96 protein-coding genes, 3 tRNA genes and 2 pseudogenes (2 of these 101 only partly in view) are annotated in these 115343 nt (G+C 59.2%); 53 read left to right on the forward strand and 48 right to left on the reverse strand.

All coding sequences use genetic code 11. The features are described 5' to 3' along the window. The 3 genes in view from BW979_RS18295 to BW979_RS18305 are tightly spaced (at most 58 nt apart) and all read left to right on the forward strand, a layout consistent with a single transcriptional unit that may run on beyond the window. Window positions 1-249, forward strand: the final stretch of a protein-coding gene (locus BW979_RS18295) for a C39 family peptidase (RefSeq protein WP_047226540.1). 432 nt of this gene lie to the left of the window's left edge; only the last 249 of its 681 coding nucleotides appear in the window; its start codon lies beyond the left edge, outside the window; the stop codon is at window positions 247-249. Window positions 250-307: 58 nt separating this feature from the next. Continuing rightward, window positions 308-1054: a hypothetical protein gene (locus BW979_RS18300; RefSeq protein ID WP_076384967.1), complete on the forward strand. Its 747-nt coding sequence runs from the start codon at window positions 308-310 to the stop codon at window positions 1052-1054. A 46-nt stretch (window positions 1055-1100) separates the two neighbouring features. After that, the gene (locus BW979_RS18305) at window positions 1101-2363 is read left to right on the forward strand and encodes a transporter (RefSeq protein ID WP_076384969.1); all 1263 of its coding nucleotides are present in this window, start codon (window positions 1101-1103) and stop codon (window positions 2361-2363) included. Between the two features lie 59 nt (window positions 2364-2422). On the opposite strand, the gene BW979_RS18310 is transcribed toward BW979_RS18305, so the two are convergent. Then, window positions 2423-3748, reverse strand: coding sequence for a sigma-54 dependent transcriptional regulator (locus tag BW979_RS18310; RefSeq protein ID WP_047226543.1), 1326 nt, complete (start codon window positions 3746-3748; stop codon window positions 2423-2425). A 340-nt stretch (window positions 3749-4088) separates the two neighbouring features. Here BW979_RS18310 and BW979_RS18315 point away from each other — a divergent pair, with 340 nt between their 5' ends. Further along, window positions 4089-4355 carry a hypothetical protein gene (locus tag BW979_RS18315; RefSeq protein ID WP_047226544.1) on the forward strand — a complete coding sequence of 89 codons (267 nt, stop codon included), beginning with the start codon at window positions 4089-4091 and terminating at the stop codon, window positions 4353-4355. Between the two features lie 187 nt (window positions 4356-4542). Then, window positions 4543-5832, forward strand: coding sequence for a hypothetical protein (locus tag BW979_RS18320; protein WP_076384971.1), 1290 nt, complete (start codon window positions 4543-4545; stop codon window positions 5830-5832). 13 nt (window positions 5833-5845) lie between these two features. On the opposite strand, the gene BW979_RS18325 is transcribed toward BW979_RS18320, so the two are convergent. The 3 genes from BW979_RS18325 to gnd are packed head-to-tail and all read right to left on the reverse strand — an operon-like array spanning window position 5846 to window position 9184. Continuing rightward, entirely contained in the window at window positions 5846-6667 is an 822-nt protein-coding gene (locus BW979_RS18325) for an HAD family hydrolase (protein WP_076386672.1), read from the reverse strand. Next, the gene (gene zwf, locus BW979_RS18330; RefSeq protein ID WP_076384973.1) at window positions 6660-8183 is read right to left on the reverse strand and encodes a glucose-6-phosphate dehydrogenase; all 1524 of its coding nucleotides are present in this window, start codon (window positions 8181-8183) and stop codon (window positions 6660-6662) included. Before zwf ends, BW979_RS18325 begins: the two co-directional genes overlap by 8 nt. Then, window positions 8180-9184 carry a phosphogluconate dehydrogenase (NAD(+)-dependent, decarboxylating) gene (gene gnd / locus BW979_RS18335; RefSeq protein ID WP_256244141.1) on the reverse strand — a complete coding sequence of 335 codons (1005 nt, stop codon included), beginning with the start codon at window positions 9182-9184 and terminating at the stop codon, window positions 8180-8182. The genes zwf and gnd overlap by 4 nt, the downstream gene beginning before the upstream one ends. Window positions 9185-9434: 250 nt before the next feature. Here gnd and BW979_RS27640 point away from each other — a divergent pair, with 250 nt between their 5' ends. Together BW979_RS27640 and BW979_RS18340 are read left to right on the forward strand one after the other, a co-directional pair. Further along, the gene (locus BW979_RS27640; protein WP_171061379.1) at window positions 9435-9608 is read left to right on the forward strand and encodes a DUF6026 family protein; all 174 of its coding nucleotides are present in this window, start codon (window positions 9435-9437) and stop codon (window positions 9606-9608) included. 349 nt (window positions 9609-9957) lie between these two features. Beyond that, window positions 9958-11697, forward strand: coding sequence for a phosphoethanolamine transferase CptA (locus BW979_RS18340; protein ID WP_076384975.1), 1740 nt, complete (start codon window positions 9958-9960; stop codon window positions 11695-11697). Window positions 11698-11733: 36 nt separating this feature from the next. On the opposite strand, the gene BW979_RS18345 is transcribed toward BW979_RS18340, so the two are convergent. From BW979_RS18345 to BW979_RS18360, 4 genes are all read right to left on the reverse strand, one after another. Continuing rightward, entirely contained in the window at window positions 11734-12228 is a 495-nt protein-coding gene (locus tag BW979_RS18345; RefSeq protein ID WP_047226549.1) for a GNAT family N-acetyltransferase, read from the reverse strand. Between the two features lie 57 nt (window positions 12229-12285). Continuing rightward, window positions 12286-13407, reverse strand: coding sequence for a cell division protein ZapE (gene zapE / locus BW979_RS18350; RefSeq protein WP_076384977.1), 1122 nt, complete (start codon window positions 13405-13407; stop codon window positions 12286-12288). Between the two features lie 151 nt (window positions 13408-13558). Continuing rightward, complete coding sequence (locus BW979_RS18355) at window positions 13559-13900, reverse strand: nuclear transport factor 2 family protein (protein WP_047226551.1); 342 nt, start codon at window positions 13898-13900, stop codon at window positions 13559-13561. A gap of 51 nt (window positions 13901-13951) precedes the next feature. Continuing rightward, the gene (locus BW979_RS18360; RefSeq protein WP_047226552.1) at window positions 13952-14668 is read right to left on the reverse strand and encodes a helix-turn-helix transcriptional regulator; all 717 of its coding nucleotides are present in this window, start codon (window positions 14666-14668) and stop codon (window positions 13952-13954) included. Window positions 14669-14859: 191 nt separating this feature from the next. Here BW979_RS18360 and BW979_RS18365 point away from each other — a divergent pair, with 191 nt between their 5' ends. Then, window positions 14860-15330, forward strand: a complete 471-nt coding sequence (locus BW979_RS18365) for an LEA type 2 family protein (protein WP_047226553.1) — start codon at window positions 14860-14862, stop codon at window positions 15328-15330. Window position 15331: 1 nt separating this feature from the next. Here the strand turns inward: BW979_RS18365 and BW979_RS18370 are convergent, their stop codons facing one another. Further along, window positions 15332-16255: a carbon-nitrogen hydrolase family protein gene (locus tag BW979_RS18370; RefSeq protein ID WP_076386674.1), complete on the reverse strand. Its 924-nt coding sequence runs from the start codon at window positions 16253-16255 to the stop codon at window positions 15332-15334. 94 nt (window positions 16256-16349) lie between these two features. Between BW979_RS18370 and BW979_RS18375 the strand changes: the two genes are divergently transcribed. Then, the gene (locus tag BW979_RS18375; protein ID WP_172833799.1) at window positions 16350-17249 is read left to right on the forward strand and encodes a LysR family transcriptional regulator; all 900 of its coding nucleotides are present in this window, start codon (window positions 16350-16352) and stop codon (window positions 17247-17249) included. 3 nt (window positions 17250-17252) lie between these two features. On the opposite strand, the gene BW979_RS18380 is transcribed toward BW979_RS18375, so the two are convergent. Beyond that, a complete protein-coding gene (locus BW979_RS18380) occupies window positions 17253-17507 on the reverse strand; it encodes a hypothetical protein (RefSeq protein WP_076384979.1) in 255 nt (84 codons plus the stop codon). 160 nt (window positions 17508-17667) lie between these two features. Between BW979_RS18380 and BW979_RS18385 the strand changes: the two genes are divergently transcribed. Beyond that, a complete protein-coding gene (locus tag BW979_RS18385; protein ID WP_047226556.1) occupies window positions 17668-17985 on the forward strand; it encodes a DUF883 family protein in 318 nt (105 codons plus the stop codon). A gap of 100 nt (window positions 17986-18085) precedes the next feature. Here BW979_RS18385 and BW979_RS18390 read toward each other — a convergent pair whose 3' ends face one another. Next, the gene (locus BW979_RS18390; RefSeq protein WP_076384981.1) at window positions 18086-19117 is read right to left on the reverse strand and encodes an Ldh family oxidoreductase; all 1032 of its coding nucleotides are present in this window, start codon (window positions 19115-19117) and stop codon (window positions 18086-18088) included. Between the two features lie 385 nt (window positions 19118-19502). Between BW979_RS18390 and BW979_RS18395 the strand changes: the two genes are divergently transcribed. Together BW979_RS18395 and BW979_RS18400 are read left to right on the forward strand one after the other, a co-directional pair. Further along, complete coding sequence (locus BW979_RS18395) at window positions 19503-24182, forward strand: dermonecrotic toxin domain-containing protein (RefSeq protein ID WP_231990583.1); 4680 nt, start codon at window positions 19503-19505, stop codon at window positions 24180-24182. Between the two features lie 196 nt (window positions 24183-24378). Further along, entirely contained in the window at window positions 24379-25380 is a 1002-nt protein-coding gene (locus BW979_RS18400; RefSeq protein WP_076384985.1) for a FecR family protein, read from the forward strand. Window positions 25381-25429: 49 nt separating this feature from the next. On the opposite strand, the gene pvdQ is transcribed toward BW979_RS18400, so the two are convergent. Beyond that, the gene (gene pvdQ, locus BW979_RS18405; protein ID WP_076384987.1) at window positions 25430-27778 is read right to left on the reverse strand and encodes a bifunctional acylase PvdQ; all 2349 of its coding nucleotides are present in this window, start codon (window positions 27776-27778) and stop codon (window positions 25430-25432) included. Between the two features lie 267 nt (window positions 27779-28045). On the opposite strand from pvdQ, the gene BW979_RS18410 reads away from it, so the two are divergent. Then, window positions 28046-28426, forward strand: a complete 381-nt coding sequence (locus BW979_RS18410; RefSeq protein ID WP_047226560.1) for a fe2+ zn2+ uptake regulation protein — start codon at window positions 28046-28048, stop codon at window positions 28424-28426. 9 nt (window positions 28427-28435) lie between these two features. Here BW979_RS18410 and BW979_RS18415 read toward each other — a convergent pair whose 3' ends face one another. Next, entirely contained in the window at window positions 28436-28624 is a 189-nt protein-coding gene (locus tag BW979_RS18415; RefSeq protein WP_047226561.1) for a hypothetical protein, read from the reverse strand. Window positions 28625-28932: 308 nt separating this feature from the next. Here BW979_RS18415 and BW979_RS18420 point away from each other — a divergent pair, with 308 nt between their 5' ends. The 20 genes from BW979_RS18420 (at window position 28933) to BW979_RS18515 (ending at window position 58066) form a co-directional block, all read left to right on the forward strand. Further along, the gene (locus BW979_RS18420; protein WP_076384989.1) at window positions 28933-30168 is read left to right on the forward strand and encodes an MdfA family multidrug efflux MFS transporter; all 1236 of its coding nucleotides are present in this window, start codon (window positions 28933-28935) and stop codon (window positions 30166-30168) included. A 27-nt stretch (window positions 30169-30195) separates the two neighbouring features. Next, a complete protein-coding gene (locus BW979_RS18425) occupies window positions 30196-31323 on the forward strand; it encodes a LuxE/PaaK family acyltransferase (RefSeq protein WP_076384991.1) in 1128 nt (375 codons plus the stop codon). Between the two features lies 1 nt (window position 31324). Next, window positions 31325-33736, forward strand: a complete 2412-nt coding sequence (locus tag BW979_RS18430) for an acyl-CoA reductase (RefSeq protein ID WP_076384993.1) — start codon at window positions 31325-31327, stop codon at window positions 33734-33736. 52 nt (window positions 33737-33788) lie between these two features. Continuing rightward, window positions 33789-35063 carry a phenylacetate--CoA ligase family protein gene (locus tag BW979_RS18435; protein WP_076384995.1) on the forward strand — a complete coding sequence of 425 codons (1275 nt, stop codon included), beginning with the start codon at window positions 33789-33791 and terminating at the stop codon, window positions 35061-35063. Next, the gene (locus BW979_RS18440) at window positions 35060-36004 is read left to right on the forward strand and encodes a GNAT family N-acetyltransferase (RefSeq protein WP_076384997.1); all 945 of its coding nucleotides are present in this window, start codon (window positions 35060-35062) and stop codon (window positions 36002-36004) included. The genes BW979_RS18435 and BW979_RS18440 overlap by 4 nt, the downstream gene beginning before the upstream one ends. Before the next feature lie 203 nt (window positions 36005-36207). Then, a complete protein-coding gene (locus BW979_RS18445) occupies window positions 36208-38202 on the forward strand; it encodes a methyl-accepting chemotaxis protein (protein ID WP_076384999.1) in 1995 nt (664 codons plus the stop codon). A 269-nt stretch (window positions 38203-38471) separates the two neighbouring features. Then, on the forward strand, window positions 38472-38918 hold the full coding sequence (locus BW979_RS18450) for a DUF411 domain-containing protein (RefSeq protein WP_076385001.1): 447 nt from the start codon (window positions 38472-38474) through the stop codon (window positions 38916-38918). Continuing rightward, complete coding sequence (locus BW979_RS18455; protein WP_076385003.1) at window positions 38918-39352, forward strand: YqaA family protein; 435 nt, start codon at window positions 38918-38920, stop codon at window positions 39350-39352. Before BW979_RS18450 ends, BW979_RS18455 begins: the two co-directional genes overlap by 1 nt. A gap of 86 nt (window positions 39353-39438) precedes the next feature. Next, complete coding sequence (locus BW979_RS18460) at window positions 39439-40470, forward strand: alpha/beta fold hydrolase (RefSeq protein WP_047226570.1); 1032 nt, start codon at window positions 39439-39441, stop codon at window positions 40468-40470. 11 nt (window positions 40471-40481) lie between these two features. Further along, window positions 40482-41447, forward strand: coding sequence for a D-2-hydroxyacid dehydrogenase family protein (locus BW979_RS18465; RefSeq protein WP_076385006.1), 966 nt, complete (start codon window positions 40482-40484; stop codon window positions 41445-41447). A gap of 558 nt (window positions 41448-42005) precedes the next feature. Continuing rightward, complete coding sequence (gene glgA, locus BW979_RS18470; protein WP_047226572.1) at window positions 42006-43577, forward strand: glycogen synthase GlgA; 1572 nt, start codon at window positions 42006-42008, stop codon at window positions 43575-43577. Between the two features lie 7 nt (window positions 43578-43584). Then, window positions 43585-45387: a malto-oligosyltrehalose trehalohydrolase gene (gene treZ / locus BW979_RS18475; RefSeq protein WP_047226573.1), complete on the forward strand. Its 1803-nt coding sequence runs from the start codon at window positions 43585-43587 to the stop codon at window positions 45385-45387. Continuing rightward, on the forward strand, window positions 45384-47462 hold the full coding sequence (malQ, locus tag BW979_RS18480) for a 4-alpha-glucanotransferase (RefSeq protein ID WP_076385008.1): 2079 nt from the start codon (window positions 45384-45386) through the stop codon (window positions 47460-47462). Before treZ ends, malQ begins: the two co-directional genes overlap by 4 nt. After that, window positions 47459-50245 carry a malto-oligosyltrehalose synthase gene (locus BW979_RS18485; protein ID WP_076385010.1) on the forward strand — a complete coding sequence of 929 codons (2787 nt, stop codon included), beginning with the start codon at window positions 47459-47461 and terminating at the stop codon, window positions 50243-50245. The genes malQ and BW979_RS18485 overlap by 4 nt, the downstream gene beginning before the upstream one ends. Before the next feature lie 20 nt (window positions 50246-50265). Further along, on the forward strand, window positions 50266-50592 hold the full coding sequence (locus tag BW979_RS18490) for a DUF2934 domain-containing protein (RefSeq protein ID WP_076385012.1): 327 nt from the start codon (window positions 50266-50268) through the stop codon (window positions 50590-50592). Between the two features lie 209 nt (window positions 50593-50801). Next, entirely contained in the window at window positions 50802-52961 is a 2160-nt protein-coding gene (gene glgX / locus BW979_RS18495; protein WP_047226577.1) for a glycogen debranching protein GlgX, read from the forward strand. 248 nt (window positions 52962-53209) lie between these two features. Then, on the forward strand, window positions 53210-53974 hold the full coding sequence (locus BW979_RS18500) for a PIG-L deacetylase family protein (protein ID WP_047226578.1): 765 nt from the start codon (window positions 53210-53212) through the stop codon (window positions 53972-53974). Window positions 53975-54156: 182 nt separating this feature from the next. Further along, on the forward strand, window positions 54157-54957 hold the full coding sequence (locus tag BW979_RS18505) for an endonuclease/exonuclease/phosphatase family protein (protein WP_047226579.1): 801 nt from the start codon (window positions 54157-54159) through the stop codon (window positions 54955-54957). A 347-nt stretch (window positions 54958-55304) separates the two neighbouring features. Continuing rightward, a complete protein-coding gene (locus tag BW979_RS18510; RefSeq protein WP_076385014.1) occupies window positions 55305-56219 on the forward strand; it encodes an autotransporter domain-containing protein in 915 nt (304 codons plus the stop codon). A gap of 221 nt (window positions 56220-56440) precedes the next feature. Then, window positions 56441-58066 (forward strand): NADP-dependent glyceraldehyde-3-phosphate dehydrogenase, encoded by a 1626-nt coding sequence (locus BW979_RS18515; protein ID WP_047226581.1) that lies wholly within the window; start codon window positions 56441-56443, stop codon window positions 58064-58066. Between the two features lie 18 nt (window positions 58067-58084). On the opposite strand, the gene BW979_RS18520 is transcribed toward BW979_RS18515, so the two are convergent. After that, a complete protein-coding gene (locus BW979_RS18520; RefSeq protein WP_047226582.1) occupies window positions 58085-58978 on the reverse strand; it encodes a DMT family transporter in 894 nt (297 codons plus the stop codon). Window positions 58979-59112: 134 nt separating this feature from the next. Between BW979_RS18520 and BW979_RS18525 the strand changes: the two genes are divergently transcribed. Then, window positions 59113-59550, forward strand: coding sequence for an Lrp/AsnC family transcriptional regulator (locus BW979_RS18525; protein ID WP_076385016.1), 438 nt, complete (start codon window positions 59113-59115; stop codon window positions 59548-59550). A 41-nt stretch (window positions 59551-59591) separates the two neighbouring features. Here BW979_RS18525 and BW979_RS18530 read toward each other — a convergent pair whose 3' ends face one another. Beyond that, a complete protein-coding gene (locus BW979_RS18530; protein ID WP_076385018.1) occupies window positions 59592-60935 on the reverse strand; it encodes a hypothetical protein in 1344 nt (447 codons plus the stop codon). Window positions 60936-61339: 404 nt separating this feature from the next. Next, on the reverse strand, window positions 61340-62011 hold the full coding sequence (locus BW979_RS18535) for a Bax inhibitor-1/YccA family protein (protein ID WP_039588756.1): 672 nt from the start codon (window positions 62009-62011) through the stop codon (window positions 61340-61342). A 124-nt stretch (window positions 62012-62135) separates the two neighbouring features. Between BW979_RS18535 and BW979_RS18540 the strand changes: the two genes are divergently transcribed. From BW979_RS18540 to BW979_RS18550, 3 genes are all read left to right on the forward strand, one after another. Continuing rightward, window positions 62136-62223 (forward strand) — tRNA-Ser (locus tag BW979_RS18540). A 266-nt stretch (window positions 62224-62489) separates the two neighbouring features. Then, window positions 62490-62594, forward strand: coding sequence for a hypothetical protein (locus tag BW979_RS27865; RefSeq protein WP_231990631.1), 105 nt, complete (start codon window positions 62490-62492; stop codon window positions 62592-62594). Window positions 62595-62831: 237 nt separating this feature from the next. Beyond that, a complete protein-coding gene (locus tag BW979_RS18550; RefSeq protein WP_076385022.1) occupies window positions 62832-63815 on the forward strand; it encodes an LLM class oxidoreductase in 984 nt (327 codons plus the stop codon). A gap of 55 nt (window positions 63816-63870) precedes the next feature. On the opposite strand, the gene BW979_RS18555 is transcribed toward BW979_RS18550, so the two are convergent. Both BW979_RS18555 and BW979_RS18560 read right to left on the reverse strand, forming a co-directional pair. Further along, window positions 63871-64179: a putative quinol monooxygenase gene (locus BW979_RS18555; protein ID WP_076385024.1), complete on the reverse strand. Its 309-nt coding sequence runs from the start codon at window positions 64177-64179 to the stop codon at window positions 63871-63873. Window positions 64180-64264: 85 nt separating this feature from the next. After that, the gene (locus tag BW979_RS18560) at window positions 64265-65272 is read right to left on the reverse strand and encodes a zinc-binding alcohol dehydrogenase family protein (protein ID WP_076385026.1); all 1008 of its coding nucleotides are present in this window, start codon (window positions 65270-65272) and stop codon (window positions 64265-64267) included. A 110-nt stretch (window positions 65273-65382) separates the two neighbouring features. On the opposite strand from BW979_RS18560, the gene BW979_RS18565 reads away from it, so the two are divergent. Beyond that, entirely contained in the window at window positions 65383-66282 is a 900-nt protein-coding gene (locus BW979_RS18565) for a LysR family transcriptional regulator (RefSeq protein ID WP_076386676.1), read from the forward strand. Window positions 66283-66288: 6 nt separating this feature from the next. Here the strand turns inward: BW979_RS18565 and BW979_RS18570 are convergent, their stop codons facing one another. After that, window positions 66289-68067 carry a monovalent cation:proton antiporter-2 (CPA2) family protein gene (locus tag BW979_RS18570; protein ID WP_083714434.1) on the reverse strand — a complete coding sequence of 593 codons (1779 nt, stop codon included), beginning with the start codon at window positions 68065-68067 and terminating at the stop codon, window positions 66289-66291. A 613-nt stretch (window positions 68068-68680) separates the two neighbouring features. On the opposite strand from BW979_RS18570, the gene BW979_RS18575 reads away from it, so the two are divergent. Both BW979_RS18575 and BW979_RS18580 read left to right on the forward strand, forming a co-directional pair. Further along, window positions 68681-69397, forward strand: coding sequence for an SPOR domain-containing protein (locus tag BW979_RS18575; protein ID WP_231990585.1), 717 nt, complete (start codon window positions 68681-68683; stop codon window positions 69395-69397). 70 nt (window positions 69398-69467) lie between these two features. Further along, the gene (locus BW979_RS18580; protein ID WP_076385030.1) at window positions 69468-69758 is read left to right on the forward strand and encodes a DUF6388 family protein; all 291 of its coding nucleotides are present in this window, start codon (window positions 69468-69470) and stop codon (window positions 69756-69758) included. A gap of 98 nt (window positions 69759-69856) precedes the next feature. On the opposite strand, the gene BW979_RS18585 is transcribed toward BW979_RS18580, so the two are convergent. Beyond that, window positions 69857-70711: a helix-turn-helix transcriptional regulator gene (locus BW979_RS18585; protein ID WP_076385032.1), complete on the reverse strand. Its 855-nt coding sequence runs from the start codon at window positions 70709-70711 to the stop codon at window positions 69857-69859. A 188-nt stretch (window positions 70712-70899) separates the two neighbouring features. Next, complete coding sequence (locus BW979_RS18590) at window positions 70900-71871, reverse strand: XdhC family protein (protein ID WP_076385034.1); 972 nt, start codon at window positions 71869-71871, stop codon at window positions 70900-70902. Window positions 71872-71894: 23 nt separating this feature from the next. On the opposite strand from BW979_RS18590, the gene BW979_RS18595 reads away from it, so the two are divergent. Beyond that, window positions 71895-72098, forward strand: coding sequence for an alpha/beta fold hydrolase (locus BW979_RS18595; RefSeq protein ID WP_231990587.1), 204 nt, complete (start codon window positions 71895-71897; stop codon window positions 72096-72098). Here the strand turns inward: BW979_RS18595 and BW979_RS18600 are convergent. The 7 genes from BW979_RS18600 to BW979_RS18630 form a co-directional block, all read right to left on the reverse strand. Further along, on the reverse strand, window positions 72091-73443 hold the full coding sequence (locus tag BW979_RS18600; RefSeq protein ID WP_076385036.1) for an MFS transporter: 1353 nt from the start codon (window positions 73441-73443) through the stop codon (window positions 72091-72093). The genes BW979_RS18595 and BW979_RS18600 overlap by 8 nt on opposite strands. A gap of 183 nt (window positions 73444-73626) precedes the next feature. Beyond that, window positions 73627-74430 (reverse strand): enoyl-CoA hydratase/isomerase family protein, encoded by an 804-nt coding sequence (locus BW979_RS18605; protein ID WP_076385038.1) that lies wholly within the window; start codon window positions 74428-74430, stop codon window positions 73627-73629. 19 nt (window positions 74431-74449) lie between these two features. Further along, window positions 74450-75988: an AMP-binding protein gene (locus BW979_RS18610; RefSeq protein ID WP_076385040.1), complete on the reverse strand. Its 1539-nt coding sequence runs from the start codon at window positions 75986-75988 to the stop codon at window positions 74450-74452. A gap of 5 nt (window positions 75989-75993) precedes the next feature. Then, window positions 75994-76494, reverse strand: coding sequence for a (2Fe-2S)-binding protein (locus BW979_RS18615; RefSeq protein WP_076385042.1), 501 nt, complete (start codon window positions 76492-76494; stop codon window positions 75994-75996). 2 nt (window positions 76495-76496) lie between these two features. After that, window positions 76497-77303: an FAD binding domain-containing protein gene (locus BW979_RS18620; protein WP_076385044.1), complete on the reverse strand. Its 807-nt coding sequence runs from the start codon at window positions 77301-77303 to the stop codon at window positions 76497-76499. Continuing rightward, entirely contained in the window at window positions 77300-80299 is a 3000-nt protein-coding gene (locus tag BW979_RS18625) for a xanthine dehydrogenase family protein molybdopterin-binding subunit (protein WP_076385046.1), read from the reverse strand. Before BW979_RS18625 ends, BW979_RS18620 begins: the two co-directional genes overlap by 4 nt. 162 nt (window positions 80300-80461) lie before the next feature. Beyond that, window positions 80462-82672, reverse strand: coding sequence for a putative bifunctional diguanylate cyclase/phosphodiesterase (locus BW979_RS18630; RefSeq protein ID WP_076385048.1), 2211 nt, complete (start codon window positions 82670-82672; stop codon window positions 80462-80464). A gap of 518 nt (window positions 82673-83190) precedes the next feature. Between BW979_RS18630 and BW979_RS18635 the strand changes: the two genes are divergently transcribed. Then, window positions 83191-84987 (forward strand): DAHL domain-containing protein, encoded by a 1797-nt coding sequence (locus tag BW979_RS18635; protein ID WP_076385050.1) that lies wholly within the window; start codon window positions 83191-83193, stop codon window positions 84985-84987. A gap of 387 nt (window positions 84988-85374) precedes the next feature. Here the strand turns inward: BW979_RS18635 and BW979_RS18645 are convergent, their stop codons facing one another. Then, window positions 85375-86274, reverse strand: coding sequence for a polysaccharide deacetylase family protein (locus BW979_RS18645; protein ID WP_076385052.1), 900 nt, complete (start codon window positions 86272-86274; stop codon window positions 85375-85377). A 200-nt stretch (window positions 86275-86474) separates the two neighbouring features. Between BW979_RS18645 and BW979_RS18650 the strand changes: the two genes are divergently transcribed. From BW979_RS18650 to BW979_RS18660, 3 genes are all read left to right on the forward strand, one after another. Beyond that, window positions 86475-86729 carry a DUF6555 family protein gene (locus BW979_RS18650; protein ID WP_047226592.1) on the forward strand — a complete coding sequence of 85 codons (255 nt, stop codon included), beginning with the start codon at window positions 86475-86477 and terminating at the stop codon, window positions 86727-86729. A gap of 149 nt (window positions 86730-86878) precedes the next feature. Continuing rightward, window positions 86879-87109 (forward strand): hypothetical protein, encoded by a 231-nt coding sequence (locus BW979_RS18655; protein WP_076385054.1) that lies wholly within the window; start codon window positions 86879-86881, stop codon window positions 87107-87109. Between the two features lie 121 nt (window positions 87110-87230). After that, entirely contained in the window at window positions 87231-87656 is a 426-nt protein-coding gene (locus BW979_RS18660; RefSeq protein WP_076385056.1) for a hypothetical protein, read from the forward strand. A gap of 7 nt (window positions 87657-87663) precedes the next feature. Here the strand turns inward: BW979_RS18660 and BW979_RS18665 are convergent, their stop codons facing one another. Both BW979_RS18665 and BW979_RS18670 read right to left on the reverse strand, forming a co-directional pair. Next, window positions 87664-87891 (reverse strand): PLD nuclease N-terminal domain-containing protein, encoded by a 228-nt coding sequence (locus BW979_RS18665; protein WP_047226595.1) that lies wholly within the window; start codon window positions 87889-87891, stop codon window positions 87664-87666. Window positions 87892-87983: 92 nt separating this feature from the next. After that, window positions 87984-88169 carry a hypothetical protein gene (locus tag BW979_RS18670; RefSeq protein WP_047226596.1) on the reverse strand — a complete coding sequence of 62 codons (186 nt, stop codon included), beginning with the start codon at window positions 88167-88169 and terminating at the stop codon, window positions 87984-87986. A 270-nt stretch (window positions 88170-88439) separates the two neighbouring features. Here BW979_RS18670 and BW979_RS18675 point away from each other — a divergent pair, with 270 nt between their 5' ends. Then, entirely contained in the window at window positions 88440-88802 is a 363-nt protein-coding gene (locus BW979_RS18675; RefSeq protein ID WP_047226597.1) for an NUDIX hydrolase, read from the forward strand. Between the two features lie 84 nt (window positions 88803-88886). On the opposite strand, the gene BW979_RS18680 is transcribed toward BW979_RS18675, so the two are convergent. Then, window positions 88887-88973, reverse strand: a tRNA-Leu gene (locus tag BW979_RS18680). A gap of 473 nt (window positions 88974-89446) precedes the next feature. Then, window positions 89447-89554 (reverse strand): annotated as a pseudogene (locus tag BW979_RS18685) (cell wall hydrolase); the annotation flags it as partial. Window positions 89555-89654: 100 nt separating this feature from the next. Between BW979_RS18685 and BW979_RS18690 the strand changes: the two are divergent. Both BW979_RS18690 and BW979_RS18695 read left to right on the forward strand, forming a co-directional pair. Beyond that, a complete protein-coding gene (locus BW979_RS18690; protein WP_076385058.1) occupies window positions 89655-90770 on the forward strand; it encodes an acyltransferase family protein in 1116 nt (371 codons plus the stop codon). Beyond that, window positions 90767-91591, forward strand: coding sequence for an alpha/beta hydrolase family protein (locus tag BW979_RS18695; RefSeq protein WP_076385060.1), 825 nt, complete (start codon window positions 90767-90769; stop codon window positions 91589-91591). Before BW979_RS18690 ends, BW979_RS18695 begins: the two co-directional genes overlap by 4 nt. 312 nt (window positions 91592-91903) lie before the next feature. Here BW979_RS18695 and BW979_RS18700 read toward each other — a convergent pair whose 3' ends face one another. Beyond that, window positions 91904-93841 (reverse strand): acyltransferase family protein, encoded by a 1938-nt coding sequence (locus BW979_RS18700; RefSeq protein WP_076385062.1) that lies wholly within the window; start codon window positions 93839-93841, stop codon window positions 91904-91906. Window positions 93842-94003: 162 nt separating this feature from the next. On the opposite strand from BW979_RS18700, the gene BW979_RS18705 reads away from it, so the two are divergent. Further along, a complete protein-coding gene (locus tag BW979_RS18705) occupies window positions 94004-94261 on the forward strand; it encodes a hypothetical protein (protein ID WP_076385064.1) in 258 nt (85 codons plus the stop codon). 154 nt (window positions 94262-94415) lie between these two features. Next, the gene (locus tag BW979_RS18710) at window positions 94416-94715 is read left to right on the forward strand and encodes a hypothetical protein (RefSeq protein WP_076385066.1); all 300 of its coding nucleotides are present in this window, start codon (window positions 94416-94418) and stop codon (window positions 94713-94715) included. A 145-nt stretch (window positions 94716-94860) separates the two neighbouring features. Here BW979_RS18710 and BW979_RS18715 read toward each other — a convergent pair. Then, window positions 94861-94934, reverse strand: a tRNA-Cys gene (locus BW979_RS18715). Window positions 94935-95313: 379 nt separating this feature from the next. Here BW979_RS18715 and BW979_RS18720 point away from each other — a divergent pair. Further along, complete coding sequence (locus tag BW979_RS18720) at window positions 95314-96093, forward strand: TSUP family transporter (protein WP_076385067.1); 780 nt, start codon at window positions 95314-95316, stop codon at window positions 96091-96093. On the opposite strand, the gene nudC is transcribed toward BW979_RS18720, so the two are convergent. The 9 genes from nudC to BW979_RS18765 all read right to left on the reverse strand — a co-directional run bounded on the left by nudC (window position 96061) and on the right by BW979_RS18765 (window position 109248). Continuing rightward, window positions 96061-96891 carry an NAD(+) diphosphatase gene (gene nudC / locus BW979_RS18725; protein ID WP_047226599.1) on the reverse strand — a complete coding sequence of 277 codons (831 nt, stop codon included), beginning with the start codon at window positions 96889-96891 and terminating at the stop codon, window positions 96061-96063. The genes BW979_RS18720 and nudC overlap by 33 nt on opposite strands. A gap of 6 nt (window positions 96892-96897) precedes the next feature. Continuing rightward, a complete protein-coding gene (locus tag BW979_RS18730; protein WP_076385069.1) occupies window positions 96898-97710 on the reverse strand; it encodes a crotonase/enoyl-CoA hydratase family protein in 813 nt (270 codons plus the stop codon). Window positions 97711-97957: 247 nt separating this feature from the next. Continuing rightward, the gene (locus tag BW979_RS18735; RefSeq protein WP_076385071.1) at window positions 97958-99433 is read right to left on the reverse strand and encodes an efflux transporter outer membrane subunit; all 1476 of its coding nucleotides are present in this window, start codon (window positions 99431-99433) and stop codon (window positions 97958-97960) included. Then, entirely contained in the window at window positions 99430-102534 is a 3105-nt protein-coding gene (locus BW979_RS18740; protein ID WP_047226602.1) for an efflux RND transporter permease subunit, read from the reverse strand. Before BW979_RS18740 ends, BW979_RS18735 begins: the two co-directional genes overlap by 4 nt. Window positions 102535-102673: 139 nt before the next feature. Then, on the reverse strand, window positions 102674-105769 hold the full coding sequence (locus tag BW979_RS18745; RefSeq protein WP_047226603.1) for an MdtB/MuxB family multidrug efflux RND transporter permease subunit: 3096 nt from the start codon (window positions 105767-105769) through the stop codon (window positions 102674-102676). Continuing rightward, a complete protein-coding gene (locus BW979_RS18750) occupies window positions 105766-107082 on the reverse strand; it encodes an MdtA/MuxA family multidrug efflux RND transporter periplasmic adaptor subunit (RefSeq protein ID WP_076385073.1) in 1317 nt (438 codons plus the stop codon). Before BW979_RS18750 ends, BW979_RS18745 begins: the two co-directional genes overlap by 4 nt. A gap of 177 nt (window positions 107083-107259) precedes the next feature. Then, window positions 107260-107760 carry a thiol peroxidase gene (gene tpx / locus BW979_RS18755; protein WP_047226605.1) on the reverse strand — a complete coding sequence of 167 codons (501 nt, stop codon included), beginning with the start codon at window positions 107758-107760 and terminating at the stop codon, window positions 107260-107262. Between the two features lie 200 nt (window positions 107761-107960). Continuing rightward, window positions 107961-108632, reverse strand: a complete 672-nt coding sequence (locus BW979_RS18760) for a DUF3313 domain-containing protein (protein WP_047226606.1) — start codon at window positions 108630-108632, stop codon at window positions 107961-107963. 121 nt (window positions 108633-108753) lie between these two features. Then, on the reverse strand, window positions 108754-109248 hold the full coding sequence (locus BW979_RS18765) for a hypothetical protein (RefSeq protein ID WP_047226607.1): 495 nt from the start codon (window positions 109246-109248) through the stop codon (window positions 108754-108756). Window positions 109249-109541: 293 nt separating this feature from the next. Here BW979_RS18765 and BW979_RS18770 point away from each other — a divergent pair, with 293 nt between their 5' ends. After that, window positions 109542-110927 (forward strand): hypothetical protein, encoded by a 1386-nt coding sequence (locus BW979_RS18770; protein ID WP_076385075.1) that lies wholly within the window; start codon window positions 109542-109544, stop codon window positions 110925-110927. A gap of 60 nt (window positions 110928-110987) precedes the next feature. Next, complete coding sequence (locus BW979_RS18775) at window positions 110988-111911, forward strand: hypothetical protein (protein ID WP_052915293.1); 924 nt, start codon at window positions 110988-110990, stop codon at window positions 111909-111911. Window positions 111912-111932: 21 nt separating this feature from the next. Here the strand turns inward: BW979_RS18775 and BW979_RS27875 are convergent. From BW979_RS27875 to BW979_RS18795, 4 genes and pseudogenes are all read right to left on the reverse strand, one after another. Then, a pseudogene (locus BW979_RS27875) lies at window positions 111933-112016 on the reverse strand (GNAT family N-acetyltransferase); the annotation flags it as partial. Window positions 112017-112306: 290 nt separating this feature from the next. Further along, the gene (locus BW979_RS18785; RefSeq protein ID WP_047226610.1) at window positions 112307-113104 is read right to left on the reverse strand and encodes a transglutaminase family protein; all 798 of its coding nucleotides are present in this window, start codon (window positions 113102-113104) and stop codon (window positions 112307-112309) included. Beyond that, window positions 113101-114051 carry an alpha-E domain-containing protein gene (locus BW979_RS18790; RefSeq protein WP_047226611.1) on the reverse strand — a complete coding sequence of 317 codons (951 nt, stop codon included), beginning with the start codon at window positions 114049-114051 and terminating at the stop codon, window positions 113101-113103. Before BW979_RS18790 ends, BW979_RS18785 begins: the two co-directional genes overlap by 4 nt. 3 nt (window positions 114052-114054) lie before the next feature. Continuing rightward, window positions 114055-115343 carry the 3' portion of a circularly permuted type 2 ATP-grasp protein gene (locus BW979_RS18795; RefSeq protein WP_076385079.1) on the reverse strand. It continues 121 nt past the right edge of the window, so only the last 1289 of its 1410 coding nucleotides appear in the window; the start codon falls outside the window, past its right edge — the gene reads right to left on this strand; the stop codon is at window positions 114055-114057.

Here is a 115343-nt window from a genome sequence, read left to right on the forward strand (position 1 = left end):
CAGCGAGCCGACCAGCAATGGGTTTATATCGCCGACCCCGTACTGGGGCACAAGCGCTACGCCCATAACGATTTCGTCAAAGGCTGGAACGGCATCGTGTTTGCCATCGTCGGCCCGGGTTACGACAAGACCAACGCACTGCGCACCCCTCCGCAACCGCTAACGGCGCGTAACAAACTGGACGGGTTCAACCCGGTCAAAGATGCAGAGCTGATGGATTTTGGTTTCATACAGAGCGACTTTTTCTAATCGCCGACCAATCGCCAACCATAAGTACAAAAGGAGCAGGAAGCTCCGGGAGCAGCACATGAAAACTTCACGCTGGCTGGCGTTTGCCAGCCTTGCCGCGGCTGTGTCGGGCCATGCCCACGCCGGATTCAAACCCATCGAAGTCAAGGATCAGGAGCTTGCCGAACTGCGTGGACGCTATGTCATGCCCGGTCGGGTCATCAGCTTCGGCATCGTCATGAGCAGCACCTGGCGCAACGCCAGTGGCGACCTGATCGGCGCGAGCAGTTCCATGCAAATCCAGGCGGCCACCGTCAAACCCCAGTTCTATGTTTCAACGATCAAGCAGACCGGCAATGGCCAGGCCCCGCAACAGGGCAGCGGCAACATTGTCGGTGGCGCGGGCCTGGCCGGTGGCCAGGGCGTGACCCAGAGCGTGCGCGCCGCGGGCGATGGCAATTCCGCCTACAACAACGTCAGCATCAACGTCAGGGAAAGCAACCAGGCACCCGCACTGGTGCCTGCTCAAGGCCAGCTGCTGAGCAAAGGCCAAACCATCAGCGGCAGCAACGCCGCCGGCAGTGTCGCGGTTACCGCCACCGGCAGCGGCGTGCAGATGGCGATCCAGGCCAACCACAACCAGGGTAGTTCTCTGCAACAAGTCGCCCAGGGCGGCTTGCTGCAAAACACTCGCTTGCTGGGTAACAGCAACCTGGTCAACAACATGACGCAACTCAACGTGGTGTTGAACAACAACGGCCTTAGCGCCGGAGCTTTGGACTGCAACCTGACCCAGCTGCGCGGACTGCGCAATCTCGGATATTGAACTACGCTGCCTTGCGACCACTGGGCAAATAGGGACGGCATATTTCATGTATCGATCCGTATCGTTGCGCGCTGTGATGTGCGTAAGCACCCTTTTACCGGCGCCCCTGCTGCAAGCAGCACCTGACGCCGACATTCAAGCACTGAAGCAGGAGCTTCTCGAGCTCAGACAACGATACGAGGTCCAGCAAAGAGCCCTGGCGGTACTCGAACAGCGAGTCCGCCAGGTCGAAGATCAACCCGCTGCTCCCGCGCCCAAGCGCCTGGCCAAATCCCCAGCCGACATGAAAGGCAACCAGACTGCGGCTGGCGGCAGCGGTTACGGGCAGTCCCTGGCCGATGATTCACAGCCCGCCCAGAGTGTCTCCAACCTCTATGACGAGGCCAGCGGCTTTTTTGGCGGTGGCAAGTTCAGCTTCGAAACCGGCGTGACCTATTCGCGCTACGACACACGACAATTGATTCTGAACGGCTTCCTGGCCCTGGACTCGATTTTCCTGGGCAACATCAACCTGGACAGGATCAAGGCCGACACCTGGACCCTGGACCTCACCGGCCGTTACAACTTCGACAATCGCTGGCAGTTCGACCTCAACGTACCGGTGGTCTACCGCGAATCCACCTATCAGTCCGGCGGTGCCAACCAAGGGGCAGCTGGGGTGACCAGCGAAGAAACCGTTACCCGCGATCCCACCATCGGTGACGTCAACTTCGGCATCGCCTACAAATTCATGGACGAATCGATCAACAGCCCGGACGCGGTGCTCACTCTGCGCGTCAAGGCGCCAACCGGCGAAGAGCCGTTCGGCATCAAGCTGCGCCAGTCCCAGGCCAACACCAACCTGTTTGTGCCTGAAGAGCTGCCCACCGGCAACGGCGTATGGTCGATCACACCCGGGATCTCGCTGGTCAAGACCTTCGATCCGGCCGTGCTGTTCGGCAGCCTCTCCTACACCCATAACTTCGAAGAGTCCTTCGACGACATAAGCTCCACCGTCAACCAGAGGATACCGGGCAAGGTGCGGATCGGCGACAGCTTCCAGATCGGCGCGGGCATTGCCTTCGCGCTGAACGAGAAGATGAGTATGTCGTTCTCGGTTTCCGACCTCATACAAAAGAAAAGCAAGCTCAAACAGGACGGCGGGGATTGGGAATCGGTGGTTTCCAGCGACGCCAATGCCGGCTACTTCAACATCGGCATGACCGTAGCCGCCAGCGACAACCTGACCATCGTCCCCAACCTGTCCATCGGTCTGACCGACGATGCGCCGGACTTCACCTTTAGCCTGAAATTCCCGTATTACTTCTAACGCAGTGCCCTGTGGGAGCGAGCAGGCTCGCTCTCACATCGAATAGTGCAAGGCTTGATTCAGCGGATTTGATGCTTGTGCAGAAGCCGGTAGAACGTCGGCCGGGATATGCCCAGCACGCGGGCAGCAACACTCAGGTTGTCACTGTGCCGGTTAAGCACATCGCTCAACGCCTGGCGCTCAGCACGGGTCTTGTAGTCTTCAAGGGTGCCCATCGGCGCCACCGGCCCTTGATGACCTGTCAGGCCAAGGTCCATCGCTTCGATCTGCCGCCCCTCGGCCAACACCAGGCCGCGACGTACTCGGTTGGCCAGCTCACGCACATTGCCCGGCCAGTCATGCTTGCCCATGGCCACCAACGCGTCTTCACTGAAACTGCGAGGCCGGCGACCGGTTTCCTGACTGTAGAAATGCGAGAAGTGGCTGGCCAGCATCGACAAATCGCCATGGCGTTCACGCAACGGCGCCATCAGCACCTGCAGCACGTTCAAGCGATAATACAGGTCTTCACGAAACAGCTTGTGCTCGATGGCTGCTTCCAGATCCACATGGGTGGCGGCCAAAATCCGCACATCCACGGCGATCGGCTGGCTGCCTCCGACCCGCTCGATGTGTTTCTCCTGCAGGAAACGCAACAGATTGGCCTGTAGCTCCAACGGCAGGTCGCCAATTTCATCCAGAAACAGGGTGCCGCCGTGAGCTGCTTCGATCCGCCCGATCTTGCGCTGATGGGCACCCGTGAAAGCGCCTTTCTCGTGCCCGAACAATTCCGACTGGATCAAGTGCTCCGGTATCGCGCCACAATTGATGGCAATGAACGGTTTGTTGCGCCGATGGGATTGGCGATGCAGCGTGCGCGCCACCAACTCCTTGCCGGTGCCGCTTTCACCGCGAATCAACACGGGCGATTCGGCAGGTGCCAGTTTGCTCAACAATTTGCGCAGCTCCCGAATGGGTTTGCTGTCGCCCAGTAATTCATGTTCGGGCTCATTGATGTGAATCGAGCCCTGTCCGCGCAAACGCGCCATGCCAAAGGCGCGGCCCAGAGTCACCTGAACCCGGGACACGTCGAATGGCAAGGTATGAAAATCAAAAAACCACTCGCAGACAAAGTCCCCCACATTCTTCAGACGCAACACTTCCTGATTCAGCACGGCGATCCACTCGGTGCCGCTGCGGCTGATCAACTCCTTGACCGCCTCCGGCCGTTCCAGATGAAAAGGTTGAAGTCGCAACAGGCCCACATCGCACGTTCGATCGCCCGCATGTTCAAGGGAACAGCTCTCCACGTCCCAGCCAATGGTGCGTAATCCGGGCAACAGGCGATGGCAATCATCGCAGGGATCAACCACGAGCAGACGACGCGACGTACTGGCTTCGATCATGACTGATCCTTGGCGCCAAAATAAGGAATATGAGGAAAAACAGTCGTTTGGCGAACCTGCATGTAACAGTAGCAAGAAGTTGACACCTGCTTGTATCAATTGATTATCGAGTTCGCTTTAAAGTGGTTATAAGCGCGCGTTTCGTTAGTTGTCGCCCGCTTGAATCTTTCATCAAGCTTTCAAACAAAAGTCCAAAAGCCGGGTCTGAAAGAAAATCGAAATTTATTTAAGGAATGTGTGACCTGCCCCCCCTTACAAGACATCAGTACAAGTAACCAGCCGCCCGGTACGCCCAACCGACGGCACATCATTTGATTGGGCATACTTAAGAGATAACGCCATGAACGCCCCGCTCCGTATCAACGAAGCTCTTTTGATTGCCGACCGCGCCTTTCGTCCTTTTCAATGCGTGGCCTGGGCTCCACAAGACGGTAATGGTGAACTGAGCCTGACCGTCATTGACCGCACCAATACTCATATTGGCCGCACTCAGATTCCAAGCAGTGCCTACACCGACCCGGCCCAACTGGCTGACTGCTTGAAACAGGCCCGTGCCGAGTTGAGCCAGGAAGGCTACACCCTGCAATCCTGGTCCATGCCTGAGTAAATCCTTAGCGGTAAACCTGATGATGGATTGCAGGCTTTGCACTGGATCGAAAAGCCAGTGTTCTGGCACGATTCGCTGCTGTTTCTGCAGCGTCTGATAGTTGTGCATTGTCACATTCAGGGATTGAATGTTGCCCTCATGCAGTCGTCGCCCCTCCGGGCTTATCGACACGCAAGGAGAGGCATGCATGCTCGATCAAACCGCGTTTGCAATGCCGACGGCCGCAGCCTGTGCCGGCCAACTCGACCCAGGCTTTGCCGATAACGGTAAAGCCTGGGTGCATTTTACCGGTAGCTTCGGGAGCCGGACCACGGGCCTGACGGTCGATCATGCCGGAAGGATCCTGGTGGCAGCCCGGATCGAAACGACCGAAGGCAGCCGGTTCGGGCTTGCACGGCTCAACCACGACGGTTCGGCTGACGCGAGCTTCGGACACCATGGCTATGTGATCGGCTCTTTTGAGCGCGGCTTCGAAGCCACGGCAGGCAAGGTGATGGAATTACCCGACGGCCGTATCCTGCTGTCCGGTCTGCACTACGAAAACACCGACCGCACCCTGCCCGCCATCGCGCTGTTCGATCAGCAGGGCCGCGCCGTTCAAAGCTTCGGCAGCGCCGGGCGGCAGGTCATACGGCTGTGCGGCAATCTTTCCCAAGGTCTGCGCGACACCTGGCTCCCACCCGGCGTACCGGGTCTTGAAGCCTGCGACATGCGGGTGCAGGCCGATGGCCGGATCCTCATCCTCGCCAATCATCATTACCAATTATCTGACCATGTCGGCATCCTGATCCGGCTCCTTCCCGACGGCGCATTGGACACTTCGTTCAACAACCGCGGCTTTGTGATGGTCCGGCATCTGTTGAAAAACACTTGGCTGGGTTGTGTGGCGCTTCAGGCCGACGGCAGCATCGTGGTCGGCGGAGTGATTGACTTGCCCCAACAAGGTTTGATGGCCCGCTATGATCCCAGCGGCACACTTGATGACAGCTTTGGCGAGGACGGTTTCCTGTCCATCACGACCCAACAGCACAGCGTGATGGTCAGCCAGATCGTCCAACTTCCAGACGGTGATCTGCAAGCACTGGGCAGCAGCCGCGACCCGATGCATTGCCTGTCGCTAAGAGTGGGCAGGGACGGCAAACCGGACCCTCGCTGCAATCAAGGACAGTGTCAGTTCCTGAAATTTGGCAACAGCGCCAGTCAGTGGACGGCGGCCCAGCTTCAAGCAGACGCAAAGCTGGTGACCGCTGGGGCCACCATCGGCGGTATCGAAACTGACTTCGTTCTGGCCCGGCACTTGCCGGACGCCAGCCTCGATCCGGATTTCGGTGAGGGCAGAGGTTGGGTCCGCACTCGGCTGGGCTACAGCCTCGACACCGCCACATCCCTGGCGCTGCAGGCAGACGGGAAGATCCTGGTGGGCGGCTATTCTCTGCATGGCAAGTATCGAGCAGTGGTGGTGCGGTACCGGCCCTGAGGATTTGCTTGGTTCATCGAGCCAGAATGAATCGCTCGATTGCCAGCGCCGCGCCGTCTTCGGTGTTGGCTGCGGTGATGACATCGGCCTGACGCTGAATCGCCTCCTCCGCCTGCCCCATGGCAATCGACAACCCCGCACGGTGAAACATCGCCGGATCGTTGCCACCGTCGCCCATGGCGGCGGTCTGTTCCAACGGCACCCCCAGGAACGCTGCCAGGGTCGCCAGCGCTTCACCCTTGTTTGCCCGCATCGCCGTCACATCCAGATAGATCGGTTGCGAACGCGAGACCTGAGCCTGGCCCTTGAGCAGCGGATGCAAGCGCGCCTCCAGATCAACCAGTAGCTGCGTATTGGCGCTGGTGGCGACGATCTTGTCGATACGTTCCAGGTAAGGCTCGAAACTCTCGACTTGCACCGGCGGATAGCCAAGCCCACGCGTCTCCACCGGCACCATCGGACCGTTGGCGTCGCGCACCAGCCAGTCGCCGTCGGCAAACACCCAGACCTCGATATCAGGCTGGTCGGCGTACAAGGCCAGCGTCGCCAAAGCCGCCTCAGGTGGCAGGTAGTGCACGGCGAGGAAACTGCCGTCCGGGTGGACCAGCGTACCGCCATTGAACGCGGCGGTAGGCAGGTCCACGCCCAAGGCTTCGATCTGCTGCAACATCGCCCGGGGCGGCCGCCCGGTGGCGAGGCTGAACATCACGCCCGCCTCGCGCAGCGAGCGAACGGCCTCGATAGTGCGCTGGTTGAGACTGTGGTCGGGCAGCAACAGCGTGCCGTCCATGTCACTGAGTAAAAACCGGATGGGGTGTTTCACCTGATCACTCATCGAGCGCATGCCAAACGCGGCCATCGCGTGTCAGCAGGTCATCTGCGGCCGACGGACCATCTTCACCGGCCTTGTAGAACTGGACCGTCGCGTCCTGTTGCCAGGCATCGAGGAACGGCTGGACCACACGCCAACCGTTTTCAATGTTGTCGGCACGCTGGAACAAGGTCTGATCGCCGGTCAGGCAGTCGTAGATCAAGGTTTCGTAGCCCGTGGACGGTTGCATTTCGAAGAAGTCCTTGTAGGCAAATCCCAGCTCAATATTCGCCATGTCGAGGGTTGGCCCCGGCCGCTTGGCCAGCAGGTCGAACCACATGCCTTCATTGGGCTGGATCTGGATTCTCAAGTACGTAGGTTGCAGTTCATCGACTTCAGTATCGCGAAACTGCGCGTAAGGCGCCGGTTTGAAGCAGATGACAATTTCCGTGTCCCGCACACTCATGCGTTTGCCTGTGCGCAGGTAAAACGGCACCCCGACCCAACGCCAGTTATCGATCATCACCTTGAGGGCGACGTAGGTTTCGGTATTGCTGTCGGGTGCGACATTGGCTTCCTCGCGGTAACCATTGACCGGTCTGTCGCCGACGTGGCCTGCGGTGTACTGGCCACGCACCGAGTTGGCGCGGGCCTGCTCCACCGACCAGGGGCGAATGGCCCCGACCACCTTGGCCTTCTCACCACGCACCGCATCGGCGCCAAAGGCAGCCGGCGGTTCCATGGCCACCATCGCCAGCAACTGGAACAAGTGGTTGGGCACCATGTCCCGCAGGGCGCCGGTGTGTTCGTAGAAACTGCCACGGGTTTCCACGCCAACGGTTTCCGCGGCGGTGATTTGTACGTGGTCGATGTAGTGATTGTTCCAGAAGGCCTCGAACAGGCTGTTGGAAAAACGGCTGACCAGAATGTTCTGCACCGTTTCCTTGCCCAGATAATGGTCGATCCGGTAGATCTGTTTTTCGCTCATGACTTTGAGCAGGCAGGCATTGAGCGCTTCGGCGGTTTGCAGGTCGGAACCGAACGGTTTCTCGATCACCACACGCCGGAAGGCATCATCCTGCTCTTGAAGCAGCCCAGCCGCGCCGAGGCGGCGGACCACTTCACTGAAAAAGCGCGGCGCGGTCGCCAGATAGAAAACCGCGTTGCCGGTGCCACTGGCGGCGATTTTCGCCGCCAGTGCTTGGTAGGTGCTGTCGTCGAGGAAGTCACCCTGAACATAACTGATGCCCCGAGCCAGGCTGGCCCACAGCACCGGGTCGAGCGCCCGGTCGGCATCACCGCCCTTGCTCGCCGCCTGGTGACGGATGAAATCCTCGAGTTTCCGGGCGAAGTCCACATCACTGATAGCATTATGGTCAACGCCAATGATCTGCAGGCCATCCCCCAGCAGCCCGTCGCGACTGAGGTGGTACAGCGCCGGCATCAGCAGACGCTTGACCAGATCACCATGGGCGCCGAACAGAAACAGCGTGGTCGGCGGCGCGGGTTCTGCCTTGGATTTCCTGCCGATCGAGGTCATTTTTTCGGCGTCTCCACGTGACCACCGAAGCCAAAGCGCATGGCCGAGAGCATCTTGTCACCGTAGGTGCTCTGCTGGCGCGAGCGGAAACGGGCGAACAATGAACTGGAGAGCACCGGCACCGGCACCGCTTGCTCAATGGCCGCTTCGATGGTCCAGCGCCCTTCACCACTGTCGGCAACCTCACCAGAGAAGCCGTCCAGCTTCGGATCGCTGGCCAAGGCGTCGGCGGTCAAATCCAGCAGCCAGGACGACACCACACTGCCGCGACGCCAGACTTCGGCGATATCGGCCACGTTCAAGTCAAATCGCTGCTCAGGTGGCAGGCTTTCGCTGGATTTGGTCTTGAGGATGTCAAAGCCCTCGGCGAAGGCCTGCATCATTCCGTATTCAATGCCGTTGTGGATCATCTTCACGAAATGCCCCGAACCGGCCGGGCCCGCGTGGATGTAGCCGCGTTCAGCGCGATCATCGTCGGACTTGCGGTCGCGGGTGCGCGGTATATCGCCCATCCCTGGCGCCAGGCTGTCAAACAAGGGGTCCAGGCGCTTCACCACTTCGGCGTCACCCCCAATCATCATGCAATAACCGCGTTCCAGGCCCCAGACGCCGCCGGAAGTGCCGACGTCGATATAATTCAGGCCCTTGACCGACAACGCCTGCGCGCGACGGATGTCATCCTTGTAGTACGTGTTACCGCCATCAATGATGACGTCGCCCGGCTCCAGCAACTCGCTGAGAACGTTAATCGTGTCTTCGGTGGGTGCGCCGGCAGGCAACATGACCCAGACAGCCCGTGGTTTTTCCAGACCGGCCACCAGTTGCGGCAGATCCGCGACGCCCGTTGCGCCCTCCTGGCTCAGGTTTTCAACAAAGGCGGCATTGCGATCGTAGACGACGGTGGTATGCCCATTGAGCATCAGGCGCCGCGCAATATTGCCGCCCATGCGGCCCAGTCCAATGATCCCGAGTTGCATGTGCTGATGCTCCCTACTACAAATAAAGGTGTGTCAAAGGTTTAGCTCAATCGACGAGTGGAGGTTAGTCCAGAGCATTGCTGCATAGTTTCCGGGTAATTCGAGCGATCACAAGGGATAACGCTCCAGATCCGGCCAAAGACACAGCGACCATGAAAAATAAAAAAGTTCCAATCACAAGCAAAAGAAATCAGAATCGGCGCCGATAGTAGAGGTGTCGACCAAATACTGGCGACATCTCTATAGTTGATGTACGCCATTTGCGAGGTGAGCAATGGACTCCGTAGTTACCGCACGTCCTCCCCAAACCCTTTACGTGACCATTCGTCGCGACGAATTACGCCTGCTCAAAGAAGAGCGTGATCTGCTGCTTGATGAGGTGACGCAATTGCGCATGCAGTTGCAACACTCCCAGCTGTCCCATCAGAGCCAGGCCCTGGCTCGGTAACCCCCGAGCAGAGGCGCGGCGCCGGAAGTGGCACTGGACAAACCGGTGTCATTTCCATGTGTACCCATTCGTGCCAAGGGCATGTGTTCTTGCCGCAACACGTAGCGGCCAGCCCCTGAGTGCGCGGGTTTCAGTGCGTGAGGTTGCAACGCGACCACCGGAAATAAACCTCCTCGCCACAAATAACGCCTTCGCCACAGCCCCCCCGACATTCGTTTTGTAACCAAATATCTAACAAACTTTTCACACCCCCATCGCGATACTCCCGGCCTTTTAGGTAGTTCGGCGCATGTCTGTGGGCATCCATTGGGTGCCAGCGGCTTTGTCGACAGGAAGGCTGGAGCGCTTGATGAGTTTGTTCAAACGCAGCACAACGACTGCGAAAAGTTTCGACTGGGCCGGGTTTGGCTGGTTATTTCTGTTTTTCTGGTATTTCTCGGGCATTACCCAACTGCTCATACTGGTAACCGACACCTCTGGGTTCACCGGGTTTCGCCAGGCATTCGTGATGAGCGCGCTGTGGCTTGCGCCCACGCTGCTCTTTCCTGCCCGGACCCGTTTACTTGCTGCGCTGATCGGCGTGGTCCTGTGGGCTTGCTCCATGGCCAGCCTGGGCTACTTCTTCATCTATCAGCAGGAGTTTTCCCAGAGCGTCATCTTCATCATGTTCGAATCGAACGTGTCCGAAGCCGGCGAGTACATGACGCAGTATTTTGCCTGGTGGATGGTGGCGGCCTTCCTGGCCCATACCGCCGTCGGATATTGGCTCTGGACACGTCTGCGCCCGGTGTACCTGCCCCGCGGCCAAGCCATGGTCGCGGCGACTGCGATTGTGGTGGCAGTTGCCGGCTATCCGCTGGTCAAGCACACCCTGCGTGCAGGTACATTTGCCGGTGGCCTGGAGAAATTCGAAAGTCGCATCGAGCCGGCCGTGCCGTGGCAGATGCTGGTTGCTTACCGGCGCTATGGCGAACAACTGGAAAACATGCAGGGCATGCTTCACAGCGCCAGCAAGATCGCCCCCCTGGGCCACCTGAAGGACGCCATGGCCGACCAGCCCACCACTCTGGTGCTGGTCATCGGCGAGTCCACCAACCGCCAGCGCATGAGCCTGTACGGTTACCCAAGGAAAACCACGCCGGAACTGGACAAGCTCAAGGACCAGCTCTCGGTTTTCGACAATGTCATCACCCCGCGCCCCTACACCATCGAAGCGCTGCAGCAGGTGCTGACGTTCGCCGATGAACAGAACCCAGACCTTTACCTGAGCACACCGTCCCTGGTGAGCATGATGAAGCAGGCCGGTTACAAGACCTTCTGGATCACTAACCAGCAGACCATGACCAAGCGCAACACCATGCTCACGACCTTCTCTCAACAAGCCGATGCGCAGGTATACCTGAACAACAACCGCAACCAGAACGCGGCGCAATACGACGGCGATGTGATCGCCCCGTTCAACCAGGCCCTGGCAGACAGCGCTGCGCGCAAACTGATCGTGGTGCACCTGCTCGGCACCCACATGAGCTATCAATACCGGTATCCGCCCAGCTTCAAGACGTTCACCGACCGCCAGGGCGTACCGGCGGGGGTGCGTGACGACCAGGTCCCGACCTACAACAGTTACGACAACGCGGTGCTGTACAACGACTTCGTAGTGTCCAGCCTGATCAAGGACTACGCCAAAACCGACCCCAACGGCTTTTTGCTGTACCTGTCGGACCATGGCGAAGACGTGTTCGATTCGCCGGGCCACAGCACGCTTGGCCGCAACGAAGGCAAGCCGACCGCGCCGATGTACACCGTTCCGTTCATCGCCTGGGCCTCGCCCAAGTGGCGTGAAACTCATGACTGGAACTTCAGCGCTGACCTGTCACGCCCCTACAGCAGCGCTCACTTGATCCACACCTGGGCAGACCTGGCCGGTTTGAGTTTTGATGAGCTGGACCGCAGTAAAAGCCTGGTGAGCGATGACTTCAAGGCCCGCCCGCTGTTGATCGGCAACCCTTATGAACACCAGCGCAAAGCCTTGATCGACTTCAGCCTGATGCAGCCCAAGGCGCCTGCGGTGCGGGTCGTGCAAAAATAACCGCACCGCCCTCGCCCGCTACCACAGGAGCGGCCTCTACAGGGGCTTTGTCCAGAACAGCATACGGCCATGGGCCGGGTCGAACATGCCAGGGGCAAAGCCAAACCTGGTATAGCTGGCCTGGGCGATGGCATTGCCTTCAAGCACTTCCAGGGTGATTTTGCAGCAACCCCGCTGGCGGGCGATATCCTCGACCTTCTGCAGCATCTTCTGGCTCAACCCCAACCCGCGGAACGGCTTCATCACCACAACATCGTGGACATTGACCAGCGGTCTGCAGGCGAAGGTCGAAAAACCTTCGAAGCAATTGACCAGGCCCGCTGGTTCGCCGTTGACGAAAGCCAGTACGCTGAAGGCATGCGGGCGCTTGGCCAGTTCCTCGGGTAGATGCAGCAGCACTTCCGGCGGCAGCGACTGACCACCGCCCATTGGATCTTCGGCATAGCCGTTGAGCACATAACAGATTGCTTCGGCGTGGACTGCATTGGTGTAGCTGGCTTGCAATACAAGAATGTCCCTGGTTTCTTCCACGGCGTTCCATCTCACTTCGGTAGTACCGACGGCTCCGGTGCCGTCGGCGGGATACGGTCAGGCGGACTGACCAAAACGCTGCATTTGCATTTCCTGCAGGCGGCTGAGCGTACGACGAAACGGGAATTGCAGATAGCCCTCGGTGTACAACCGGTCCATCGGTACCTGTGCCGAAAGGTACAACGGCACCTTGCGGTCGTAGCATTCATCGACCAGGGCAATGAACCGTCGCACACCGTCATCATGAATGGACAACTGCGGCAACTCACGATCACCGGCCTCGACCCTTTCAACCCCGTCTTCGGTTCCACGGGCAATGCGCCCCTCGCGCTGCTCGGCGCTCAGATTGGGTACGTCGCTGATCAGAATGGCCTTGAAACGGTCGCACAGTGCCATGAAATCCATGGCTGAGAACGGCTGTTCGCACATATCCGCGTAACGACTCCAGAGCACCGTATCGCTGGCCCGCACGGGCTGAAGCAGACGATGGCCAACTTCAATCGGCAAACTGTTGGACGCCTGTCCTGCGGTCAACTGGGCAAAAACAGCCTCCAACGGATCGGGTTGTCCGCCGTCGCGTAGCCAGTAGCGCTGCTGCAATGCTCCCGGATGCTGGCGATGATCTTGCCATCCGTTCACCGGCACGACCCGCATGTGCTGCTTGATCGCCGTGATGGTGGGCAGGAATCGCTCGCGGTTGTGGCCGTTGGCATAAAGCTCCTCGGGCGGCAGGTTGGAGGTGCTGACCACCACCATGCCCCGCTCGAACATGACCTGAAACAGACGGCTCAGAATGATGGCATCGCCAATGTCGGTGACGAACAACTCGTCGAAACACAACACCCTGACCTCTTGGCTCAGTTCTGCAGCCAATGCCTGCAAAGGGTCCGGCGTGCCCGTAAGCTGGAACGAGCGCTGATGCACCCAGGCCATGAAATGATGGAAATGCTGACGACGGGCCGGCACCCTCAGGCTTTCGTAGAAACGGTCCATCAACCAGGTCTTGCCGCGGCCGACCGGCCCCCAGAGATAAACGCCCTGGATCGACTTGCGCCCCTCGTGCAGTGCCTGGTGGCACTCTTGCAGAGCCATGATGGCCAGTTCCTGGGCTTCATCCTGGACAAAGCCATGGTGTTCGATGGCATGCTGCCAGGCGCTCAAGGGGGAGTCGAAAGTCATACGGCCCTGATCCGGAAAACGAGGTCGGGGAGTATGCCATGTCGGCGGCTTTGAGTGAGTGATCTCACCTGTCTGTGAACCCAAACAAAACCCTGTGGCGAGGGCGATCTATCTCCTCGCCACAGGTGTTGACGAACCAACGTGCAAACATCTAGATCGAGATATCCAGCCGACTGATCTTCCCTTGCTCGTCGAGCCGGAAGGTGTAGCGCAACTCCAGCGGGCTGCCGGGGAAAGTTCCGGAGATCAGGTTATGCACCAGCACCTTGCCGGTGCGTTGCTGCACATTGAGCACCTCGACCCGAGGCTGTAAACGCCGGGCGGTGTCTTCCATCCATTGAGCGATGGCCTGGGTACCGGCGCGGTGCTGGCCTTCATCGAACACGTTGGCATCCTCGGCGAAAAAACGCGTCACCGCCGAACTGTCACGGGCATTGGCGGCTGCAATGTAGCCGGCAATGGCCGGGGCCAGGGAAGAGACGGGATTGGACATGGTAGGGCTCCTTGTTTTATCGATCTGACACCATGCTAGAACAGCCTTGTGTCAGTTTTTGTCAGGAGTGAAACGCCCCATTTCGTCCAGTTCCATCAGCTTGAACCAGGCGCGCAACAAGTCGCTGCGCCGGCCAGGATAGCGCTCGCCCTGCTCGGTGGCAGAAGCAATCCGGTCAGTGCGAAAGGTCCGATAGGCGCCGCGTAGTTCACACCAGGCAACCACTACCCGCGCCTCATTGAAAAAACCCAGGGCCAACGGCCAGATCAGGCGCTGGCTGGGGGTTTTGTTCACGTCGGCGTAATCGATATGCAGCTTGGCTTGGGCGCGAATGGCCTGGCGGTACACATTCAGCTCCACCGTATTCTGTGGATAGCCATAGCCAGGAGGCCCGGGCAATACCGTGGGGTTGCGCAGGGCATCCCGGACGTCAGGCGCCAGCACTGCGGCCACCTTGGCCAAAGCGTCGGCAGCAGCCTTGCCCAGCACCTCGTCGCCACGCTGATCAACGTAGCGCAGCCCCAGCACAATGGCTTCGATTTCATCAGCCGTGAACATCAATGGCGGCAGGAACAGGCCGCTGCGCAACACATAGCCAATGCCCGCCTCGCCCTGGATCGGCGCCCCCAGGGCCGAGAGTTCGGCGATATCGCGGTAGAGCGTGCGCTCGGACACTTTCAACTCGGCCGCCAATGTCGCAGCGGTAACCGGGCAGCGCTTGCCTCGCAAGACTTGCAATAATGTGAGCAGTCGAGTGGTACGCGACACGATGGACGATCCGGAAAAAAGACTGACGCAGATTAGCAGAGCCTGGTGTCAGAAACTGTCAGGAGCCATGAGCCCTGTCTGGATTGAACTGGACGGGAAACCGCGTGATGTGCGGTGGTTTGAGAGAGATGTGGGTTATCGTGCTCAACAGCTCGCCCGTTTGCCCTACCTATTATCGTGAGAGTTTATCCATGCGCAGAGCCCTCGGTGTGTCCCTTTTCCTGATGTTGCTCAGTCTGAGCGCCTGCGCCCTCTTCCCGCACCGCGATCCGCTGAACATCACCGTGGTGGGCATCGAACCGTTGCCCAGCCAGGAGCTGGAGATGCGCTTTGCCGTGAAACTGCGATTGCAGAACCCTAACGAAACCGCCATCGATTACAACGGTGTCGCGCTCGACCTCGAGGTTAATGGCCGGACACTGGCATCGGGGGTCAGCGATCAGACCGGATCCATCCCACGGTTCTCCGAGGCGGTACTGAGCGTGCCAGTGAGCATCTCGGCTTTCTCCGTGCTGCGCCAGACGCTGGGCCTGAGCCAGACCCAAAGCCTGGACAACCTGCCTTATGTACTCAAAGGCAAACTGGCCGGTGGACTGTTCGGCACCCTGCGCTTCGTGGATCGCGGCACCCTGGACTTGCCGGGTACCGCGGCCACTTGGTAAATCAACGAGTGAAACGCACGCCGGGTTTGGCCCGCTCGTCCACCACCAGTTCGAACACATCTGGCCTGGCGTAATGGCCGACCACGTCATAGTCGTAGCGCGCCGGTACCAGTTCATCGGTATCGATTTCGGCGGTCAACAACCCGCTTGTGCCTTTAAGCGGACCGGCCAGGACGTCCCCCATGGGGCCGACAATCACACTGCCGCCGGCAATCAGGGGACGCTCGGCAGGCCAGTTCGCCACTTCAATGCCCAGCGCCTGAGGCGAGGCCTGAACCTGACAGGCGCTGACCACGAAGCAACGACCTTCGTGGGCGATATGACGCATGGTCACCTGCCACATCTCCCGCTCATCCACCGTCGGCGCACACCAGACCTGCACCCCTTTGGCGTACATCGCGGTGCGCAACAGCGGCATCATGTTCTCCCAACACACCGCAGCGCCTACACGACCGACCTGGCTGTCGATCACCGGTAAAGTCGAGCCGTCGCCCTTACCCCAAATCAGACGCTCAGTGCCAGTGGGCATCAGCTTGCGATGCTTGGCCACCAGGCCGGCATCGGGCTCGAAATACAGGGCGGTGCAGTACAAGGTACTGCCGTCACGCTCAATGACACCCACTACCAGACTTGCCCCCGTGCGCGCCGAAAACCCGGCCAAGGCCTCGGTTTCACTGCCCGGCACGTCGATGGCGTTGGCAAAATAACGAGCAAAGGCCTCGCGTCCCTCGGGCAACCGGTACCCCAACTGTGTACCGAAGCTTTCTCCCTTCGGATACCCACCCAGCAGCGCTTCGGGCATCACCACCAAGCGTGCTCCGGCCTGGCGTACGGCATCTTCATAGGTAAGGATCTGCGCCAGGGTGTCAGCTTTGCCTCCGGGCAACGAGCCGATCTGCAGGGCAGCCACAATGGATTTGGGCATGGTTTTCAACTCCTCGATCATCTGGGGTTGCTGATTTTCAGGTGCCAGACGATCATGAATAAAGCCCCATACGCTGCTAAATGATATGAGTGTTATGAATATCGCGGATGTCGACCTTAATCTGCTCAAGACCTTCGAAGCCCTGCACGATGAATCCAGCGCCAGCCGCGCCGCGCTACGCCTGGGCGTGACCCAGTCGGCCATCAGCGCGGCGCTGCGCAGGCTTCGAAACCTGTATGACGATCAATTGTTTGTGCGCACTGGCCGCGGCCTGGCGCCGACCTTACGGGCCAATCAGCTCAAACCGGTGATCAGCGACGCACTGAATAAATGTCGCCAGAGCCTGGCGATGGTTGACCCCGATGCCAGTCATTACGAAGGTCGCTCGGTCATCGTCGGGTTGTCCGATGATTTCGAAATTGCCCATGGCCGGCGCTTGATCGAGGACGTGGCACGACGGGCGCCGGGGCTGCGATTGATTTTTCGCCAGACCCATAGCCAGATCGTCGGCCGGGCGCTGATGGAGCGCAGTTTCGATCTGGCGATCACGGCGGGAGGGTTTACCGAACGCTTGCTCAGCCGTCAGGTACTGGGCGAAGGCGACTACGCCTGTCTCGTCGACCCGGCCAGCCTGACGCAGGACCAGCAGACGCTGACCCTGGAGGCGTTCGTGGCCCGTGAGCATCTGCTCGTGTCTTCCGGTGGGTTCATCGGCATCACCGACGAAGGGTTGGCCGGCCTTGGCCTGAGCCGGCGGGTGTGTGCCTCGACCACCCACTTTGCCGCCCTGCCGTTCCTGCTCAAGGGCAGCCAGGCCGTGGCGACCATTCCGCTGCATGCCGCCGCGGCGATCGCCTCCCTCAGTGGCCTGGCGTTGCTGCCCTGCCCGCTGGACCTGCCCCGCTACCCGATCGAACTGGGCTGGCGAACCCATACGCAGATGGACCCGGCCGTGGTCAAGGTGCGTGAGGCTATCATCGCGACCTTTGCCTGAGGTTTATTTGTTGGCTGCCATCAGACGATTGACTTCACTGCGCACCATGTTGGCGTACTCAGGCGGCGACATGCCGTCCAGTTCGGCACGTACCCATTCGGACCACTTGCCCTTGCGCTTGGAACGCTCGCCGAACAACCGGGCCGCGTCACCCTTGGCCTTGCCCAGATTGTTTTGCCACAGTTCAAAAAGTCGGGACTTTTCGTCTTCCAGTGCCGCGCGCTCGGCCAGGGGCTTGTCAGCCAGATTGAAACTCATGGGAATTACCTGTTGCGTAAATATGCGCCATCTTACACCTTGAAGAGGCGCGTCTTAACCACGTTTTATGATCCACAGTGCTGCCGCTGCCAGACGCTGCAACTTTTGCTCAAGGGCAGCACTCCATTGTTCACTGCCATCATCAGCAAGGAGTACCTCAATGGCTCGCAAAAGCACGCTGCAAGGGAATGGAGAGCAAATCAAGGATCAAGCCTTCAGTGAACTGAAGGCTTTGATTGAGGAATCGGAAAAGCTGCTCAAAAGCAGCGCCTCACTGGTCGGCGAAGACGCTGAAAACCTGCGCGACCAGATCTCGCAGAAGCTGCAACAAGCCCTGGATTCGGTTGCCAGCGCACGGGAGCGGACCCGGCCGATGGTCGATGCCACCGAAGTCTATATCGGCGGACATCCATGGCAGACCGTGGCCATTTCCGCAGGCTTCGGCCTGGTGGTGGGGTTGTTGCTCGGACGCCGTTAAGCCCTTGGCAAAAACCTGTTTGAATGATCACTGATAGTGTGGCGAGGAGATTTCCTCGCCACAGATGCGTGAACCGCCAGAGCCTCATCCGAAGCCGGCTTTACAAACCCGCCAACTCCCGCAACTGCGCCAATGTCTGCCCGTCCAGTGCGATCCCCCGCTCATTGGATTTGCTGCGCTCGTTGTGTCGACGATCACCCGGCAGCCGTCGCAACCCGACACCATGCATCTGCCTGACCAGCTCCTGGCTGCGCTCGGCGAAGTTCTGCCCGGCGGCCTTGCTCGGGTCGATCACGATCAACAACTGACCGGTCCAGGGTGTCTTGGCCCCAGGATGGTTGTGCCAATCGAACTCGAAGGAAAAGTTGCCACCGGTCAGGGCGGCCGCCAGCAGCTCGACCATCATCGACAACGCCGAGCCCTTGTGTCCGCCAAAAGGCAGGAGCGCCCCGCCTTCGAGAATCGCCTTCGGATCGCAGGTCGGCTGACCGAGGCTGTCCACCCCCATTCCTGGCGGTAGTGACTCGCCCTTGCGTGCAGCAATCTGCACATCTCCGTGGGCAATCGCGCTGGTGGCCAGGTCGAAGACAATCGGCTCACCATCGGCCCGTGGCGCAGCGAAGGCAATGGGATTGGTACCAAAGAGTGGACGGTCAGCACCGTGAGGCACCACGCACGTCATGCTGTTGACCACGCTCAATGCCACGAGACCTTCATAGGCAAACGGCTCGACATCCGGCCACAGGGCAGCGAAGTGATGGGAGTTGCGGATCGCCAACACTGCAATCCCGGCGCTGCGGGCCTTGGCCACCAGCAACGGACGTGCGGCGGCCAGGGCCGGCTGGGCGAAGCCGTTACCAGCGTCCACCCGTACAAACCCTGATGCCACATCTTCGACCGTGGGTACTGCCTGACCATTGACCCAACCACTTTTCAGCGTCGAGACATAACCGGGAATGCGAAACACCCCATGACTGTGGGCGCCATCACGTTCGGCTCCGGCGCAGTTTTCGGCCAGGGCCCGGGCGACCTCGGCCGACGTGCCGTGTCGCAGGAATATTTTCTCCAGCAAGCTCACCAAAGCGGAAAAAGACAGGGTGCTTGAACCGGCATGATCGGATAGCGCAGACATCTGAAGCTCCAGAGTGATTGTTGGAGGTAGCAACAGCGTAAGGGGAACCAGCCGGCTGATTAAACACCGCTTCACTGTCGGAGCAAAGCTTGCTCGTGCCGGATTACGCTGATCACCGCGCTTGCGTGCGGTAACTATGTACCACCTTGGCTCATTGATCGTTGCCTAGTCTGGCCGCTCATCCACCAAACGTGCCGCCTCGCGGCGCCTTGAGCGAGAAGCAACGATGACCACTGCAACTACGCCGTTATTATTTCCCGAGGTATTGGCCGCCAATAACCTGGAGGACTTGAACGCCCCCCACGGATTGACCCAGGCCGACCTCGACTGGCTGCACCACGTGTCCCTGTCCAACCACACGCTGCGCGCCGCACAGACGCCCCCCATGTCTGCCGAAACGATTCGCTTGCAGGTCGACGCAAACGCGCCGATCCCGCTGGCCGGCTGCCTTGTGCTCAAAGCGCTGACAGACGCAGACGCAGCGCAGACCCAGCCTGCGTTCCTCTACACGCCCTACGGCGGAATCAGAAAATTCGACAGCCCCGAAGCTCTCGAAGAGAAGATGGAAGCGATGCTGGACAGTCCAGCCGAGCGTGACGATCTTTTTCGGCTGCTATCGATTTCCCAGCGCGCCGAACTCAACAGCACCTCCGCGATCAGGACTACCCGGCAACGTATCGACGGTGACGTCTTCAACACCCTGGTCGAGTCCATCGAGTTCGCTCAAAGCCTCAACGCCCGAACAATGGTGGATGAACTGATCAAGTTACCCTCCCTCAGTACGATGCTTGACGCGATCTTGAATGAGGTGCTGTCCAACTTTGATCATCGACAGGCCCGCGTAACCATGAGCACGTGGAGTAGCGTGGGGAGTCAGAAGGCAAGCCAGTTGACCAGAAGCATGACGCTCAGCGAGGCGGTCCTGGCCTACTTCCACAGCCAGGGTCGGCCCGCCGGGCAAGACGTTGACTTCATTCATCCAGGCATCACCGTATCACCGCAAAACAAGCGTCAATGGGAGAGCGTGTTGAAGGTGACCGCCAGCAACCTGATCCCCAGCCTTGCCCACTGTATCGACACTTTTTGGGACGCCACCGGCCCGTTCAATACCTCGCGCCGGCGCTTTCTTTCCCAAGTTCTCAGCGATGCGCTACAAGCCACGATTCTGATCAAGCGGGAGAAAAGACAACTCACCGAGGCACACGCCCAGGAACTGCTGCGGCTGTACAGGCCATCTCGCCCGGACGAACCGCTGCTGTTTATCGAAACCCTGCGTCTTTGGGAATATGAGCCGCTCTACGTAGAGCTGGCGGGTTCTTTGATGATCAGCGCCAAGGGACACTATCTCTATACCCCCAGCCACGGCCTTGAGAAAGTCGACAACTACCTGGGTTTCAAGGATGCGCTGCTCAATACCCCCACCGGCGCGGGGCGAAAGGAAGAACTCTACAGTCTGCTCAGCCTGGAGGAGCGCAACCGCTTCCTGCGCTTTGACGATCCCCAGGTGTCAGGTAAGGCGGTGACGTGGCCGGTATTCGAGTCTCTGGCTGATGCGATCATCGGCAAACAGTCGAAAAACCTTCATTTCGCAATGGAGATGTCCCGCCAGGGGGACGTGGACGTCCACGCGCTCGTTGACAAGGCCCTGGACATACGCAGCCTGATCGGCAAAAACCTGCTGACGCAAAAAACCGCTGGACACTGGGGCACGCAGCCGGTTTTTTACGGGGACCTGCGCCCGTCCAATTTCATGGCTGATCAACTGGAGAGGAAGATCAAGAGCTACGCCAGTGTCGAAGAGGCCTTGAATGCCGAACTGAGCCGATTGCCACTCTCCAGCGACACCTCGCTGCGTCACGCATTGAAAGGCCTTCTTCCTAAACTGACCAACGTCTTTTCCCTGGGAATACGTGCAGAAGCCGAACTCAGAGAACTCAACGCAACCCTGTCTCCCGCCGCGCGCGACCTTATCGCCGCGGTCTTTGCCTTTGATGCCGAATATCCGGACCGCACTCAACGCATCGGGGTAAAGGGCTTCCGGCCCGATGTCTATTCGCTGAGGCTGGCATGTACCGAGGACGGCAAAACCGTCTCCTTGCCGCTGGCCAATTGTTTCCTGCTGACCGAACGCGGCGGGCTGGATACGCCTCATTCCGGCCTGGCAATTCTCTGGACACCGGCCGACGGTTTACAAGTGTTTGCCTCAGTCGAACTTGCCACCCAGCAATTGAATCGCCACCTGCTCGACTCACGAAAGCGCTCTGGTCTGCTCGCCAACCTCTGGCCCGCCCAACGCAAGCCCCATGGACGCTATCAACTGGATGTGTTTGAGCTGATCGAAGACAACGTGCTGCTCAATCGGATGAAGTCGTTCAACGCACTGTTCGAGGCCCAATACAGGTATCTGAGCACGCTAAAGAGCGGGGACTGGCAACTGACAGGGCCTGAACGGGTAAAAAGCCTGGGCACATTGCTTGAAAAGGCCGCGCCTACCAATCTGACACACGCCACACGTATCGCCCAGGCGATCCGCTTGCAACAGAAACTCCCCGCCTGGCTTGGCGCCGCACCACTTGAAGAACAGCGCCTACAGATTGACCTGCTTGAGCAATACAGAAGCAGTGTCGACGATGACGAGGATTATCTGGACGGTATCGAGCCCCTGCACACCTATGTGAGCAAAAAGCTCAAAGCGCTCCTGGATGCGCGTTTCGCCGTAAAAGACCTGGATCCCGCCACCCTGTTGATCACCCCGAACCATGCGTTGGCGGGGCCCGCCAGCAGCTTGACCGAGTTCGCCCTCAATCATGCCGAATTCACTCAAAAGACAGGCTTCAGGGTGTCCTCGACCTCCGGGCGCGCGTTGCCCGACAGCCTGAACGAGACGGCTGTCAGGCAAATGCTGCTGTCGTTGGACATCCCCACCGCCTATAAAAAGATCGTACTGGACGAACTCTCCACTACCTCGACCGATGGCCAGAAAAGAAAGCAGCGATTTCGCCGGCAGTTGCCCTGGCAACTGTTGCAACATGCCCACGCACTGCATCTACAACAGCACCTTTCGCCCACAGGGTTTGAATTGATTCGCCAGGTACTGGACATGCCGGATGCCATCGCACGCCAGGCAGTGGACGGCGCCAGCGCGTTGATTCGTCCACTGGAGCTGATCAAAACCCGGGGAACTGCGGCGATCAAGGCACTGGGGCTCTACCTGATCGGATCAAGCACCGATGATACTGCCCCCCATGTGCTGTATTCCCCCTACCATGCGGGCCACAACTTCACCGAGTTCAAGGACCAGGCCAGCCTCATTGCAGCCTTCAACACGCCGGGCGCGTTGCAGGACCTGCTGATTCGTCGACTTCCCGAAAGCCAGCAAGCCACGTTCAAGAACCTGTTCGCCGCCACGGTCGGTTCTCTATCGGAAATCACCCTGGCTTCCAATCCGATCAAGACCAACCTGTTCGATGTATTGTTCAACGACAATACAACCCTGTTATCGGACATGCTGAGCGCACAAACAGAAAAAAACCGCCAGTTTGACTGGGAAACGGCCCTGCATTTGTTCAGCGCCGGCGTCAAACTGGTGGGGCGGCAGTTGCAAGGCAAACTGACGTTTATCGAAACGCTTTGGGAAAGTTACCAAGACTTCAAGGCCTCTTCTGAATCCCTGCAGCAGCATGACTGGAAAGCAGGCTTGCACGACTTCATCGCCGGCGCGGCAGAGATGGTCTCACTTGGCTTCCTGAATCGCGACGACACCTTCGGCCTGCTCGACCCGATAAGTCCCGGCACGCAGAACGCCTCCATGGCGACCCCGCCCCGCTGGAAAGACATCGCCTCCACCGCCCCGACGCGCACCAACCTGCGGGCCTTCGAAGCCACGGAGGTGAGCCTGCACAACCTGCAGAAGAACCGGATCGACGGAACCTACAGGGCCCCAGGGTCCGACAAGCTTTACGCACCTGTTGCCGGCATGGTTTTTCAGGTGGCCAAAGCCAATCAGGTCTGGCGCGTGGTCCATGAACAGGGAGAGGGCCCAATACTGAGGCAGTCGCCTGATAACCAGCAATGGACCGTAGACCCACAACGGCAGACCATTCGCTACGGCAAAGTGATGTCAACGCTGGCCAATTCCTACAGCGACTACAAGGCTTCAACGTCGCTCAACATTGAGGCTCGGGGCATGGCGCAAATACGCCGCAAATACCCGGCTTACGCAAACATGATCGAGCAGGCCCTGGAGGTGGCCAGGTATTACTCATTCAACGCCCTGCATAATCTGGATCAGATCAAACATCAGGTCCCGCCGGGCTCTCGGCTGGATACCTTCCTGAAGACGTTTTTTGGGGTGAGGACAGTCGACGCCAGCCTGATCAAGAAAATACACACCGCCGTCTCGCCGCTGTGCCGGGCATTGGCTGATCCGTCCTGGGAAACCCGCAACGCCAAGCGCCTTGTAATCGGCCGTTTGAAATACATGGACGATAGAGCCACCGCATTCGTGCTCGAACCGGAAAAGGCAGGAAGAATCTATCTGACCCAGTATTTCTTCGAGGTCGGATTGGATTGGTACAAGGACGCGGTCCCGGATTCCTTCAATGTCGATGCCCACGCCCAGGCCGCGGTGCTTATCCACGAAGTTTCTCATCAGCTTTTCGACACGCTCGATATTGTCTATCTGGACGCGGCACTGCCGTTTCTGGACCTGATTTCCAATGCCACTCAGTTCGGACATTCAAAATACAATTATCAAAAGGACCAGCAACGCAACGGGCTGTCGTTGACCACGCCACGATCCAAACTGTTCATGGGCTGGGACAGTGCAGCCGGCGGGCTCAAGAGCCTGGAGCTTTTCCCCGAGCATCGGGATATGGCCCGGGAAATCCTGAAGATGACCGGCGCCAGAAGCATGAGCGAGGCGCGCAGTATCTTTCTGGATCCAGGTTCACCGACAGCACGCATCGACGTGATCTTGCGAAACGCCGACTCCATGACGCTACTCATCTGTGAGCTGGGTCGACAGCTGGACTCCCCACCCTTGAGTCCCGCGGCCACGTTTTAAACGGCCTCTGCGAACGCTGCGCGCGGACGGGCCTTGATCTTTTTTTCACGAGATGTATGCCACGCTATAACCACGACATACCGGTGTTCGAGCCTTTGACCGGAAAAAACAGGCTCATTTTGATGTGCAAACGCCATGATGGCGGTTCTCGACAGGTCATGCCGAAGGTTAGAATGCGGCAAACCAGGAAGAGTCAATGACCGAACATACACTCTCGGAAGCCGAATACGACGCCATTACCGATGCGGCCGCGCATTGGTGCATGCGTTTGCACGCCGTCGACTGCACCGACGCCGAACGGCTGGCATTCAAACAATGGCACGATGCCGATCCCCTGCACGCTTTCGAATACCAAGCCATGCTGGAGATCTGGGCCGTGGCCGATCATCTTCCGCGTGTCGAAGCGGCACCATCTCCCGCGCCAATACCGCGACCTCGGTCCCGCTGGAGTCGGATGGCTGTCGCAGCCGCAGTGCTTGTGCTGGGCATACCCCTGGCCGCCTACACGGGCTGGAACCTGGGCTGGGTTGCCAACTCCTACGAACGATTCGAAGCGGATGCAAGCGTGCGTCACATCACCCTGGGTGACGGCAGCCAGGTAGAACTGAACCTGGGCAGTGAACTGGTATTTGCCAATTACAAGAATGAGCGTCGGGTGACGCTGAAAAAGGGCGAGGCGTTTTTCGACGTCAGCCATGACACACAACACCCATTCGTTGTACGGGCCGGCCAGGGCCAGGTGCGCGTGACCGGCACTCGCTTCAATGTATGGATGTATCAGGATCAGGTCCGGGTGACGCTGGTGGAGGGCTCGGTATGGGTGACCAGCAACCAGGCACTTGCCAGTAACGGCTCGCAGCTGTCGCCGGGCATGCAGGCCAGCTACAAGGCTGGCGACTATCAGCCGCAAATCCGTGAAGTAGATGCCAACGACAGCTCGCTGGCGTGGCGCAACGGCAAGCTGGTGCTGGACAACCTTGCCCTCAGCGATGCACTCCCGCTGATCAATCGTTATCTCGAGCATCCCGTCATGCTGGCCGACAACAGCACGGGCGCCCTGCGTATCGGTGGTATCTACAACCTCAACGAAGTGAAGAACCTGGTGCCTTCGTTGCCCAAAGTCCTGCCGGTTTACCTGACGCAGAACCAGGACGGCAATCCAGTCCTCAACTCCATCGGTCAACGGCCGTCCAACTGAAAAAGCCGCGACCTGATCAGGTCGCGGCTTTTGTGTAAAACAACAGCGATCAGTGCGCGGCCACCCTGCCCGCCTCATCACGCTCACGGATGATCACCGTCTGATAGTGCGGATCGGCTTTGATCTGCTGTTCGGTGAACGGTAGCGCACTCCATTGCTTCTTCGAGAATGCCTGGGTCTGGTCGGCCGAATACGGCGATGCCGGGTCGCTGGAAATGGAAAATGCCAACAGACCTTCAGCCCGAGGTCCTTTGCCATCAAAACTCACCACTTGCAGATAGCTGGTGCCGCTGACCACTTCCCGTTTGCCGTTGGCCCCTGGCACGCTCTGAATCGCGTTATAGATCCCCAGCTCACCGGGGCCGCCGTGGATTGGCGTCTGCCGGCTGCCACTGCTGGCAACCTGGATGTCCTGCCAGCGGCTATCCTTCGGCAATCCGGCGGCCTTCACAGAGGCCTGCGAGGCCAGCATGGCTTGACGCACAGCCTTGTGCACCGGGGCACGCTCAATCGCCAGGCCGTTTGGAGTATGTCGCGGGTCTTGCGGATCGAACGGGACACGCCATGAATCAGGCACCCCCTGCAACTGCGCCATGATGCGCTGGAAATGAATGAAGCCCAATCCGCTGTCCAGGCCAGCGGTTCGATCCCAGACCCTGAGATCGTTGCACACCTGGGTCAACGTCACGGCATCGGCCCCCAGGTCACCGGCACAAAAGCCCAGCAGGTCGGGCATCACCTGATCAGCAAGGTAGACTTGGTCGTCCATGACCATGCGCTGCAAGTCATCGACCTTCACCGGCCCGTCCTTGGCCAGTTGACCCAGCCGCTGCAGAGCAAAACGCGCACGCAGGCCCAGCGGTTGGTCTTGCTGGCTGATCAAGGGCGAATAACCGGACAAGGGTTGTGAAGGGTTGACCATCCAGGCCGAATCGTTGGAATTTTGCACATAATCGCGGCGCAACAACTGCGGTAGCTTGTCGGCGGCGTAAATGCCTTTTTGCACGGCCTCGGGATCGATATCCCAGGCGCATTCGCCGCGTGAGCCGTCCAGTACGATGAGTTGCAGCCCTGCCCGCGGGTCGCTGCAGCGGGCCAACTTGTCGGCATCGACGTTCGGTACCACCGACACGTTCATGTAGAGACTTTGCCCCTGATCGTCCACCGCCAGGGTGTTGACCCATGGAATACCGTGGATCTCATGGACCGCACTCTGCAAGTCCTTGAGCGTGACGGCTTTGTTCATGGCGTACCACTGGGCGAGCACCCGATCATTTTCCCGGTTCGCATCGCGCAGGCTGTAGGCGAACTTGTCATCCCAGTCCAGCCGGCCGGGCCATTGCACGATCGGACCGAACTGCGAGCCGTAGACCACCCGCGAAACGCTCTGCACCTGGCCATCGGGTTGTTTGATGTCCACCGTCACCGTCTGTTGGCTCATCGGTACGGATTGACCATCGAGCAGGTAGCGGGTCGGGTCTTTCGGGTCGAGTTGCAGACGGTACAGCGTGAAATGTTTAGAGGTGTCGACGGTGTGGGTCCAGGCCAGGTGCTGGCTGAAACCGATGTTGATCACGGGCAAGCCTGGCAGGGCCGCGCCCATGACGTCCAGTTTGCCGGGAATGGTCAGGTGCATCTGGTAAAAACGCATGCCCCCCAGCCATGGGAAGTGCGGGTTCGCCAGCAACATCCCACGCCCGTTGAAGGAGCGCTCACTGCCGATGGCGACCGCGTTACTACCACGCTCCAGGGCGAAACGCTGCTGCCGGGTCGCAGCGCCTGCGAAACCTGTCCTCGGCTCGCCAGCGTCCGCCGTCGCTTGTGGCGGCTGAGCGCCCGCCAGGGCTTCGGCGAACTGGCCGACGCCACCTTCCACCAACAGGCGCCGGGTCAGTTTGACCAGGTCCAGCGCGGTGATCGGCCGCACCCACTCACTGGCACATTGCTCGGGCAGGCCGATGGCCTTGCGTTCGGCCAGCGCGCGGTTGAAACCCGCCACATAGCCTTCGACCAGTTGCTGTACTTGAGGCGTCTGGGCTTGCCAGAAACCGGAAACGGCTTGCGGCGTGTTGAGCCAATTGAAAAATACATCGCTGACGCGGTTCTCCCGCTGTTCGAGCGTGACCTGCTCCGGGCCGAAGTAGCGCGAGCGTTGACCATTTACCGTGACGATCTCATTGGCCAGCAGGCATAAATTATCCTCAGCGTACGCATACCCGATGCCGTAGCCCAACCCGCGCTCATCCTGAGCCCGGATATGTGGCACGCCAAAACTGGTGCGGCGGATCTCGGCACTGGCCTGTTCTTTATCACTTTGAGCGCTGGCGACGCAGTTGAACCCCAGGCTCACTGCGAAAAACACACCTGCGAGACCAAACCTCGATAACTGCCCGGACATTCTCACGTTCACTCCTGATCCAATACTTTCTAAAACCAGGACGGCTGCCTGGGAGTTCACATACCGCGTGCCTGGCCGGAATGTGCCTCCCTTGAAAACGAATGGGATGAAAAAAAATTAATGGCCTGGCACCGCCTGACTACGGGCGTTTGATCGCCTCCAGACAAATTTTTCAGCTTTTTGCCTTCATGATTGGCCGCGTTCGTTCGTCCTATTACAGGAGAGTATCCGTGACCTTTTCTGAACAGGCTGGTAAGGAGTTTTTGCATGCATGACGCGCGTCAGCCCATGGAGGGCAAGCCCAGGTCGACCGGCGTTCCGGCGACAGCCACTCACAACCTGTTCGACAGGCCAGCAGAACGAGGTAGCAATGAACACATCAGGCTTTTGCTCAAGAGCTTCGGCCTCAGAACCAGCCTGATTCGCCTCAAGGTCATCGATGCATTGCTCAAGGCCGCCGATGAAAACCGCAGCCTGGGTGTGCGGGGCGTACACAGTCAACTGCTGGGGCTGGACATTCCATTGTCCTTCCTCAGCGTGCGCGAGGTGTTGAAGCGCCTGTGCAGCGAGGGTGTCGTCACCCTTAACCCCGATAAGACCTACAGTTTGCACCGCAAGGCCATGCACGTGCTCCAGGGCGGGGAGTGACGCCTGCGCTCAGGGCTTGACCTTGCGTCGCATCACGCCGTTGATCACGACCACGATGACCGCGACGGCAATCGCGATGTATTGAAACAGCTGCTCGCTGATCATGCCGTTGTTCTGCATCCAGGTCAGTCCCAGCATGATCGCCAGAACCACGAGGACCACCAGAATCGAGTATTTCAAACGTTGCGATTGAGTCATTGCCAATTTCCTGAATGTATCCGCTCTGTATCCCCGTGCTTGCCAGCCCCATACCGTGTTTTGGAAATAGCGGGCAGCAGACGGGGTCTCATGGTACAGCCGAACGGGCGTACTCACGCAACCGAAGCCCATCAGATTAATTACCTGCATCACCACAGAAGTCCGCCCCTGGCGGACTTTTGTCTTACAGAATTAACTCATATTTCTGCCACAAACAAAGGGGAAGACTTCTTTCGGCCCTGAATTCCCCCAACGTATTCTCGAATAAGAGGCGCTTACCTCCTTACCGAAAATCGACGTTGGAAATCATGCAAACCTTGCTGGCAACTCTTTCGCCAATACGATTGACAGGTTTTTGCCTGGCTATCGCTCTTTTCGAACTATTGACTTATCTGGCCAGCGACCTGGTCATGCCGGCCATGCTCGCGGTGACCCGGGAACTGGATGCGCCCGCGGATCAAATCCCCTACGCCTTCAATCTGTATCTATTGGGCGGTGTTCTGCTGCCGTGGCTGATCGGTCCGTTATCCGATCGCTATGGGCGTCGTGCATTCATGCTCGCCGGTTGTGCCGGTTTTGTCCTGGCTTGCGCAGCGATCACCCTGGTCACCCACATGCAGGGATTCAACGGGCTTCGTTTGATCCAGGGTATGGGGCTGGGTTTCGTGATCGCGGTCAGCTACCCGGCCATACAGGAAGTATTCAACGAGTCGGACGCTGTGAAGGTCATGGCGTTGCTGGGCAATCTCGCCCTCCTCTCGCCCTTGCTGGGGCCGCTGCTGGGTGGCTTGCTGCTGCAATGGCTGTCCTGGCGCGAGCTGTTCATGTTGCTGGCAGGCCTGGGGGCAGTGAGCTGGCTGGCCTTATGGACATTCATGCCCCGAAGCCCCGGTCTGGCGCACTCCTGCCCCCGGCAACCGGCCCTGGAGCCGTTCGAACTGCGCACACTCATCAGGCGCTATGGCGCGCTGCTGAGTCACTCCGGCTTCATGGCCGCGTGCGTGGCGCTGGGGTTGATGAGCCTGCCGCTGATTGCCTGGATCGGTCTGTCCCCCCTGTTGCTGATCCAGGACCAGGGCCTGTCGCCCCTGGTCTATGGCCTGTGGCAAATCCCGGTGTTCTCGGGCGTGATCCTTGGCAATCTCCTGCTCAATCACCTGGTGGAGCGGGTGGGCGTGCGCGGGGTATTGCGCTACAGCCTGTGGCCCTTGTCTACCGGCCTCATCGCACTGGTGATCGCCAGCCCGTTCAACCTTGGCGTACCCGCGCTGGTCAGCGGCCTGGCGCTCTACGCCCTGGGGCTGGGCATGGGCAACGCGGCCTTGTATCGATTGGCGCTGTTCGCCAGCGACGACAGCAAAGGGCTGGTCTCGGCCATGGTCGGGATGATTTCCATCGCAGTGATGAGCACCGCCGGCTCACTGCTCGCGCTGCTGGGCGCCGGAACAAGCCTGAACGCCTTTGCCTTGATGGTCGGCATTGCCGGGCTCAGCTGCCTTGTGGCGCTGCGTCTGTTCCTGTCGCAACCGGCCGCTCACGTCTGAAAATCCCCTCCCTTAGGAACGTTACCCATGATTCATTTTCCCCACGCCGAAGCGCTGTGTGCATTGGCGCAGCCTTACGATCCCGATTCGGTACCTGCTGGTCTGTTTGATCGGGCCATGGCCCAAATCAGCCTGTTCCATTGCCACCACACCCCCGGCTACGAACACTGGCTCAACGCCAACGGCCTGGCTGTAGAGGATCTGGAGCATTTGACTGACTGGTCGCGCTTGCCGCCCATCTACGCCAATTACTTCAAACAGCGCTTGTTGCTCAGCCCCACCGGCGAGAACGCGCTAGAGCTGACATCCTCCGGCACCAGCGGCCAGAAAAGCCGCATGCGCTACGACGAGCGCAGCATGGCCGCGGCCCAGGGCATGGTGGCGCGTATCTTTGAACATTACGGCTGGTTCACGCCGGATTCGCCCTGCAACTACCTGTTGTTCAGTCACGAACCGGAGAAGGTCAATCACGTCGGCACCGCTCATACAGACCAGTTCTTGCGCAGCTTCGCGCCGGCCAATCGGATTTTTCATGCGCTGCGGCGCACCGGAAAAGGTCATGAGTTCGATGTCTTTGGCGCGATCCGGGCCCTTCAGGAGTTCGCCGAAGAGGGCCTGCCGGTGCGGATCTTTGGCTTCCCGGCGCTGCTGTGTCATGCGCTTGAGCGCATGCGTGAAACCGCGACGCCGAACCTCAAACTTGCCCCCGACTCCCTGGTATTTCTGGGAGGCGGCTGGAAAAAACAGGCCGCCCAGGAGATCCCCCGCCACGAGGTCTATGAACACATCACCCGGCAACTGGGCATTGAGGCGCACCGCTGCCGCGACGGTTACGGTGCCGTCGAGCACGCCGTGCCGTACATCGAATGTGCGCATCACAGGTTTCATGTGCCGGTCTATTCGAAAGCTTTCATACGTCACCCCTCGAACTTCAGCGTCCAGCCCTTCGGCGAGGCGGGATTGTTGTCGTTCGTCTCGCCTTACATCTCTTCCAGTCCCGCCCATGCCGTGGTGATGAGCGACCTGGCGACCCTGCATCCGGCCAATTGTGAGTGCGGCCTGAACACCCAATGGTTCGAGCTGCACGGCCGGGCCGGCACCAGTGCCAGCCGAAGCTGCGCCATGGCCGCTTCCGAATTGATCAAGGAGAATTGATATGTATCTCATCAATGGCCAACTGCACGCTGATCTGCCCCTCGATACAGCCCTTGAACGCCTGCAGACGCAACTGCCTGCTCTTCTGGACGCACCGCCCCCCAGTGATAGCGTGCTCGATTGTGCGCAGGCGTTCGCACAGATGCTGCGGGCCCCAGAACAAACTCCGCTCCTGGACGACGACCAGCGCCAGGCACTGATCGCCTTCTGCGAACGCAAGCATTTGAGCCGCAAACTCGAACGGGAGCTGGGGGCGGACGCGCGCTCGCTGCGCCGAATCGACTATAGCGATGGCCCTTTCGAAAGCTGGCAACCCCTGGGGCTGGTGGTGCATGTCACCCCCGGCAATGCTCCGCTGCTGGGGTTCTTCGCGGCACTGGAAAGCCTGCTGGCGGGCAACGTCAACTGGCTGCGACCCAGCACGCGCGATGCAGACCTGACGGCGCGGGTGCTGGCGACGTTCCTCGATTGCGACCCAAGCGGCCAGTTGCGCGATTACGTTGCGGTGCTGCCAGTGCCCTACCACGAGTGCCGGCGTCTCTTCGCGCTGGCCCAGGGCGTCAGCGCCTGGGGTGGCGAGACAGCACTCAAGGCCATGCGTGACCAGCTTCCAAGCGGCTGCCGCTGGATCGATTGGGGACATCGCATCAGCTTCGCCTATGTCACGCCGCAAGCCGCCAACGAGCAGGCGCTGGACAGTCTTGTGGATGAGGTCTGCCGCCTCGATCAGCAAGCCTGTTCCAGTCCCCAGTGGCTGTTGGTGGACAGCGACGAGCCGGCTCAGATGCTGGCACTGGGTGAGGCCCTGGCTGACGCATTTGAACGACGCGCCGGACAATGGCCAGCGTTGGAAACCAGTGCAGCCGAAGCGTGCGAGATCACCACCCGCACGGCACTTGCCCGACTCGACCACAGCTTTGCAGGACAAACCGGCCAGATTTGGGAAGGCCACGGCTGGCGCATTATTTGGGAGCATCACCGCGACCTGTTGCCATCGCCACTGTTTCGCACGCTTTTGTTACGACCGGTGCCCCACGGGCTGATCACCGAAACCCTGCTGCCCTGGCGAAACGTGTTGCAGAGCTGCGCGCTGATCTGTGAACCGCAACGGGCGCCTGAACTGGCACGTCGCGTCTTAGCCGCCGGCGTGACCCGCATCTCGGCAACCGCAGACATCCAGCAAGGCTACGAGGGCGAGCCTCACGACGGCGTCTACGCGCTGCAACGATTGAGTCGTCGGGTATCGGTCGGTCTTGAACCTGAGGTCGCCAGTCATCGTGTGACACTGGACGCCCCGCCGACCACGACACCCATTTCACCCTCGACGCCGATCATGGACAAAGCGGCATTCCTGGCGCTGCCTGCCGCACCCGAGGCCCAGTTGTTCTTCCGCTCAGGTGGTAGCAGCGGCGCACCGGTGCTGTCGCCCTACAGCTACCGCGATTTTGATCACCACATGCGGGCCGCCGCCGACGGACTGCGCGCGGCCGGCCTGGATCCGGCGAAGGATCGGGTCATGAACCTGTTTTATGGCGGCAACCTCTACGGCGGCTTCTTCAGTTTCTCGAAAATACTGGAGCACATGAACGCCGTGCATTACCCCATGGGCGCGACGTCAGATGCGGACTTCGAAGAGATCGCACGGATGATCGTCGCTCACAAGGTCAATACCCTGGTGGGCATGCCAAGTACCTTGCAGCGCCTGTTTTCCAGCCAGCAAGAAACCCTTCAAGGCTACGGCGGCGTGCGCAAAGTCATGCTGGGCGGCGAGCACCTGGGGCCAGGCTGCCGTCAGTTGCTTGAGGACTGCGGCGTGACAAGTATTCGCTCAGCCATCTATGGCAGCGTCGACGCGGGTCCCCTTGGCCATGCCTGCACTGCCAGCGGCGAGGGTGTATTCCACCTCATGGAGGACATTCAACACCTGGAGATCGTCCAGCTGGAACTGGACGCTCCGGTCGCGTCGGGGGAAACCGGACGGCTGCTGTTCACTTCGCGCAGACGCCAAGCGCAGCCCCTTCACCGCTACGAAGTTGGTGATTGCGGGCGCTGGCTCACCGCTCCCTGCCCGTGTGGCCTGGAGTCACCCCGGTTCGAGTTGCGCCAGCGCCACGGCGCCCTGATACGCATCGTGACGTACCTGATCAATACCCACGAGCTGGCTGAGCAGGCACAAACGGCCATTCAGATCGTACTCGATTACCACAGCAGCGGCTGCGAACGCCTATTGATTCGCGCCGATGGCAATGCACAAACGGTCCGGAGCCAGGTCATGGGCCTCGAACTGCTGTCCACGCTGGTGGAGTCCGAAATGCTCGTACTGGACGTGCAATCCTGTCCGGCGACAAGTTTCGAACATAACAAACACAGCGGCAAAGTACCGCTGGTGATTGATCGCAGACTCACCGCTTGATTGTTTTCCCGTGTAATTGAATAAGCGGACGTTAGAGTCCGAGAGAACCCTGATGAGCACCTCTTTACCATTCGAACAATGGCTCGCCCATATTCGTACGCATTCAACGTTCTACCGCAAGTCTTTACGGCATTTACCCGCGCAGAATTGCGCTCTGGAGGATGTCCCCATTGTCGACGTCGCCGACTATTGGGCCGGCAGTCATGACCTGGACAATTGGGACGTGCTGACCGACAAAATAGAAGACGCGCTGATCTACAAAACCGGCGGCACGACCAGTCAGGGGAAACTGTCGGTGTACACCCGCGCTGAATGGCAGCGGATGCTCAACTGCTTCGGTCAGAGCCTGGCAGCACAACTGAGGGCTGGTGATCGAATCGCCAACCTGTTCTTTTCCGGAGACCTGTACGCCAGTTTCCTGTTCATTCATGGCGCCCTTGGCAAAGTCGATGTAGCCATCACCGAATTCCCGTTCACCGGGGCGGTGGATCTCGACGTGCTGACCGAGGCGGTGACCGGCCACCGCATCAATGTGCTGGCCGGTGTGCCTGCGCACCTGCTGGCGTTTGCCGACCATTTGGATCAACAGGGACGAACGCTGCCCGGCATCACCACCGTGCTGTTCGGCGGAGAAAACCTGTTCGACAGCCAGTTGCCCGCGTTGCAGCGCGCCTTCCCACAGGCACGCTTCGCCTCCATCGGCTATGCCAGCGTCGACGCCGGGCTGGTGGGCGCCAGCGCACCGGACTGCAACCTGGGCGAGCACCGCGTGTTCGGCGAACAGATACGGGTAGAGATCATCGATGAACTGAGCGGTGAGGTCATCCAGGCGTGCGATCGGCCCGGCAATCTGGTGGTGACCAACCTCACCCGGACCCTGATGCCCATCGTGCGGTATCCGGTGGGCGACCGAGCGTGCTGGCGCGAGCCGGTTGGCACCCCGCGACGCAAGTTCGCGCTTCAGGGCCGCAGCGCGAAAAGCCAGCGAGTGCGGGTAGGCGTTTTCTCGCTGTTTTCGCAGGAAATCAGCGACATCATCCGCAGCATTGGCGGTGACCTTCAGTGGCAATTGATCATCGAGCACGCACAGAACAACGACCGCGTGTTGCTCAAGTGGGTGCCTGGCGGGCAAACCCAGGCTTGCCAGTCACTCTCCAACACATTGAAAGCTGCTTTGACCAAACAGTATCCGGGTATCGACCAACTCGACCTGCACGTCCAGGCCTGCGGCCTGCAAGCGTTGGAACGCCATCCACGCTCTGGCAAGCACCTGTCGATCATCGACCGCCGCACCTATGCTCCGTTGACAGCGAGGCACGCCGGATGAGCAGCGTGGTCATCCGACCGTTCAGGCCCACGGATGGCGTCGGAACCAGCGAATTGTTCCGCCGGGTTTACGGCGATCACTACGTCTCACCAGACGTCTACCTGCCACACATGATTGGCCTGCACAACCTGCTGAACCGTTGGCACTCCATGGTCGCCGTGGAGGATGACCGCGTGGTCGGCCATGCCGCACTGTGTCGGCAGACGGCCGATGGTGAAGACGCGGAACTGGCCCTGATCGCGGTGGATCCCGCGGTGCAGGGCGGCCAGATTGCGACGTGTCTGGGGCAGAAATTACTCGACAGCTGCCAGGACCTCGGGCTTGCCAGGCTGTCGATCAAGCAAGTCACCAGCCATTGCTACAGCCAGCGTCTGGCACAACGCCTGGGGTTCCATGACACCGGGCTGCTGCCTGACCATGTGCCCTCACCTTTCGCCACGGTCCACGCCGAAACCATCGTGGTCGGCAGCCAGGTGGTCAGCGGCCATCGCCGCCCGCTGCCGCACCTTAAATGGCCCGCGGCATGCCAATGGCTGACGCAACCCTTGGCATCGCTGTTTGGTACCTCGCTCGAGGCGCCATCGCCTTCGGTACAGCCTTTTCAAATCCGACAGCTGCCCGGAAGAATCGACATTGTGGCCGGGTACATAGGCCTTCGCCTGGCCGGGCAACTGCTGCGCTTGCCGGCCCATTGGTCACTTTCAGTGCGACTCGGACTGCGTCAGCAATTCGCCGACGATTACCAACGATTGATGGACGCCGGATTCATCTTCACCGGGATCATGCCTGCCGAAGGCGACCCCGGTTGGCAGGCGCTGTTTCACCGTGGCGCCCTGGATCGCCCGCTCACCTTGCATTCGGAGCCGATGCAACGGCTCCACGAACAAGTGCAAGCCCAAGGGCACATCTGGAGAAGCGCCCAGGCAGGTTCGGCGGCGTAAAAACGGAGTTTTCGGCGCTGTGGCCACGCAAAAAAGTCGCGCTGAAATGCTGGAAGATCGCGGCGTTCACGCTGCGATCTTTCCCGATCAGCGGTAATGTTTGCTATGTGGGCACCCCTCAAGCTGTCCAGCGACGGGCCGATAAAAATAAGTCAGGCCATTGCGCCAACTCCCGAAAGACGCCTTCGAGCAAGGATTCCCACATGCCCGCATTTCGCACCATTCAGGCGCGCTACACGCTGTTCCTGATTTCATTCATCCTGCTGTTGTCCATCCTGACCGTCGTGGGTATCAGCTATCTCGTCGCGCCCAAACTGCGCCACACCGAAGAGCAAGTGGCGCTTAATCGCATCAGCGAAGTGGCCGAGCAGATCCAGGGGGAATTGAACAAGGTCCAGGCGCAGCAACGCAGCATCACCCAGACCATCCCGCTGCTCGACAGCGATGCCATAGACAGGGTCCTGCCTGGCTTGGTGGATCAGTACGGCGAGCTGAAAGTCTTTGGTGGCGGGATCTGGCCGCTGCCTAATCAGCGGGCCGAAGGGCGTAGCAAATTCAGCACGTTCTGGCACCGCGACGCCTCGGGCAAACTGGTGGTCAATACCTTCTGGAACAGCGACGCGGCGCCAAATTATTACGATCAACCCTGGCACAAGGGCGGCATGGCCACACCCGCCGGCAAGTGCGCCTGGGCCGCCGCCTATAAAGACGACGCCAGCGCTGAGCCGCGGACCAACTGCGCCATGTCCATCCAGAAGAACGGCGCGCCTTATGGCGTTTCCACCATCGACGTGACCCTGGGCTTCTTCAATGAGCTGGTGGCACGCAAGGAAGCCGAGCTGAGCGCCGAGATGCTGATCGTGGAAGGCGATGGCAAGATCATCAGCAACAGTTCGCGCATCAGCGGCCCCATCGTGCTGAAGAACATCAGCGAACTGGCGGCAACCTCGCCCTTCGCCGCACAGGTCAAGGCCGGCCTGGCCCAGCGAGACCAACCGTTGCAGCGGGTCGAATTTGATAACAAGGGTGAGGCCAGTACCTTTTTCATGCGGCCTATCGAAGGTTCGCCGTGGTTCCTGGCTACCGCCTTGCCAACCCGCCTGATCACCGCCCAGCGCGACGATGTACTGAGCACGTTAAGCCTGCTGCAGATCCCGATGGTGATCCTGCTGGTGTTGATGCAGTTGTACGCGATCCGTCAGTTGACCAACCGCATGAAGACACTCAAGAGCAACATCGATGCGCTGTCCACCGGCGATGCCGACCTGACCCGGCGCATCACCATCCGCGCCGAGGATGAACTGGGGGCGATCGGTCATTCGGTCAACGGCTTCATCGTTTACCTGCAAAACATGATCGGCGAAGTCACCCAGGCGACCGGCGCCATGGCGACAAGCCTGGACAACCTGCAACGGACCTCAGCCCACACCAGCGAAATCCTGATGCGCCACGCCTCGGAAACCGACCAGACCGTCACGGCCATCACCGAGATGAGTTCCACCGCCGAAAGCGTCGCGCAGAACGCCGCCGAAACCGCTGCGTTCACCCAACGCGCCAATGAACATGCCGACCATTCTCGGGTGGTTGTCGCAGAGGCGTCCAACAGTGTGGTGGCCTTGATCGATGAAGTCGCCAGTGCTACCCGCAAAGTCGAAAGCATGCAGCAGGACGCTCAACGCATCACCGAGATTCTCGGCGTAATCGGCGCCATTGCCGGGCAGACCAACTTGCTGGCCCTTAACGCCGCCATCGAAGCCGCCCGGGCCGGTGAGCAGGGTCGAGGCTTCGCAGTGGTGGCCGATGAGGTACGCGCCCTCGCCGCCCGCACCCAGGCCAGCACCTCGGAAATCAACGGAATGCTGACGCGCTTGACCCAGGGCGTGAGTTCATCGGTTTCGGCCATGGAAAACACCCAGGCCAGCTGCCAGTCGGCCGCCGACGCCACGTCCAGAGTCAATTCAGGACTGGATGAAATGGCCGGTTCCGTCAGCCAGATCAACAGCCTGAGCACTCAGATCGCCACCGCTGCCGAACAGCAGAGCGCCGTGACCGAGGAAATCAATCGCAGCATGGTGCAGATCCGCCATATGGTGGAAGAGCTGGTGGAAAGTGGCCTGGCCAGCGAGAACAACACCCGCCAGTTGCTGGAAGCCAACAGCCGGGTGAATGCGATCATGGGGCGGTTCAAGGTGCGCTGAAACGCCCCAGGCTGTTTGCATATGAACCTGAGGGAGCGAGCCTGCATGCGATGACGGCGGCAAGGTCGACACTGGCCAAGCTGAACCACCGCGATCGCGAGCAGGCTCGCTCCCGCAGGGTTCTGCGGTGGCGGGTGAATTTGCGCCGAACTTCGAATCAGCATCGCCCCCAACCTGACAACTCTGTAATCCGCCCCTCAGCCCACTGTCAGCTCACGCTCGCTACTCTGTTATCCTCCTCCCAAACTGTTCGACACGAGACTGTCCCCATGGCCAATCCCCTGCACCTGCTCGCCCTGAGCGCGTTTTTTGTCACCACCCTGGCCCAGGCCGCCGAACCGATCACCATTGACGTACACCGCGATGCCAATTGCGGTTGCTGTAAAAAATGGATTTCACATCTGCAAGAAAACGGCTTCAAGGTCAACGACCATGTTGAAACCGACATGAGTTCAGTCAAACAACGCCTGGGTGTTGCGCCCAACCTGCGCTCCTGCCACACAGCCCAGATCAATGGCAAATTCGTTGAGGGGCATGTCCCGGCCGACCAGGTCCTGGCGTTGAGCAAACGGAACGACCTGCTCGGTGTGGCCGCGCCTGGCATGCCCATGGGTTCGCCCGGTATGGAAACGGACGGCATGAGTGATGCGTATCAGGTGATCGGCCTGAAAAGCGACGGGACGCAAACCGTGGTGGCGGATTACCCGGCCCATTGATGGGCGAGGCTTACATCGGCTTGTTCCTGGCGGCATTCGGTGCCGCCACCTTGTTACCGCTGCAATCCGAAGCACTGCTGGTTGGGCTGTTGCTCAGCGAACGCTATGAAACCTGGCTGTTGCTGGGGGTCGCCACCGTGGGCAACGTACTGGGCTCGCTGGTGAACTGGTGGCTGGGCACACGCCTGGAGCAGTTCAAGGATCGGCGCTGGTTTCCGGTCAGTCCGGCCCATCTGGACAAGGCCCGCGTGCATTATCAGCGTTATGGGCGTTGGTCGCTGCTGCTCAGTTGGATGCCCATCATCGGCGATCCACTGACCTTGGTGGCGGGCGTGATGGGCGAGCCGTGGCGGCGCTTTGTGTTGATCGTGACCCTGGCCAAAGGGTTGCGTTATGGCGCACTCGCCCTCGCGACCCTGGGCTGGATGGGTTGAACGTTCGCGACTTTGGGTTGCCTGTGGTTAATGTCGCCATAATCGGGCCACGCCAGGATCGGCCGGATGCCCAAAGGAGATTGCCCATGTCGCGTTCCACTGCTCGCTGGTTACCCAGCCTGTTTCTGACGGCCGCCCTGCCGCTGTTCGCCCAGGCCGAAAACCCGCCTGAAGGCCCGGCCTATGGCCCGGAACTCCAAGGCTTCGAATACCCCTACACACTCAAGCACTTCCCCCTTCAGTCCCAGGGCCAATCGTTGCAAATGGGCTACATGGACGTGCCGGCCCAAGGCGAGGTCAATGGCCGCACCGTGGTGCTGATGCACGGCAAGAACTTTTGCGCCGCCACCTGGGGCGACTCGATCAAAACCCTCAGCGAAGCCGGTTACCGGGTCATCGCCCCGGATCAGATCGGTTTCTGTACGTCCAGCAAGCCCGCTCATTACCAGTACAGCTTCCACCAACTGGCAACCAACACCCAGGCCCTGCTCAAGGCTCTCGGGGTGCAGAAAAGCATTGTGCTCGGCCACTCCACCGGTGGCATGCTCGCCACCCGTTATGCCTTGCAGTTTCCCGATCAGGTCGAGCGGCTGGCGATGGTCAACCCCATCGGCCTGGAGGACTGGAAAGCCCTCGGCGTGCCCTACCGTACAGTGGACCAGTGGTACGAGCGCGAACTGAAACTCAGCGCCGACGGTATCCGCAACTACGAGCGCAAGACCTACTATGGTGGCCGCTGGAAACCGGAGTTTGAGCGCTGGGTGGACATGCTGGCCGGGCTGAACAAGGGGCCGGGGCACACGCAAGTCGCGTGGAATTCGGCGCTGATCTACGACATGATCTTCACCCAGCCGGTCTACTACGAATTCAAGGACCTGAAAGTACCGACGCTGCTGCTGATCGGCACCTCCGACACCACCGCCATCGGCAGCGACATCGCGCCGCCGGCCGTGAAAGCCAAACTGGGCCGGTATGAAGTGCTGGGCAAGCAGGTGGCTCAATTGATTCCCCAGTCGACCCTGGTGGAGTTCGCCCATCTGGGGCATGCCCCACAGATGGAAGAGCCGGACCGGTTCCACCAGGCCTTGCTGGGCTGGCTGAACAAACCCATTCCCTGACGAGGTGTTCCATGGCGGTGCAAATAGCAGTCATCGATGATTGGCAGGACGTAGCGCGGGACGTGGTGGACTGGTCGGTGCTCGATAGCATCGGCCAGGTGACATTTATTCATGAGTACCCTGCCGAGCGCGACACCCTCGCCGCGCGCCTGCACCGCTTCGAAGTGATCTGCGTGATGCGTGAACGCACGCCATTCGACGAAGGCCTGCTGCGCCGCCTGCCCAACCTCAAGCTGTTGCTCACCGGCGGCATGCGCAATGCCGCCCTGGACCTCAAGGCAGCCGCCGAACTGGGTATCCAGGTATGCGGCACCGAAAGCTACAAGCACGCAGCCCCCGAGCTGACCTGGGCGCTGATCATGGCCCTGACCCGCAACCTGGTGCAGGAGGCCAATGCCTTGCGCGCCGGGCTATGGCAACAAGGCTTGGGCGGCGACCTGCATGGCAAGACCCTGGCGATCCTCGGCCTGGGCAGCATCGGCACACGGGTAGCTCTGTTCGGCCAGGTCTTCGGCATGCGGGTGATCGCCTGGAGCCAGAACCTCACCGCTGAACGGGCCGCAGAAGTGGGTGTGACCTACGTGAGTAAACAGCAACTGTTCGAACAGGCTGACATTCTCTCGGTGCATCTGGTACTCAGCGAGCGCTCCCGCGGTTTGGTGGACGCCCAGGCGCTGGGCTGGATGAAACCCCAGGCGCTGTTGGTCAATACCGCACGCGGTCCAATCGTCGATGAAGCCGCCCTGATCGACGCCCTGCGCGACAAACGCCTGGCCGGTGCCGCCCTGGACGTCTTCGCCGAGGAACCCTTGCCATCCGACCACCCGTTCCGATCCCTGGAAAATCTACTGGCCACACCGCACGTGGGTTACGTCACCCGGAACAATTATCAGAAGTTCTATTCCTTGATGATCGAAGACCTGCAAGCCTGGGCGGCCGGCAAACCGATCCGCCTGTTGACCCCCACTGGCGACTGAACACGTTTTAAGTGGGAGCAAGCCTGCTCCCACAGAAACAGCGTATTTCCGGGCCAACAATGGCCACTAAAATGCCTCTATTTCACCCGCCCCCTGATGGTGCATCGCGCCATTGCATCGCGCACGCCGATGAAACACCCCCATTCCCATACACCCATTACGTTTCCAGAAACTGCACTTCGTCGGTGCGTATCCCGCTTTGTCGTGTAAGACATTGCCGCCAACAAAGCTGATTGTCGGACAATTCGACGAAGCGCGCCGCACCGCTCTAGGTTCTGACCTAGACTGCCAAACCGGGGAGAAAACCGACCGGTCGTCCAGACGAAAAAAAGTGGAAACTTTTCGCAACGGCGACGGGTCAGGTTAGAGGTAGGGCAACAACGGCTGGTGCAGTCCTTGCAAGTCCTTGAAGCAGCCCCTTCACCTGATTCGCTTAACCGCATTGGGCAGCGCTTTGCTTACCTTGCGTAGCGCTTGTGCGCCTGGCCGCAGGATTCGGCCAATGAAACAACAGCTCTGGCGCTTGCCGGAAACAGATCGAGAAAATGGGAGAAAGTTATGATCAGTGCTGCCTTGGAACCACAGCAAGTCCGTTCTCAACTTCCGCTGGCGACTGACTCGCCGACGGCACCGGTGCTGGCCACCGGCGGCAAGGCACTGCTCCCGGTCGTCAGGCAGAATCCCAATCGCAAGAAGGTATTGTTCGTAACCTCGGAAATTGCCGACCTGGTCAAAACCGGCGGCCTGGGCGATGTTTCTTCCGCCCTGCCCCGGGCCATGGCCGGCCTGCATGACGTGCGAGTGCTGATCCCCGGTTACCCGCAGGTGATGAACAGCGGCAACCCGATCCACATCATCGGTGAACTGGGCGGCCACGCCGCGCTGCCGCCCTGCAAGATCGGGCGCATGGACATGGCCGACGGCCTGGTGATCTACGTACTGATCTGTCCGGAACTCTTTGCCCGTGAAGGCTCACCCTACGGGGCCAACAACGGTCGCGACTGGCCCGACAACCACATTCGCTTCGCCCGGCTGGGCCTGGCCGCAGCTGATATCGCCGCCAACCTCGCCCAAATCCACTGGTGCCCCGATCTGGTCCACGCCCATGACTGGCCGGCCGGTCTGGCGCCGGCCTATATGCACTGGCGTGGGCAACGCACGCCTACCCTGTTCACCATTCACAACCTGGCATACCAGGGCGTAGTGAGCCTGGCCTCATGCCCGGAGCTGGGTATCCCGGAGCACGCGCTGCAGCAGGAAGGCATGGAGTTCTACGGCAAGTTGTCGTTTCTCAAGGCCGGCATGGCCTACTCCAGTCATATCACCACGGTCAGCGCCACCTACGCCCAGGAAATCACTACCCCGGCATTCGGTTGCGGGCTCGACGGTTTTCTTGCGGCTAAAACACAACAAGGCCTGCTCAGCGGCATTCCCAATGGCATCGATGAGAGTTGGGACGCGGCCACCGATACGCACTTGTTCCGCCAGTTCGCCATGGGTGACTGGGAAGGCAAAGCCGTGAACGCGGCTCATGTACGCGATCTGTTTGGTCTAGACGACTCCAGCGGCCCGCTGTTCGCCGTGGTTTCGCGCCTGGTGTACCAGAAAGGCCTGGACCTGACCGAAGCCGTCGCCGAGTTCATCGTCGAATCCGGGGGCCAGATCGCGATCATCGGTCGCGGCGAACCGGAGGAAGAGCAAGCCATGCGTGAACTGGCGCTGCGTTTTCCCGGACGGATCGGTGTACGCATCGGCTTCAACGAAACCGACGCGCGGCGGATGTTCGCCGGCAGCGACTTTCTGCTGATGCCTTCACGCTACGAGCCCTGCGGCTTGAGCCAGATGTACGCCCAGCGCTTCGGCTCGCTGCCGGTGGCACGCAATACCGGCGGGCTGGCGGACACCATCGAAGACGGCATCACCGGCTTCCTGTTCGATGAGTCCACCGCCGAAAGTTACAAACAGGCATTGAGCCGGGCCTTCAAGGTCTTCGAGTTCCCTGACCTGCTCAACGCGATGCGCTGCCGGGCTATGTCAGCGCCATTCAACTGGTGCAAGGCCGTGGAACCCTACGCCGAACTCTATGAACAGCTAGTGGCCAAGTCACTGGGTAAATCGGCCAGACAATGAGGTAACAATGCCGTCAAGGACGCCTGAAACCTGGACCCATGGCGCGGTCATGCTCGATGCCGAGCACACCCGCTTCGCCCTCTGGGCCCCGGATGCTTTTTTTGTGAGTGTCGAGCTCGACACTGGAGATTCAATACCGCTACTGCCCCAGGCCGATGGCTGGTTCATGATCCAGACCCGTTGCCCCGCCGGCACTCGTTATCGCTACAACATCGACGGCGAACTGGAGGTTCCCGACCCGGCGTCCCGCGCCCAGGCCGGTGACATTGACCGCCACAGCGTGGTGGTCGACCCTCATGCTTACCGATGGCGCCATACCCAATGGTCCGGGCGCCCCTGGCATGAAGCTGTGATCTATGAGTTGCACGTCGGCGCCCTCGGTGGTTTCCAAGGCGTCGAACAGCACCTGGCGCGCCTGGCTGGATTAGGGGTAACCGCCATCGAACTGATGCCGCTGTCGCAGTTTCCCGGTGACCGTAACTGGGGCTACGACGGCGTCCTGCCCTACGCTCCCCAGGCCTCCTACGGCACGCCGGAACAGCTCAAGCACTTGATCGACAGCGCCCACGGCCACGGGCTGGCGGTGATTGTGGACGTGGTCTACAACCATTTCGGCCCCGACGGCAATTATCTGCACCGTTACGCAAAAGGTTTTTTCCGCGAAGACAAGCACACCCCCTGGGGCGCGGCAATTGACTTCCGGCGCCGCGAGGTGCGGGACTTCTTTATCGACAATGCGCTGATGTGGCTGCTGGAATACCGTTTCGACGGACTGCGCCTGGACGCCGTGCATGCGATCGAAGATCCGGATTTTCTCCAGGAACTGGCCGCCAGGGTGCGCGAACAGGTAGATCCGGTTCGGCATGTCTGGTTGACCGTGGAAAACGAACACAACCAGGCCAGCCTGCTGGAGCACGGCTATGACGCCCAGTGGAACGATGACGGGCACAACGCCCTGCACGTGCTGCTGACCGGCGAAACCGACGCCTATTATGCTGACTATGCCCAAGAGCCGACGGAACAATTGGCACGCTGCCTCAGCCAGGGCTTTGTCTTCCAGGGCCATATCAACCGCCACGGCGAGCCCCGGGGCGAACCCAGCGGTCACCTGCCCCCCAGCGCCTTCGTGCTGTTTCTGCAGAACCACGATCAGATTGGCAACCGGGCACTGGGTGAACGCCTGCACCAACTGGCCCCGCCTCAGGCCGTGCAAGCGGCGACGGTCTTGTTGCTGTTGTCGCCGATGATTCCGCTTCTGTTCATGGGCGATGAAGTAGCCGCCCGGCAACCCTTCCTGTTTTTCACCAGCCATCACGGCGAGCTGGCGGAGCTGGTTCGTGAGGGTCGGCGCAACGAGTTCAAGGCGTTCAGTGCCTTTGCCGATCCCGAAAAGCGTGAGCGCATCCCGGATCCTAACGCGGCTGATACCTTCGAGGTGTCGAGGCCTGAGCTGGAGGCGCAGCACGCTGAGCAACTAGCCAGTGAAACACTCTATCGACAACTGCTGAAAATCCGCCGTGAAGTGATCGTCCCGCGCTTGCCCGGAGCCCAGGCCTTGGACGCCGAAGTGCTGGGCCATGGCGCAGTCAGCGCACGCTGGCGCATGGGCGACGGCAGCGTGTTGCGCATTGACCTGAACCTCAGCGATCAGCCGGTCAAGCATACCGCTCAAGAAGAGGCCGAGATTCTTTTCGAACATCCGCAGCACGCCATGGGTCTGTTGCAGCAAGGGGCCCTGGCGCCCTACAGCGCGCTGGTCAGTCTGACGCACGCGGCAAACTTGCCCAACATCACTGGAGAGCGCCTATGAGCGATGCGCAACTGGAAATTCTCGCCGGCCGAGCGGGCCTGGCGGTGGACTGGATCGACGCCAACGGCCGGGCGCAGAAAGTCTCGCCCGCCGTCTTGCGTTCAGTCCTCATCGGTCTGGGCCATCCAGCCGGGACCGCCCAGGAAATCGACGCCAGTCTGCTGCAATTGCAGCAGGACCAACAGAATCATCAATTGCCACCGCTGATCACCGCCGATGTCGGCGCCAGCGTGGATCTGAGCCGCTACTTCGAAGCCGCCACGCCCTGCGAAATCCAGCTCGAGGATGGTGCCACACTGAACCTGAAACTCGACGCCGACGCCAGGTTGCCGGGGATGGTCCCGGTGGGTTACCAGCACGTCAGCATCCAGGACCAGCATTTCATCCTGGCGGTCGCGCCAGCACATTGCTATAGCGTGGCCGATGCGGTGGATAATCCGACGCCCCGCGCCTGGGGCCTGAGCGCGCAGTTATATGCGCTGCGCCGCCCCGGCGACGGAGGTTTCGGTGACACCCAGGCCCTGGAGGAGTTGGTACGGGTCGCCGGCGAGCGCGGTGCCGACGCCCTGGCGATCAGCCCGATGCACGCGATGTTCAGCAGCGACACCGGCCGTTACAGCCCCTATTCACCGTCCAGCCGGCTCTTCCTCAACAGTCTCTATGCCGCGCCGGGCACCGTTCTCGGCGAACGCGCGCTACGCGCGGCCATTGACGCCACCGGTTTGACCAACCAACTGCGCAACCTGGAAGAACAACCGCTGGTGGATTGGCCCGTGGCGGCCCAGGCCAAGCAGAAAGTCCTGCGCGCCCTTTACGACGGCTTCAGCCAGGGCGAGCATCCATTGCATGAGGATTTCAGCAGTTTCCGCCACACCAGCGGCGAACCCCTGGAGAATCATTGCCGCTTCGAAGCCCTGCAGGCCGAACGTGCGGCTCGGGGAGAGAGCCTGGACTGGCGCCATTGGCCCGAAGAATGGCGCAACCCGCGTAGTTCGACGTTGGCGCACTTTGCCGAGGAGAACGCCGACGAAATCGGCTTCTACGCGTTTTGCCAGTGGCTGATTACCCGGTGCCTGGAGCGCGTCCAGAGCGCGGCTAAATCCAGCGGCATGGGCATTGGCCTGATCGCTGACCTGGCAGTAGGCGCCGATGGCGGAGGCAGCCAGGCCTGGAGTCGGCAGGATGAACTGCTCGCCTCGTTGACCGTGGGCGCACCGCCGGACATCCTCAACCGCTCCGGCCAAGGCTGGGGCATCTCGGCATTCTCGCCAGAGGGGTTGGTACGCAATGGTTTTCGCGCGTTCATTGAGATGCTACGGGCCAACTTCGCCCACGCCGGCGGCTTGCGCATCGATCATGTGATGGGCTTGCAGCGCCTGTGGGTGATCCCCAACGACGCCCCGCCCAGCGATGGCGCCTACCTTTATTATCCGGTGGACGACCTGCTGCGTCTGCTGGCCCTTGAATCCCATCGCCATCAAGCCATCGTCCTGGGCGAAGACCTCGGCACCGTGCCCGACGGGCTTCGCGAGAAGCTCAGCGCCCGGTCGATCCTCGGCATGCGCGTGCTGTTGTTCGAACAGGACAATACCCACTTCAAACCCATCCTCGACTGGCCGGACAATGCCCTGGCCACGACCAGTACCCATGACTTGCCGACCCTCAATGGCTGGTGGCACGGTCATGATATCGACTGGAACGCCCGGTTGGACCTGATCGACTCCCACACCGAGATGGACTGGCGCAAACACCGCGAGCGTGAACGCGAAGGCCTGAGCAATGTGTTGAATCAGGACCCGCAGAACTTTCGTGAAGAACACCTGGATACCGACGAGATCCTCGACGCCAGTGTGCGTTTCCTCGGACACACCCGTGCGCCGCTGGTGTTGCTGCCGCTCGAAGACGCCCTAGGCATCGACGAACAGGCCAACCTGCCTGGCACCACCGATACCCACCCCAACTGGCGGCGTCGCCTGGCGTGTGACAGCCAGGTGCTGCTGGATGACCCGGGCGCCGCCCGGCGTCTGGAAATCCTCGCCTGCGCAAGGCTTCAGGCGAACGAGCGTGACCGATGAATCAGACGTTGATCCAACCATTGCGGGCGACCCTTCGCCTGCAATTTCATAAAGGCTTCACCCTGGACGATGCCATCCCCCAGGTGCCGTACTTCGCATCGTTGGGCATCAGCCATATTTACGCCTCGCCACTACTCAAAGCCCGCGCCGGCTCCATGCATGGCTACGATGTGGTCGATCCGACCCAGGTGAACCCGGAACTGGGCGGCGAAGCGGCGCTTCGACGCCTGGTCGCCAGCCTGCGTGAGCACCGGATGGGGTTGATTCTCGATGTCGTGTCCAACCACATGGCCGTCGGCGGCAATGACAATCCCTGGTGGCAGGACCTGCTGGAATGGGGACGTTTGAGCCCCTTCGGCGAGTTTTTCGATATCCAGTGGCATTCTCCCGACCCCTTGATGGAGGGCCAACTGTTGCTGCCGTTTTTAGGCAGCGACTACGGAGTGGCCTTGCAGGAAGGCACCCTGAAGTTACGCTTCGATGCCACACAAGGCAGCTTCCTGGCCGAGCATTACGAGCATCACTTCCCTATCTGCCCCATGCAGTACGGCGAATTACTCAAACCTGCCGAAACGCTGCCATCCGAACAGGCCGAATCCCTCAAGGCGTTGGCCGAGCGTTTTACCACGCTGAACTACCAGACCGACGCCCATACCCTGGCCCGACCGCTGCAGCAGCAATTGCAAGAGCTGGCCAGCCAGCCAGGTATCCAGGCCACCATCGAAGAGAACTTGCGCGCCTACGACTCCCGGCAACCCGAGGGGTTCGAGCGTCTGCATCAATTGCTGGAGCGCCAGAGCTACCGGCTCGCCAGTTGGCGCACGGCGGCGGACGACATCAACTGGCGGCGCTTTTTCGACGTCAATGAGCTGGGTGGCCTGCGGGTCGAGCGCCCCGCGGTGTTCGAAGCCACCCACGCCAAAATTTTCGAATTGATCGCCGAAGGATTGGTGGACGGCTTGCGGATCGACCACATCGACGGTCTTGCCGATCCTCGCGGCTACTGCCGCAAATTGCGCAGGCGTCTTGATTCGCTTTCGCCCTCGCGGCACCTGCCCATTTTCATTGAGAAAATCCTCGGCGATGGCGAGAGCCTGCGTCGGGACTGGAACATCGACGGCAGTACCGGTTACGAGTTCATGAACCAGATCTCGTTGCTGCAGCATGACCCGGCCGGTGCCGAACCCCTTGCCGAGTTCTGGAGTCGCCACAGCGAGCGACCGGCGCACTTCATCGAAGAAGCGCATCTGGCCCGTCAACAGATTCTCAATGGTTCCCTGGCCGGAGACTTCGAAAGCGTCGCCCAGGCCCTGTTGCAAGTCGCGCGGGACGACGTGATGACCCGTGACCTGACCCTCGGCGCCATTCGCCGCGCGTTGCAGGAACTGATCGTGCACTTCCCGGTGTACCGCACCTACATCAACCCGCTCGGCCGCTCCAACGAAGACGATGTGTTTTTTCGTCAGGCCCTGGAAGACGCCCGACAGACCCTCAGCGAAGCCGACTGGCCGGTGCTCGACTACCTGGCCGACTGGCTCGGCGGGATGCCCTGGCGGGATCGCCCACGGGGTGGTCAGCGCAAACGGCTGCGCCATGCTTGCGTGCGCTTCCAGCAACTGACCTCGCCAGCCGCCGCCAAGGCCGTGGAAGACACGGCGCTTTATCGTTCGGCAGTACTGCTGTCGCGCAATGACGTGGGCTACAACACCGAACGGTTCAGCGCCCCGCCGCAAGCGTTTCATGACGCCTGCCTCGAACGGCTGGAGCATTTCCCTGACAACCTGATGACCACCGCCACCCATGACCATAAGCGCGGCGAAGACACCAGGGCGCGGCTGGCGGTCATCAGCGAACGAGCTGATTGGTACATGGCGTGCGTGGACCAGTGGCGCATTCTTGCGCCATCGCTGCACAGCGACCCCGCCGCTCCTTCAGCCGGCGATGAACTAATTCTGTACCAGGCGCTACTGGGAAGTTGGCCGCTAGACCTGGATGTGCACGACCACACGGCACTGGCCGACTACAACGAGCGCATGTGGCAATGGCAACGCAAGGCTTTGCGCGAAGCCAAGTTGCAAAGCAGTTGGTCGGCCGTCAACGACGCTTATGAGCAGGCGACCCAACTGTTCCTGGAGCGGCTGTTGCTCGGTGATGAGGGGCTGCCCCTGCGCAACGCCATCGCCGAGGCGGTCCAGGTCATCGCCCCGGCGGGCGCCCTCAACAGTTTGGCGCAAACCTTGCTGCGCATGACTGTGCCTGGTGTACCGGACCTGTACCAGGGTAATGAGTTCTGGGATTTCAGCCTGGTGGATCCGGACAACCGCCGCCCGGTGGATTTCCTGGCGCGCCGCGAGGCAATGCAAACACCAGGCACCCCAGCGCAACTGGTAAGCACTTGGCGCGATGGCAGGGTCAAGCAAGCGTTGATCGCCAGGACACTGGCCGTACGCACCGAACACTTGCAGCTGTTCCAGCAAGGCCGCTATCAGCCATTGCAAGTGGTTGGCGCGCAGGCCGAACGGGTCCTGGCCTTTATGCGTGAGCATGAGCAACAACGGGCAATCATAGTGGTACCGATCCATGCAGCTCGCCTGCTGGAAAACGGTGCCGTGCCGCTGGTGGCTGCATCGGACTGGGGCGACACCCGCGTATCACTACCGTTTGCCCGTGGGGATGAAAAACTGAAGGGACTTTTTTCCAGCGCGGCAGTCACACCCCAAAGGGAGCTGATGGTCAGCGACGCGCTGGGGGATTTCCCGGTCAATGTCTTTATCCAATCTTGAGTTCAGTCAGGAGCACTGCGATGAGTACCGACGATAAACGCATTCGTGAATTCGCCTATCAGATCTGGGAATCCGAGGGTAAGCCTGCCGGGCAGGAAAAACGCCACTGGGAGATGGCTCGCAAACTTGCCGAGGCCGAAGCCCTGGCACCGAGCAAACCCGCCAAGGCCGCCGGTAAACCAGCGGCGAGCAAGCCTGCCGCGACCAAGAGCACCGCAGCCAAGCCTGCCACGAAAAGCACTACGCCCAAGGCCAAGCCTGCAGCCAAACCTGCCGCTGTCAGCACCTCGGCGGAAAAACCTGTGGAGAAAAAGCCACGAGCGCCGCGCAAGCCGCCGGCTAACTGATCCATACCTGACATCCGCCTCAAGGGCATGCGCCCCCGTGCTGACAAGGGCGCGTGCTGACGCCACACCAGGCCGACGCCTGGATGCGCGGTGTCCATCAATGGTGCCGCTAGGCGGCACAGCGGGAGCAAGCTGCCTCGCCACAGTGAAACGAATAGATTTTAAGTGAACAGCATTGCCGTATCTGTCTGTCTTTTGCAGGAGCAACTATGACCCATCCAAAAAACACTACGCCGCCGCCCGTTATCGAGGCTTCGCGGATTCGTGAAGGGCTGCCTTTCCCGCTGGGTGCGACGTGGGATGGCCTGGGGGTCAATTTCGCGCTGTTCTCAGCGAACGCCACCAAGGTTGAACTGTGCATTTTCGATGATACCGGCGAAGTCGAGCTCGAGCGTATCGAGCTGCCGGAGTACACCGACGAGATTTACCACGGCTATCTGCCTGACGCCCATCCGGGGATGATCTATGGCTACCGGGTCTATGGCGCTTACGACCCGGAGAATGGCCACCGCTTCAACCCCAACAAACTGCTGATCGACCCCTACGCCAAGCAACTGGTCGGCGAGCTGAAGTGGTCCGAGGCACTGTTTGGCTACACCATCGGCCACCCGGACGGCGACCTGAGTTTCGATGAACGCGACAGCGCGCCCTTCGTACCCAAATGCAAAGTCATCGACCCGGCCCACACCTGGGGCAACGACCAGCGTGTCAGTGTGCCGTGGGACAAGACCATCCTGTATGAAACCCATGTTCGCGGCATCAGCATGCGTCACCCCTCGGTCCCGGAAAACCTGCGAGGCACCTTCGCCGGATTGATGGTGGACGATGTGCTCGAACACATCCGCAAGCTGGGTGTTTCATCGGTGGAGCTGCTGCCCGTCCACGCGTTCGTCAATGACCAGCACCTGCTGCACAAGGGCATGACCAACTACTGGGGCTACAACAGCATTGCCTTCTTCGCCCCGGACCCGCGTTACCTGGCCAGCGGCAAAATCGCCGAATTCAAGGAGATGGTTGCGCACCTGCACGAGGCCAACCTGGAAGTCATCCTCGACGTGGTCTACAACCACACCGCTGAAGGCAACGAGCAAGGCCCTACCCTGTCCATGCGCGGCATCGACAATGCCTCGTACTACCGGCTGATGCCGGATGACAAACGCTACTACATCAACGATTCCGGCACCGGCAACACCCTGGACCTGAGTCACCCGTGCGTGCTGCAGATGGTCACCGACTCCCTGCGCTACTGGGCCACGGAGATGCACGTCGACGGCTTCCGTTTCGACCTGGCGACTATTCTGGGTCGATACCACGATGGCTTCGACGAGCGCCACAGTTTCCTCGTCGCCTGTCGCCAGGACCCAGTGTTGCGCCAGGTGAAAATGATCGCCGAGCCGTGGGATTGCGGCCCTGGTGGTTATCAGGTGGGTGGGTTCCCGCCAGGCTGGGTGGAGTGGAACGACAAATTCCGCGACACGGTGCGCGCATTCTGGAAAGGCGACGACGGCCAACTCGCCGACTTTGCCAGCCGCATGACCGCCTCCGGCGAGATGTTCAACCAGCGCGGTCGTCGCCCATACGCCTCGGTGAACTTCGTAACCGCCCACGACGGTTTTACCCTGCACGACCTGGTGTCGTACAACGACAAACACAATGAAGCCAACGACGAAAACAATCAGGACGGCAGCAACAACAACCTGTCCTGGAACCATGGCGTCGAAGGCCCGACAGACGATCCTGAGATCAATGAACTGCGTCAGCGACAGATGCGCAACTTCTTTGCGACCTTGCTGCTGGCCCAGGGCACGCCGATGATCGTCGCTGGCGATGAGTTCGCTCGGACCCAGCACGGCAACAACAACGCCTATTGCCAGGACAGCGAGATCGGCTGGGTCAATTGGGACCTCAGTGAGGATGGCGAGGCGCTGCTCAAGTTCGTCAAGCGTCTGATCAAACTGCGCCTGACCTACCCGATCCTGCGGCGCGGGCGGTTCCTGGTGGGCAATTACAACGAAGACCTGGGCGTCAAGGATGTCACCTGGCTGGCCCCCGATGGCAGCGAGATGACCACCGAGCAATGGCACGACGGCCACGGTCGGTGCCTGGGCATGCTGATGGACGGGCGCGCCCAGGAAACCGGTATTCGTCGCAAGGGTGGCAACGCGACCCTGCTTCTGGTGGTCAATGCCCATCACGACATCGTCAACTTCCGCCTGCCGGAAGTGCCCGAAGGCAGTTTCTGGACATGCATGGTCGACACTAACCAGCCGAAGGTGCGTGGCCAGGAGCGTTTCGATTTTGACTACGAATACTCCGTCACCGGCCGCTCGCTGTTGTTGTTCGAGTTGCAACGTGAGGAGGAGGAATAAACCTTCGATAAACGGGTGAAAAAACACAACCGCAGGGACGCGGTTTGTTCACCCGCTTAGTCCCCGCGCAGAAAAACAGCATTCGCAACAACATGGGGCGCGACGAATCGCCCAACATGATCAATACTTGGCGAGCGGTAGATTCCAGGATCGGAACATCGCCGCTCGCAGTCAGGCCCTGGTGGGCACCACCGGGCAATCGGCCCGGTGCATGGCTGAAAGATTGAATACAAACAGGGACGTCTCTCATGAAACTCGCTTCTCGCTTGCCAGGTCGACAGCATCCGCAAATATGGAACAGCGCCCCCCAGCTGGCCGACATTCCCATCATCAGTACCCAGACCCTCATTCCCGCTGGCGCACGCGCCGTCATCCTTGCTCCGCATCCGGGTGATGAGGTCGGTGCCTGTGGCGGTCTGCTCCAGTTGCTGAGCAATCTGGGTCATCCCATCTTGCTGATCTCGGTCACCGACGGCAGCATCAGCCATCCCGGCTCACCGCTGTGGACCGATGAGCGCCAGCATGCCTACCGCCCCCATCCCCAGGAAAGCGTGGACGCCCTGCATCGCCTTGGGGTACCGGCCCGTGGCATGCAGTGGGTGCGCGGTGGTTTTCCGGAAAAAACCCTCGCCGACCATGAGGCTCAACTGAGCGCTTTCATCGCTCGGTACTTGAAGCCGGGCGACGTTGTGTTCAGTACCTGGCGCAAGGATGGTGACAGCGACCATGATGCCGTTGGCCGCGCCGGGGCCCTGGCCGCCGAAAGCATTGAGGCGGTGTTCATTGAGCTGCCGGTGTGGGCCTGGCACTGGCCGGTCCGTGAGCAAAACAAGATCCCTTGGCACCGGGCCCGCAAGCTGCGCCTGGATATCTGGACCACCGCCCGCAAACGGCACGCCATGCACGCCTACGCCAGCCAACTCAACGGTGAGCCCGCCAGCGGCATCGCACCGTTGGTGCCACGGGTCATTCTTGATCGCATGGGTTTGCCCTATGAAATTGTGTTCATCTGACCACCGCCAATCCAGTGTGAGGCATGTCACAAAAGCGATGCCCCCTACCCTGTGGGAGCGAGCCTGCTCGCGATAACGGTGGCTCAGCGGGTGACGTGATTGACCTGGCAACGGGGAAAAATCCGGAACTGCGGCAGCCACCATAAGTCGCATGAACAGGTACGTCTGATTCAGGAGTGAACGTGACTGGCGATCCCAACCGGCAAGCCGCCGAATCAACGCCTTTGGACACGCCCGCGGCGGTCCATCGGCTACGGGTTCTGACGGTCAATACCCACAAGGGTTTTACCGCCCTCAACCGTCGTTTCATACTGCCCGAGCTGCGTGAAGCGGTACGCAGCACCGGTGCCGACCTGGTGTTCCTGCAGGAAGTGCTGGGCGAACACGACCGCCACGCTTCGCGCTACGAGAACTGGCCGCCAATGTCCCAGTACGAGTTCCTCGCCGACAGCATGTGGAGCGATTTTGCCTACGGTCGTAACGCGGTGTATCCCGATGGCCATCATGGCAATGCCTTGCTGTCCAAATACCCGATCCGTGAGTTTCGAAACCTCGACGTTTCCATTACCGGTCCCGAGCGGCGCGGACTGCTGCATTGCGTGCTGGACGTACCCGGTCATGCCGAGGTCCACGGAATCTGCGTGCACCTGAGCCTTCTGGAAAGCCATCGCCAGTTGCAGCTCAAATTGCTCTGCCAATTGCTGGATTCGTTGCCCGAAGACGCCCCGGTGATCATCGCCGGTGATTTCAACGATTGGCAGTTGCGCGGCAATACCGCCCTCGCTCGTCGCCAATACCTGCACGAAGCCTTCGAGCACCACCACGGTCGTCCGGCGAGGACCTACCCGGCGCGTTTCCCCCTGCTGCGTCTGGACCGCATTTACCTGCGCAACGCCACCAGCCATGCCCCGCAAATCCTGGGCAGCAAACCCTGGACACACCTGAGCGATCACCTGCCGCTTTGCGTGGAAGTGCATTTGTGAGGCCAAACACTGCGCGACACCCGGCGTACGAATCAAATGGTGAGTCGATGAACCAGAGGGGTTGAAACGGTTGATTGACGTCAATTCACCGATCTAGATAACCGAAAAAAATCAGTTATTTATTGGCACTGATTTCAGTTTGCCATTCATCGTTCATTTTCTTGACGCGACGGCACCGGTCTTCTTGACTACAACGTACTACCCCCGGAAATACAGTCAGGGGCAAGCCTCGGAACCCCGCTACAGCGGACGGCCCGAGGTTTGCCTCAATCCATTCGGTCGCCCCTCGTTCGGGGTAGGAGAGACGCCATAAGCGAGAAACGCATGCGATTGCAAGGCAGGCCCCCATGAAAACTTCCCTCCGTCCACAAGAGATCACTACCACTTTCTACACAATCTCGACTTCGTTGTTACTGTGTTCGTCCATGGAGGTATGGGCCTGGCCCGCCGAGCAGACGTCGCAACCCTGGTATGACCGAACACAGTCCGACAGCCAGGGCGCCGCCTCCATAAACGCTGACCCCACCTCCAGCAAGAGCCCCGCCCTCTTCACCTTGCGAAACGACAGCGGCCACACCCAACGCGTGGGCCTGATCAGTGGACAGAACCAGGTCATCACCCGCGTCAATGGCACGCTGGTGACTCCGGCCATGGCCGAGCCCGGCAAAGAAGCACTGAACCTGCAAGGCACCCATCTGGGCGCGTACTGGAGCCTGACCGGTCCGGCAGGCTGGCATGTGGATCTGAGTGCCAGCGGCGGGCGCGTCAACGGTTACAGCCGCACCGAGCAAGGCCAGCGTCAGGCCGCTGAAGGCAATGCCGTCACGTTGTCGGTCGAAGGCGGTTTTCCCATCGGTATCAGCGACCATTGGGTGGTCGAACCCCAGGCGCAACTGATCAACCAGCGCATCACCCTTGACAACCCCAATGCCGAGAACGGCTCCGGCAACGAACTGAGCACCTGGAGCGGGCGCGTCGGGGCACGCCTCAAAGGGACGTATCAGGTCAACGGCCTGGGCGTGGAACCCTACGTGCGCACCAACCTTTGGCACACGGTCCAGAGTGCCGACACCTTGACCCTGGACAAAGTCGACAAGATCAGCAGCAGCCGCAAATCTTCCACCGTCGAGGTAGGGCTGGGGTTGGTGGCGCGGGTTACACCGGTGGTGAGCCTCTACATCAGCGCTGACTACAGCAGCGACGTCGACGACAACGACCTCAACGGGCTGATCGGCAGCCTGGGGGTACGGATGCGTTGGTAAACCAGCGCTTCAGGGCGGGTCGCAGCCATGTGTTGGCGACTCGCCATGCCAACCGACAATGAGTCCAGCCTGCCCGCCTCCACACCTGCCTGACGCCGATAAAATCCTGTCCCTCGCCCCCCGGCACTTAAAACGCACCGCCATTTGGGCGTATAACCCTAAAAGCGATTTACGCCTGAAAGCCGTCAGCCCATGGCTCATTTCATTGATGGAGTAACGACATGACCCAAGCCAACCTCTTCGCCAACCTGTTTCCCAGCGCTGCCGATATTCCGCAGGCCTACCGCCTCGAGGGACAGATCGAGCAGCGCGAATACCTGATCGATGGCGTGCTGCAAACCTGGCAAGGGCCGCTGGCAGTTGTTCGCAGCCCGGTGTACCTGGCAGGCCCGCAGGGGGACGAACAAGTGATACTGGGCAGCACGCCGCTGCTGGATGCACAGACCGCGCTCACCGCCCTGGACGCGGCCGTCCGCGCGTATGACCGCGGCCAGGGCCAGTGGCCAACGATGCGCGTTGCAGAACGCATCCGCCATGTGGAGGCGTTCCTGGCGCGCATGCGCGAACAACGCGAGGCGGTGGTCAAGTTGCTGATGTGGGAAATCGGCAAGAATCTCAAGGACTCCCAAAAAGAATTCGACCGCACCTGCGATTACATCGTTGACACCATCAACGCCCTCAAGGAACTGGACCGCCGCTCCAGCCGTTTCGAGCTGGAACAGGATACGCTCGGACAGATCCGCCGCGTGCCGCTGGGCGTGGCCTTGTGCATGGGCCCCTACAACTATCCGCTGAACGAAACCTTCACCACGTTGATTCCGGCATTGATCATGGGCAATACCGTGGTGTTCAAGCCGGCCAAGCTCGGCGTACTGCTGGTGCGGCCGCTGCTGGAGGCATTTCGCGACAGCTTCCCGGCTGGTGTGATCAATGTGATCTACGGCAGTGGCCGGGAAACCGTCAGCGCGCTGATGGCCAGCGGCAAGATCGACATCTTTGCCTTCATCGGCACCAACAAAGCTGCAAGCGATCTGAAAAAACTCCATCCGCGCCCGCACCGTTTGCGTGCCGCCCTGGGCCTGGACGCAAAGAACCCGGGCCTGGTGCTGCCTGATGTGGATCTGGACAACGCCGTCAGCGAGGCGCTGACCGGCTCGCTGTCTTTCAATGGCCAGCGCTGCACGGCATTGAAGATCCTGTTTGTCCACGAAGACCTGGCACCGGCATTCATCGAGAAATTCAACGCCGGGCTGGCCGCCCTGAAACCTGGCATGCCGTGGGAAGATGGCGTGGCACTGACACCGTTGCCCGAAGCGGGCAAGGTCGATTATCTGCAGGCGCTGGTGGCCGATGCCGCCGCCAAAGGTGCGCAGGTGACGAATGAACACGGTGGCGAATCCCGCGGTTCGTTCTTCTATCCGGCCGTGCTCTATCCGGTGAACACTGCAATGCGGGTCTACCACGAAGAACAGTTTGGCCCGGTCGTCCCCATCGTGCCGTACCGGGACCTCAATACCGTGGTCGATTACGTGCTCGAGTCCGATTTCGGCCAACAGTTGAGCATCTTCGGCAACAACCCGGCCGAAGTCGGCAAACTGGTGGACATCTTCGCCAACCAGGTCGGACGCATCAACATCAACGCCCAATGCCAGCGTGGCCCGGACACGTTCCCGTTCAACGGCCGGAAAAACTCGGCCGAGGGCACGTTGTCGGTCCACGATGCGCTGCGCACCTTTTCGATCCGCACGTTGGTGGCGACCAAGTTCCAGGACAGCAACAAGGCGCTGATCAGCGACATCATCCGCGGGCGGGACTCTAACTTCCTGACCACCGACTACATCTTCTGACCCGCGCCGAACGATGGGTTATGGCAGGGCTGGACGGCGCACCTTGATGCCCCAGCCCTGCTGCATGCCGGCTGCCGCCAGCAGGATCGCTGCCACACCCAGCCACTGCAGCAACTCGAGGCGATGACCGAAGGCGAACCAGTCGACGAAAATCGCCGCGATCGGATAGATGAACGACAACGCGCCGGTCACTGCGGTGGGTAGCCGTTGAATCGCGCTGTATAACAACACGTACATCACGCCGGTATGAACCATGCCCAGGGTTACCAGGCTAGCCCAGGCCTCGGGCTGCTGCGGCAACGCCGAAAAGTTCGCCCAGGGTGCCAACAGCAACACACCGGTGCTGACCTGAATCAGCGCGATCAAGTGCGGCGGTGTCCCGGTCAGACGCTTGATGATCAACGCCGCAATGGCGTACAGCAAGGCAGCGCCCAGCGCCAGGGCGATACCCGTCAGATAGTCGCCGCCACCCTGCCCTTGCTCACCGTGGGCGCTGACGATGGCCAACATGCCGAGAAACGACACCGCCAGCCAGAACAGTTTTTGGGCGGTGATTTTTTCCCCCAGCAACAACGCCGCCAATCCCACCAGCATGAACGGCTGAACGTTGTACACCGCCGTACCGATGGCAATCGACGCGCGGGAGTACGAAGCAAACAGCAGCACCCAGTTGCCCACGATCGCCACGCCACTGAGCACCGCCAGCAGGAAGGTGGTGCGCGTCAGGAGACCCGGACGCAAGAATCCGAAACCGGCGCAAATCAGCAGCAAGGTCGCAGCACCGAACACGCAGCGCCAGAACACCACGTCCAGCACTGGCACACCGGAAACCAGCACGAACCAGCCGATGGTTCCGGAAATCAACATGGCGGCGGTCATTTCCAGCGAACCGCGACGTAAGGTCTTGTCCATCTTCAGGCTCCTTCAGCAAGTGGGCACAGTATGCCGAGCCAAAGGGGCGCTCCTCCATGGCACGAGAAAGGCTAAACTGGCTTTCGACCTTTTTTATCAAGGCAACTTCGAGCATTGGCCTAACGGAGTGAAAAATGACTGACGACATCGACCAGATCCTCATCAGCGCTCTGATGGAAGACTCCAGGCGTTCCCTCAAGGCCCTGGCAAACGTGAGCGGCCTGTCTTCCCCCAGCGTCGCCGAGCGCCTTCGAAGGCTCGAAGAGCGTGGCGTGCTCAGGGCGTACACCGTTGAAGTGGACCCCAAGTGCTTCGGCTACCAGCTCCAGGCGATTGTGCGTATTCGCCCGTTACCGGGGCAGTTGCAGGAAGTGGAACGGCAGATCCAGGCCATCGCTGAATTTACCGAATGTGACAAGGTCACCGGCGATGACTGCTTCATCGCTCGGCTGCATGTGCGTTCGATGGAGCAACTGGACACCTTGCTGGACAAGCTCAATGTTCTGGCAGAAACCAACACCGCCATCGTCAAGAAGACTCCGGTCAAGCGGCGATTGCCACCCATGGCATGAACCTGACCCGGCCTCGGTGTCATCCGAGGCCGGGATTTATCCTACTCGAGGTCTTCCAGCTCAGGACTGCGCTGCACTTTTTGCACCTCATCCTGAGGCGCATTGCTTGCTTTCATCAATTTTAGCGGCACGATTTTTTCGCAAGCATTCTTGCCGTCGGCATAGACGCCGCTGTGGTTACATTTCCAGTCATAGAAGTTGGCCAAGGCCGCGGACAATTGCAGGCTGTAGTCCGTGCTTTGGGTGCCCGGCGTAAAGGGTTGGCCGGCGGGGATGTTCTGGAACCATTTCATCCACTCTTCAGTACCCGGCGCTGGTGGGTTGGCCTGGAAAGTCGGGTTCATGATCGCCAGTTGCTGGTATTCAGCGGTCATGTGACAGCTCAGGCATGAAGCCTGCGGGTTGTCCACCGGCCCATTGAGGCGTCCGTTCCAACCCAGGTGGGTCGGCGGCAGTTCTTTGGTATTGGCATTGATTGCGGTCTGCTTCAACGCAGGGTTGATTTTGGTTTCTGTCGGGGTCGGATTGGTGAACTCGCTGCTGGTCACTTCAGGGTCGTTACCCCACATGATTCCGACCGGCACCAGGTTTTCCCAGTCACCTTTGCTTTTATCGATGCCGTTGTACTGAAAGGTCCCGAAGAGCCATCCGGTCTCGCTGACACGCGAGTCACGCACGGCAATGTCCATCTGGATCAATGCGACTTTTTTCACGACGCGATCAGTGGATGTAAACGTGACGGCGGTGTAGGCATCCAGCAGCAAGGGATTGGCCAACGACGGCACCGAATTGACATCGATGTCGGCATACAACGCCTTACACACCACCGTGCCGTTGGGGAAGCTCTTGGGCTTTGAAGTGAAGCTCGGGTCAGGGTTCTGCGGGTCTTTCCAGACCTGGCCTATGGTATAGGCACCGATATCGTTATAGATCCCCACCGCATAAGTCTGACCGGACTCCAACTGTGTGTGAGCGAGCTGTTTAGGTTGAATAGGCGCCTCTCGAGTCAGCCCGTGGATGCCTTCACGCCCGCTCGGCCCATAATGCTGCCAGGGCATGTGATACCACTGGCGGACGGCGTTTTTCTGCACATTCCAGTTGGTCTCGGCGTTGCCCTCCAGACAGTATTGCTTGACGCCCTCCATATAGGCTCGCCAGGTTTCAAAATCGTTGCTGCGTGTTGTTGGCAGAATCTTGAAGAACGCTGGCATCGACGCGGCGCCAGGGGCAGTGGTGGGATAGTTCTGGCTGAGCTGGAACGCAGGGCCGGAATATTCACTCTTGGGAGGGGCGAAGCCGAAATCAGGGAAGGTGCCGGCATTGGCCATGGACGACCCGCCGGCCAAGGTCATGAGTACAAGGATCTTTGCGTGGGACTTAATCATCGGTATCTCCTTATAGGGGCAACGCCTGCCAAATCATCGATCTCCTGATTGATGCGCAGGGCTTCCTTTGTTATTGGGCCAGGGCGCGTTGCCCCCGCCGGCTCACGGTTAACGCTCAGTGACGTGCGTACACCTCCTTGGCGCCTGAAAAACGGGCGCAATCAGACCTGGCTCGGATAGCCGAATGCGAACGATATCGGGGGGGGAACGTGGCGAAGATTTCGCGCGGTGGTTGACCGGTTTACCTCATGCCGCCCCTGGCAATGCAATCCCTTGTCATAGTTGTAGATCAATTATTCAAAGGCGCCATCACGATTCGGCTTTTTTGCGGGCAATTGGCCATAACGAAAAATCGGGGACGAAAAAAAGCCCGCCGAAGCGGGCTTTTCATATCACGCATGCAATCAGTCGTCGCGACCCATCAGGCCGAACAGCTGCAACAGGCTGACGAACAGGTTGTAGATCGATACATACAGGCTGATGGTCGCCATGATGTAGTTGCGCTCGCCGCCGTGGATGATGGCGCTGGTCTGATACAGGATGCAGACCGACGAGAACAGCACGAAGCCGGCGCTGATTGCCAGTTGCAGGCCGCTGATCTGGAAGAAGAAGCTGGCAACTACCGCACCGAGCAACACGAAGAAGCCTGCGGTGATGAAACCGCTCAGGAAGCTCATGTCCTTGCGGGAGATCAGCACGTAGGCCGACAGACCACCGAACACCAGCGCGGTCATGGCGAATGCCGAGCTGACCACTTCGGCGCCACCCTGCATTCCCAGGTAACGGTTGAGGATCGGGCCGAGCAGAAAGCCCATGAAGCCGGTCAGGGCGAAGGCCGAAACCAGGCCCCAGGCCGAATCGCGGAGCTTGTTGGTGAGGAAGAAAAGGCCGTAGAAACCGATCAGCACCACGAAGATGTTCGGGTAGCCGACGCGCATCTGTTGTGCAACGAAGGCCATCACACCGCTGAAAGCGAGCGTAAGTGCCAGCAGGCCATAAGTGTTGCGCAGGACGCGGCTAACCTCTAGCTGCTCAGCCTGCACGCTGTTGTTCACTGCGTAATCCTGTTCGCGCATGGCGACACTCCTCCGGTTTTGAAACATTCAGTGGCAAGGATGATAACAGACGCTCTGTAACAAGCTACGTAGAGAGTTTGACAGTGTGTTTCATTCGGGTATTATGGCGCCCGCAACGCAATACGGAGGTGTGGCCGAGTGGTTTAAGGCAACGGTCTTGAAAACCGTCGACTGTAACAGGTCCATGAGTTCGAATCCCATCGCCTCCGCCATCTTTATACGACAAAGCCCTGATTTTTCAGGGCTTTGTCGTTTCTTGGGTTCGCAGTTTCTGTTGGGCCATCTCCAGGTCGTTTCCGCATCTTTCAGTTATGTTCGCAACCCCACCCCTGCGATATCACTTTCCCGGCCAAACCAAATAGCTCGACCAAAATTTGAAGAATGAGCCACCTTGGGGCGTTCAAGCCAAAAGCATGAACTGGATTGCAAATGCCGGGATCGAGGCGGTGTCGAACTGCACTGCACGAACGGCTTTCTCTTGACCCCGTTCATCTGCGCCCATGCCAATCGTCGTGACAACAAATATGGTGGTTCACTGCAAAACCGCCTACGCTTGTTGAATGATCCCCATGCCCTTGTTTAGATAATGGACCGGACTGGAGCGATCTGATTTCCTTCGACCGTCCGCTCATCGCCAAGTCCGGACCTGCCCACGCGTATCGCCAACAACTGGCCTCTCAAGTCGGTCGACCCGACCAGCATATACGGCGCAACGAGAAGGCTACACGCACTACCCCACCTGTCGCTCCCAAGCGGCCGATGCCGCAGCACCTCTGGAAATGGGGGCGCTGTTCACGTTCTCCCATTGAGGAAGATGAGTATGTATCGGCCGAGCACGATTCCTTATCAGCAGCATAGAGGGTTCAGCCGAACCTTCACTCCGGGCCATTTGAGCTTGGGATTGTTCTTTCCTTTGGAGGCCTTCGATGGGGACACTCCGAGCATGCTCAACCAGGTCGCATTGGCCAAACGAGCAGAGGCGCTGGGCTTCTGCGCGCTCTGGTTTCGCGACGTGCCCCTTCGGGACCCTGGTTTCGGCGATGTCGGCCAAGTCTTCGACCCCTGGGTTTACCTGGGCTATATGGCCGCTCATACGTCGGAGATAGCGCTTGGCACCGCATCCATTGCCATCCCTTTACATCATCCTCTGCACACGGCCAAGGCGTCAGCCAGCGTCGATCAGTTGAGCACCGGTCGCTTGATCCTGGGGTTAGCTTCCGGCGATCGCCCGGTGGAGTTTTCGGCTTTTGGCGTCGATCCCGAAAGGCGCGCAGAAATCTTTCGAGAGCACTACGAGGTGATTCGCCAAGCCCACAGCACCAGCTTTGAACCCATCCGCTGGAGCGGTGGCGAGATGCGGGGCGCAGACCTCATTCCGAAACCCACCACCCAAGTCATTCCAATGCTCGTGACCGGCAATAGCCGCCAGTCACTGGATTGGATCGCGCGCGAAAGTACCGGATGGATCAACTATCCACGCATACCGAACATGCAGCGACTGATCGTGGAAGATTGGCGGCTGGAGGTCATGAAGCAATGTGGTCCCGTCTATAAGCCCTTCACTCAGTCGCTTTACATCGACCTCGATGAGACCCCGTCCACGCAGCCCTCTCGCATTCATTTGGGGTTCAGACTTGGACGCGACCATCTCCGGTATTTGCTGGAGTCGCTTGAGGAAATCGGAGTGGACCACGTTATCCTGAATCTCAAATATGGAAAGCGCCCTGCTGAGGAAGTCATTGAGGAACTGGGTACTCACATCGTTCCGCAATTCGGAGTACAGCCGCGTCCCGAAGCGAATTGATACGCCGGCCGCTTCCACGCTAGGCCAAGGTGGTGCGGTTCAACAGGTTGAATGATCAGGCCGATACCTGCTCAAGGAATATCAGTTGCAATGGCTCTTCCAGCAGGTCATCTGCCGTGGCGGCAAATCGCTGAAAGTAAGGCATCGAAAAATGCGCATCCAGCGCCGCCTGATCCCTGAAAGCCTCGCGCATGTAAAACGTTCCCTGCTCGTCACGCAGCTTGAACAACACATAATCGATATTTCCCGGCTCTGCGCGGGTCGGCTCGACCAGCGCCAGCAGTTCTTGTTTCAATGCCAACTCTTTGCCTGCCTTGGCCTTGAGCACGGCAATAGATACCAACACGTTACTGGACGTATTCATCGTCAACTCTCCAACATTAAACTTGGCTAATGATGCCGCAGGCGGTACAGCGGGCCCCGCAACCGCGCTCACCTGAAGAGCGAAATCAGAACCCCTCGAGAACGATCTTGCCCCGGGCTTTGCCGCTCTCGACCAGTGCATGGGCACGACGCATGTTTGCCGCATTGATCGCACCGAAGTGCTCCCCCACGGTGGTTTGCAGAACACCTTGGTCAATCAGAGCGCTGACCCGATCGAGCAGATGATGCTGGTTGATCATGTCCGGGGTTTCGTACAGCGAGCGGGTGAACATCAGTTCCCAATGCAACGACAGCGACTTGCGCTTGAGCGGCATCACATCGAGGCTTTCGGGATCGTCAATCACACCCAGACGCCCCTGCGGCTTGAGCACGTCGATCAGTTGTGCAAAGTGCTGTTCGGTGTGGGTCAGGCTGGCGACATAATCGATCTCCGGCACGCCGAGCGCTTGCAACTGTGCGAGCAGTGGCTGGCTGTGATCGATCACGTGATGTGCTCCCAACTGCCGCACCCAATCAGCGGTTTGCTGCCGTGAGGCGGTACCGATGACGGTAAGGCGGGTCAACTGTCGGGCCAGTTGCACCAGCATCGAACCAACGCCGCCAGCCGCTCCAGTGATCAACAGGTACTTGCCCTCCCCCGCTCCTTCGACGACACCGAGCCGGTCGAACAACAATTCCCAGGCAGTGATCGAGGTCAACGGCAACGCTGCCGCATCGGCAGGACTCAGTGAACGAGGCTTGTGCCCGACGATACGCTCATCGACCAAATGGAATTCGCTGTAGCTGCCGGTGCGGGCAATCGAGCCGGCATAGAACACTTCATCGCCCGGCTGAAACAGCGTCACTTCAGAGCCGACCTCCCGGACAATGCCTGCGGCATCCCAACCGAGGATTTTCGGTTCTTTAGTGAAAGTACCGGCACGCACTTTGGTATCGACCGGATTCACTGATACCGCGCGAACTTCAACCAATAGATCCCGTGGGCCAGCTGTGGGCTCCGGGAGGCTGATGTCAATCAATGCTTGTGGATTGTCGATGGGCAAGGCGTGTTGGGTAAAGGTGATGGCTTTCATGGAAACTCGCTGTCTGAAGGAATGATGCGCTCACTTGCAGCCATCTTCGACTTCCCATGTACAAAGAAAAACAAGCAGAATGCGCCAACACTTTCACTGCAGGAGTGAAAATGATCCGCATCGATGATCTTGGTTTATTCCTCCGCAGCGCCGCGCTGGGCAGTTTCACTGCAGCGGCGCTGGAGGCTGATCTACTGCCTGGTCAGGTCGCCGCCGCAATCAAACGTCTGGAGCGCGAGCTGGACGTGCGCCTGTTCGCCCGCACCACTCGCAGCCTGCGATTGACTGCCGAGGGCGAGCAGTATCTGCCCACCGCTCACTCAGTGCTTGAGACCCTGAAGCAAGGCAAGGAAAGCCTGCGTGGTGAGAACGCCACGTTGCGGGGCGTACTGCAAGTGACAGCGCCGTCCGATCTGGGGCGCAATATACTGCTACCGTGGTTGACGCTGTTCCGCCGTCGGCATCCAGAATTGACGTTGCGTTTTTTCCTGTCGGACCAGATGGCCAATCTGTTTCGCGACCCGGTGGACGTGGCGATTCGATACGGCCCGAATGAAGACGCCAACTACGTGGCACTGCCGCTTGCACCGTGGAACCATCGGGTGCTGGTTGCCTCGCCGGAGTATGTGCAACGCTGTGGTTCTCCCCAAACGCCAGCTGACTTGAGCAAGCATTCCTGCCTGCTCTATCTGCAAAATGGCCGGGTCTACGACAAGTGGAACCTGGGCGGGCAAACCGTGCAGGTTTCAGGTCCATTGTTCAGCGATGACGCCGATGTCGTACGACGCTGGTCGTTGGAGGGTGAAGGTATCGCCTACAAATCCTGGCTGGATGTCAGTGCAGATATCGCCGCAGGGCGACTGCTTGTGCTGTTGCCAGATCATCCTGGAGAAGTTTCACCGTTAAGCCTGGTGTGCCCACATCGCAAGCAGATCAGCCCTGCGGTTTCTCAGCTTTATACATGGTTGAGTGGTCAGTTTGCGGCTCTGGAGCGCAATGACTGCGATTGATGTCCGCTAAGCATCCCGCGCTTCATGGCTCGGCGGATCAATGTGTTCAATATTCCCCAGTACCAACGCTCGTCCGGCAAACAGGCCGCCCGAGGTTTCCAAGGCAAAACGTTCAGCATCGCGTTTGCGCACTTCGTCGATTACCGCGTCGGCTTCATGCTCAGACGCCCCCAGAGTCAGCACGGCCTGACGGCCGAGCAGCAGAGCGGCCTCAAAGGTTTCCCGCACGATGTAGTCGGCGTCGTGTTTGACCAATTCCAGCGCGTGTTCGCGGTCAAAAGCGCGCACCACCAATTTCACCTGCGGGCAGTAGCGCCGCGTACTTTCGACAATGCGTGTCGCGGCTTTTTTATCATCCACACAAATAATGATGGCGCGGGCGTGATGGGCGCCAGCAGCATCCAATATCTCATGGCGGGCGCCATCGCCATAATAGACCTTGAAACCATAGGGTGACACGGCGCGGATGACCTCGGGATTTATATCGATGATAGAAATTTTCGCTCCCTGAGCGAGCGGCGCCTGGCAGGCAATCTGCCCGACACGGCCAAAACCGATGATCAGTACATTGCATTTCAGATTCTGTGCGGCTTCCACACCGTCCATGGAAACGGTCCGCGCGCGAGCAAACCGTTTGTACAGCAATAAAGTCACCGGCGTAATGACCATGGAGAGCACCACAATAGCCGTCATATTGGCGTTGACTTCAGGACTGATGGCCCTGAGTTTGAGCGCTTCGGCAAACAGCACAAAAGCAAATTCGCCACCCTGCGCCATAAGCAAGGCGCGATCCAGTGCGTCGTCATGAGCGCTTTTCGCGAGGCGCGCGACCCCATAAATACACAGCGCCTTGACCAGCATCAGTGCCAGTACACCGGAGATGATGAGCTTCCAGGCCTCGGCCACCAATTGCAGATCCAACGACATGCCGACTCCGAGGAAAAACAGCCCCAGTAGCAGGCCGCGAAACGGCTCAATGTCGGCCTCTAACTGGTGGCGGAAGGTGGATTCGGACAGCAGCACACCAGCCGCGAAAGCACCCATCGCCATTGAAAGGCCGCCGAGCTCCATCAGCAACGCTGCGCCCAACACAACCAGCAACGCAGCGGCAGTCATTACCTCACGCGCTTTGACTTGGGCCAATACCCGAAACAGGGGATTGAGCAGCCACAATCCGATGGCCACCAATGCGCCCAGGGACAGTGCTGCGATACCTATGCGTTGCCAAAGGGGAGACGTGGGTCCATTCGCCAACTCAGTGGGCGCCAGAAATGCCACCACCGCCAGCAAAGGGGCTATCAACAGGTCCTCAAACAGCAAAATGGACACGACGTACTGCCCTCTCGGCTCGGTTATGTCGCCGCGTTCCGAGAGAACTTGCATAACCAGGGCCGTGGAGGTGAGTACAAAACCCGCTGCGCAGACAAATGACACCTGCCAAGGGAATCCAAAAGCCATGCCGACAAAAGTGAGCAGACAAGCACAAACCACCACCTGCAGGCTGCCCAGCCCAAAGATCTGCCTGCGCAGGTCCCACAGGTGCGAGGGCTTCATCTCCAGTCCAATCACAAAAAGAAACATGACCACACCCAACTCGGCCACATCGAGGATGGTATGAGGGTCATTGAACAGTTGCAGACCGAAGGGGCCAATGATCAGGCCAGCCGCCAGGTAACCGACCACTGAGCCGAGCCCGATGCGTTTGAACAGCGGCACTACCAGCACGGCTGCGGCAAGCAAAATGACGACACCCACTAATTGTCCTGCATTGCCTTCAACGGCCATAGCATTGACCCTCATCCCACATCAGGACCGGTAATGCTTCCACGGCCAGGCGTGTTGAGCAGAGCTATCAAGCTGAGCGCTCAGGCCCGCAAATTCTTCAGGACCAAGCACAGTATCTGGAGCGTTCACCAAGAAAGCTCCAGGGTAGGAATGCCATCTGAAGTGTAGTGCAGGACACCGGCATCGTTTGAAGGGGGCACAAAAAAATCAGTAGCGTTTCCCCCTCCTTACCGTAAAGGGCTGACGAACAATCCTTTCATTTAACTGATCGCGTAGGCCTGGCCTTGAATTTTGGACAACGAACTTTGGCCACGACACCCACCTTAAATACAAGTGGTTTATGGATCACTCTGCAAGCCATCTGATACGGTTTGTTTTCTATCACCTGAGCCTTTTTCGTCAACCAACACGCTGTAAAGTGCAAGCCGATATTCTTTAAAACAACAATAAAGTAGCCAACTAGCGCTGGCGTTTGGGCACACTGACGCACTCAAAAATTTAGAGCACTCCAGGATCAACAATAGAATCCTGCTTATCCGAAATAACTGCAAAAAAATAACGACTCACTTGACGTGGAGATAGTGCCGTGCAAAGGCTTGGCTTGAGTTTCCTGATGACTGGCGTTTTTGGGCAACTATCAGTACTACTATTGACCTACACGTCCATAGGACCGTCCTGTCAAAATAACGTCGAAAATTCATACATCCAGAAAAAAGTGACAACGCTCGAACAACTGCTCGATGACACCGTTAATAAAATTTCGGCTGAACTCAGTACAAAACATTCCGACGGGCTCGCGCACCTTGCCAAAAACGAATCCCGCATATCCGGCTCGACGGAGGCTGACGCCGTACAGTTTTTGCTCGAAAAACCCGACGAAACAGCAGTGCTTACACTGCCTTCATTGCCCACACAGGCAAACAAATGGACATCTATTCTAAGCGGTCTGCTTGCTTGCGCCGGCCTGCTCTTGGCACTCTTCGCTCGCAAAAAAACCATTGCTGCGCAATGGCACGTCTTTCGCACCGTGCCAGGCTCGATAATCACGCTGGAACGCCCGTGTTTGACGTGCAGCGGTTTCATTTCACACGCTGCAAAACCTGCTTCAGCCACGCCTTCATCCGGCCTATGGGTGATCGAAGTTGCGTTGAACACACCAAGCCGTCATCGCGCCACAAAAGCCATTAAGCAGTTGGAGTTGCCGGTAGCGCGTAAAGAAAACAACTTTGTCGTCATCGGACCGTATAAACAAAAGCAGGACGCGGCTCGAGTCGTGAAAGAGCTGAATGAAAGTCATGGCATTCGGGGATGGTTGATGGCAGGAAATTGACATAGTCCGATTGAACGCCGGGCTGGCCTCGAACAACCTACTACTTATTGCACGCCGCAAGAGAGCATTCATGATCACAAAAGAACTTAGAGCCGAACTCGCCCTGAAGAAATTCCTGGACGCAAACTTACGGATCCAACTTGAACTTCGCGAGCTAAACTACAGCCTCGCTGAGAACTGCGGGCTCTCGCCAGAAGAGTATCGCCTTCAATTTCTGCAAGAAGCATTTGAAGCAGAGGCGGATGCTCACGACTGTGATTACTGGGACTTCATCCTGCAGTGGGTAGCCGAAAATAAGGAGGAACTTGAGTTAATGCGCGAAGAACGCATGAAAGAGGTTTATGACTTTCTGGGAAATTAATAAATCCTACACATTTCACAGCCTATAAAACCGCAGCTTAAAATGAAAGACTCACTTCATCGGCGGGAATATGCCCAATACCCCCGCCCTCCTCTCGTTCAAACCGTCGCATAACAATCCACGACACGCCGATATTGGCTGGGGGAAGCTCCGATATGCTGACGGAAAAACCGTGTGAAATGACCTTGCTCGGAGAACCCGAGTTTCTCCGACAACAGGCCCAACGTTCCACTGCGCTCACGCTCAAGCCAGGCAAAAGCCCGGCGCATGCGCGCGTCGTTAAGCAGCAGGGTCGGCGTCATGCCGGTATCTTTTTTGAACAGCGCAAAGAAGTGCGCCCGCGATAGACCACAAGCCCGCGCGGCGTTGTCGATCGGGTTCGGATCATCGAGGTGCTCAAGCAACCAGGCGGTGCCGCGGCGCACGCGCGCATCCCGGAACTCACCTGAGTTGGGCGCCCCCAGTAGCGACAAATGCCGCCAGCTGGAAAAGTCCTCGATCAGTTCGATCAGGAAGTCGAACAGCATGAACTCCAAGCGCTCTTTCGGCACGATCCCACAACCATGCGCTTCGGCGACCAGGATATCGGCCAGGGTGCGATTTCGACTCGACAACTCGATGCACGACTGGGCAAAAAAGTCCGGCCGACCGCTGAGCGCCAGCGACTGCTGGGCAGTGGCCAGCCAGGCGGGCTCGATGTAGAGCGCCAGGATGACGGTGGCACCGGCACCGGGCTGCGGATCATAGAAGTGCGGTTCCCAGGCGTTGACCAGCACCGCCGTGCGATCACTGAGCGGAACCCGCCGACCGTTAACGTTGAAGTAAGTGTCCTCGCCGGACACTTTGACCAGCACATGGCATTCGGAATGGGTATGGGTGACCAGCGAATGATCCATATTCAGCAAGGCGACCCGGCCAAACCTGCCGTGGAAAACCCGTTGGGCAATCGACATCAGATTCCTCCGCTCGCTTGAAGCGATATCGTTATCGGCCTCAATGCATATCATCGGGGCGCCTATCTATTTCTCAAGCCCGGCGATCGCTCTATGGTTCAGCAACACTTGGCAGGCCACTATCGCGCGCGAATGTCCGAGCGTCTACCTCGACTTTCGCAGCCCCCACGTTCGTCGGAGAAACCGCCTTACAAGGCATGGCGTTCTTTGCCGTGATAAACACGCAGGATGTCGGCCACCACCGCCAGAGCGATTTCCGCCGGGGCTTTGCTGCCCAGATCAAGGCCGATGGGCATGTGTAAACGGGCGATCTGTTCATCCGTCAGACCACCGATGCGCTTGAGCCGTTCGGCGCGCTTGGCCGAGGTTGCCTGAGACCCCATGGCGCCGATGTAGAATGCCGGGGTGTGCACCGCTTCCATCAGCGCCAGATCATCGATTCGCGGATCGTGAGTCAGCGCCACCACCGCGGTAGCCGCGTGGCAGCCTCCGGCGGCAATGAACATCGAAGGCAGCACACGTTGCATCTCCACGCCTTCGAGATTTACATGCAGCATCTCTTCCCGGGGGTCGCAAGCAATGACTTCGCAGCCGATAGCGCGGGCGAAACTGGCGCAGACTTCAGCGACCGGCGAAAGCCCCGCCAGAATCAGTCGTAACGCCGGACCAACGCTGATGCGCACCTTTTCGTCGACGACTTGCACACGCTCGCTGCCGTGTCCGGTGTCCGGGTCTAGGCGCAAGACACCGCTGCTCAGCTCGACATGCCGCAGCAGACGGCGCTGGCCGAGTAACGCCGCTTGCAGACTCTCCAGGTGCATGAGCCATTCGTGACTGGCAGCGCGGTGCTCGACCAGCACGATCAGCACGCCACCACAGGGCAATCGCAGACGGTGGCGTTGCTCGACGCTGTCGCCATAACTGACGATCTGCGCCAGCTCGCGTAACTCACCGCGTGCCAGACTTTCGAGAAACTCCTCTTCGACGCAGCCACCCGACAGGGAGCCGACGTGTTCGCCCGTGCCATTGGTCACCAGCATCGCACCCGGGGCGCGCGGCGCCGAGCCATAAGTGGAGAGCACCGTGCATAGCCACTGTTCGTGCCCGGCGCGAGCCCATTGCAGTGCCTGATCGATCACCTGAACATCGAGATGGCGCATGTTTTCTATACCTCAAGCAAAGCGTGGTAAAGCTGCTGCTGGTGATTCAGGGTCGCGAAGACTACTACGCCACGCCCGAGCAACTGGTGGTCATCCAGCGACAGGTGCCTGGGCCGTGCAGCTGTGTGTTGCTGGATAACAGCCGGCACTTTCCCCAGACCGAAGCAACCGAACGGGCCTTGCAGCTGATGTGCGAATTCCTGGAGCGCCTCCCCGCCCTTATTTGAAGTTTCCTTGGGTTTCCGCAATCACCACGCTGCCGATCAGATAGATCACCGACAGACCGGCGGCGAAAATCGCCAGTACCACGGGGATCTGCGCCGGGCTGCTGCTGATCAGGGACACAAACGTCGGCATGGTTCCGCCGAGGGCGAAACCGATGTTCCAAGACAACCCAGTGCCGCTGGCGCGCAACTCGGTGGCAAAGCGTTCGTTGAGGAAGATCAGGATCGGCGCGATGATCGCCCCGCCCATAAAGGCAATGCCCACGCAATACAGCGCAGTGCGGATCAGCGAACCCGCCTCGGCGACACCAAGGAACATCATCGGCAGGCTCACCAGGTTGATCACACCCAGCAGCATGAAGGTCTTCTTGCGACCGATCAGGTCACTCAGGTAACCGAAGGCCAGTGCGCCGACAATCGTCGCTACCGACCCGTACATGAGCATCTGCGAAGTCTGGGTATGAGGAACTTTGGCGACCACGTTGAGCAATGTCGGCAGATAACCGCAGGCCAGGTAATACGTGGCTCCGCCGCCGAACGTAATCAGCAGATTGACCAGCATAACGCTGCGGTACTCGCGACCAAACAGACGCTTGAGTGGCGACACGACCACTATTGCCGGCCCCTTGGTCTTGCGGGCTTGTTGCAGTTGCTGCCACACCGGGGTTTCTTCCAGGTAACGGAACATCACCAGGCCAAAAACCGTGCTGAGCAGGCCGCAGAAGAACATGAAGCGCCAGCCCCAGACGTCAAATTCATCCCCCGGGAATATCTCCGACAACACCAGATAAGTGAATGACGCCAACAGCGCGCCCATGCCGGCACCGGCGCCACCGATCAACCCGGACATCAAACCGCGATAGCGCGGCGAGATGGATTCGGTGCCGATGGTGTGAGTGGAGGCGACGATGCCGCCAACGAAAACGCCCTGAATCACCCGCAAAACTAAAAACAGTATCGGCGCCATTATCCCGACCTGGTGAATGGTCGGTAACACGCCAAACAGTGCCGTGGAAATACCGACGCCGACCATCGACACCATCAACGCACGCTTGCGCCCGTGTTTGTCGGCATACGCACCGAAGATCGCCGAGCCCAGGGGACGCACCAGCAAGGCCACGGCGAACGAGGCATATACCGCGGCCAACGACAATGTCGGGGTGTCCGAGGGGAAGAACAGGCGGCCGATGATCGGCGCCACGTAGAGCAGAATGAACAGGTCGAACAAATCCAGCGCCCAGCCGAATGTCGAGGCAAATGCCGCGAGCAAAGCCTTGCCCGGTGGAATCTGCGGTGTATCGATAGCGGCGTCGGTGGGTGATGCAGTTATTGTTGTTGTCGTAGTCATGGTTGCCTCACACAAACGGTGAATCGAAACGTTCTGCATCCCGGTGCACGGGTTGCGGGTAATCAGCAGGTCAGCGGTGTTACCTTGATGTGCCCTTTTAGTTGCATTGAAGGGGCGGCAGGCCCCGCTCCGTAAGGTGTACGCCGTTACCAACATACCCCCGGGCCTGTTCGCCGGTACGATTTACTCGCCGATAAACACGGCCGCACGCTTACTGTGAAACGCTTCAACGCCTTCCTTGAAGTCCTTGGAGCTACGCAGACGGCTGTAGCAGTGACCTTCCATTTCGATCGCGACGGTCAGCGGTGCATCTTCGTTGTCGTTGATCAGTTTTTTCGCCGTGCGTTGGGCCAGCGGCGAGAAGCGACGCAGTTCGTCGACCAACGCATCGACGGTGCTTTCCAATTCGGTGTCTGGCACGACCTCGGTCGCGATACCCCAGGCATAGGCCTGGTCGCCCGTGATGCGTTTGGCGCGCATCACCATGTGCTTGGTGCGGGTGATGCCGATGATTTTCTGCAGACGCGCGGAGCCACCCGAGCCCGGGATCTGGCCCAGGTTCTGCTCAGGCAGGGCGTAGCGAGTGGTTTGCGAAGCGATGCGGAAATCGCAGGCCAGGGACAGTTCGAAGCCGACGCCGAAGGTGTAACCACGGTTGGCAACGATCACCGGTTTTTCGCAACGTGCCGGTGCCGCCACGTTCCAGGCCAGCTTTGAAACGTGCTCTGGCGAAGCCTCGAGGAAACCCTTGATGTCGCCGCCGCTGGAGAAATGTTCACCCACCGAGCGCAGCACGATGACGCGCACATCGTTGTGTGCATCGAGGGCTTCGAAGACCAGGCGCAGTTGATCGCGCTGCCCCATGGAAATGACGTTCAACGGCGCCCGGTTGAGGATGATGTCAGCGCGCTCGCGAGACACATCAACGTCAACCTGGAAGCCATCGAACTGGGTGTCGAGAAATTGCTGGATCGCTTGTTGTTGCATGGGAGTGTCCTCTGGATGATTAGCTGATGGCCTTCAAGGCCTGTTCCTGAAATTGGGCCAGCAGCACGCGCCGCAGCACCTTGCCCACTGGAGATTTGGGAATCTGGTCGATGAACTGGTAACGCCGTGGCCGCTTGAATTTGGCCAGGCCCGAAGCGATGCAATGGGCATCGAGGTCGCCTTCCGAGACCTCAGCGCGCAGCTTGATAAACGCGGCAATAATCTTGCCCCATTGCTCGTCGGGCAGACCGACCACCACCACCTCTTCCACCGCCGGGTGCAGAGAGAGCATGTTTTCTATTTCTGCCGGGCTGACGTTTTCGCCGCCGGTGATGATCAAGTCATCGACACGACCCGTGACGAACAGATCGCCCTCCAGATCGAAGTAGCCGATGTCACCGGTGAAATACCATCCGTCACGCAACGCCTTGGCGGTCGCTTCAGGGCGGTTCAGGTAGCCTTCGAACGCCTCGTCACTCGCCAGGTCGGCGATGATCTGGCCCTCCTCCAATGGGTTGACCTGCACGTCGGCTGTTTCAGCATCGATCGGCACCACGCGCACGCGCTGGTTCATTGCACTGCGCCCTGACGAACCGGGTTTGCGGCTGGCTTGCTGGTCGATGGTGAAGGTGTAGATCTCCGAGCTGCCGTAATGATTGACGAACAATTGCGGCTGGAACGCCTGCTCGACGCGACGCATCAAACCGTCGCTCATCGGCGCACCGGCAAAGCCGATCTTCTCCACACTGGCTACTCGCTCGCGGGCAAAGGCCGGGTGTTCGATGAGCATGTGGTAGAGCGTCGGCACCAAGTACAGATTGCTGACCTTTTCCCGCTCGATGGCCTGCAGCGTGGCTTCCACGTCAAACTTCGGCACACAGACGAAATGTCCGTCGATCAGCGCCATGGACAGCAGCGATCGAACGCCCATGGTGTGGTAAAGCGGCATGACACCTAGCGTGCACTCGTTCTGGCGGTAGAGGTTTTGCGCTACGTGGGCAACCGCCGCGGCGCGCTCACAACGGTGCCGACGGGGCACGCCCTTGGGCTTGCTGGTGGTTCCGGAGGTGTACAGCAACAGTGAAATGTCTTCGGCGTCGGCCTGCAAAATGATGCCGGAGGGGGTCTGCGAACACAGTTCCTCGAAACTCAGATCGGTGTTGGCGGCACGGAGTCCGGCGGCGATCCGTGGCAGCCTTGTGGCGGCGCTGCAACCGGCCACGACAGTCACGGTAGCGTCGTCGTAAGCCACCGCACGGATTTGCGCATCTTCGATGCAGTAGCCCAGTTCATCGGCAGTCGAACGCCAGTTCAACGGGGTCATGACGATGCCCGCAAACTGACAGGCCCAATGCAGGGTTGCCATCTGCCAGCGGTTTTGCATCGCTACCAGCAGTCGATCACCGCGTTGCAGCCCGAGGCATTGCAAGCCCCAAGCGGCGCTCTGGATATCAACGAACCAGTCTTCATAGGTTTTCTTCAACGCACCGTCACTGACCGCCACGGCGTGCGGTCGGCGTTCAACGGCAGCGAGGAAACTGCGTCCGAGATCGAACATTTTTGTTATACCCCTTTGTTCGTTTGGCGCTGGGCAGCGACTTCGAGCACGGCCTGGACGATGCCGGTGTAGCCGGTGCAGCGACATAGATGCCCCGAAAGCATGTCGCGTACCTGGGTCTCGTCCGGGTTGGGTACCCGTTCGAGGAAATCCACGCAGGACATGAGAATGCCCGCTGTGCAAAAGCCGCACTGCAAGGCGTGATGACGACGAAAAGCTTGTTGCAGGTCGCTCAGCGTGTCGTCGTCAGCCAGGGACTCGACAGTCTCGATACGCCGCTCGTGCCCCTGTACCGCTAGCATCAGGCAGGAACGCATGGCGACCCCGTCCACCAGCACCGTGCAGGCACCGCAGACGCCGTGTTCACATCCGACATGGACGCCGGTGGCACCGAGGTCGTGGCGCAGGAAGTCGCAGAGTTGGGTCCGCGGTTCAGCCAGGGCTTCACGGGAGCGGCCATTGAGTTCCAGGCGAATCGCAAAGGTTTGGTCGGCAGTTACACGCATGTTCAGACTCCTTCAATCAGCTGATGACCCAGCTCGCGAATCAGTTGGCGGCGATAGGCAGCGCTGGCCTGCACGTCGTCCTGTGCATCAAGCGACCAGGCGGTTTGATTGAGCGCGTCCGGCAATGCCGCACCACGGGGCAGACTGCGACGTTGCGGACGGTCGGCGACCCCGCCGATGCCAAGCTCGACCTGGTCCGCGCCAATGGCCGCGGCCAGGGAGACAATTGCAAAGTCGCCGTGGCGCATGGCGATTTCGCGGAAGCGATAAGTGATGCCTTCGCTCTTGAGCGGAAAACGCACCTCGACAACCAGCTCATCTGCACGCTTGTCGGTGGTGAGAATGCCTTGGAAGAAGTCGGCAGCCTTGACGATGCGCTTGCCTTTTTTCGACTCCAGAACGATCTCACCGCCCAGCGTCACCAGGCACAGCGGCAACTCGGCGCTGGGGTCGGCGTGAGCCACCGAACCGCAGACCGTGCCGCGATTACGCGTCTGGAAGTGGCCGATCCAGGGCATCGCCAGTGCCAGTAAAGGCACCTCGTCCATCAGGGTCGAACGCGCCAGCAGTTGCGCCTGTCGTACCCCGGCGCCTACGGCCAGGCAATCCTTGCGCAGTTCGATATAGGCCAGTTCAGCCACATGATTGATGTCGATCAGCAACTTGGGTTGAGCCAGGCGCATGTTCAGCACCGCCATCAGCGATTGGCCACCGGCGATGATGCGAGCCTCCTGGCCGTACTCGGCGAGCAGTTCAACCACCTGACGACGAGTGTCAGCCCGAACGTAATCGAAAGCAGCCGGTTTCATTGCGCACCTCCCTTGCCAAACAGCGCGCCAAGCGAGGCCCGCATCCGCGCCCACCAGCCGGTGGAGATGGCTCGGCCGCTGACCCGTTGTGACAGGCGAGTAAATATTTGTCCGATGATCACTTTCGAGGCCCCTTGCAACATTCGGCCGCCGACTGCGGCGACTTTGCCGCTGACCGCCACCTGGTATTGGTATTCCAGACGCGTGTGGCCATTTTCCAGTTCGACGAAACGCACCTTGGCCTGCCCCTGGGCCGAACCCATCGAGCTGCTGCCGGAACCGGACAGACGCAATGAATGCGGAGGATCCAGATCACTCAGGGCAACCTTGGCCTCGAAGCGCGCGCGGATCATGCCGACGCCGACGGTGACGTCTGCGCGATAACGGTTTTCACCTTCAAGCACGAGGTCGTGACAACCGGGAATGATCGCCGCCAGCGTTTGCGGGTCGAGCAAGGTATCGAAGACCTGTTGCGGCGAAGCAGGAATCACCACCGCGTCGTTGGCCCGCAGTGCCGGTCCAGCGACAGATGCCGCGTCCAGGTTTTCATCGGGCTCCATGCCCGCGGGCCGTGGCGGCTCGTCAATTCCGATGAGCGTGCGTACTTTTGATGGCGTCAGTGGCAGACGAATGTCCGAGCGACCAAGGGCGTCGGCCACCGCGTTGGCGATGCATACCGGCGTGCTCATATTGTTACCCTCGCCCACCCCCTTGGCGCCCAGTGGGGTGAATGGCGATGGCGTTTCCATGTGCAGGATCACCGGTTCGATCGCTTCCGGTGCGGTCGGCACCAGATAATCGGCGAATGTGCCAGAGAGGAAGCTGCCGTCCTCGCCATAGGCGAACTCTTCCATCAGTGCCGCGCCGAGGCCCTGGGTAAAGCCACCACGAATCTGGCCATCGACCAGCGCCGGGTTGAGCAGGCGGCCGGCGTCATGACAGGTGACGTAGCGATCGATGTGGATCTCACCAGTCATGCGGTCGATTTCCAAACCACAGATGTCGAAGACAAAGCCGTAGCACAGCGAGCTATTGACCTGGTCCTGATCGTCGGGTGCCACCAATTGCGGCGGGCTCCAGAAGGCGGTTTCGCGCAGACCGCCGCTTTCACCTTCCGGCAGCAGGCCCGGCGACCAGTGGGTCGCACCGGCAATCCGATGGAATGGCGCCACCGCCCCGCCATTGACCACGAAAATCTTGCCGCCCGCGAAACGAATATCTTCAGGACGGGCCTGCAAATGCTCGGCGGCAATCGCAGCGAGGCGATCGCGGACTTTCAGCGCCGCCTTGTAGACTGCACCTGCCACAGCACCGGCAAAGCGGCTGGAATAGTTGCCCGAGGCAATCGACCAAGCGTCCTTCTGGGTATCCAGTTCGACGTTGACCACGATGGATTCCAGCGCAACCCCAAGCACTTCGGCGACGACCTGCGCCACGGTGGTTTGATGGCCCTGCCCTTGCGGTGCCGAAGACACGTGCACGCTGACATCGCCCAGTGGGCCGACATTAATAGTCGCAGTAGCAACCGCGCCGTTTTTAGGTCCCGCTTTGCGCCGCTCTTCGGGCGTCATCGCGGTGGTGATGTAACCCATGTTGGAAATCGACGGCTCGATGACTGCGGTATAGCCGATGCCGTAGATTCGGCCTTCGGCACGGGCTTGATCACGACGGTTGAGCAACTCGTCGAGCCCCCCATCTGCCACCGCCAAGGCAATGCCTGCCTGGTAATTGCCGGAATCAAGCAATGCACCGGCGGCTGCGCTATAAGGGAAGGCATCGGCCGGCACCAGGTTACGGCGGATCACGTCCAACGGATCAAGCTTCAACTGCACGGCGATGTGTTGCAGCAGCCGCTCAAGGGCGAAATACACCTGCGGGCCACCAAAACCACGGTTCAGGCCGGAAGGGGTTTTGTTGGTCAGCACCACTCGGTTGCGCACTTGCAAATTGCGGATCGCGTAGGCTCCCGTCAGGTTGCCGTGCATGCGGTAAAAAGTCGCCGGTTCAGGTGCTCTCAGGTAGGCACCACAATCGTCGATCTGGTCATAGCGCAAAGCGGTTATACGACCATCTGCTTCTACCGCCGCTTCAATTTCGGTCACCCGATTAGTCGCCGAAGAAGCCCCCTGAAGATGTTCCAGACGGTCCTCGACCCATTTCACCGGTGCACCGACCTTGCGTGACGCCAGGCCCATCATCACCACGTAAGGGAAAACCCCTTGCTTGATGCCAAAGCTGCCGCCGGAATCTTTGGGCGTGCGCAAACGCAGCCGGTTGCCGGGCACATTCAGAGCACGGGCCATGACCGTGTGCAACGCATAGGGGCCCTGGAAATTGGCGAGCACGTCATAAATGCCGGTGGCGCGCTCGTACTGAGCCAGCACCACATAGCATTCGATGGGGGTGCAGGAACTGCGCGGAAACTTCACTTTGAGCGAGACCTTGTGCGGTGCCTGCTCGAAGGCCTGCTCCGGCTCGCCATAACGAAAGCGCCGTTCGTTGACCACGTTGCTGCCGACTGCTTCGTGCAGGATCGGCGCCTGTTCGGCAGTGGCCAGTTCGGGATCGATGATCGGGGGCAGCGGTTCGTATTCAATGCGCACACCTTCGATCGCGTCCTCGGCCAGATAGCGGCTCTCAGCGATAACCACGGCCACCGGCTCTCCGACATAACGCACCTTGTCCACGGCGACGCACCAGTGCTCCATCGGCTGCCGCACACCCACCGGGAACGGCAGCGCCCAGCGTTTGACATCTTCGCCGACCAGCACGCCGTGCACGCCTTTCATCAGCAGCGCACTGGAAAAATCCACCGAGGTGATTCGCGCATGAGCGTGGGGGGAACGGATGATCGCCGCATGTAACGTACCCGGAGGGATCGCAGCGTCATCGGCATAGCAGCCGAGGCCGCGCAACAATGCGGCATCCTCGACACGAGTCTGACGGGCGCCGATGTGGCCAGTCGGGCTTTCGGTAGCAGGCTGGAAACTAGTCATTTTTTCGCGGCTCTTGTTGTTGTGCAGCGCGATAGCGTTAGAGCCGAGTGTGTGAGAAAGGCGCAGGGAGCGCCTTGCCTGGGGAGAGGGAGTTCTGCGCTGGTGTCTGAAAATTTGCCTTGGCGTCTGATTTTCAGGTGTGGGACCAGACAGAATTGGCGGTCAGGGATGGGACGCGAGCTGGCTCAGGAAAGCTTCGATTTCTGTAGAGGGCATCGGTTTGGCAAAGTAATACCCCTGAAAAATATCGCAGCGGCTGCCCTTCAGAAAAGCCACCTGAGACGCAGTTTCCACGCCTTCTGCAACCACCGTCAGGCTGAGGTGATGGGCCATGGAAATAATGCCTTGGGTGATCGCTGCATCGTGATGGTCGGTGGCGATTTCCTGGATGAACGAGCGGTCAATCTTGATTTTGTCGATGGGCAAACGCTTGAGGTAGCTGAGGCTGGAAAAACCGGTGCCGAAATCATCGAGCGCAATTCGCACCCCCAAGGCCTTGACCTGGTGCAACGTATCGATCGCCTGTTCAACGTTATGCAGCAAGAGCGACTCGGTAATCTCCAGCTCCAACTGCCCCGCGCTAAGTCCGTGCTTGCTCAGCACTGTCTGGATACACTCGACGAACTGGCCACGCTGGAAATGCATCGGCGAAATATTTACGGCCATCGAGATTCCTGTGACGCCCTGCTCGCCTAGCTGGCGCAGCTGCGCGCAGGCTGTATCGAGAACCCAAAGGCTCAGTGGGATGATCTGACCACTATCCTCCGCCACCGGCACAAACACCGCTGGTGAGATGAATCCTTTTTCCAGATGCTCCCAGCGCAGCAACGCTTCGATCCCGACCACCCGCCCCGTGCGCGCGTCTATCTGCGGTTGATAGTGCAGCCTGAACGACTGAGTTTCGATAGCCTTTTGCAGGTCATTGCGCAGGCTCGCGTGCTCGCAAACGCGCTGATTAAGATCGCTGGTGTACCATTGGAAGTTGTTGCGGCCTTGCTGCTTGGCTTTGTACATGGCCATGTCAGCCTGCTGGATCAGCTGCATCGGCTGCTCGATGTGACCATCGCTCAGGGTGATACCGACACTTGCACTCACGTGCAGGTCCATGCCCTGGATGCAGTAGGGTTTGGCAATGCTGGCCATCAAGCGCTCGGCCACCGGTACAACGTCCTCATCACGAAGCAGGTCCGGCAGCAGCACGATAAATTCATCACCGCCCATGCGCACGATGGTATCACCAGGACGAACCTGCTGGGTCATACGCTGCGCCACCTCAATCAGCACCTGATCGCCGAAGTAGTGCCCGATCGAATCGTTGATGGATTTGAATCCGTCCAGATCAATGCACATCACCGCCAGACGACGCTTACGCCGACGACTGATGTGACAGTCCAGAATGAGCTGGTCTTCAAGCGAAACACGGTTAAGCAAACCAGTCAGCCGATCATGGCTGGCGTTAAAGCTCAATTGGCGCTCGAAATGCTTCTGCTCGCTGATGTCCCGGGCAATGCCAAATACCCCAACGATCTCTCCATTGACCATGATCGGCAGGTTAGAGATGTCCATGGTCAACAGCTTCTCTCCCTCGTCGCGAACCCGTGCCTCGAAGCGTTGAGGCGTTCCGGCGCGGGCTGCGGAAAAATGCTGACTGACCCGCTGCAGGTCTTCTTCGAGCACCAGATGGGAAAAGTGATGGCCAATAAAATCGGTTGCGGTGTGCGGCTTTAGCTTAAGGCCTGCTGGATTCACACTCTGGATGTTGCCGGCCAGATCGAGGGCGAACACCGGGTTGGGGTTGTAAGTGAACAATGAACGAAAACGTTGTTCGCTTTCCTCCAGACGTTGGCCGTCACGCTCATGGCGGATCGCAATGACTGCCAGTTGGGCCGCGCGGCCCAGTCGTTGAATCTGCGCCTCATTCGGAAAGTGGGTCCGGTTCTGGTACAGGGCAAATGTACCCAACACGCTTCCTTGATGGGAGAGCAAAGGCACCGACCAGCAGGAACGCAGGTTATGCCCCAGCGCCAGGCTGCGAAAACGCTCCCAGTTTGGGTCCCGGGCGATGTCTTCGGTGACCACCAGCTCGCGCCGGAACGCTGCGGCGCCGCAGGTTCCTTCCTGTGGACCAATGGCCATTCCATGAATCGCCTCGCTGTACTCGGCCGGCAGGCTGGGCGCCGCGCCGTTCAGCAGGTGTTTACCCTCGGCATCAGTGAGCAGGATAGAGCAGAAGGTTTCGGGGGCCTGTGCGTCGTGCATCTGGCAGATGGCGCAGAGTATTTCGCCCAGATGATGATCGGTCGCGATCATACCGAGAATGTCACGTTGCGACTCGGGGAAGGTCTTGCTGTGAAAGCTGGGACGAGTATTCATGGTGATTCCTGAAGACTCTCGAGGTCGTCCGGTCTTCAGAGAGCCAGAAATAGTGGCGGCCGATCACTGTCCACTAGTGCGTCGGACGGGCACTCTATAGAGCACCGACTCACTAAAAAAAGCCTCAGATCCAACATAAAAAACAGTATCAGATTGCAGCCGTTTGGCTGATTTCGCTTTCTCGACTCACCGCAATTTCTCGGCCATACAGGGTTCTCCCGCGAGAAAACTACGCGCCTGAGTGGGAGCCAAAAGTCGGCCGCCACTGTGGCGGCTGACTTAATCTGCGCCCGCCGCCAGCCTCCCCCATCGCCCCGCCTCCTTAGCGCTACACTCACGTCATTGACGTACCACGCCACCGTTAGCAGGGAGCTCAACGTGCACCCAGGCAAAAGCAGACCCACGCCACCTATACAACACCAAACACACACTCCACCCATCGTCCCAAGCGCCGCAATCCGGCCTTGTCTTGGCAACTCACCGATCTGCCCGATCAAGAGCCTTGACGGGAGGACCGCGTGACCACTCTCATTAAAAAATATAAATGGCCCGCCTTATTGGCTGTCGCGCTTGCTGTGTTTTCGGCCTTGATATTCTTTTTAGTCAAGTCCTACACCTACGACGCCTCCACCTATTTCGAGTCCCGGGATTTCATCCGCCAACTCAAACAATCCGACGCCAACTGGAACGTCAAAATCCTGCGAAAAAAGATCGGCATCAATAACAACCTGTCGCTGACCCCGCCACCTGAAGCGGTCAGTCGATGGGAGCAGTTGGAGCAGCTCAACAATTCCGGCCCTTTGGCGACCCTTTGGGCGTCCAGGCGCCAAGGCTATGTGGAGGCGGTGAAGAACAAAAGCCTGCTGGTGGAGCAGTTCCAGCAACACAACACCCGCTTACGCACCGCTTTGGATGCGCTGCCACTTGCCGAGGACGACATCCAGACACGGCTCAGGGAGATGGACGCCGACACTCCGATAAACCGCCTAGAGATTGCCTCAAGTGTCCTTGACCTGACTTTGACAACGCTTGAGTACGCCCTTTATGTCACCTCGGACAAGGCCGAAGAAGTAAAGAGCCAGCTCAATGTGCTGGAGCAATACATCGCCCAACTACCCCCGTCCTACCAGCCGTCCTTTAGCACGCTGACACAACATGTCGAATCCATTATCCAGGAACAACCGATCGTCAATGACCTCATTGACCGCATCAGTGTGATCCCGGTCGCTCAAGAGCTGGACAGTATTAACGAGCTGTTGAACGAAACCCAACGCAGGACCGCCGAGACCGAACGCCAATATCACATCTATCTGGCTGTATGCGCCGGCCTCATGGCCATTTTGATGATCTACCTTGCCGCGCGGTTGGTTCGCAGTTCCGCGCTCATCACTCAGATTAACCAGGAACTGCAATCCTCCAATGAACGGCTGGAAGAACGGGTGGAAGATCGCACTCGCGAGTTGATGCAGGCCGAACGTGAGCTGGTGGAGGCGGCGCGAATGGCGGGAATGGCCGAGATCGCGACCAACGTGTTGCATAACGTGGGGAACGTTCTCAACAGCGTGAATATTTCGGCGGACCTGGTGACCCGCAAGTTGAAAAACAGCAAGACGCTCGGCCTGGGAAAAGCGGTAAAAATGATGAATGAGCATGCCGAGGATCTGGGCCGTTTCATTACCCTGGATGAAAAAGGCAAATTGTTGCCTCGTTATTTAAATGAGCTGGTCGAATCCATCAATGCCGAACAGGGACTGCTCATTGACGAGCTGGCACAACTGACCAAGAGCATTGACCACATCAAGGAAATCGTCGCCACCCAACAAACCTACGCTGGCGCCGCGAGATTGATCGAGCCGCTCAATGTCAAGGATCTGTTCGAAGATGCGTTACGCATGAACGCAGGCGCGCTGAGCCGGCACCATGTCACGGTCATCAAGGATTTTCAGGACATCCCCACCATCCTGGGAGACAAGCACAGGTTGCTGTTGATCCTGATCAACCTGATCAGCAACGCCAAGTTCGCAATGTCGAATGTTTCCGGGCATCCGCGGGAAATCACGCTGGGGATCCAGATCGTCGCTGAGAGTACGTTACGCCTAAGCGTCAAGGATCGAGGCGAGGGTATTGCGCCGCAGAACCAGGCTCGAATCTTTAACCACGGGTTCACGACCCGCAAGGACGGCCATGGATTTGGCTTGCACAGCTGTGCTCTGGCCGCGGTTGAAATGAATGGTCGTCTCTACGCCCAGAGCGATGGGCCTGGTCAAGGGGCCTTGTTCACTCTGGAGATCCCGTTGGAACTGGCCAATACCTGAACCACTGGGGCGAGTTGGCTGCGTGCATAGCATCTTTCGGGTTGCGTGCGTGCAGCCAACTCGCCCCAGCGAACACGACCGTCTGGCGGGGCTATTTAGTGTTAGCCGATCGCTCGCTTCGGTTTCTGCGTACCGGCAACGCCGCCGCGTAAGCCAGCGCTTCCTCACGGGAAGCAAAGGAGCCAAGCCGGTCCACTTGGGTGCAGACCCGCCATGGGCCGCTGTTCACACTGAGTACGTCATAACCGTTGATGTGCACTTTCGTTAGCATCGCAGCACTCATAGTTACCTCCTGCCAGATAAACCTAAGGTACGCCCCTTACCTTACACTCAGTTGGCATCAGGGCATCAACCGGGCGTCGCAATTTCCCGGGGGCGACATGCCCATCAGGGTGAGCCCGATCCCCACAGTCTGTTCCACAACCCAGGCAATTGCACCGGCTCGGTGCCGTCTTTGACGGTGCGAGCCAGCGCTGCTCGCTCAAGCGCCTGACGGTCGTCATAAAATGGCTTGGTGTCGGTCTTCACCCCAGTCGCCTGGGCAGCGTCGATCAGAATCTGCAGGTACTCCCGGGCGTGTCGTGCGGTGTAGCGATTGAGATCATGAAAGGTCACTACCACCGGAATGACGCCATCAACGGCAGGTATCTGCCCGCCGGCGATACGTTCACGCACTTCGCTGAGCTGACGTATGAGGTTGATTCGCCGTCTCGGACTCGCCGTGATGCCCCAGACTTTGCCGTCGTTGGCACTCAGATCAGTGAGCAACATGTGCAGGCCATGGCGCCGGTAGGCCTCGAAGGTGCGGGTGTCGAAGCTCCAGAACGGCGGCCTCACCAGCCTGGGAGCCGCCCCCGTGATGGCGGCAATGTCGGCGCTCCCCTTGAGCAGCGACTGTTCCAGTTCATCTGGGCTGAGGAACCGGTGGTTGCTGTGCCCGGAGGTCGCGGTATGAAAGCCCAGCACATGCCCTTCCTGCTGTTCACGACGCATCACCGAACGCCCGATATCACTGCCACCGGCCCGCGACGCTCGAGTCTGCACAAAAAATACCGCCTTGATCCCCGGCTGCACCGGGTTTTGCGCCAGGGCATCGAGCACGCCCATGCTCGGGTTCCAGAAAGATGATGCGCTGGGCCCGTCATCGAACGTCAGCAGAAAGCGGATCGGCGGTTGCGTGCGAAGGCGTTGTTCGGTCTGCGCAGTCAGTTCGATGGGAGCGCCAATGCACCCCAGCAAAGCGCTGGCAAGGGCTACGAGAGACAACACCCTGGCGAAGATTTTCATTGTGTGCCTTTTATGGTGATCGCACTGACTCGCCTTCGATCCATGGCCCTTGGTGCCCAAGCCCAGCTTGGAGAAGGTTAACCGGGTTTGGTTCCCGGCCGCGAGCCTCGCCGCGCCCCCGATTTTGACCGTCTGGAGATCCGATGGAATTTTCCGCCCGCCTCTGCATCCATCCGTATAGAACTAATTAGGGAGGATTTATGGGCGGGCCATCGCTTTACATCATCGACTACATGCTCCATGGCGAGCCCAAGTCATTCATCATTCGTGCAGAAGTGATGAACAATTCCGAAGCCTGGCATTGGGCCAGTTGCGACGCGGGTGTCGGGCGCATCCCCAAATTCGGGAGGGAAAAGGTCAAGCGGGTGTCAAAACCACTGGCAGAAAAATACGGTATTACCGACGTGCGCTGGCGAGCCAGTGTCGCGCCGGCCTGGGTAAAAGAGTCAGGCTGAGTCCGCAACCCCTCTTTGGCGCACCGGCCGTCCGGCCGTGCGCCGTTTTCTTCGCCAGACCCGAAATAACTCAACTACGCTTAATTATCGGTACAACCCGCTGCTGGCGGGTTTTGTGCTGCCCTATACACACTCAATGGAGGTGCGACATGTCTGAAAAAGAGTCCATCACCACCGTGCTCACCTTGCTGGAATCGCGTCAGGCGCGATTGGCGGCAGCCTGCAAAGAAATCGCTGACTGGGTCGACCATCAGGGCGGGCACCCTACCGCCGTGCGCATCCGGGATCGTCTCAGTGACATCGAAAAAGACGCCCCCTCTATCCAGAGCGCTCTGACGTCCCTCAAGCCCGCCGAGCGACCACTGCCCAAGTTCCGCTAACGCATTGCGCTGCACAGATTCTTCCCCACGCTCTACCGGTTGGAAAACCGATGGAACGCGGGCGTTCTTTGCGCCTCGATATGGATATGTATCGGAGCAAAGCCGCTAGAGGGAGAACACCATGTACGCCAGAATCCTGCTGTTGATCGCCTGTGCCTGCCCTGCCGTCGCCATGGCGCAAGGCTGCGATGTAATCACTCGGTCCCAGACCCAAGCGATACCGAAGATCGAAACCCATAGTTGTTACGAATACAAAGGCGTGCCAGCCGAGGCGATTGGCTGGTCGTGCAGCAACGAAAGCAAAGGTGCACTGAGCACTGAAAAGAACCAGGTCGAACGTTGCGCCCAAGGCTATGTAGCGACGTGCCAGGCCCGGCTGACTCAGGAATCCCTGGCCAATCCGCACTCAACCAGCAAGGACCGTGGCGGCGAGTCAGCCAACATCCCTGACGATGCGCAAGTCACCCGGTACTACTACAACACCGAGCAACTGGCGCAAGCACAGAAAGATTGCGAAACCACCGGTGGGCGCTGGAAAAACCAATGAAGGGTCCCTAACCTTTGCTGTGCTCTGGCGACGACGGGCCTTCCTTCACACCGCGAGGGCCGGCAACGCCCCAGATGACCAGGCCCACCACAGGCAAGATGATCAACACCAGCGCCCATCCCGCCTTGGTCCCGACAGTCTTGTCACTGCGAAAGACACTGATGATCGCCCACAGATCCACAAGCAGCAAAAGCACCACAACGCCGATCCAGAAATAGCTGGCTAGTTCAGACATGGTCCAATCCTCTTAAGGTCTATGGTTTAGGCACACCCCCTGACGGTCCGTTCAAAGAATCTGCCATCGCGTCCCCCCGCCCGAACTTGCGTCTATCCACGCTCATTCAGATAGGCGACCCACCGTTCATAAGCGTCATGCTGGCGTTGGACGGCCTGCTCCCAAATCACCCCGCTCGTTTGATGTGCGTCGACGAGCGCCATCATTTCTGAGGTGGCCGCGTCCAGCTCCACGAGAAGCTCGTGGGATTTGATTTTGAAGTCTTCAACCGTGGTCATGTCTTCTCACTTCCCCTCTACCCGAGGTTGGCTATCCACCCAACATGGATACGTTTTTTCCAAGCTGATTCAGTCGAGGCGATGATCGGTCCAATGCCCAGTCCAGACACATAGCGAGTGCAGGGATGAAATGAAGTTCAGTCTTTCGCCGATTGCCGCGGTCGTACAGAGAGGCCCCGGTAAAAACTGTAGTGGACAGTCCGTATGACATCGGGCTCAAATATTGCAGTTATATTTCAATTTAATGACAGTCACGGATTGAGCAAGGCCATGAAAATTCGAGCGACCGTCATCTGCGAGGAAGATCGCCACATCTTGCTCGTGCGCAAGGCCAACAGCCGCTGGACATTGCCTGGTGGAACCGTTGAGCGCGGCGAAACCCATGCTGGGGCGGCACTACGCGAGTTGGCAGAAGAGACCGGGCTGGACGCGCACAACCTGCTTTATCTGATGCGCATCAGCGACGGTGAAACCGAACACCACGTGTTCGAAGCCGCGGTCACCGATTCAAAGACCGCCCGGCCACAGAATGAAATCAGCGACTGCCTCTGGCATCCGCTGGACGCTATCGCGCAACTGCAAATGAAAAAGGGCACCCGGGAGATTCTCGAGGCATTTCGGCGCAGGTTGTGAGCGCAGCTTGGATAAGGTGGTTTGACGGAGCAGAAACAAACAAGGGTTTGCATTAGCTTTCGCTCGCAAACCCTTGATTTTAGATGGTGCCCGAAGCCGGAATCGAACCGGCACGCCCTTACGAGCGGGGGATTTTAAGTCCCATGCGTCTACCAGTTTCGCCATTCGGGCGGTAGCGCGGTCAACCTTATGGACATCAGCGTGGAGCAGATATGCCAGTCGAGGCTGGTGCAGCAAGAGGGGGGAATATATACATCCCTTCCCGGCGAAGCAAGGTTGCTTCTGTCCTTTTCAAGACAAAACCTGTCGTTGCTCCGAAAATAAAAAAGCTCCGTAAATCATGGATCTACGGAGCTGTTTTAAAGTGGAGGCCGAAGTCGGAATCGAATCGGCGTAGGTGGATTTGCAATCCATCCACAATGCTCTGTATTTCAATAGCTTAGCATCGGAACCGTTCCGCAAGCCACAGATTTTTGACAGGCTACAACCCGTACGGAACGTGGCTCGCGTTTTCGGTTGCGGAACGCTTTCAAGCACTCAACACCCTATCAGCGGTTCATCTCCTCTTGCATACGCTTGGCACGCCGCCAGCTTGATCAGCCCCGGTCGCCGTCGACGGCGATTCCAATAATTCGTTGAGCATGGTTGCGGATAGTCCAGGCCACGGCGATCTGGCCAGCGAAACTCTCGCCACGAGCCTCTCCGTACAGCGTGCGCGCGAGGATGTCGCGATCCCTTACGGTTGCGGTCATAAACTTTTCTCCAGACGTAAAAAGCCCGCAGCTAGGCGGGCATAGTGTCACCCCGTATGATGCGCGGGGCTCGCCACAATCAATGAAATGGAAACTGACTTTGTCTCGTATCACTCCTGACCAATCGCAGCAGCTGGACTCGATCCGCGCTCTGTCTGCACTGGTGGTGCTGCTCGGCCACACAAACCAAACGATTCTGTTACCGACCCTAAAGGCAGGCTCGGTTTTCGTTGGATTCTTTACTCAACTGTCTGTGATGGTGTTCTTCGTACTCAGTGGTTTTCTCATAGGAAAGTCGGTCTGCAACAACATCGCAAAAAATCATGGCTTCAGTATCGGACAGTACGCAAGAGACAGGGCGCTTAGGCTTTATCCACCTCTGGTTGTAGCAATCCTCCTGATCGCTCTGCTGGCTGCCCTCGCCCCGTCAGTTTTCCCATCTGGAAGTCAGCAACTGTTGTCGATACCTGGCGCGAAATTCGTGAGAACAGAGTTCACAGCGATCGCGAAACAGTTGTTCGGTGCATTGGTGTTCCTGAACGAGTTCAAAACTACAACACCAACCGCAAACGGCCCTCTATGGAGTCTGTCGATCGAAGCTTGGTATTACGTCGTCGCTGCCGCTTTATTTTTGTGGCCTTCACGGAAGGCAGCGGCTATCGCTCTTTTGGTAGTCACCGTCATTGTCACCCACAAGAACCAGCTATTTTATATGCTGGCTCCGATATGGTTCTCTGGGTTCGCCTTGGCGCTCATGCACCAGCGAACGCCACAAATGAATAACAAGTTATTCGGTTGGTTGTTTGTATTACTTACTGCCGCCGTCGCGCTGGCCGTCGCGCTAGTGCTGTTCGCAGGGCCGCTTGGCAATGGCATATGGCTGGATCGAATGAATCATTTCCGGTTGATTTCTGGCTTGTGGTTCGCTTCCTTCATGGCACTTATTATGGGTGGCGGCGCCAGATTCCCCGCACTATTCCACAAGCAAGCCGGATATTCCTACACTCTTTACGTGATTCACTTCCCCATAATGCTGTTCATTCTCGGCGCTACTCAGCAATATATTTATGGATCAGTGACAAGGTCAATAATAGTCGGCGCACTAACCATTGCACTTTCAATTGCGGCCGCAAAACTAATTGCCCACTATGCCGAGAACAAGCAGCTTATCCGTTCACTTGCCCTGAACACCAAAAGACTGGTTACCTCAAAATGATCGACTTAAAAAGCATCACTTTCACCTTAACGATGATGCTTCCTGCTATTGCATCGGCAAATGATTACACCATTGAGACAACAAAATCAGGCGTTGAGTACGGATATCACCAGGGCACACCGAACGGACCTCTTCTAATTGTTGTTACAACCGACATAAAAGAATCGATGACCAACACTTACAGCCCTATTGGAGAAATATTATCTTCCAGGGGCTACAGCGTAGCGGCTATTGATGTCCCATGCCACGGCAAGGATATAAATAAAAAAGAAGGAAGCGGCCTAGAGTGCTGGCGAGCGAGAGCCGACAAAAACAGCGACAACATTTTCGACGGCTATATCGATAATTTAAAGTCTGTGCTTAGCGATGTAGCGGACAAACATAAAGCTCGTCTGGAAGGAATCACCGTCCTCGGCGTATCTCGTGGCGGTTACATCGCGATGAAGGCATCCGCCGAAATACCGAGCATCACTTCAGTCATCGCCATGGCCCCGGTCACCGATGTATTCCGCTTGCGGGAGTTCGAGAACTCGAAAGCCAATAAAACGGTGTACACGCTGGCGTCTTATTATCAGGCTCTTTCAAAGAAACACGTATTTATCCAGATCAACAATAATGACGACAGGGTCGGAACTACGGGAACCTTATCGTTGATTGCGGGAGTAACGAAGGCAGGAAACCCAGACGCTGTGGATCTGACGGCAATACTGACGCCAAAGAAAGGGCACTCGACTAGCGAGCATGAAATGGCCGCTGCATGGGCCCTGGCTCAGCAGCAGAAGCTTGCTAAGACAGACGATCAAATGTCTGCCCCTAAGTAGCTACAACGCGTTCCGGCGGCAGCCAGCCCTTCTGTGTGAAGTCTCATCGGTAAGTCATGCTTTCCCGAGCCGACTCGACTTCCACCCCCTTCGTAAGGATGCAGCGATTCAGGTAGAAACGCTCCCCATGGCCCCTGAATAGGAGCCATGGTCATTCTCAAGGAATTTCAGTTGATCGTTCAGCAGTGAGATCTCCCTCACTTGCCACCCCACAGGGTGCGCGCGAGGATGTCGCGATCCCTCTCGGTAACGGCCATAAACTTTTCTCCAAACGAAAAAAGTACGGTTTGCGGGCTAAGACAATTAGAACTATTAAAGGAACCGGGCGATCACACGTCGCGCTCCCAGGTTGGAAAGATGGGAAGTTACATTGAACAACCCACCTTCACCATCGATTACAGTACAAACTGCATCATTGCAAAACACTTCTGTAGGCTTCACTTTAATTATTGATCCAGCCGCTTTTATGTGCCTATCTATATCAGCCTCAACCCTCGAAATTAAAGACATATTTACTTTTTCATCGTATCGATTCAACAAGCCACCAGCGTAGAGTGCATCTCGGTATAATTTATTTTTTACATTCGTCATAATGCTTGGCGTTGGATAGATCAGCACAACCTTGTGACCAAGCCTCAGAAGCTCTTCAACAGACCTAGCGAAAGATGCATATACTTTTTCGCTATCGACCTTCGTATAGCCCTGGCGAACCGAAGCCAGCGGATCATCAATTCCTTTCTTTGCTTTATAGAACTGAGTAAAGCTACCGGAGACAACGAACGTTCTCCGGCCAGACATACTCCTTATTGCCTCCCAGCGCTGCTTATTTATGAGGATACATTCTGGAGCATCTCCCACCCAAATATCCTCATCAAAAAACGGACACTGCTCATATGACATAGTAACGAGACCATGTCCTAATTCCTCGAGTTTCCGCTTCAACTCCGACTCATACATACCAGCAAAACTATCTCCAACAGTTACCCAGCTTTCATCACCAAATTTACAAGCGGAACTGGGGACACGGTGGATGCAGACAAAGGTGTTCTCCCCTAACACCGAAACACCGGGCACATCCGTAGTAAGCTTGCGAAACTCAGGAACCCGGTAATCGGAATACACTTGCAGCGCTACGCCCTCAAGTCTTTTAGGTAAGCCCTGGGTGGTTTGTACTAGCGTAAAAAACCCAATACCGGTAATCATAAATGATACGAGTACGAAATACTTTTTTCGGTCACCACTCCGCCTAAACGGACTTTCGACAAACCTGAAAGTCAAGAATGACAAGGGGAGCAGAATCAACATTAGAATACCAAACGCGGCCCACGTAAACTCCTCAAACCTCAATCGATAAAAAGCGAAGAATGGTTGATGCCACAGATAAAGGGAATAAGAGATCAGCCCCAAAAAAGCGAATGGTGGTAGAGACAACAGCTTCGTCAAATGAGCATTTTGTCGCCCGTACATCACAAATAGGCAGCAGCCGGCAACAGGCAACAAAGTAATATATCCCGGATGTACTTGTTGATCATCAAAGATAAACATCGGAACAATCATCAAAGACAGCCCGACCAGCGGCAATACGTATCCAATAGTATTCGATACCGGCTTTCTGCTGCCAAGCAAGCAAACGAGAGCACCAGCTAAAAGCTCCCAGCACCTACTGAAAGGCAGGTAGAAGGACCTCTGTAGGTTTCCATCAGACAAATTAATGCAATACAACAACGACAGTGCTGCCGCCAGAAGCACTCCCTCAACTCTGTAGCGCGGGAGGAGCTTGGATAACAGCAAAATGAAAAAAGGGAACACTAGATAGAACTGCCACTCAACACCCAAGCTCCAAGTATGAATGAGCGGTTTCAACTTATTCACATCAGAAACATACGAATCCTCAGACATGAAGTGGAAGTTTGAGTATGAGCCAATTGCCGATACAAGCTCATTGGAATAAACTTCCAACTCTGCCGGCATCAAAAAGAAATAAGCATAGCACGACGCCACCATCAACATCACAAGCAACACTGGGTAGATGCGATTAAATCTACTAACGAAAAACCTTTGAACACTAAAGCTCTGCGTCGCCGTTAGCATCCCCGTTATCAAATAACCAGAAAGAACAAAGAACACATCCACACCAAAGTAACCGCCGGGTAAAACCCTAATCCCCTCAATCATAAGCTCGGCATGATAAAAGATCACCGCCACAACCGCCAAAGCCCGAATGCCGTCCAGCTCTTTCCTATATTGCATTTAATGCCTGGTCCTTTTGCTCAACCGTCGAACAGCTTGTCAGCCTGAAAATCCAGACACTTTACATGTGGCACTACTGAATTGCCATGACACGGGAAGATACCTGTTACCGTAACTGGCAAGCGCAAAGAGATCCCGCTGGGCAATGACCTGGACGATGCCATGCCAAGGCTGAAAAAGGGCACCCAGGATGACTATCGGAAGGGGTTGAAACAGCTGTGGAAGTCGTTCGAGCTGGCTCCAGTGGACGCGATGACGCCACAGGTGATCGCTCAATATCGTGACACCAGGTCGGCCAAGGTTAGGGCAAGCCGGGAAATAGCCCTACTGCCAACGATCTTCACCCACGCCAGGGAATGGGGCCTGACTGGCAAGGCCAACCCGTGCTCTCGGTTGCGGCGGAACAAGGATTTTTCTTGATTGGATCGCATGTATACTTAATAAAGAGATGCGACTGTCGAGCAGAACTATTACCTTCGCTGTCTCGGCACAACCCATATTCCATCTAATATTTATATCGACGATGGTTTCTTTTGGCGTTGGCTATGCGCAAGGATCTTATAGAGTGACAAGCATGTACAAAGCAGAAGCACAAATCCAAGTTGCAGTTGAGAGCTTCATATTGAAAGAGAATCGCCTCCCGAACACGATAGAGGAAGTCGAAAAAAAGTCACCTTATATCTCTCGATCACTCGACATAATCAAACGCTCAGAGATACGCATTGAAAGTGCCAAGGACTCCAAGGATAAATATCAAATAATCTTCCCCGGGCAAGATGAAAAAATAGATACGAGCGATGACCAGTCCGTGACAGCCCGGTTCGATCTTAGCGATTTCTATGATCAAGTTAGAAGCGATAGAAAGGCGAGGTAGTTTCCCAGCCCCAAAGCAGGAAAAGACTCTAAGGCCACTCGATTGGTAGATCGTTGCGGAACACTTTAAGAAATATGCGGAACACATAGGATTGAAACAGGCACAAAAAACCCCGTAACTCATTGAGCTACGGGTTTTTTGATAGTGGAGGCCGAAGTCGGAATCGAACCGGCGTAGGTGGATTTGCAATCCACTGCATAACCATTTTGCTATTCGGCCTCAAGACGCTTGATGCAAGAAAGCTACATCAACCGCGTACAAACCTGATCAGGAAACAAGACGCTTACGAAGCTCTATCTCCTTGAAAACATTGAGATTTTTTACGTCCCAGTGCGTTCGATGGGCGCAATTATGTACTCATTTGCCTAGGCTGACAACCCCTTGATTTCAAAAAAAATTCGTCCAAAGGCCAGCTTCCGCCCGACAACCACATAGGTGTGCGAAGGCTTCTGGGCCTGCGTCGCAACCCAGCGGAGCCAGCTCCCTCGCCACGGAGAACTTCAGGGACCCGTGGAGGCAGTCGCAGCCCTGCCCCATTTATGGGTAACATACCGGCCTTCCCCGCAGCCACCTGCGCCCTGCCAAATAAGCCCATTTCATGCCTTTCGAACTCAGCGTTGACCTTACCACCCTCGCTATCCTGATCGTCGTCGCCTTCATTGCCGGTTTCATCGATGCCATTGCCGGCGGAGGTGGCCTGTTGACCACCCCGGCCCTGCTGACCGCCGGCTTGCCTCCCCATCTGGTCCTGGGCACCAACAAACTCAGCTCGACCTTTGGTTCGGCCACGGCCAGTTTCACGTTCTACAAGCGCAAGCTGTTCCATCCAAGGCAGTGGACCCATGCCCTCGTCGGCACGCTGGTCGGTGCCTTGGCCGGCGCCATCGTCGCCCATTACCTGCCCGCCGAGTGGCTGAACAAGATGCTGCCGGTGATCGTCTTCGCCTGTGGCCTGTACCTGTTGTTCGGTGGCACGCCCAAGGCGCCGCTGGACAGCGATGCGCCGATCAAGAAGACCTGGCAAGCGCCCCAGGGGTTCAGCCTGGGCTTCTACGACGGCGTGGCCGGTCCTGGGACGGGTGCATTCTGGACTGTCAGCAGCCTGCTGCTCTATCCCATCGATCTGGTCAAGGCCAGTGGTGTGGCCCGCAGCATGAATTTCGTCAGCAACATCGCGGCGCTGTCGGTGTTCATTTTTTCGGGGCAAGTGGATTGGATCATCGGCCTGAGCATGGGGCTGTCGGTGATGGTAGGGGCATTCTTCGGCGCGCGCACCGCCATCAGCGGCGGCGCGAAATTCATCCGACCTGTATTTATCACCGTGGTAATGGGCTTGACCGTGCGTCTAGCCTGGCAGCACTGGTTCAGCGTGGCCTAAGCGCCGCGCCACATAGAGGTCGATCAGGTAGCGGGCGATGGAACGCGAGGCCGGCAGCGGCGGCAGGTTGTGCACGTTGAACCACTGGGCATCTTCGATTTCATCTTCCTGCCTGACGATGTCGCCACCGGCATATTCGGCATGGAAGCCGAGCATCATCGAATGGGGAAACGGCCAGCATTGACTGCCGACATACTGAATGTTCTTCACCTCGATGCTGACTTCTTCGCGCACCTCACGAACCAGGCAATCCTCGGCGGACTCACCTGGCTCGGCGAACCCGGCCAGCGTGCTGTAGACCCCCGTGACGAAGCGAGGCGAACGGGCCAGCAGGACTTCATCGCCACGGGTGATCAGCACGATCATGCTTGGTGAGATTCGCGGGTAATGCCGCAAATCACAGGCATCGCAATACATCGCCCGTTCCCGGGCAATCTGGCCCATGCGTTTGCCACAGCTGCCACAGAAACGGCACTCCCGAGCCCAGGTGCCGATCTGCGCGGCATAGCCCAGGACCTTGTACAGCGTGTGGTCATCCTCGAGCATGAAGGCCCGCAGCCCCTTCCAACTGCAGCCGGGGATGTCCTGTGCGCTGTGCAGTTCCAGCAGATAGACCGGCTCGCCATCCAGGTGGCCAATGCCATGCTCGGCGAGGATCGACAGGTCCTGGCGCTTGAGCCAGTCGCGGGGAAACAGCGCGCCGTTGTCATCGAACAGAAAGCCTTCCGGGCTGCGGGCCACGGCCCAGCCCCCCGGGAGATCGGTATCGAGTACTGCGGTGGTCCAGCGTGAAATCATGATCAATCAATCCTGAAATTCAGGTTTCTGTTTGCTCATATGGGCGGCCATGGCCACGCGCAGGTCGGTCGATTGCAGCATGGCGGCGTTCCAGGTGGCGACGTATTCCAGCCCGTCGTCGATGCGGTGGTCGCGCATGTAGCTGATCATTTCCTTGGTACCGGTCACGGCGATCGGCGACTTGGCGGCGATTTCCCGAGCGATGCCCATGACACCGTCAAGCAGGCTGGCGGTATCACTGTAGACACGATTGACCAGGCCGATGCTGCGCGCTTCGTCGGCACCAAAGGTGCGCCCCGTATAAGCGAGTTCACGCAGCATGCCGTCCCCGATGATCCGGGGCAAGCGTTGCAATGTGCCAACATCGGCCGCCATGCCGATATCGATTTCCTTGATGGAGAACTGTGCATCTTCGGCGGCATAACGCATGTCGCAGGCTGAAATCAGGTCGATGGCGCCGCCCAGGCAATAACCCTGGATAGCGGCAAGCACCGGTTTGCGACAGTTGTCCACGGCGTTGAACGAGGCTTGCAGTTGCAGGATCTTGCGGCGCAACAGGCGTGCGTTGCGGCCCACGTCCTTGCCCAGCTCATTGGCGACGGTGGCCAGCATCATCAGGTCGATGCCCGAGGAGAAGTGTTTGCCGGCCCCGCTCAATACCACCACGCGCACTTCGTCGGTGTCGTCGATCCATTGGAAGATTTCGACGATCTCGCTCCAGAACGCGGCGTTCATTGCATTGATCTTGTCCGGTCGATTGATCTGCACATGGGCGATATTGTCTGCAAGTTCGACGGTGAACGCTTGGTATTGCAACATGGCAGTGATCCTTTACCGGCTGAAAAAGAGGCCTGAACTATAACAAGTCAACGCACCGGGTCGTAGACAGTGCATCGGCCAAAAGCGGGACCTGGCGACCGGTCAGGTAAAGATGTCTCTGTGGCGAGGGGATTTATCCCCGTTGGGGCGCGAAGCGGCCCCTGCATCCCGACAGAGGTATCTGGGGTCTGCTGCGCAGCCCAGCGGGGATAAATCCCTCGCCACAGGGATCACCTTCAATCACGGATTATTCACTCACCTGCATCTGCCCATCCCACCCACCACCCAACGCGGCGATCAGTTGCACACTCGCGATCAACCGGCTCTGCTGCAAGGTCAGCACACTGCGTTCATTACTCAGCGCGGTGGCCTGGACCGTGACGACATCCAGGTAGGCGATCAGCCCTGCCCTGTACTGGTTCTGGGTCAGGCGCAAGGATTCGCGGGCGGCATCCAGGGCCTCCTGGCGCACGCGGGCTTCGTCTTCCAGGACTTTGAGCTGGATCATGTAATTTTCCACTTCGCGAAAACCGTCGAGCACCGTCTGGCGATAGGTGGCGACCGTCTGGTCATAGGCCGCAACGGTGCGGTCGACTTCCGCCGAACGCTGGCCGCCATCGAACAGCGTCATCGCCAGCTGCGGTCCCACCGACCAGAAGCGATTCGGCACACTCACCCAGTTGTCGTAGGTACTGCTGCTGTAACCGCCGCTCAAGCTCAGGGTCAGGTCCGGGTAATAGGCGGCCTTGGCCACGCCGATGTTGGCGTTGGCGGCCATCACCGAACGCTCCGCCGAGGCAATGTCCGGCCGGCGCTCAAGCAACTGCGAGGGCAGCGCCACGGGGATTTGCGGAAGGGTCGGGATGTCCTGGGTTTCTGCCAGGCTGAATTCGGCCGGCGGCAGGCCGATCAGCACGGCGATGGCGTTTTCAAATTGAGCGCGTTGCCAGATCAGGTCGATCAACTCGGCCTGGGTAGTCTTGAGCTGAGTCTGCGCCTGAGCCACCGCATCCCTGCCGGATACGCCCGCGCGGTATTGGTTTTCGGTCATCTTCAGCGAACGCTGATAGTTGTCCACGGTGGTCTGCAACAAGCGCTTCTGCTCGTCGATCACCCGCAATTGCAGGTAGTTTTGCACCAGTTCCGATTGCTGGCTCAGGCGCATGGCGGCCAGATCGGCGAAGCTGGCTTCGGCGCTGGCTTCATTGGCTTGCAGAGTGCGACGCAACTTGCCCCAGACGTCCGCCTCCCAACTGACACCGGCCTGGGCGCTGTAGGTGTCGCGGATGCCACTGGCCGAACTGCTCAGGCTCGAATTACTGCTGCCGGTGCCCTGGCTGGAGCGGTTCTTGCCGACGGTCAGGTCAACGGAGGGGAAGAACGCGCGCCGGGCACTGCGAACCAAGGCCTGGGCCTGACGGTACTGGGCTTCGGCCTGGGCCACGGTCTGGTTGGAGGTGTTGAGTTTCTCCACCAGGCCATTGAGCCGGGCATCACCGTACAACTCCCACCAGGCACCCCGAGCCAGGGCGTCGCTAGGATTGGCCTGGCGCCAACCCTCAGCCTCCTTGTACTGCACGGGCGCCGCGGCCACCGGGCGCTGGTAATCCGGGCCGATGGCGCAGGCGCTGAGCATCGCCACGCACAGCGTCAGGCTCAGCAGCCGCGAGCCACGAGCGGTCGCCAGCGGTGCGACAAGATTGAAAAGCGAACGGTCGGTCATAGCGGAGTTTCCAGGGCAGCATCAGTGCGCACGCCGCGCCAGCGGTTGAAGCGATGGCGCAGTTTGTCGAGATAAAGGTAAACCACAGGCGTGGTATAGAGGGTCAGGATCTGGCTGAACACCAGTCCGCCGATGATGGTCAGGCCCAGCGGCTGGCGCATCTCCGAGCCTTCGGCACCGCCAAGCAATAGCGGCAAGGCACCGAGGATCGCCGCCAGCGTAGTCATCAGAATCGGCCGCAAGCGCAGCAGGCAGGCGTTGCGGATCGAGTCCTGCGGCGACTGCCCGCCGCGCTCCAGTTGCAACGCCAGGTCGATCATCAGGATCGCGTTTTTCTTCACCACGCCAATCAGCAGGAACAACCCCAACAACGAAATCAGGCTGAACTCGCCGCCCAACAAGTAGATCGACAGCAGTGCGCCGACACCGGCCGACGGCAAGGTGGACAGGATGGTCAGCGGATGAATGTAGCTCTCGTACAACACACCCAGCACCAGGTACACCGCCAGCAATGCACCCAGGATCATGAACGGCTGGCTTTTCTGGGTTGCCGCGAACGCATCGGCGGTGCCGGCCATTTTTGCGATGATGTCTTCGGGCATCCCGAGCCTGGCAATTGCCCGCTCGATGGCGGCCGTGCCCTGCTCCACCGTTACCCCCTCGGCCAAATCGAACGATATGTCCTCGGAGGCGAACTGACCCTCATGGCTGACCCGATCATCCTCCAGGCTGCTCTCATAATGCGCGATGGTCGACAGGGGCACCCGCGCGCCGTCAGCGGTAATGACCTGGACCTGATCGAGGGTGCTCGGGTCCTGGGCGTACTTGGGGTTGACCTCCATCACCACCTGATACTGGTTGAGGCTGTCATAGATGGTGGATATCTGCCGCTGGCTGTAGGCGTTGTTCAACACCGAGGTGACCATATCCATGTCGATGCCCAGGCGCTTGGCCTGGTCACGGTCCACCACCAGCGTGATCTGCTGGGCGCCGCCGCCGTCGCGAGCGTCGATAGCGGTCAGCTCCGGCAAGGCCCTGAAGGCCGCCGCGACTTTGGGGTACCACTGACGTAGCGACGCCAGGTCACCGCTCTGCAGGATGTAGGAATACTGCGAGGTGGTCTGCTCACGTCCACCACCAAACTGCAGATCCTGGTCGGCCATCAGCATCAAGCGGCCACCCGGCACCAGGGGCATCTCCTTGCGCAAGCGCTCGATGACTTTCTGCGCGGAGATACCACGCTCGTTGATGGGTTTGAGGCGTACCAGCATGAAGGCATTGTTGGTGCCGTTGTTGCCGCCGATGAACCCCGCCACGCTTTCTACGGCTTCATCCTTCAGCACGGCGCGACGAAAGATTTCCATCTTCGGCTGCATGACGTTGAACGATAGGCCGTCGTCGCCGCGCACGAAACCGATCAACTGGCCGGTGTCCTGCTGAGGCATGAAGGTTTTCGGCACCACCACGTAGAGCGCGATGTTCACCCCTATGGTCACCAGCAGGCTCAGCAAGGTCAGGCGCCGATGGCGCAGCACCCAGTCCAGGCTGCGCGCGTAACCACGCACCATCCGCTCGTTGAGGCGCCGGCTCCAGCGCTGCAAGCGATTCTCCTGCCCCGGCACGTGGGGCTTGAGCCAGCGAGCGCAGAGCATCGGCGTGAGGGTCAGCGACACCACCAGCGAGACCACGATGGCCGCCGCCAGGGTGATGGAGAACTCGCGAAACAGACTCTCGATAATCCCGCCCATGAACAGGATCGAGAGAAACACCGCCACCAGTGAGACGTTCATCGACAGCAGCGTAAAGCCCACCTCTTCGGCGCCCAGGTAGGCCGCCTTCATGGGCGGTACGCCTTCGTCGATGTGCCGGGAAATGTTCTCCAGCACCACGATGGCGTCGTCCACCACCAGGCCGGTGGCGAGGATCAACGCCATCAACGACAGGTTGTTCAGGGAGAAGCCGTAGAGGTACATCACCGCAAACGTGCCCACCAGGGACACCGGCACCGCCAGGGTCGGGATCAGTGAGGCGCGAAAGTTGCCCAGGAACAGGAACACCACCAGCACCACCAGGGCCACGGCAATCAGCAGGGTCATTTCCGCCTCGTGCAGCGTGGCCTTGATCACCGGTGAGCGGTCCATGGCCAGGTTCAGCTTGACGCTGGCCGGCAGCACGGCCTGCAACGCCGGCAGCTGGTTCTTGATCTCATTGACCGTCTCGATGATGTTGGCGCCAGCCTGACGGTTGATCACCAGCAGCACGGCTGCGTCATCGTTGAAGAAACCGCTGTTGTAGCGGTCTTCGACGCCGTCGGTGACTTTTGCTACGTCCTTGAGGCGCAGTACCGAGCCGTCCTGGTAACGGATGATCAGCGTCTCGTAGTCCTTGGCCTTCTCCAACTGATCGTTGGCCTGGATTTGCCACATGCGCTGTGCGTCCTCGACCGAACCCTTGGGCCGGCGCACGTTGCTGTCGGCAATGGCGCTGCGCACATCATCCAGGGCTACGCCGTACTGGTTGAGCAGTTGCGGCTCCAGTTCGATGCGCACCGCCGGCAAGGAACTGCCGCCAATCTGCACCTCGCCCACGCCCGACACTTGGGACAGGCTCTGGGAAAGGATGGTTGAAGCCAGGTCGTAGAGCTGGCCCTTCTCCAGCACATCCGAAGTCAGCGACAGCACCATGATCGGCGCCTGGGACGGGTTGACCTTCTTGTACGTCGGCATGCTGCGCATGCCGCTGGGCAACAGGTTGCGCGAGGCATTGATGGCCGCCTGCACTTCCCGCGCCGCGCCGTTGATGTCGCGGTCCAGGTCAAATTGCAGGATCACCCGGGTAGAGCCCTGGCTGGACCGGCTGCTCATGGTGTTGACCCCGGCGATGGCGCCAAAGGAACGCTCAAGCGGCGTTGCCACCGTCGACGCCATCACCTCGGGGCTGGCCCCCGGCAAGTTGGCCTGGACCACGATCACCGGAAAATCCATCTGCGGCAACGGTGCAACCGGCAGCAAGCCAAAGCTCACGCCACCGAGCAGCATGATTGCAAAGCTCAGCAGCATGGTCGCTACGGGGCGACGGATGAAAGGGCCGGAGAGGTTCATGGGTGACCGCTCCAGGCTTCAGACGATATGCCGTGAGGGATGGTCGGGCTCTTGTGGCGAGGGGATATATCCCCGCCCTGTGGGAGCAAGCTCCCTCGCCACACAAAGCCCTCAAGCTCCGGGATGCCGGGTGCTGCCGTCATACCCGCACCTCTTCCCCATCAGGCTTGGCAAAGCGGCGCCCCAGGCGGTCGAAATACAGGTAAATCACCGGCGTGGTGAACAACGTCAGCACCTGGCTCACCAACAACCCACCCACCATCACCAGCCCCAAAGGCTGGCGCAGTTCGGCGCCGGAGCCCGTGGCGAGCATCAGTGGCACCGCACCGAACAAGGCCGCCAGTGTGGTCATCAGGATCGGCCTGAAACGCAGCAACGCGGCCTGGTAGATGGCCGTCTGCGGATCCATGCCCTGGTTGCGTTCGGCGTCGAGGGCGAAGTCGATCATCATGATCGCGTTTTTCTTGACGATGCCGATCAGCAGGATGATGCCGATGATCGCGATCATGCCCAGGTCATTGCCGCTGATGATCAGCGCCAGCAAGGCGCCGATGGCCGCCGAGGGCAATGTGGAGAGAATCGTGATCGGGTGGATGTAGCTCTCGTACAGAACGCCGAGCACGATGTACATGGTCACCACCGCCGCCAGGATCAGCAGCAAGGTACTCGACAGCGAGGCCTGGAACGCCTGGGCCGCGCCCTGGAATTGGGTCTGCACCCCGACCGGCATGCCAATGTCCTGCTGGACCTTCTCGATCACGTCCACCGCGTGCCCGAGGGCTACATCGGGCGCCAGGTTGAACGACATCATCACCGCAGGGAACTGGCCGATGTGAGCAATGGCCAACTGGGCCTGACGCTCCTCGACGCGGGCCAGACTCGACAGCCGCACCTGGCCACCATCGGTGGTCTTGACGTGAATCTGATCCAGCGCCTGCGGACCGATGCGCTCCCCGGCCTGGGCCTGCAACACCACCCGATACTGGCTGGCCTGGGTGTAGATGGTGGAAATCTGCCGCTGGCCAAAAGCGTCATACAGTGCATCGGTGATGTCCGACACCGATACGCCCAGGCGAGACGCGGCGTCGCGGTCGATCACCAGGTAGACCTGCAGACCTTTGTCCTGCAAGTCGCTGGCGACGTCGGTCAACTCCGGCTGCCGGGCCAAGGCTTCGACAAGGCGATCGCTCCAGAGGCTAAGCAACTCGGCATCCGGCGAAGACAGGCTGAACTGGTACTGGGTGCGGCTGACCCGGTCTTCGATGGTCAGGTCCTGCACCGGTTGCATGAACAGGCGGATGCCCACCAGCCGGTCCAGTTGCGGCTGCAAGCGGGCGATGATTTCGGTGGCGCTGTCATCCCGTTCGCTGTGGGGCTTGAGATTGATCAGCAAGCGACCACTGTTGAGCGTGGCGTTGTCACCGTCCACGCCGATGTAGGAAGACAGGCTCTGCACCGCTGGATCGGCCAGGATCACCTTGGCCAGCTGCTGTTGGCGCTCGCTCATGGCGGCGAAGGAAATCGACTGTGGCGCCTGGGAAATACCCTGGATCACCCCGGTGTCCTGCACCGGGAAAAACCCCTTGGGCACGGCCAGGTACAACACCACCGTCAGCACCAGGCTGCCCACGGCAACCAGCAGGGTCAGCGGCTGATGCTTGAGCACCCACTGCAACTTGCGACCGTAGGCGGCGATCATCCAGTCGATCCAGGCGCCGCTGGCGCGGTAGAAACGCCCCTGCTCTTGCTCCTTGGGCTCGCGCTTGAGCAACCGGGCACACATCATCGGCGTCAGGGTCAGCGACACCACCAGGGAGATCAGGATCGCCACCGCCAGGGTGATGGCGAACTCGCGGAACAAGCGCCCAACCACGTCGGCCATGAACAGCAACGGGATCAGCACCGCGATCAGCGACAGCGTCAGCGAAATCAAAGTGAAGCCAATCTGCTTCGCGCCCTTGAGCGCGGCCTGCATGGGGCTTTCGCCCTCCTCGATGTAGCGGGCAATGTTTTCCAGCATGACGATGGCATCGTCCACCACAAAACCGGTGGCAATGGTCAGGGCCATCAGCGTCAGGTTGTTGATGGAAAAACCGGCCAGGTACATCACGCCGAACGTGCCGATCAGCGACAACGGTACAGCCACCGACGGAATGATCGTGGCACTGACCCGACGCAGGAACAGGAACGTCACCATGACCACCAGGGCGATGGCGATCAGCAGTTCATGCTGTACGTCGGTGACCGAAGCGCGAATGGTCTGGGTGCGGTCAGTCAGCACCGTAACGTCCAGGCCGGCCGGCAGGTTGTCGGTAATGCTCGGCAGCAAGGCCTTGATCCGGTCTACCACCTCGATGACGTTGGCCCCCGGCTGGCGCTGGATGTTCAACAACACGGCCTGATTTTCGTTGGCCCAGGCGGCAAGGCGTTCATTCTCGGCGCCATCGACGATCTGCGCGACATCCTTGAGGCGCAACGGAGCGCCGTTGGCATAGGCGAGGATCAGCTCGGCGTAGTCCTTGGGCGAGGTCAACTGATCGTTGGCATCGAGCATCGAGACCCGGGTCGGTCCGTCGAAGTTGCCCTTGGGCTGGTTGACGTTGGAGGCGCCGACCAGGGTGCGCACGTCCGCCAGGTTCAGACCTGCGGCTGCCAGGGCCTCGGGATTGACCTTGATCCGCACAGCCTGGCGCTGACCGCCGGCGATCGAAACCATGCCGACCCCGCTGATCTGGGCGATTTTCTGCGCCATGCGGGTGTCCACCAGGTCATTGAGCTTGGGCAGCAACATGGTCTTGGAGGTGATCGCCAGGGTCAGCACCGGGGTGTCGGCCGGGTTGACCTTGTTGTACACCGGAGGGGCCGGCAGATCGTTGGGCAGCAGGTTGGTGGCCGCGTTGATCGCCGCCTGCACCTGTTGCTCGGCGACATCCATGTTGATGTCGAGGCTGAAACGCAGGGTAATCACCGACGCGCCGCCGGAGCTGGTGGACGCCATTTGCGTCAGGCCCGGCATCTGCCCGAACTGCCGTTCCAGAGGGGCGGTCACGGCGCTGGTCATCACGTCGGGACTGGCGCCCGGGTATAGGGTCATCACGCGGATGGTCGGATAATCGACCTGGGGCAATGCCGACACCGGCAGCAACCGATAGGCGATCAGACCGGCCAGCACGATGGCCAGCATGCTCAGGGTGGTGGCGACCGGGCGAAGGATGAACAGACGCGAGAGGTTCATGCGCCGCCCTTTTTCGCCTTGTCGGCCACGGCCGGTTCAGCCGGGGCCGCCGCCGTTTTGCCCTGCAGGTGTTCGGTCGGCGTGGTGGGCACGTCCTGGCTGTCGTTGACCACATCCACCTCACTGCCTTCCTTCAGGCGATCGGTGCCTTCAAGCACCACCCGATCCCCCGCAGCCAAGCCTTCGGTGACTACGGTGTGTTCGCCGTCGCTGGCGCCGATCTTCAGCTTTCTGATGGTGACTTTTTTATCGCCATCCAGGGCGTAGACGAAGGTGCCGTTGGTGCCGAACTGAATCGCAGCGGTCGGCGCCAGGACTACATTTTTGAGGGTGTCGGCCAACAGATGCACATTGACGAACTGGTTGGGGAACAGCGACTGGTCGCGGTTATCGTAGCGAGCCTTGAACTTCAGGGTGCCGGTGGTGATGTCGATCTGGTTGTCCAGGCTTTGCAGTACACCCTTGGCCTGCAGCTTCAGGTCACTACGGTCCCAGGCTTCCACTGGCAGCTTCGCCCCGCTGCGATAGCGGGCAAGCACGGTATCCAGGTTGGTTTCCGGCAGCGTAAACACGACGCTGATGGGTTGCGTCTGGGTGATGACCGCCAGCGCGGTAGTGTCGTTGGCGGCCACCAGATTGCCAACATCCAGTTGCCGCAAACCGACCCGGCCGGAGATTGGCGCCCGGATCCTGGTGAACTCCAGATTGAGCTTGGCGTCGTTGACTGCCGCCTGGTTGGTCTTGACCGTGCCCTGGTACTGGCCCACCAAGGCGGCGGCGGTATCGAGGGTCTGTTTGGCGATGCTGTCCTCGGCATACAGGCCACGATAACGCTCGAGGTCTACCTGGGCATTTTTCAGTTGGGCCTGATTCTGCAGCAGCGTGCCTTCGGCCTGGAGCAAGGCGTTCTGGTATGGACGCGGGTCGATTTCAGCCAGCAGGTCTCCAGCCTTGACCATTTGCCCTTCTTCAAAGGCGATCTTGACCAGCTCTCCACCCACCCGGCTGCGCACGTTGATGGTATTGAGGGCCGTGACGGTGCCCAACGCCTTGTAGTAAAGCGGAAAATCACCGGTGACTGCCGGCGCTACCCGAACCGGTACCGGCCCTGTCGCCCCCCCAAACCCTGGCCGCATCCCGCCCGACCGCCCCGCCTGTTCAGCAGGCGCTTTTTGCCCTGCTCCGGGCTTTTGGTCCGTCCCGGCGGGCCAGAACTTCCAGGCCAGCGCCGCGACGATCAATACGACGACCAGGCCAAACAGCCAGCGACGGGATTTGTGGGAAACAGAGGATTGCATGGAATGATCAACCATTGGGCGCGTGGGCTTCTTTTACGGGAGGCTGAACGATAAGCACTGGCGGGTATTTAGCAAAGCGCCTTTACCGGCAATTTACCTTGGGCTTACCTATCGCGTAGTTGGCTAAGGTCTTGAAGCACAAATGAAAACGGCCTGGACAAGGCCAGGCCGTTAACAATTGTAATAAATACTTTATTTCAGTACAGCTAGAGCAGCGTCGTAGTTGGGCTCTTCAGCGATTTCCTTGACTAGCTCGCTGTGCAGCACGTTGTCGTTTTCGTCGAGCACCACCACGGCACGGGCGGTCAAGCCTTTGAGCGGGCCATCAGCAATCGCCACGCCATAGTTCTCGATGAACTCACTGCCGCGCAGGGTGGACAGGTTCTGGACATTTTCCAGGCCTTCGGCACCGCAGAAACGCGCCTGGGCGAACGGCAGGTCAGCCGAGATGCACAGCACCACGGTGTTGCTCAGTTCGTTGGCCTGGGCGTTGAACTTGCGAACGGAGGTGGCGCAGGTCGGGGTATCGACGCTTGGGAAAATGTTCAGCACTTTGCGCTTGCCGGCGAAATCCTTCAGGGAAACGTCGGACAGATTGCCGGCTACCAGGGAAAAGGCTGGCGCCTTGGAACCGGCTTGTGGCAACTGGCCGTTGACTTGAACCGGGTTGCCTTTGAGGGTGACTTGAGCCATGAACGGATTCCTTCTGACAGGTTTGAAAATGGTGAGGCCGGAGTTAACCATGAAATGGTTCTGCGACCTATGGTTGGACATAAAAAGTCATGGCTTGGCGGTGTAGGAGCTATCGAGTGCCACGAGGCTGCGACCTTTGCTAATGAAGTCTAGAGAGAAAGATCGCAGGCTTCGCCAGCGCCTACAGCGACGCCTGTGCGCTATTTAGCCTTGAGCTTCAGAAACGACTGATGCAAGTCCGCCGCCCAACCATCGATCACACCTTTGACATCATCGGGCTTCATCACCTGGGCTTCGTTGGACAACGGCTTACCCGTGCCCTTGCGCACCACCTGGGCGACCACTGCATTGTTGCCGCCGTCGAGAAATACCGCTTCAGTGCCCAAGGTGGTTTCCTGGTCGCGAATACCGCTGGCGGTACTGACCGCGGCCGCCACCAGCGCGATCGGAATCACTTCATAAGGTTTCAGGCCCTCGGTCTTGCTGCTTACGGCGGTGATGGCCGCGCGCATCACCAGTACTCCGGGCCCAGGGCCGGTCGCCAGGGGCAGGGATTTGCCCGCTTCCCGCTTGAGCGCCTGATCGTAGTAACCGGTAATGCCGGACAAGGTGGCCTGGGGGATCTTCACGGTCGGCTGCGGCTTGGGGTAAAGCTGTGTCGGCTCGACGTAAAGGCTGGTGTATTTGCTCAGGTCTGCCGTGGGATCAACCCAGCGCATCACTTCGGCCCCCGACGGCGACTTCTCCTCCTTGAGCCGGCTGTAATCACCCAGAAAGCCGGAGTACTCATCCGGTTGGGTGATCTTGCTGGAGCAACCCGCCAGGGCAAGCGAGGCCATGCACACGGTGCCAATCATTGACGCAAACTTCATGCTGTCACTCCTGTAAGCCACACGAAACGGGGCCGGGAATTACAGGTATAGCCAATGGGCGCGGTTTTGCCTGCTCCGACAGGAACAAGTCACTGGGCAAGCCCTTTGCTCGCCACCGCCTTCAGCCGCGCTCGCGGGGTATCAGGCTCTGCAATTGCTGCGCGAGGAAGTCCGCGTCGAAGGTAAAAGTATCCGGATCCTTCAACCCGTTGGTTCGACGCCATTGCCACTGCAACGAAGGCGGCAGGCAAACCAGCGAGATGCTGCCGTAACGCGTTGCAGTCAGCCCCATGATCGCCAGGGAAATCTGCCCGCCGGCCCCCATTACATCGGGTATGAATTCCACCGGCTTGCCAGTGATGGACAGTGTCAGCTTTTCTGTCTTGAAGCCGGAGGTTTCTGCCGGAACACTCGGCCCGTGGGCCACATACGCCTCACGGGTCAGCGTCAGAAGGCCGGGGGCCAGGACCGGCGCCAGCCATTGCTCGATCTGCCCGTACAACGCCTCGATCTGTGCGGCCCACACCGCCGCTTGCGCCTCGTGCTGTTGCTTCTTGTGCGCTTCGCTGTCTGCGTAGTGACGAAGCATCTCACCCAATTGCTTTACATCGTCCATGCGCTGTTCCTCGATTCAAGGGGTGCTGCCAAGCTGGATGATGACAGGTTCAAGACGCAGGCGTACGCAAAACCCGCCTGGCCCGTCACGCGCGGCATACATAGTCGTGCGTCAGCACCTTTGCCGCAGATAAGGAATACCTCCGGGAAATCCGATGAGTGGAGAGGTTTTTCTCTGGTTTCTTCGCCTCACCTGTCAGGAATGACAGTAGTCAAAGCCGCGGGCGGGAGGTTTGATGAAGCGAACCGCCAAGACGATAACTCCGACGACGCTTGGCAAGAGGAGGACGCGCCATGACCAGCCTGAGCCCGGACAATGAAATCGAAGTCATCAACCGTGTCATCATCATCGGGATGGTGACGGTTGAACACCCAGCAAACCCGCACGGCGGTATCCCGCTTCGTTTGCTCGCCAATGGATTGCTGCCATTGCTGGTGGAACCCTGGACCCAACAGGCCGAATATGACGACGCCCGCATATTGCTGAGCAATTCCGACATCCCCGTGCTGAACAAGACCATTATGCCGGGTGAAGTGAATCAGCCATTCACGCTGAACCTGCCGGAAGCCCTGTTGAGCAACGGCATCAACCAGATACGCCTGAGCGTACTGCGTGTAGGTCAGACGATTCCCGAAACATCACAGTCATTGGACGTGCTCTTCCACCGGCCACGGCCGGGGGGCGAAGTCTCAACCCCAGGCGACAATCCCAACCTGACCCTCACCCTGCCCTCCGAGGTCATCACCAAGGGGGTGGATGCGGCAATGGCCAGCCAAGGGGTGATCCTTACCATCCGCTATCCCTACATGAGGGAAAAAGACGTTATCACAGTGGACCGTGACAGCCAGGAAATGACGCGCACCGTAAGCGCTACCGAGGCCGCTGCCGGCAGCGTGGACATCATTCTGCGGACCGCCGACTTCTGGCAAGACAATCCCCGGTTCGCTTTGCGGTTCAGAGTAACTGACCTGCTGGGCAACTCCAGCGGCCCGCAGGCGATATGGTCAAGGACCACCTACATCGATGTGCACATTCGCCAACCGGCACTCGACCTCACCAAACCCAGGGTCCTGGAGGCCAGGGAACTCAATGGCGAGCGCCTGAATTTCGAAAGAGATTTCTATGAGGCCCAATTCGCCAACGTCGAAGTGAACTACATCGGTTCGGCTCCGGGGCAGGACGTAAAAGTGTATTGGGTTGGGCGCAACTCCACCTGGGGCAGTGAGATCCAGACGGTATCGGCTGCTGGTCAAACGTTGAGATTCCAGGTGCCCAGAAACGAAGTGGTGGATTGCATCGGCACCGGTGCGGAGGTCTATTACACCGTCAGAGCGCCTGGCACCACTACGGATATTCCATCGAGAGACCTGGACATTACGGTCACGCCACAAAAATACACGCTACGGGAACCGACGCTGGACGGCAGCAAAACCAATCTCCGGGCCTATCATCCAGCCCTGCTCACCGCGCATACCGCACGAATGGCGCTGTTTGGCGTGACGGCCCGCTACGGTGAGGAAATTCGGATAACAGCCGGTACCAGCCAAACCGACCTGTCCGTGCCCCCTGCCTGGATAGCGGAAAACCGCGGGAAGCCCATCATGGTCAACTGGACACTCCGGGAAACCGGCACCGGCACGCCGATCATCTTTTCATGGTTTCTGAGATTGATCGCCTGACTCGGTTTTTCAGCTAACCAACGGTTTTGACGCTGCTTTTCCATTGCAGGAGGACGTACCGTGCGTAAATTAATGGGGTTGCTGTTAATCACGTTGATGGTCGGGTGCGCACAAGTCACGACAGCACCGCCTGCCCCCATCACAATCAACGGAGTCCAGGTACTCGATGGGCCTGAGACCGCCAGTTTCCTGACCACGCTTTACCATCGCAAATTTCCCAACTGCAACAATTCCGACTCGCAACCCTCGTTCCTCTGCTCGGGTGTCACCCTCAGGGTGACGGTAAAAGACCCCGAAGAACAATACAAAGTCTGGGACCCCAGCCCAACCTCAATAACCAGTGGCGGAGTGTCTTTCTCTTATCTACGGGCAGACGCCAATTTCGGGCGGCTGGCGTGGGGCCACGGCAACGGCCTTATCCTCTACCCCATCTTCGGCGCACCGCCTGACAAGATTGACCTGGACTATCTGTGCTCATACCCAATGGATGCCTGGACCTGGCACCGTACCAGCCCTTGTGGCCACCACGTGGACTATCCCGCGTTAAGCCAACTCTGCCATCTGGCCGGCGTGACCACTGCGCAACAATGGCTGGGCATATGGACTATGCCGGGGGGTAATGAACACCTGCGCCAATGCGGATTCGATGTCAACGATGACCGCAATCAACTGGCCGGACCGGCGTTCTACGCCTCGGTGCTGGGCAAGGTTCTGATAGGCGCGAGAGGATTCGCTGAGCATAACGAGATCATCATCAAGACCTGGACACCAGGACGGCCAAACACTTTCCCCATCATGGCGTTCTTCTTTGTTGCAGGAGGCACCAACGAGGGGTTGCCCGACGCTCGCTACAACCAACGCGACTTTTATAACTCCACCAATCCGAAAATTGTCGTGCCGATCATTCGTCTGACACCTGCCAACAGTGCCACCGAAAGCGCCACGTTCACCTACGTCGCGTCCGATCAGGCGGTGACTCAGTGATTCGTTCGTGCTGGGACCTACTCAGCGCAACCGCGCCATCGCCAGGGTGTCCACCCATCGCCCGTCACGCACGGCGTAGTCGCGCAGCAGGCCTTCGGTTTCGAAGCAACATCTGAGGGGCGACCCCGGGTCGTTGTAGAGCGCGGTGACCCCACCGATATGAGCTTCATTGAAGCGAGTGAGGCTGATCGAATGCTCGGACATGCGGCTCCTCCCTGGAGACCTGAAAAGGCCGTTCACTATAAGCCAGCGAACATTCAGGTATCCAGGGCCAAGCCTGTGGGAGCAAAGCTGCTCGCGATTGCGGTGATCCGATTGCATCAATACTGACTGTGCCGCCGTCTTCGCGAGCAAGCTTTGCTCCCACATGGGGTTGGGCTTGAGTGCTCTCTTCGCTACTGATGCTGCACCTGAACCATTGAGTTCACCTGCACCCGCGCGTGCATCTGCTCTGCCCCGCCACCGCGGCGCATGCCGCGTACCGGACAGGCGTCGAGGTAGTCCAGGCCGACCGCCAGTTTCAAATGCCGATCCGGACAGGTCAGGCGATTGGTCACGTCGAAGCTGTACCAGCCGTCCTCCAGCCAGGCTTCAGCCCAGGCGTGGCTCGCCAGATGACTTTCATCTTCGGTGCACAGGTAACCGGAGACATAGCGCGCCGGAACCCCCAGGCTACGCGCGCAGGCCAGAAATGCGTGGGTATGATCCTGACAAACCCCCACGCCCCCGGCGAAGGCTTCGGCGGCGGTACTGCTGACCTCGGTCGTGCCCGGGCTGTAGGGCATGCGTGCAGCCAGGCCGTTCATCAAATCGGTCAGTGCCGAGCGATCACGTCGGGCTGCGCATTGCTCCACAGCAAAGGCCGCGAGAGCATCATCGGCCTGGGTGAGGCGGCTGGGGCGCAGAAATGGCAGCGGTGACTGGCTGTCCGGCTCCATCTGCACCGCCTGATGGATTTCCACCTCGCCATAAGCCGTGAGCACCAGAGCGCCATGGGGCTCGTCCATGGTCATCACATGCAGGATATTGCCGTAGGGATCGAGCTGGCTGCGCACCAGACGTGGCAATTCCAGATGCCATTGCAGGATGCGTTGACGCTGAGTGTCCTTGGGGGTCAAGCGCAGGAACTGGATGCTGGTGCACACTTCATCGGCATAGCTATAGGTCGTGTCGTGGCGTATGGAAAGTTTCATACCACCTCCAGATAAGACTCGTGAACGGTCTGGCCCAGGTGGCGAATCTGGCCAATGAGGTCGGTCAGCCATTGATGCAGGCCCGATGCCAGGATCTCGTCGATGCCGGAGTAACGCAGCCGCGCGTTCAGTTCAGCGGCCAGGCGTTGGGCCGGGCGGCCATTGTTGCCCGGCAGGCTGGAGAGGATCTGGTCCAGCTCCTCGATACAGGCATGCAACGAGCGCGGAACGTCGGCGCGCAGCAGCAACATTTCCGAGACCTGCTCGGCGTTGGGCGCATTGCGGTAGATCTCGTTGAACGCTTCAAACGAAGACAACGCCCGCAGCAAGGCGCTCCACTGGTAATAACCGCGTGCCGAGTTGTCGCTGACCTCTTCCGACTCCTCACCAAACATTTCGTAGCGGGCGTCCAGCAGACGCAGGGTGTTGTCCGCCCGCTCGATAAAGGTTCCCAGACGAATGAATCTATAGGCATCGTTGCGCATGATGGTGCCCGACGTCGCGCCACGGAACAGGTGCGAGCGCTCCTTGACCCATTCACAGAAGTGGCTGATGCCGTAGCGGCCCAGACCATTGCTGGCAATGTTGCGCATCTCCAGCCAGGTGGCGTTGATGTTCTCCCACATATCGGCGGTGATGCGTCCACGCACCGCATGGGCATTGGTCCGCGCCGCCCGCAGACAGCTATAGATGCTTCCGGGGTTGGTTTCGTCCAGTGCGAAAAAATGCAACATGCGTTCGGTGTTCAGCGCGTCATAACGGGCGTTGTAATCGTCCAGCGTGCCGGCCGCCAGCAACGACATCGCCAGCTCGGCATGCCCGTCGCTGCGCCCGGCCTGGGGCATGAGCGACAGCGAGTAACTGACTTCGAGCATGCGCGCCAGGTTCTCGGCGCGCTCCAGGTAGCGGGACATCCAGTAGAGGTCCGAAGCGGTTCTTGAAAGCATGTCTTAGTCCTCCACTACCCAAGTGTCTTTGGTGCCGCCACCCTGGGACGAATTGACCACCAGCGAGCCGTCGCGAAGTGCCACGCGGGTCAGTCCGCCGGGCACCAGACGAGTTTCCTTGCCCGACAACACGAACGGACGCAGATCGATGTGGCGCGGGGCGATACCGCTCTCGACGAAGGTCGGGCAGGTGGAAAGGCTCAACGTCGGTTGGGCGATGTAGGCTTCGGGGCGGGCCTTGAGGCGTGCGCGGAAGTCTTCGATCTGCGCCGCTGTGGCTGCCGGCCCTACCAGCATGCCGTAACCGCCGGAGCCCTGGGTTTCCTTGACCACCAGGTCAGGCAGGTTGGCCAGCACGTGGGACAGATCCTGGGGCTTGCGGCACTGCCAGGTCGGCACGTTCTTCAGAATCGGCTCTTCGGTGAGGTAAAAGCGGATCATCTCGTCGACGTAAGGGTAGATCGATTTGTCATCGGCCACGCCCGTGCCCACCGCATTCGCCAGCACCACGTTGCCTGACCGGTAAACGGCGATCAGTCCGGGGACGCCCAACATGGAGTCGGGGTTGAACGACAGCGGATCGAGGTAATCATCGTCAAGGCGGCGATAGATCACATCCACCTGCTGGGGGCCTGCGGTGGTGCGCATGTAGACATGGTCGTCGCGCACGAACAGATCGGCGCCCTCCACCAGTTCCACCCCCATTTCACGAGCCAGGAACGCATGTTCGAAATAGGCACTGTTGAAACGACCGGGGGTCAGCACCACGGCGGTCGGGTTGTCCAGGGGGCTTGAACTCTTGAGGGTGTCGAGCAACAGATTCGGGTAGTGATCAATGGGCGCCACGCGCTGGGCGGCGAAGAGCTCGGGGAACAGGCGCATCATCATCTTGCGGTCTTCGAGCATGTAGCTCACGCCGCTGGGCGTACGCAGGTTGTCCTCCAGCACGTAATAACTGCCATCACCGTCGCGAACCAGGTCAACACCCGCGATGTGGGCATAAATGCCTCGGTGCAAGTCCAGGCCTTGCATCGCGATTTGATAACCCTCATTGGCGAGCACCTGCTCGGCCGGAATGATTTTTTCCTTGAGGATCCGCTGCCCATGGTAGATGTCGGCCAGAAACATGTTCAGGGCCTGGACCCGCTGAATGCAGCCACGCTCGACCATCTTCCATTCGCTGGCCTTGATGCTGCGAGGAATAATGTCGAACGGAATCAATCGTTCGGTACCCTGCTCGTCACCGTAAAGGGTGAAGGTGATACCGGCTCGATGAAACAGCAGATCGGCTT

The organism is Pseudomonas sp. A214, assembly GCF_900156295.1.
Classification (GTDB): Bacteria; Pseudomonadota; Gammaproteobacteria; order Pseudomonadales; family Pseudomonadaceae; genus Aquipseudomonas; species Aquipseudomonas rhizophila.

What these genes read in the sequence shown, in the direction of transcription:
- BW979_RS18300 (WP_076384967.1), top strand. Translation starts at nt 308, where the DNA reads ATGAAAACTTCACGCTGGCTGGCGTTTGCCAGCCTTGCCGCGGCTGTG.
- BW979_RS18305 (WP_076384969.1), top strand. Translation starts at nt 1,101, where the DNA reads ATGTATCGATCCGTATCGTTGCGCGCTGTGATGTGCGTAAGCACCCTT.
- BW979_RS18310 (WP_047226543.1), bottom strand. Translation starts at nt 3,748, where the DNA reads ATGATCGAAGCCAGTACGTCGCGTCGTCTGCTCGTGGTTGATCCCTGC.
- BW979_RS18315 (WP_047226544.1), top strand. Translation starts at nt 4,089, where the DNA reads ATGAACGCCCCGCTCCGTATCAACGAAGCTCTTTTGATTGCCGACCGC.
- BW979_RS18320 (WP_076384971.1), top strand. Translation starts at nt 4,543, where the DNA reads ATGCTCGATCAAACCGCGTTTGCAATGCCGACGGCCGCAGCCTGTGCC.
- BW979_RS18325 (WP_076386672.1), bottom strand. Translation starts at nt 6,667, where the DNA reads ATGAGTGATCAGGTGAAACACCCCATCCGGTTTTTACTCAGTGACATG.
- zwf (WP_076384973.1), bottom strand. Translation starts at nt 8,183, where the DNA reads ATGACCTCGATCGGCAGGAAATCCAAGGCAGAACCCGCGCCGCCGACC.
- BW979_RS27640 (WP_171061379.1), top strand. Translation starts at nt 9,435, where the DNA reads ATGGACTCCGTAGTTACCGCACGTCCTCCCCAAACCCTTTACGTGACC.
- BW979_RS18340 (WP_076384975.1), top strand. Translation starts at nt 9,958, where the DNA reads ATGAGTTTGTTCAAACGCAGCACAACGACTGCGAAAAGTTTCGACTGG.
- zapE (WP_076384977.1), bottom strand. Translation starts at nt 13,407, where the DNA reads ATGACTTTCGACTCCCCCTTGAGCGCCTGGCAGCATGCCATCGAACAC.
- BW979_RS18355 (WP_047226551.1), bottom strand. Translation starts at nt 13,900, where the DNA reads ATGTCCAATCCCGTCTCTTCCCTGGCCCCGGCCATTGCCGGCTACATT.
- BW979_RS18365 (WP_047226553.1), top strand. Translation starts at nt 14,860, where the DNA reads ATGCGCAGAGCCCTCGGTGTGTCCCTTTTCCTGATGTTGCTCAGTCTG.
- BW979_RS18370 (WP_076386674.1), bottom strand. Translation starts at nt 16,255, where the DNA reads ATGCCCAAATCCATTGTGGCTGCCCTGCAGATCGGCTCGTTGCCCGGA.
- BW979_RS18375 (WP_172833799.1), top strand. Translation starts at nt 16,350, where the DNA reads ATGAATATCGCGGATGTCGACCTTAATCTGCTCAAGACCTTCGAAGCC.
- BW979_RS18380 (WP_076384979.1), bottom strand. Translation starts at nt 17,507, where the DNA reads ATGAGTTTCAATCTGGCTGACAAGCCCCTGGCCGAGCGCGCGGCACTG.
- BW979_RS18385 (WP_047226556.1), top strand. Translation starts at nt 17,668, where the DNA reads ATGGCTCGCAAAAGCACGCTGCAAGGGAATGGAGAGCAAATCAAGGAT.
- BW979_RS18390 (WP_076384981.1), bottom strand. Translation starts at nt 19,117, where the DNA reads ATGTCTGCGCTATCCGATCATGCCGGTTCAAGCACCCTGTCTTTTTCC.
- BW979_RS18395 (WP_231990583.1), top strand. Translation starts at nt 19,503, where the DNA reads ATGTCTGCCGAAACGATTCGCTTGCAGGTCGACGCAAACGCGCCGATC.
- BW979_RS18400 (WP_076384985.1), top strand. Translation starts at nt 24,379, where the DNA reads ATGACCGAACATACACTCTCGGAAGCCGAATACGACGCCATTACCGAT.
- pvdQ (WP_076384987.1), bottom strand. Translation starts at nt 27,778, where the DNA reads ATGTCCGGGCAGTTATCGAGGTTTGGTCTCGCAGGTGTGTTTTTCGCA.
- BW979_RS18410 (WP_047226560.1), top strand. Translation starts at nt 28,046, where the DNA reads ATGCATGACGCGCGTCAGCCCATGGAGGGCAAGCCCAGGTCGACCGGC.
- BW979_RS18415 (WP_047226561.1), bottom strand. Translation starts at nt 28,624, where the DNA reads ATGACTCAATCGCAACGTTTGAAATACTCGATTCTGGTGGTCCTCGTG.
- BW979_RS18420 (WP_076384989.1), top strand. Translation starts at nt 28,933, where the DNA reads ATGCAAACCTTGCTGGCAACTCTTTCGCCAATACGATTGACAGGTTTT.
- BW979_RS18425 (WP_076384991.1), top strand. Translation starts at nt 30,196, where the DNA reads ATGATTCATTTTCCCCACGCCGAAGCGCTGTGTGCATTGGCGCAGCCT.
- BW979_RS18430 (WP_076384993.1), top strand. Translation starts at nt 31,325, where the DNA reads ATGTATCTCATCAATGGCCAACTGCACGCTGATCTGCCCCTCGATACA.
- BW979_RS18435 (WP_076384995.1), top strand. Translation starts at nt 33,789, where the DNA reads ATGAGCACCTCTTTACCATTCGAACAATGGCTCGCCCATATTCGTACG.
- BW979_RS18440 (WP_076384997.1), top strand. Translation starts at nt 35,060, where the DNA reads ATGAGCAGCGTGGTCATCCGACCGTTCAGGCCCACGGATGGCGTCGGA.
- BW979_RS18445 (WP_076384999.1), top strand. Translation starts at nt 36,208, where the DNA reads ATGCCCGCATTTCGCACCATTCAGGCGCGCTACACGCTGTTCCTGATT.
- BW979_RS18450 (WP_076385001.1), top strand. Translation starts at nt 38,472, where the DNA reads ATGGCCAATCCCCTGCACCTGCTCGCCCTGAGCGCGTTTTTTGTCACC.
- BW979_RS18455 (WP_076385003.1), top strand. Translation starts at nt 38,918, where the DNA reads ATGGGCGAGGCTTACATCGGCTTGTTCCTGGCGGCATTCGGTGCCGCC.
- BW979_RS18460 (WP_047226570.1), top strand. Translation starts at nt 39,439, where the DNA reads ATGTCGCGTTCCACTGCTCGCTGGTTACCCAGCCTGTTTCTGACGGCC.
- BW979_RS18465 (WP_076385006.1), top strand. Translation starts at nt 40,482, where the DNA reads ATGGCGGTGCAAATAGCAGTCATCGATGATTGGCAGGACGTAGCGCGG.
- glgA (WP_047226572.1), top strand. Translation starts at nt 42,006, where the DNA reads ATGATCAGTGCTGCCTTGGAACCACAGCAAGTCCGTTCTCAACTTCCG.
- treZ (WP_047226573.1), top strand. Translation starts at nt 43,585, where the DNA reads ATGCCGTCAAGGACGCCTGAAACCTGGACCCATGGCGCGGTCATGCTC.
- malQ (WP_076385008.1), top strand. Translation starts at nt 45,384, where the DNA reads ATGAGCGATGCGCAACTGGAAATTCTCGCCGGCCGAGCGGGCCTGGCG.
- BW979_RS18485 (WP_076385010.1), top strand. Translation starts at nt 47,459, where the DNA reads ATGAATCAGACGTTGATCCAACCATTGCGGGCGACCCTTCGCCTGCAA.
- BW979_RS18490 (WP_076385012.1), top strand. Translation starts at nt 50,266, where the DNA reads ATGAGTACCGACGATAAACGCATTCGTGAATTCGCCTATCAGATCTGG.
- glgX (WP_047226577.1), top strand. Translation starts at nt 50,802, where the DNA reads ATGACCCATCCAAAAAACACTACGCCGCCGCCCGTTATCGAGGCTTCG.
- BW979_RS18500 (WP_047226578.1), top strand. Translation starts at nt 53,210, where the DNA reads ATGAAACTCGCTTCTCGCTTGCCAGGTCGACAGCATCCGCAAATATGG.
- BW979_RS18510 (WP_076385014.1), top strand. Translation starts at nt 55,305, where the DNA reads ATGAAAACTTCCCTCCGTCCACAAGAGATCACTACCACTTTCTACACA.
- BW979_RS18515 (WP_047226581.1), top strand. Translation starts at nt 56,441, where the DNA reads ATGACCCAAGCCAACCTCTTCGCCAACCTGTTTCCCAGCGCTGCCGAT.
- BW979_RS18520 (WP_047226582.1), bottom strand. Translation starts at nt 58,978, where the DNA reads ATGGACAAGACCTTACGTCGCGGTTCGCTGGAAATGACCGCCGCCATG.
- BW979_RS18525 (WP_076385016.1), top strand. Translation starts at nt 59,113, where the DNA reads ATGACTGACGACATCGACCAGATCCTCATCAGCGCTCTGATGGAAGAC.
- BW979_RS18530 (WP_076385018.1), bottom strand. Translation starts at nt 60,935, where the DNA reads ATGATTAAGTCCCACGCAAAGATCCTTGTACTCATGACCTTGGCCGGC.
- BW979_RS18535 (WP_039588756.1), bottom strand. Translation starts at nt 62,011, where the DNA reads ATGCGCGAACAGGATTACGCAGTGAACAACAGCGTGCAGGCTGAGCAG.
- BW979_RS18550 (WP_076385022.1), top strand. Translation starts at nt 62,832, where the DNA reads ATGTATCGGCCGAGCACGATTCCTTATCAGCAGCATAGAGGGTTCAGC.
- BW979_RS18555 (WP_076385024.1), bottom strand. Translation starts at nt 64,179, where the DNA reads ATGAATACGTCCAGTAACGTGTTGGTATCTATTGCCGTGCTCAAGGCC.
- BW979_RS18560 (WP_076385026.1), bottom strand. Translation starts at nt 65,272, where the DNA reads ATGAAAGCCATCACCTTTACCCAACACGCCTTGCCCATCGACAATCCA.
- BW979_RS18565 (WP_076386676.1), top strand. Translation starts at nt 65,383, where the DNA reads ATGATCCGCATCGATGATCTTGGTTTATTCCTCCGCAGCGCCGCGCTG.
- BW979_RS18570 (WP_083714434.1), bottom strand. Translation starts at nt 68,067, where the DNA reads ATGGCCGTTGAAGGCAATGCAGGACAATTAGTGGGTGTCGTCATTTTG.
- BW979_RS18575 (WP_231990585.1), top strand. Translation starts at nt 68,681, where the DNA reads ATGACTGGCGTTTTTGGGCAACTATCAGTACTACTATTGACCTACACG.
- BW979_RS18580 (WP_076385030.1), top strand. Translation starts at nt 69,468, where the DNA reads ATGATCACAAAAGAACTTAGAGCCGAACTCGCCCTGAAGAAATTCCTG.
- BW979_RS18585 (WP_076385032.1), bottom strand. Translation starts at nt 70,711, where the DNA reads ATGTCGATTGCCCAACGGGTTTTCCACGGCAGGTTTGGCCGGGTCGCC.
- BW979_RS18590 (WP_076385034.1), bottom strand. Translation starts at nt 71,871, where the DNA reads ATGCGCCATCTCGATGTTCAGGTGATCGATCAGGCACTGCAATGGGCT.
- BW979_RS18600 (WP_076385036.1), bottom strand. Translation starts at nt 73,443, where the DNA reads ATGACTACGACAACAACAATAACTGCATCACCCACCGACGCCGCTATC.
- BW979_RS18605 (WP_076385038.1), bottom strand. Translation starts at nt 74,430, where the DNA reads ATGCAACAACAAGCGATCCAGCAATTTCTCGACACCCAGTTCGATGGC.
- BW979_RS18610 (WP_076385040.1), bottom strand. Translation starts at nt 75,988, where the DNA reads ATGTTCGATCTCGGACGCAGTTTCCTCGCTGCCGTTGAACGCCGACCG.
- BW979_RS18615 (WP_076385042.1), bottom strand. Translation starts at nt 76,494, where the DNA reads ATGCGTGTAACTGCCGACCAAACCTTTGCGATTCGCCTGGAACTCAAT.
- BW979_RS18620 (WP_076385044.1), bottom strand. Translation starts at nt 77,303, where the DNA reads ATGAAACCGGCTGCTTTCGATTACGTTCGGGCTGACACTCGTCGTCAG.
- BW979_RS18625 (WP_076385046.1), bottom strand. Translation starts at nt 80,299, where the DNA reads ATGACTAGTTTCCAGCCTGCTACCGAAAGCCCGACTGGCCACATCGGC.
- BW979_RS18630 (WP_076385048.1), bottom strand. Translation starts at nt 82,672, where the DNA reads ATGAATACTCGTCCCAGCTTTCACAGCAAGACCTTCCCCGAGTCGCAA.
- BW979_RS18645 (WP_076385052.1), bottom strand. Translation starts at nt 86,274, where the DNA reads ATGAAAATCTTCGCCAGGGTGTTGTCTCTCGTAGCCCTTGCCAGCGCT.
- BW979_RS18650 (WP_047226592.1), top strand. Translation starts at nt 86,475, where the DNA reads ATGGGCGGGCCATCGCTTTACATCATCGACTACATGCTCCATGGCGAG.
- BW979_RS18655 (WP_076385054.1), top strand. Translation starts at nt 86,879, where the DNA reads ATGTCTGAAAAAGAGTCCATCACCACCGTGCTCACCTTGCTGGAATCG.
- BW979_RS18660 (WP_076385056.1), top strand. Translation starts at nt 87,231, where the DNA reads ATGTACGCCAGAATCCTGCTGTTGATCGCCTGTGCCTGCCCTGCCGTC.
- BW979_RS18665 (WP_047226595.1), bottom strand. Translation starts at nt 87,891, where the DNA reads ATGTCTGAACTAGCCAGCTATTTCTGGATCGGCGTTGTGGTGCTTTTG.
- BW979_RS18670 (WP_047226596.1), bottom strand. Translation starts at nt 88,169, where the DNA reads ATGACCACGGTTGAAGACTTCAAAATCAAATCCCACGAGCTTCTCGTG.
- BW979_RS18675 (WP_047226597.1), top strand. Translation starts at nt 88,440, where the DNA reads ATGAAAATTCGAGCGACCGTCATCTGCGAGGAAGATCGCCACATCTTG.
- BW979_RS18695 (WP_076385060.1), top strand. Translation starts at nt 90,767, where the DNA reads ATGATCGACTTAAAAAGCATCACTTTCACCTTAACGATGATGCTTCCT.
- BW979_RS18700 (WP_076385062.1), bottom strand. Translation starts at nt 93,841, where the DNA reads ATGCAATATAGGAAAGAGCTGGACGGCATTCGGGCTTTGGCGGTTGTG.
- BW979_RS18705 (WP_076385064.1), top strand. Translation starts at nt 94,004, where the DNA reads ATGCCAAGGCTGAAAAAGGGCACCCAGGATGACTATCGGAAGGGGTTG.
- BW979_RS18710 (WP_076385066.1), top strand. Translation starts at nt 94,416, where the DNA reads ATGTACAAAGCAGAAGCACAAATCCAAGTTGCAGTTGAGAGCTTCATA.
- BW979_RS18720 (WP_076385067.1), top strand. Translation starts at nt 95,314, where the DNA reads ATGCCTTTCGAACTCAGCGTTGACCTTACCACCCTCGCTATCCTGATC.
- nudC (WP_047226599.1), bottom strand. Translation starts at nt 96,891, where the DNA reads ATGATTTCACGCTGGACCACCGCAGTACTCGATACCGATCTCCCGGGG.
- BW979_RS18730 (WP_076385069.1), bottom strand. Translation starts at nt 97,710, where the DNA reads ATGTTGCAATACCAAGCGTTCACCGTCGAACTTGCAGACAATATCGCC.
- BW979_RS18735 (WP_076385071.1), bottom strand. Translation starts at nt 99,433, where the DNA reads ATGACCGACCGTTCGCTTTTCAATCTTGTCGCACCGCTGGCGACCGCT.
- BW979_RS18740 (WP_047226602.1), bottom strand. Translation starts at nt 102,534, where the DNA reads ATGAACCTCTCCGGCCCTTTCATCCGTCGCCCCGTAGCGACCATGCTG.
- BW979_RS18745 (WP_047226603.1), bottom strand. Translation starts at nt 105,769, where the DNA reads ATGAACCTCTCGCGTCTGTTCATCCTTCGCCCGGTCGCCACCACCCTG.
- BW979_RS18750 (WP_076385073.1), bottom strand. Translation starts at nt 107,082, where the DNA reads ATGGTTGATCATTCCATGCAATCCTCTGTTTCCCACAAATCCCGTCGC.
- tpx (WP_047226605.1), bottom strand. Translation starts at nt 107,760, where the DNA reads ATGGCTCAAGTCACCCTCAAAGGCAACCCGGTTCAAGTCAACGGCCAG.
- BW979_RS18760 (WP_047226606.1), bottom strand. Translation starts at nt 108,632, where the DNA reads ATGAAGTTTGCGTCAATGATTGGCACCGTGTGCATGGCCTCGCTTGCC.
- BW979_RS18765 (WP_047226607.1), bottom strand. Translation starts at nt 109,248, where the DNA reads ATGGACGATGTAAAGCAATTGGGTGAGATGCTTCGTCACTACGCAGAC.
- BW979_RS18770 (WP_076385075.1), top strand. Translation starts at nt 109,542, where the DNA reads ATGACCAGCCTGAGCCCGGACAATGAAATCGAAGTCATCAACCGTGTC.
- BW979_RS18785 (WP_047226610.1), bottom strand. Translation starts at nt 113,104, where the DNA reads ATGAAACTTTCCATACGCCACGACACGACCTATAGCTATGCCGATGAA.
- BW979_RS18790 (WP_047226611.1), bottom strand. Translation starts at nt 114,051, where the DNA reads ATGCTTTCAAGAACCGCTTCGGACCTCTACTGGATGTCCCGCTACCTG.